The organism is Algibacter amylolyticus, from assembly GCF_014202225.1.
Lineage (GTDB): Bacteria > Bacteroidota > Bacteroidia > Flavobacteriales > Flavobacteriaceae > Algibacter_B > Algibacter_B amylolyticus.
The window spans coordinates 172864-288206 of record NZ_JACHGE010000002.1 but is presented as its reverse complement, the minus strand read 5'-3'; the positions used below and the strand labels follow the sequence as shown (position 1 = coordinate 288206).

Annotated in this window: 97 protein-coding genes and 1 riboswitch (2 of these 98 only partly in view); of the genes, 54 read left to right on the top strand and 43 right to left on the bottom strand. The window is 33.9% G+C overall.

The window, feature by feature from the left end; all coding sequences use genetic code 11:
* From HNQ90_RS06320 to HNQ90_RS06270, 11 genes are all read left to right on the top strand, one after another.
* Nucleotides 1-132: the 3' portion of a geranylgeranylglycerol-phosphate geranylgeranyltransferase gene (locus HNQ90_RS06320; RefSeq protein WP_144117034.1), read on the top strand. It extends 780 nt beyond the left edge of the window; 132 of the gene's 912 nt are visible here — the last part of the coding sequence; the start codon falls outside the window, past its left edge; the stop codon is at nucleotides 130-132.
* 163 nt (nucleotides 133-295) lie between these two features.
* On the top strand, nucleotides 296-889 hold the full coding sequence (locus HNQ90_RS06315; RefSeq protein ID WP_144117033.1) for a Maf-like protein: 594 nt from the start codon (nucleotides 296-298) through the stop codon (nucleotides 887-889).
* Between the two features lie 18 nt (nucleotides 890-907).
* On the top strand, nucleotides 908-1870 hold the full coding sequence (locus HNQ90_RS06310) for a septum formation inhibitor Maf (RefSeq protein ID WP_144117032.1): 963 nt from the start codon (nucleotides 908-910) through the stop codon (nucleotides 1868-1870).
* A 93-nt stretch (nucleotides 1871-1963) separates the two neighbouring features.
* Nucleotides 1964-2512, top strand: coding sequence for a mechanosensitive ion channel domain-containing protein (locus HNQ90_RS06305; RefSeq protein WP_144117031.1), 549 nt, complete (start codon nucleotides 1964-1966; stop codon nucleotides 2510-2512).
* Nucleotides 2513-2579: 67 nt separating this feature from the next.
* The gene (gene corA, locus HNQ90_RS06300) at nucleotides 2580-3656 is read left to right on the top strand and encodes a magnesium/cobalt transporter CorA (protein WP_144117030.1); all 1077 of its coding nucleotides are present in this window, start codon (nucleotides 2580-2582) and stop codon (nucleotides 3654-3656) included.
* A 326-nt stretch (nucleotides 3657-3982) separates the two neighbouring features.
* Nucleotides 3983-4726 (top strand): hypothetical protein, encoded by a 744-nt coding sequence (locus HNQ90_RS06295; protein WP_144117029.1) that lies wholly within the window; start codon nucleotides 3983-3985, stop codon nucleotides 4724-4726.
* 136 nt (nucleotides 4727-4862) lie between these two features.
* The gene (locus HNQ90_RS06290) at nucleotides 4863-5381 is read left to right on the top strand and encodes a Crp/Fnr family transcriptional regulator (protein ID WP_144117028.1); all 519 of its coding nucleotides are present in this window, start codon (nucleotides 4863-4865) and stop codon (nucleotides 5379-5381) included.
* An 86-nt stretch (nucleotides 5382-5467) separates the two neighbouring features.
* Nucleotides 5468-5875: a DoxX family protein gene (locus HNQ90_RS06285; protein ID WP_144117027.1), complete on the top strand. Its 408-nt coding sequence runs from the start codon at nucleotides 5468-5470 to the stop codon at nucleotides 5873-5875.
* A 71-nt stretch (nucleotides 5876-5946) separates the two neighbouring features.
* Nucleotides 5947-6795, top strand: a complete 849-nt coding sequence (locus HNQ90_RS06280) for a dioxygenase family protein (RefSeq protein ID WP_144117026.1) — start codon at nucleotides 5947-5949, stop codon at nucleotides 6793-6795.
* Between the two features lie 535 nt (nucleotides 6796-7330).
* Nucleotides 7331-9163 carry a DEAD/DEAH box helicase gene (locus HNQ90_RS06275; RefSeq protein ID WP_144117025.1) on the top strand — a complete coding sequence of 611 codons (1833 nt, stop codon included), beginning with the start codon at nucleotides 7331-7333 and terminating at the stop codon, nucleotides 9161-9163.
* 157 nt (nucleotides 9164-9320) lie between these two features.
* Nucleotides 9321-10097: a carboxypeptidase-like regulatory domain-containing protein gene (locus HNQ90_RS06270; protein WP_144117024.1), complete on the top strand. Its 777-nt coding sequence runs from the start codon at nucleotides 9321-9323 to the stop codon at nucleotides 10095-10097.
* A 164-nt stretch (nucleotides 10098-10261) separates the two neighbouring features.
* Here HNQ90_RS06270 and HNQ90_RS06265 read toward each other — a convergent pair whose 3' ends face one another.
* Together HNQ90_RS06265 and HNQ90_RS06260 are read right to left on the bottom strand one after the other, a co-directional pair.
* The gene (locus tag HNQ90_RS06265; RefSeq protein WP_144117023.1) at nucleotides 10262-10636 is read right to left on the bottom strand and encodes a VOC family protein; all 375 of its coding nucleotides are present in this window, start codon (nucleotides 10634-10636) and stop codon (nucleotides 10262-10264) included.
* A 38-nt stretch (nucleotides 10637-10674) separates the two neighbouring features.
* The gene (locus HNQ90_RS06260) at nucleotides 10675-11334 is read right to left on the bottom strand and encodes a TrmH family RNA methyltransferase (protein WP_144117022.1); all 660 of its coding nucleotides are present in this window, start codon (nucleotides 11332-11334) and stop codon (nucleotides 10675-10677) included.
* A 99-nt stretch (nucleotides 11335-11433) separates the two neighbouring features.
* Between HNQ90_RS06260 and HNQ90_RS06255 the strand changes: the two genes are divergently transcribed.
* The 3 genes from HNQ90_RS06255 to HNQ90_RS06245 all read left to right on the top strand — a co-directional run bounded on the left by HNQ90_RS06255 (nucleotide 11434) and on the right by HNQ90_RS06245 (nucleotide 13623).
* Nucleotides 11434-12117 (top strand): SIR2 family NAD-dependent protein deacylase, encoded by a 684-nt coding sequence (locus HNQ90_RS06255; protein WP_144117021.1) that lies wholly within the window; start codon nucleotides 11434-11436, stop codon nucleotides 12115-12117.
* Nucleotides 12118-12259: 142 nt separating this feature from the next.
* Nucleotides 12260-13048 (top strand): transglutaminase family protein, encoded by a 789-nt coding sequence (locus HNQ90_RS06250; RefSeq protein WP_144117020.1) that lies wholly within the window; start codon nucleotides 12260-12262, stop codon nucleotides 13046-13048.
* Between the two features lie 128 nt (nucleotides 13049-13176).
* On the top strand, nucleotides 13177-13623 hold the full coding sequence (locus HNQ90_RS06245; RefSeq protein ID WP_144117019.1) for a KTSC domain-containing protein: 447 nt from the start codon (nucleotides 13177-13179) through the stop codon (nucleotides 13621-13623).
* Here the strand turns inward: HNQ90_RS06245 and HNQ90_RS06240 are convergent.
* Together HNQ90_RS06240 and HNQ90_RS06235 are read right to left on the bottom strand one after the other, a co-directional pair.
* A complete protein-coding gene (locus HNQ90_RS06240; protein ID WP_144117018.1) occupies nucleotides 13620-14855 on the bottom strand; it encodes a glycosyltransferase in 1236 nt (411 codons plus the stop codon). The genes HNQ90_RS06245 and HNQ90_RS06240 overlap by 4 nt on opposite strands.
* A gap of 149 nt (nucleotides 14856-15004) precedes the next feature.
* Entirely contained in the window at nucleotides 15005-15478 is a 474-nt protein-coding gene (locus HNQ90_RS06235; protein ID WP_144117017.1) for a heme-binding domain-containing protein, read from the bottom strand.
* A gap of 37 nt (nucleotides 15479-15515) precedes the next feature.
* Between HNQ90_RS06235 and HNQ90_RS06230 the strand changes: the two genes are divergently transcribed.
* The 3 genes from HNQ90_RS06230 to HNQ90_RS06220 all read left to right on the top strand — a co-directional run bounded on the left by HNQ90_RS06230 (nucleotide 15516) and on the right by HNQ90_RS06220 (nucleotide 17875).
* Nucleotides 15516-16088 (top strand): adenylosuccinate lyase, encoded by a 573-nt coding sequence (locus tag HNQ90_RS06230; protein WP_144117016.1) that lies wholly within the window; start codon nucleotides 15516-15518, stop codon nucleotides 16086-16088.
* Nucleotides 16089-16344: 256 nt separating this feature from the next.
* Entirely contained in the window at nucleotides 16345-17688 is a 1344-nt protein-coding gene (gene purB / locus HNQ90_RS06225) for an adenylosuccinate lyase (RefSeq protein ID WP_144117015.1), read from the top strand.
* Between the two features lie 10 nt (nucleotides 17689-17698).
* Nucleotides 17699-17875, top strand: a complete 177-nt coding sequence (locus HNQ90_RS06220; RefSeq protein WP_172625895.1) for a hypothetical protein — start codon at nucleotides 17699-17701, stop codon at nucleotides 17873-17875.
* 86 nt (nucleotides 17876-17961) lie between these two features.
* Here HNQ90_RS06220 and HNQ90_RS06215 read toward each other — a convergent pair whose 3' ends face one another.
* From HNQ90_RS06215 to HNQ90_RS06200, 4 genes are read right to left on the bottom strand one after another with little or no spacing between them, the layout of a single operon-like run.
* Nucleotides 17962-18504: a DUF4252 domain-containing protein gene (locus HNQ90_RS06215; RefSeq protein ID WP_144117014.1), complete on the bottom strand. Its 543-nt coding sequence runs from the start codon at nucleotides 18502-18504 to the stop codon at nucleotides 17962-17964.
* Between the two features lie 18 nt (nucleotides 18505-18522).
* The gene (locus tag HNQ90_RS06210) at nucleotides 18523-19083 is read right to left on the bottom strand and encodes a DUF4252 domain-containing protein (RefSeq protein WP_144117013.1); all 561 of its coding nucleotides are present in this window, start codon (nucleotides 19081-19083) and stop codon (nucleotides 18523-18525) included.
* A 34-nt stretch (nucleotides 19084-19117) separates the two neighbouring features.
* The gene (locus HNQ90_RS06205; protein WP_144117012.1) at nucleotides 19118-19594 is read right to left on the bottom strand and encodes a hypothetical protein; all 477 of its coding nucleotides are present in this window, start codon (nucleotides 19592-19594) and stop codon (nucleotides 19118-19120) included.
* Complete coding sequence (locus HNQ90_RS06200; RefSeq protein ID WP_092852056.1) at nucleotides 19581-20090, bottom strand: RNA polymerase sigma factor; 510 nt, start codon at nucleotides 20088-20090, stop codon at nucleotides 19581-19583. Before HNQ90_RS06200 ends, HNQ90_RS06205 begins: the two co-directional genes overlap by 14 nt.
* Nucleotides 20091-20499: 409 nt before the next feature.
* On the opposite strand from HNQ90_RS06200, the gene HNQ90_RS06195 reads away from it, so the two are divergent.
* Together HNQ90_RS06195 and HNQ90_RS06190 are read left to right on the top strand one after the other, a co-directional pair.
* Nucleotides 20500-21933, top strand: coding sequence for a S41 family peptidase (locus tag HNQ90_RS06195; protein ID WP_144117011.1), 1434 nt, complete (start codon nucleotides 20500-20502; stop codon nucleotides 21931-21933).
* An 11-nt stretch (nucleotides 21934-21944) separates the two neighbouring features.
* The gene (locus tag HNQ90_RS06190) at nucleotides 21945-22661 is read left to right on the top strand and encodes an adenine nucleotide alpha hydrolase (protein ID WP_144117010.1); all 717 of its coding nucleotides are present in this window, start codon (nucleotides 21945-21947) and stop codon (nucleotides 22659-22661) included.
* A gap of 13 nt (nucleotides 22662-22674) precedes the next feature.
* On the opposite strand, the gene HNQ90_RS06185 is transcribed toward HNQ90_RS06190, so the two are convergent.
* The 4 genes from HNQ90_RS06185 to HNQ90_RS06170 all read right to left on the bottom strand — a co-directional run bounded on the left by HNQ90_RS06185 (nucleotide 22675) and on the right by HNQ90_RS06170 (nucleotide 27174).
* Nucleotides 22675-22833, bottom strand: coding sequence for a hypothetical protein (locus HNQ90_RS06185; RefSeq protein WP_172625894.1), 159 nt, complete (start codon nucleotides 22831-22833; stop codon nucleotides 22675-22677).
* Between the two features lie 331 nt (nucleotides 22834-23164).
* Complete coding sequence (locus HNQ90_RS06180; RefSeq protein ID WP_172625893.1) at nucleotides 23165-24130, bottom strand: T9SS type A sorting domain-containing protein; 966 nt, start codon at nucleotides 24128-24130, stop codon at nucleotides 23165-23167.
* 144 nt (nucleotides 24131-24274) lie between these two features.
* Nucleotides 24275-25345: a YncE family protein gene (locus HNQ90_RS06175; protein ID WP_144117008.1), complete on the bottom strand. Its 1071-nt coding sequence runs from the start codon at nucleotides 25343-25345 to the stop codon at nucleotides 24275-24277.
* A 2-nt stretch (nucleotides 25346-25347) separates the two neighbouring features.
* Nucleotides 25348-27174, bottom strand: coding sequence for a TonB-dependent receptor plug domain-containing protein (locus tag HNQ90_RS06170; protein ID WP_144117007.1), 1827 nt, complete (start codon nucleotides 27172-27174; stop codon nucleotides 25348-25350).
* A gap of 30 nt (nucleotides 27175-27204) precedes the next feature.
* Nucleotides 27205-27428: riboswitch (cobalamin riboswitch) on the bottom strand.
* Nucleotides 27429-27693: 265 nt separating this feature from the next.
* Between HNQ90_RS06170 and HNQ90_RS06165 the strand changes: the two genes are divergently transcribed.
* The 7 genes from HNQ90_RS06165 to HNQ90_RS06135 all read left to right on the top strand — a co-directional run bounded on the left by HNQ90_RS06165 (nucleotide 27694) and on the right by HNQ90_RS06135 (nucleotide 34824).
* Nucleotides 27694-28839 (top strand): ABC transporter substrate-binding protein, encoded by a 1146-nt coding sequence (locus tag HNQ90_RS06165; RefSeq protein ID WP_144117006.1) that lies wholly within the window; start codon nucleotides 27694-27696, stop codon nucleotides 28837-28839.
* A complete protein-coding gene (locus tag HNQ90_RS06160; protein ID WP_144117005.1) occupies nucleotides 28840-29871 on the top strand; it encodes a FecCD family ABC transporter permease in 1032 nt (343 codons plus the stop codon).
* Nucleotides 29872-29987: 116 nt separating this feature from the next.
* Nucleotides 29988-30782 (top strand): ABC transporter ATP-binding protein, encoded by a 795-nt coding sequence (locus HNQ90_RS06155; protein WP_144117004.1) that lies wholly within the window; start codon nucleotides 29988-29990, stop codon nucleotides 30780-30782.
* 547 nt (nucleotides 30783-31329) lie between these two features.
* Nucleotides 31330-32385, top strand: coding sequence for a class I SAM-dependent methyltransferase (locus HNQ90_RS06150; RefSeq protein WP_144117003.1), 1056 nt, complete (start codon nucleotides 31330-31332; stop codon nucleotides 32383-32385).
* A gap of 130 nt (nucleotides 32386-32515) precedes the next feature.
* Nucleotides 32516-33907, top strand: coding sequence for a DNA recombination protein RmuC (locus tag HNQ90_RS06145; protein WP_144117002.1), 1392 nt, complete (start codon nucleotides 32516-32518; stop codon nucleotides 33905-33907).
* 9 nt (nucleotides 33908-33916) lie between these two features.
* The gene (locus HNQ90_RS06140; RefSeq protein ID WP_144117001.1) at nucleotides 33917-34264 is read left to right on the top strand and encodes a 6-phosphogluconate dehydrogenase; all 348 of its coding nucleotides are present in this window, start codon (nucleotides 33917-33919) and stop codon (nucleotides 34262-34264) included.
* Between the two features lie 14 nt (nucleotides 34265-34278).
* Nucleotides 34279-34824, top strand: coding sequence for an acyl-CoA thioesterase (locus tag HNQ90_RS06135; protein WP_144117000.1), 546 nt, complete (start codon nucleotides 34279-34281; stop codon nucleotides 34822-34824).
* Nucleotides 34825-35097: 273 nt separating this feature from the next.
* Here the strand turns inward: HNQ90_RS06135 and carB are convergent, their stop codons facing one another.
* Nucleotides 35098-37950, bottom strand: coding sequence for a carbamoyl-phosphate synthase large subunit (gene carB / locus HNQ90_RS06130; RefSeq protein ID WP_144116999.1), 2853 nt, complete (start codon nucleotides 37948-37950; stop codon nucleotides 35098-35100).
* Nucleotides 37951-38063: 113 nt separating this feature from the next.
* Complete coding sequence (gene rpmH / locus HNQ90_RS06125; protein ID WP_034059443.1) at nucleotides 38064-38225, bottom strand: 50S ribosomal protein L34; 162 nt, start codon at nucleotides 38223-38225, stop codon at nucleotides 38064-38066.
* Nucleotides 38226-38519: 294 nt separating this feature from the next.
* Between rpmH and HNQ90_RS06120 the strand changes: the two genes are divergently transcribed.
* Entirely contained in the window at nucleotides 38520-39098 is a 579-nt protein-coding gene (locus tag HNQ90_RS06120) for a tetratricopeptide repeat protein (protein ID WP_144116998.1), read from the top strand.
* Nucleotides 39099-39106: 8 nt separating this feature from the next.
* Here the strand turns inward: HNQ90_RS06120 and cls are convergent, their stop codons facing one another.
* From cls to HNQ90_RS06105, 3 genes are read right to left on the bottom strand one after another with little or no spacing between them, the layout of a single operon-like run.
* Nucleotides 39107-40558, bottom strand: a complete 1452-nt coding sequence (gene cls / locus HNQ90_RS06115; protein WP_144116997.1) for a cardiolipin synthase — start codon at nucleotides 40556-40558, stop codon at nucleotides 39107-39109.
* A 6-nt stretch (nucleotides 40559-40564) separates the two neighbouring features.
* On the bottom strand, nucleotides 40565-41485 hold the full coding sequence (locus HNQ90_RS06110) for a lytic transglycosylase domain-containing protein (RefSeq protein ID WP_144116996.1): 921 nt from the start codon (nucleotides 41483-41485) through the stop codon (nucleotides 40565-40567).
* Between the two features lie 34 nt (nucleotides 41486-41519).
* Nucleotides 41520-42185: an alpha/beta hydrolase family protein gene (locus HNQ90_RS06105; protein ID WP_144116995.1), complete on the bottom strand. Its 666-nt coding sequence runs from the start codon at nucleotides 42183-42185 to the stop codon at nucleotides 41520-41522.
* Nucleotides 42186-42300: 115 nt separating this feature from the next.
* Here HNQ90_RS06105 and HNQ90_RS06100 point away from each other — a divergent pair, with 115 nt between their 5' ends.
* Nucleotides 42301-42597, top strand: a complete 297-nt coding sequence (locus HNQ90_RS06100) for an N-acetyltransferase (RefSeq protein WP_092852019.1) — start codon at nucleotides 42301-42303, stop codon at nucleotides 42595-42597.
* 48 nt (nucleotides 42598-42645) lie between these two features.
* On the opposite strand, the gene HNQ90_RS06095 is transcribed toward HNQ90_RS06100, so the two are convergent.
* Nucleotides 42646-43035 carry a hypothetical protein gene (locus HNQ90_RS06095; protein ID WP_144116994.1) on the bottom strand — a complete coding sequence of 130 codons (390 nt, stop codon included), beginning with the start codon at nucleotides 43033-43035 and terminating at the stop codon, nucleotides 42646-42648.
* A 110-nt stretch (nucleotides 43036-43145) separates the two neighbouring features.
* Nucleotides 43146-44477: a tRNA (N(6)-L-threonylcarbamoyladenosine(37)-C(2))-methylthiotransferase MtaB gene (gene mtaB, locus HNQ90_RS06090; protein WP_172625892.1), complete on the bottom strand. Its 1332-nt coding sequence runs from the start codon at nucleotides 44475-44477 to the stop codon at nucleotides 43146-43148.
* An 88-nt stretch (nucleotides 44478-44565) separates the two neighbouring features.
* On the opposite strand from mtaB, the gene HNQ90_RS06085 reads away from it, so the two are divergent.
* Nucleotides 44566-46185, top strand: a complete 1620-nt coding sequence (locus HNQ90_RS06085; RefSeq protein WP_144116992.1) for an ABC transporter substrate-binding protein — start codon at nucleotides 44566-44568, stop codon at nucleotides 46183-46185.
* Here the strand turns inward: HNQ90_RS06085 and HNQ90_RS06080 are convergent.
* The 7 genes from HNQ90_RS06080 to HNQ90_RS06050 form a co-directional block, all read right to left on the bottom strand.
* Complete coding sequence (locus tag HNQ90_RS06080) at nucleotides 46182-46517, bottom strand: hypothetical protein (RefSeq protein ID WP_144116991.1); 336 nt, start codon at nucleotides 46515-46517, stop codon at nucleotides 46182-46184. The two genes, HNQ90_RS06085 and HNQ90_RS06080, sit on opposite strands and share 4 nt — an antisense overlap.
* Nucleotides 46518-46625: 108 nt before the next feature.
* On the bottom strand, nucleotides 46626-49403 hold the full coding sequence (locus tag HNQ90_RS06075; protein WP_144117376.1) for a bifunctional aconitate hydratase 2/2-methylisocitrate dehydratase: 2778 nt from the start codon (nucleotides 49401-49403) through the stop codon (nucleotides 46626-46628).
* A gap of 234 nt (nucleotides 49404-49637) precedes the next feature.
* Nucleotides 49638-50777 carry an acyltransferase family protein gene (locus HNQ90_RS06070; RefSeq protein WP_144116990.1) on the bottom strand — a complete coding sequence of 380 codons (1140 nt, stop codon included), beginning with the start codon at nucleotides 50775-50777 and terminating at the stop codon, nucleotides 49638-49640.
* 24 nt (nucleotides 50778-50801) lie between these two features.
* Nucleotides 50802-51755 (bottom strand): AAA family ATPase, encoded by a 954-nt coding sequence (locus HNQ90_RS06065; protein ID WP_144116989.1) that lies wholly within the window; start codon nucleotides 51753-51755, stop codon nucleotides 50802-50804.
* Between the two features lie 6 nt (nucleotides 51756-51761).
* Nucleotides 51762-53216 (bottom strand): peptidylprolyl isomerase, encoded by a 1455-nt coding sequence (locus HNQ90_RS06060; RefSeq protein WP_144116988.1) that lies wholly within the window; start codon nucleotides 53214-53216, stop codon nucleotides 51762-51764.
* A complete protein-coding gene (locus tag HNQ90_RS06055) occupies nucleotides 53179-54030 on the bottom strand; it encodes a peptidyl-prolyl cis-trans isomerase (protein ID WP_144116987.1) in 852 nt (283 codons plus the stop codon). The genes HNQ90_RS06060 and HNQ90_RS06055 overlap by 38 nt, the downstream gene beginning before the upstream one ends.
* A gap of 2 nt (nucleotides 54031-54032) precedes the next feature.
* Entirely contained in the window at nucleotides 54033-55985 is a 1953-nt protein-coding gene (locus HNQ90_RS06050; RefSeq protein ID WP_144116986.1) for a peptidylprolyl isomerase, read from the bottom strand.
* A 265-nt stretch (nucleotides 55986-56250) separates the two neighbouring features.
* Here HNQ90_RS06050 and HNQ90_RS06045 point away from each other — a divergent pair, with 265 nt between their 5' ends.
* A complete protein-coding gene (locus tag HNQ90_RS06045) occupies nucleotides 56251-56493 on the top strand; it encodes a hypothetical protein (RefSeq protein ID WP_144116985.1) in 243 nt (80 codons plus the stop codon).
* 1 nt (nucleotide 56494) lies between these two features.
* Here the strand turns inward: HNQ90_RS06045 and HNQ90_RS06040 are convergent, their stop codons facing one another.
* From HNQ90_RS06040 to bshC, 6 genes are all read right to left on the bottom strand, one after another.
* Nucleotides 56495-56725 carry a DUF3820 family protein gene (locus HNQ90_RS06040; protein WP_092851994.1) on the bottom strand — a complete coding sequence of 77 codons (231 nt, stop codon included), beginning with the start codon at nucleotides 56723-56725 and terminating at the stop codon, nucleotides 56495-56497.
* A gap of 34 nt (nucleotides 56726-56759) precedes the next feature.
* A complete protein-coding gene (locus HNQ90_RS06035; RefSeq protein ID WP_221279769.1) occupies nucleotides 56760-57299 on the bottom strand; it encodes a DUF922 domain-containing protein in 540 nt (179 codons plus the stop codon).
* Between the two features lie 29 nt (nucleotides 57300-57328).
* Nucleotides 57329-59284, bottom strand: a complete 1956-nt coding sequence (locus HNQ90_RS06030; RefSeq protein ID WP_144116983.1) for a LysM peptidoglycan-binding domain-containing protein — start codon at nucleotides 59282-59284, stop codon at nucleotides 57329-57331.
* A gap of 306 nt (nucleotides 59285-59590) precedes the next feature.
* Entirely contained in the window at nucleotides 59591-61126 is a 1536-nt protein-coding gene (gene guaA / locus HNQ90_RS06025) for a glutamine-hydrolyzing GMP synthase (RefSeq protein ID WP_144116982.1), read from the bottom strand.
* Between the two features lie 92 nt (nucleotides 61127-61218).
* Nucleotides 61219-62589, bottom strand: a complete 1371-nt coding sequence (locus HNQ90_RS06020; RefSeq protein WP_144116981.1) for a pyridoxal phosphate-dependent decarboxylase family protein — start codon at nucleotides 62587-62589, stop codon at nucleotides 61219-61221.
* A 4-nt stretch (nucleotides 62590-62593) separates the two neighbouring features.
* Nucleotides 62594-64195 carry a bacillithiol biosynthesis cysteine-adding enzyme BshC gene (gene bshC / locus HNQ90_RS06015; RefSeq protein ID WP_144116980.1) on the bottom strand — a complete coding sequence of 534 codons (1602 nt, stop codon included), beginning with the start codon at nucleotides 64193-64195 and terminating at the stop codon, nucleotides 62594-62596.
* 265 nt (nucleotides 64196-64460) lie between these two features.
* Between bshC and HNQ90_RS06010 the strand changes: the two genes are divergently transcribed.
* From HNQ90_RS06010 to HNQ90_RS06000, 3 genes are all read left to right on the top strand, one after another.
* The gene (locus HNQ90_RS06010) at nucleotides 64461-65993 is read left to right on the top strand and encodes a PhoX family protein (protein WP_172625891.1); all 1533 of its coding nucleotides are present in this window, start codon (nucleotides 64461-64463) and stop codon (nucleotides 65991-65993) included.
* Between the two features lie 77 nt (nucleotides 65994-66070).
* Nucleotides 66071-67888, top strand: a complete 1818-nt coding sequence (locus tag HNQ90_RS06005) for a cytochrome-c peroxidase (RefSeq protein WP_144116979.1) — start codon at nucleotides 66071-66073, stop codon at nucleotides 67886-67888.
* Nucleotides 67889-67964: 76 nt separating this feature from the next.
* Nucleotides 67965-69227 (top strand): carboxypeptidase-like regulatory domain-containing protein, encoded by a 1263-nt coding sequence (locus HNQ90_RS06000; protein ID WP_144116978.1) that lies wholly within the window; start codon nucleotides 67965-67967, stop codon nucleotides 69225-69227.
* Between the two features lie 34 nt (nucleotides 69228-69261).
* On the opposite strand, the gene HNQ90_RS05995 is transcribed toward HNQ90_RS06000, so the two are convergent.
* The 5 genes from HNQ90_RS05995 to ychF form a co-directional block, all read right to left on the bottom strand.
* Nucleotides 69262-71937, bottom strand: a complete 2676-nt coding sequence (locus tag HNQ90_RS05995; RefSeq protein ID WP_144116977.1) for a DNA gyrase/topoisomerase IV subunit A — start codon at nucleotides 71935-71937, stop codon at nucleotides 69262-69264.
* A 235-nt stretch (nucleotides 71938-72172) separates the two neighbouring features.
* Nucleotides 72173-74026, bottom strand: a complete 1854-nt coding sequence (locus HNQ90_RS05990) for a DNA topoisomerase IV subunit B (protein ID WP_144116976.1) — start codon at nucleotides 74024-74026, stop codon at nucleotides 72173-72175.
* A 116-nt stretch (nucleotides 74027-74142) separates the two neighbouring features.
* Nucleotides 74143-75048, bottom strand: coding sequence for a DMT family transporter (locus HNQ90_RS05985; protein WP_144116975.1), 906 nt, complete (start codon nucleotides 75046-75048; stop codon nucleotides 74143-74145).
* A 145-nt stretch (nucleotides 75049-75193) separates the two neighbouring features.
* On the bottom strand, nucleotides 75194-75655 hold the full coding sequence (locus HNQ90_RS05980) for an SRPBCC family protein (protein ID WP_144116974.1): 462 nt from the start codon (nucleotides 75653-75655) through the stop codon (nucleotides 75194-75196).
* A gap of 92 nt (nucleotides 75656-75747) precedes the next feature.
* A complete protein-coding gene (gene ychF, locus HNQ90_RS05975; protein ID WP_144116973.1) occupies nucleotides 75748-76842 on the bottom strand; it encodes a redox-regulated ATPase YchF in 1095 nt (364 codons plus the stop codon).
* Between the two features lie 273 nt (nucleotides 76843-77115).
* Here ychF and HNQ90_RS05970 point away from each other — a divergent pair, with 273 nt between their 5' ends.
* The 11 genes from HNQ90_RS05970 (at nucleotide 77116) to HNQ90_RS05920 (ending at nucleotide 95878) form a co-directional block, all read left to right on the top strand.
* Nucleotides 77116-79803, top strand: coding sequence for a TonB-dependent receptor (locus tag HNQ90_RS05970; protein WP_144116972.1), 2688 nt, complete (start codon nucleotides 77116-77118; stop codon nucleotides 79801-79803).
* Nucleotides 79804-79977: 174 nt separating this feature from the next.
* Entirely contained in the window at nucleotides 79978-83652 is a 3675-nt protein-coding gene (gene purL / locus HNQ90_RS05965) for a phosphoribosylformylglycinamidine synthase (RefSeq protein WP_144116971.1), read from the top strand.
* Nucleotides 83653-83685: 33 nt separating this feature from the next.
* Nucleotides 83686-84846 (top strand): tetratricopeptide repeat protein, encoded by a 1161-nt coding sequence (locus HNQ90_RS18075; RefSeq protein WP_144116970.1) that lies wholly within the window; start codon nucleotides 83686-83688, stop codon nucleotides 84844-84846.
* Nucleotides 84847-85124: 278 nt separating this feature from the next.
* Entirely contained in the window at nucleotides 85125-86900 is a 1776-nt protein-coding gene (locus HNQ90_RS05955; protein WP_144116969.1) for an AMP-dependent synthetase/ligase, read from the top strand.
* Between the two features lie 114 nt (nucleotides 86901-87014).
* A complete protein-coding gene (locus HNQ90_RS05950) occupies nucleotides 87015-87461 on the top strand; it encodes a MarR family winged helix-turn-helix transcriptional regulator (RefSeq protein WP_144116968.1) in 447 nt (148 codons plus the stop codon).
* Between the two features lie 7 nt (nucleotides 87462-87468).
* Nucleotides 87469-89877 (top strand): 3-hydroxyacyl-CoA dehydrogenase/enoyl-CoA hydratase family protein, encoded by a 2409-nt coding sequence (locus HNQ90_RS05945; protein ID WP_144116967.1) that lies wholly within the window; start codon nucleotides 87469-87471, stop codon nucleotides 89875-89877.
* A 121-nt stretch (nucleotides 89878-89998) separates the two neighbouring features.
* Nucleotides 89999-91192: an acetyl-CoA C-acyltransferase gene (locus tag HNQ90_RS05940; protein ID WP_144116966.1), complete on the top strand. Its 1194-nt coding sequence runs from the start codon at nucleotides 89999-90001 to the stop codon at nucleotides 91190-91192.
* Nucleotides 91193-91218: 26 nt separating this feature from the next.
* The gene (locus HNQ90_RS05935; protein ID WP_144116965.1) at nucleotides 91219-93027 is read left to right on the top strand and encodes an acyl-CoA dehydrogenase family protein; all 1809 of its coding nucleotides are present in this window, start codon (nucleotides 91219-91221) and stop codon (nucleotides 93025-93027) included.
* 97 nt (nucleotides 93028-93124) lie between these two features.
* The gene (locus HNQ90_RS05930; protein WP_144116964.1) at nucleotides 93125-93595 is read left to right on the top strand and encodes a DUF6265 family protein; all 471 of its coding nucleotides are present in this window, start codon (nucleotides 93125-93127) and stop codon (nucleotides 93593-93595) included.
* Nucleotides 93596-93653: 58 nt separating this feature from the next.
* Nucleotides 93654-95300, top strand: a complete 1647-nt coding sequence (locus HNQ90_RS05925; RefSeq protein WP_144116963.1) for a M1 family metallopeptidase — start codon at nucleotides 93654-93656, stop codon at nucleotides 95298-95300.
* 5 nt (nucleotides 95301-95305) lie between these two features.
* Complete coding sequence (locus HNQ90_RS05920; RefSeq protein WP_144116962.1) at nucleotides 95306-95878, top strand: YdeI/OmpD-associated family protein; 573 nt, start codon at nucleotides 95306-95308, stop codon at nucleotides 95876-95878.
* A 4-nt stretch (nucleotides 95879-95882) separates the two neighbouring features.
* On the opposite strand, the gene HNQ90_RS05915 is transcribed toward HNQ90_RS05920, so the two are convergent.
* From HNQ90_RS05915 to HNQ90_RS05890, 6 genes are all read right to left on the bottom strand, one after another.
* Complete coding sequence (locus HNQ90_RS05915) at nucleotides 95883-96764, bottom strand: carbohydrate kinase family protein (protein ID WP_144116961.1); 882 nt, start codon at nucleotides 96762-96764, stop codon at nucleotides 95883-95885.
* A 13-nt stretch (nucleotides 96765-96777) separates the two neighbouring features.
* Entirely contained in the window at nucleotides 96778-98055 is a 1278-nt protein-coding gene (locus tag HNQ90_RS05910; protein ID WP_144116960.1) for a glycosyltransferase, read from the bottom strand.
* A 30-nt stretch (nucleotides 98056-98085) separates the two neighbouring features.
* Nucleotides 98086-100167 carry an HAD-IIB family hydrolase gene (locus HNQ90_RS05905; protein ID WP_144116959.1) on the bottom strand — a complete coding sequence of 694 codons (2082 nt, stop codon included), beginning with the start codon at nucleotides 100165-100167 and terminating at the stop codon, nucleotides 98086-98088.
* A 265-nt stretch (nucleotides 100168-100432) separates the two neighbouring features.
* Nucleotides 100433-101899 (bottom strand): MoxR family ATPase, encoded by a 1467-nt coding sequence (locus HNQ90_RS05900; protein WP_144116958.1) that lies wholly within the window; start codon nucleotides 101897-101899, stop codon nucleotides 100433-100435.
* Nucleotides 101900-101982: 83 nt separating this feature from the next.
* On the bottom strand, nucleotides 101983-103110 hold the full coding sequence (locus HNQ90_RS05895; protein ID WP_144116957.1) for a vWA domain-containing protein: 1128 nt from the start codon (nucleotides 103108-103110) through the stop codon (nucleotides 101983-101985).
* Between the two features lie 86 nt (nucleotides 103111-103196).
* Nucleotides 103197-103874, bottom strand: coding sequence for a Crp/Fnr family transcriptional regulator (locus HNQ90_RS05890; RefSeq protein WP_144116956.1), 678 nt, complete (start codon nucleotides 103872-103874; stop codon nucleotides 103197-103199).
* A gap of 112 nt (nucleotides 103875-103986) precedes the next feature.
* Here HNQ90_RS05890 and HNQ90_RS05885 point away from each other — a divergent pair, with 112 nt between their 5' ends.
* The 10 genes from HNQ90_RS05885 to HNQ90_RS05840 form a co-directional block, all read left to right on the top strand.
* Nucleotides 103987-106407: a heavy metal translocating P-type ATPase gene (locus HNQ90_RS05885; RefSeq protein ID WP_144116955.1), complete on the top strand. Its 2421-nt coding sequence runs from the start codon at nucleotides 103987-103989 to the stop codon at nucleotides 106405-106407.
* A 218-nt stretch (nucleotides 106408-106625) separates the two neighbouring features.
* The gene (gene ccoS / locus HNQ90_RS05880) at nucleotides 106626-106811 is read left to right on the top strand and encodes a cbb3-type cytochrome oxidase assembly protein CcoS (protein ID WP_144116954.1); all 186 of its coding nucleotides are present in this window, start codon (nucleotides 106626-106628) and stop codon (nucleotides 106809-106811) included.
* A gap of 11 nt (nucleotides 106812-106822) precedes the next feature.
* Nucleotides 106823-109015 (top strand): cytochrome-c oxidase, cbb3-type subunit I, encoded by a 2193-nt coding sequence (gene ccoN, locus HNQ90_RS05875; RefSeq protein ID WP_144116953.1) that lies wholly within the window; start codon nucleotides 106823-106825, stop codon nucleotides 109013-109015.
* Between the two features lie 21 nt (nucleotides 109016-109036).
* Nucleotides 109037-109222 carry a CcoQ/FixQ family Cbb3-type cytochrome c oxidase assembly chaperone gene (locus HNQ90_RS05870; RefSeq protein WP_144116952.1) on the top strand — a complete coding sequence of 62 codons (186 nt, stop codon included), beginning with the start codon at nucleotides 109037-109039 and terminating at the stop codon, nucleotides 109220-109222.
* The gene (locus HNQ90_RS05865) at nucleotides 109219-110163 is read left to right on the top strand and encodes a cbb3-type cytochrome c oxidase N-terminal domain-containing protein (RefSeq protein ID WP_144116951.1); all 945 of its coding nucleotides are present in this window, start codon (nucleotides 109219-109221) and stop codon (nucleotides 110161-110163) included. The genes HNQ90_RS05870 and HNQ90_RS05865 overlap by 4 nt, the downstream gene beginning before the upstream one ends.
* Before the next feature lie 57 nt (nucleotides 110164-110220).
* On the top strand, nucleotides 110221-111645 hold the full coding sequence (gene ccoG, locus HNQ90_RS05860) for a cytochrome c oxidase accessory protein CcoG (RefSeq protein ID WP_144116950.1): 1425 nt from the start codon (nucleotides 110221-110223) through the stop codon (nucleotides 111643-111645).
* 61 nt (nucleotides 111646-111706) lie between these two features.
* Nucleotides 111707-112153 carry a FixH family protein gene (locus HNQ90_RS05855; RefSeq protein WP_144116949.1) on the top strand — a complete coding sequence of 149 codons (447 nt, stop codon included), beginning with the start codon at nucleotides 111707-111709 and terminating at the stop codon, nucleotides 112151-112153.
* A gap of 1 nt (nucleotide 112154) precedes the next feature.
* On the top strand, nucleotides 112155-112856 hold the full coding sequence (locus HNQ90_RS05850; protein WP_144116948.1) for a sulfite exporter TauE/SafE family protein: 702 nt from the start codon (nucleotides 112155-112157) through the stop codon (nucleotides 112854-112856).
* Nucleotides 112857-113139: 283 nt separating this feature from the next.
* A complete protein-coding gene (locus HNQ90_RS05845) occupies nucleotides 113140-113811 on the top strand; it encodes a TetR/AcrR family transcriptional regulator (protein WP_144116947.1) in 672 nt (223 codons plus the stop codon).
* Nucleotides 113812-113813: 2 nt separating this feature from the next.
* On the top strand, nucleotides 113814-115343 hold the 5' portion of the coding sequence (locus HNQ90_RS05840; protein WP_144116946.1) for a peptidase domain-containing ABC transporter. It continues 138 nt past the right edge of the window; the window shows 1530 of its 1668 coding nt (coding positions 1-1530); it begins with the start codon at nucleotides 113814-113816; the stop codon falls past the right edge of the window.

The following is a 115343-nucleotide window of genomic DNA, read 5'->3' as shown; positions in this document are numbered from 1 at the left end:
TTACTATACACATCTATTAAAACCTTTAGTGCTAAAACTAAAAAGGACATGTATCATATTAGCCAAATGTATAAAATTATTATGCTTTTAGGGGTGTTGTCTTTATTACTTTATTTGTTTACCTTAAGCTAGTTATTTAGGCTTAGTGAGTGGCTATTAATTATAAAATTAGGATTTACTAAGTACGTTTAAACCAACCAACCTTTGTTGCAAAAAGATCAATACGACGCCCTGAAAACTGAGACTGTGACTGTGACTGACACTGAGACAAACCGCGACTATAAACAATAAAAATATGTTGAAAGAAAAATTAAAACATCATAGACTAATTTTAGCCTCTGGATCGCCTAGGCGTCAAGAGTTTTTTAAAAATTTAGGTCTCGATTTTGAAATCCAGTTGAAACCTGTAAAAGAAGAATATCCGCCAAGATTAATACATTTTGAAATAAGCAATTACTTAGCACAATTAAAAGCATTAGCCTTTAAAGACAACTTACAACCAAAAGATATTTTAATAACCAGCGATACTATTGTTTGGCACAACAATACAGCCCTTGGAAAACCTCGCGATAGCCAAGAAGCTTTTAACATACTAAAATCGTTAAACAATGCTACGCACGAGGTTATAACATCGGTTTGTTTTACCACGACAAACTACACAAAAACACTATATAGTATTACTAAAGTTACCTTTAAAGAATTAAGTGATGATGAGATTAATTATTACATAAAAAACTACCAACCATTCGATAAAGCTGGTGCTTACGGTATACAAGAATGGATAGGACAAATTGGTGTTACAAAAATTGAAGGCTCGTATTTTAATGTTATGGGTTTACCTGTGCATCTTGTTTACAAAACGTTAAATGCCATTGCAGAAACGACTTAGCATTGTAAATTTACTATTATGAAAAACCTAAAAACATTTAAAACCATTTTAAAAGTTAAAGTTTTAGTTTTAGTTACATTATGCTTTTTCGTTTTATCAAGCTGTAAAAACAATACGCCTAAAAACAACCAGGTGGCGCAACCAAGTAAGGAGGCTGTTGCTCATACTCCTAAGCAAGAGGCCACTAAATTATCTCAAGAATTTAAAGATTATTGGTATGCTGGCGAAGCCGAAATTTCATCATATAAATTGGAACAAGCACGCTATGGCGAGTTACGCCAAGGAACAGCCGTTTTAGTTTTTGTTACCGAAGATTTTCTTCCGGATACCCAAGTAAAAGCAGATAACACCAACCCGAATAATATTCCTGTGCTAAAACTAAATAGCACTAAAAACTTTGTTACCGGAATTTACCCGTATTCTATAATGCAAAGTACCTTTTACCCGGTTGCAAATAATGCCCATGCTACAAAGGTTTCTATTTCTATGCAAGAATGGTGCGGACATGTATACATGCAACTTAACAACCGTTCTGGTTTTGAAATTACGTCGCACTCCTATTTTGATGGCGAAGCAGACCAAAACTTTAAAACTAACAAAGCCATTTTAGAAAACGAACTGTGGACAAAACTGCGTGTTAATCCTAAATCCTTACCCGTTGGCGATTTACAGATTATTCCGTCGTTCGAATATTCAAAATTATACCATACCCAGGTAAAACCTTTTGTTGCCAAAGCGACATTAACAGCAAATAGCTATACTATTACTTACCCAGAATTAAATAGAACCCTAGCTATAACCTTTAATCCAGATTTTCCTTTTGATATTTTAAGTTGGGAAGAAACGCAAAAAAGTGGTTATGGTGAAAACGCTAAGACCTTAACTACTAAAGCTACGAAACTAAACACTATTAAATCGGCTTACTGGAACAAGAAAAGCATAAAAGACGAAGCGTTAAGAACCACTTTAAAATTGGATTAGATTTCTATTAATTATTTTAATTTATTTTAAAATTTACTGAATCTATTTTTTTATTTCGGACGTATATTTGCACAGAATTTTAACTTAAAAACTATGTTTTTTGAAACCTATCAAAAAGAATTTGTAATAACAGGCATTGTCCTGGTTTCGCTTTTATTAGTTAGATATATTACACACGTAACAGTTACTAAAGTTGCCAAGAAAAACGGAATAAACGAAGCTAGAATACGACTTATTAGACGATACATAACGGTTACACTTTTTTTAATTGCAGTTCTTATTGAAGCTTTAGTTTTTGGCACAGAATTTCATGATTTAGCAGTAATTTTTTCTTCTGTATTTGCCGTAATTGGCATCGGTCTTTTTGCTATTTGGTCTATATTAAGTAATATCACTTCAGGTATTATTATGTTTTTTAACTTTCCTTATAAAGTGGGAGATAAAATAGAAATACACGACAAAGATTTCCCAATCACAGCTATTATAGAAGATATTAGAGCGTTTCAACTACATCTTCGAATCGAAAATGGCGATTTAGTGACCTACCCAAACAACCTCATGTTACAAAAAGGAGTAACCCTTATTGAAAAAGATGCTATTGATGATTTTTCAATAGACCATGAAGGCTCAAGTGCCGTGTAAAACCATTTTTTATTTAAAACTACAACCCCAAATAAGAAATGGTAGAATTTAATATCTTTATAGGATTATGAAAAAAGTGGCTAAAAAAATTAGAACACAAATATCCAAGAAAAAAGTTGGACAAGTTCCTGGAAGTATTATTTACACAGGTGAAAAAGCAGATCAAAAATTATTTATTGAGGCTTTCGATTATAATAAAACCAAATGCGAAGTAAAAGAGCTTCAAAACGTTGAAGAATGCTTTTCTTACGAAGAAGGCACCATTACTTGGATAAATATTAATGGCTTAAACCACGTAAATGCCATAGAGCAAATTGGCGAGCATTACGAACTGCACCCATTGGTGCTTGAAGACATTGTAAACATCTCACAGCGACCAAAAATAGACGACTACGACGATTATATTTTTCTAGTATTAAAAATGCTGTATTACGATAAGGACGAAAAAATTGTATCAGAACAAGTTAGTTTTATACTGGGTAAAGACTACGTATTAACTTTTCAGGAAGCCGAAGGCGATGTTTTCGACGAAGTTCGCGAACGCATCACCCAAGCCAAAGGACGTGTGCGCAGTATGCCTGCCGATTATTTGTTGTACGTCCTTATGGATGCGGTTGTCGATCATTATTTTAGTGTTATAGAAGTACTTGGTAATAAAATAGAAGATTTTGAAACACAAATATTTTCAGGTCATGTAAAGGATGATGTAAGTCAAGATATTCAAAATCTTAAACGGGAAATCCTTAGAGTTCGTCGTGCCATTTTTCCGCTTCGCGAAATTATAAATCGTATTGAAAAAACCGACAGCCCACTTATTAATCAAAAAACAATAACCTATTTTAGAGATGTTTACGACCATTTAATTCAGGTTTCAGAAAACATAGACATATACCGCGAAATGATTTGGAGTTTAATGGATATGTACATGACAACCATTAGCAATAAAATGAACGAAGTCATGAAGGTACTTACCATTATGGCGTCTATATTTATACCGCTAACCTTTATTGCAGGTATCTATGGAATGAACTTTGAATACATTCCAGAATTACAATATAAATATTCCTATTTTATTCTTTGGGGTGTTATGATTGTTCTGTTTATAGGCATGCTTATTTATTTTAAACGCAAAAAGTGGTTATAAACTCCCTTTTAAGGTTTATAAAAACCTCATCACAAATATCTTTATGAAACTTTAAAGTTTATTTAAACCAGTTGAAAAAACGGCTTTATTGGTGTAAGAAAATTAATTATATTTACGAGGCACTTATAACACAAAGCATACTACATCCTGACTTAGTTGCGGGGTATGAGTAATAAAAGATGTTATGTAACGAGTTGTGTGCAATTAACCCAAACCAACAAACTTTGAGAAAAAGTCTACTACTTTTATTACTAATAATCATAATTCAATCTTGTCAATCTGACCTTTTGACTGATAACAAATCTCTCATTAAGAAAATCGACAAATTGAATTTTAGAAAAACGACATTTGAAGTTTCAATCGATGATAATGAAAACATTATTGATACAATTTCAATTGTCAAAACTAAAACAGATGATAATGAAAAAACCCTTTACACATTAAAAGAATATTTACCTAAAGTAGATGGACAGCCAATACAACACAGTTATTTTAGGAACGATGAAGATTTATTTTATCAAGAAACTAAAATAAATGAAGAATATAAATCAATCTTTCAAACCTTTGTTAATAAAGACAACGTAATTGTAAACGCACAAATGATAAGTATAGCTTCTGAAAGTCCAAATGACACAATCTCTATGAATTATGACTACAAATATGATAGTGATGGAAAAAAAGAAAGTTTATTTATAACATCTAAAACAGATTCTATTAATTCTCTGAATTATACAGAATATAATAAAAATGGAGAATCCATACTAGGATATTTAATATTTGACAACGACACTTTGCAAAAACGAAAAATGAAATACCTAAATGGAAAAATGATTGAATCAACTTATGAATCGAAAGAGCCATTTAGAATTACAATTTCTACTTTTGATAGTAACGAAAAAATAAAATCTGAAATACTATATTTAAAAATAAATGACACGATAAAAAAAGCATCGGAATCTACTTATGATAATAGTAAATATGATAATACGGAATTGATAATCACGAAAGACTTTCTGTACGACACAATAACGAAAAAGAAAAAAATAACCGCACACTTAAGCCGTATATAAAAAATTGCTAGTTTCAGCTAAACCAGTATTAGTTGTTTTGTATACTAACTGCCCCCACAAAAATCCTCGTACACAAAACTATACTATCCGTATATTTGACCATCCATGGATAATTAAAACCACTGAACCAATTAACATGAAGCACTTCAAATCCACAAAATCTAAAATCCTATCCAAAGGAGACATTCTGCTTAGTCAAGGTGAAATAGCTAAATATGGCTATTTTGTAAAAAGAGGTTGCCTAAAAAGTTATGTAATAGATAGCACAGGAAAAGAGCGGATTATGCAGTTCGCTCCAGAAAAGTGGATGGTTTCAGATTTAGATAGTATAGCCAATAAAGTCCCTTCTATGGTTTTTATAGAAGCCATTGAAGAGTCGGAAGTTTTGTTTTTAAGTAATTCTGATTTTGAAGATATTGATAATTTAGACAAGGATATAATAGTCGAAATGGCTATTAAGTTTCGCAATAACTTAATAGCCTCAAACAAACGTATAATTGGTTTATTAAGCGCCACTTCCGAACAACGATACACCGATTTTATTGAAACCTATCCGTCTTTAGTTAACAGACTTTCTCTTAAATCTATTGCAGCTTATATTGGTGTTACGCCAGAATATTTAAGCGATATTAGAAGGAAAATTGCAAAAAAATAAAAAAACACCATTTCTTAAGATATCTTATTTTTTAAAAGGACCTGTTACCTGAATTTTGCCATTATAATTAAAATCTTAAAAAAATAATGGAAATTCAAAAAAGAAACAAAACAGTACACATCATACTTTGGATTGCACAAGTGCTACTAGCGTTAATGTTTATTATGGCAGGAACAATGAAAGCTTTTCAACCAATTGAAGCCTTAACAGAATCGTTACCTTGGGTTACTACGGTACCAGAAGGCTTAGTGCGATTTATTGGTATAAGTGAATTATTGGGTGGCATAGGTTTAATAATACCATCGGCATTCCGTTTTAAACCATTTTTAACTACTTGGGCAGCCTTAGGTTTAGCTGTTGTTATGGTTTTTGCCGCTATTTTTCATGCCGTAAGAGGTGAGTTTTCGGCAATAGGTGTAAATGCAGTTTTAATGGCTATATTTTTGTTTATTGCTTGGGGAAGAAGCAAAAAAGCGCCTATACAAGCTAAATAAAAATCGTTTACCAACAATTACTATGTGAAACGCGAACAATTTACAACGACAATAATTTATATTTTTTAGCTATGAGTACATTAAGTGGCTTTAAACACTATACAGATACTTTAAAAACCCAAAGTAAGAAAACGCCCGTTTTATTTACCTCTCACGGTAGCCCTTTGGATATTCCGCTTAGCACAAATGAATGTCCGTTTTGGGCCACTTTATCTAATTTGGGCAAAACACTTAGGGCTAAACATGATATAAAAGCCGTTGTTGTAATTTCTGCGCATTGGGAAACCAAAGGAACTTTTGTAAATAGCTCGCTTATACAAAAACAGATTTATGATTATTATGGATTTCCAGAGCATTATTATGATCCAAAATACAACGCCCACGGTGCACCGGAATTAGCAAAAGAATTAAATAAAATAATTCCGGAAATAACCGACACCCAAGATTGGGGTTTAGATCATGGCGCGTGGCCCATGTTAATGCATTTGTTTCCTAAGGCCGATGTTCCTGTGTTTCAATTAAGTTTAGATTACACGGCAACACCACAACAGCATTATAATTTAGGGAAGCAATTACAAGGTTTACGCAAAAAAGGCGTGCTAATTATTGGAAGCGGCGCCCTTATACATAACCTTCCGCTTGCCATGAAGAAATTGCAAACTGGTGATACGAAGATTTATGGATGGGAAGCCGAATACGACTATTGGTTAAAGCAACAAATTGACCATAGAAATTTTAAAAATTTAATACACTATAAAACTAGCCATAGCTTAGGCCATTTGGCATCGCCAACACCAGATCATTTTCTTCCTGTTTTGTATAGTTTAGGTTTAGTAGAACAGGATGAAGACATCACTTATTTTTACGATGGCAGCCCAAATATTCCTGCCTTTAGCGAGCGTAGTTTTATTGTTGGATAGCATAAAAAAAATTCCCTTTTAAGAACGTGCATTAGTAATGGCGGTTTGAGTTTTAATTCAAACCGCTTTTATGTTTAAATGACTTTAATAAAAGCATTTCTAGACATTCAAAAAATACTTTAAAAAAACGTTACTAAAATGCTCGTACTTTCCGTTTTGTTGTTTTATACCTCCATGTGCGTTAACGATTGAACGGCCTGTTTGAAATCCTTTTTGCGAAATTTTAATGCTGATTGTTTAATATAACCCACAACCTTAATTATAACGAGAACACTAGGCCAACGCTGGGTTGCTTCGCAAAAAGATTGAGTAGTGAAAGCGTGTTAAAACGCCCAAAAAGAATTTAATTTCTAGCCTAAAATTGGTAAATTAAAATGGTTTATCGTCAATCAAAAATAATAGTGTATCTTTGCCGACTGAAACTCAAGACGAGTTTTTATTCCTCAGAGTGAGGATGTGTTACTGGAAGTTTAAGTTAAGTATGTCGATTCGCTTCTTTATGTAACACCACATAACAAATCGCATACATAACAAAATGAGCACATTCAAAGATTTAGGTCTTAATGACGACCTATTACAAGCAATTACCGATTTAGGATTCGAAAAACCTAGTGAAGTACAAGAAAAAGCAATCCCAATTTTATTAGAATCTGAAACCGATTTAGTGGCACTAGCCCAAACCGGAACAGGTAAAACGGCTGCCTTTGGTTTCCCTATGTTAGAAAAAATTGATGTTTCTAGCCGCACTACGCAGGGTTTAATTTTATCGCCAACTAGAGAGCTTTGTTTACAAATTACCAACGAAATGAAATTGTATGGTAAATATTGTAAAGGCCTTAATGTAGTTGCCGTTTACGGTGGTTCTAGTATTACGGACCAAGCAAGAGATATTAAACGTGGCGCACAAATTATTGTGGCTACGCCTGGTAGAATGAAAGATATGATTAACCGTCGTTTGGTCGATATTTCTAAAATCCAATATTCGGTTTTAGATGAGGCAGACGAGATGTTAAACATGGGGTTTAAGGAAGATATTACAGATATTTTATCGCACACTCCAGAAGATAAAAACACATGGTTATTTTCTGCAACTATGCCTCGCGAGGTAGCAACAATTGCAAAAAAATTCATGAATAACCCACAGGAAATTACTGTTGGTAAGAAAAATGAAAGTACAAGTAATGTATCGCACGAGTACTATTTAGTAAACGCCAGAGACCGTTACCAAGCTTTAAAACGCTTAAGTGATGCCAATCCAGATATATTTTCGGTAATTTTTTGTAGAACAAAACGTGATACTCAAAAAGTAGCCGAAAACTTAATTGAAGATGGTTATAGCGCTGGTGCTTTACATGGCGATTTAAGCCAGAACCAAAGAGATTTGGTAATGAAATCGTTTAGAAACAAACAAATACAAATGCTTGTGGCAACCGATGTTGCTGCACGTGGTATTGATGTAGATGATATTACACACGTAATTAACTACCAATTACCAGACGAAATTGAAACCTACACACACCGTTCTGGTAGAACAGGTCGTGCCGGAAAAACTGGAGTTTCAATGGTAATAGTTTCTAAAAGTGAGGTTCGTAAAATTAAAAGTATCGAGCGTATTATAAACCAAAAGTTCGATAAAAAGGATATTCCTGATGGCGCCGATATTTGCGAAGTACAATTAATGTCGCTTGCAAATAAAATTCACAATACCGAAATTAACCACGAAATAGATAAGCACTTAACAAGTATTAACGAATTGTTCGCTGATACGGATAAAGATGAATTAATTAAAAAATTCTTCTCTGTAGAGTTTACACGTTTCTATAATTACTACAACAAATCTAAAAACTTAAATATTGCCGAAGGCTCTTTTGATAGTGGACGTGATGGCGGACGCGATTTTAGAGGTGGTAAAAACGACTCTACACGTTACTTTATTAACGTAGGTTCTAAAGATGGTTTCGATTGGATGTCTTTAAAAGATTTCTTAAAAGAGCAATTAGGACTAGGTAGAGACGATGTTTTTAAAGTGGAAACTAAAGAATCTTTTTCTTTCTTTAATACAGAAAATGAAGCTAAAGAGAAAGTATTAGCACATTTTACCGACTTTAAACACGAAGGACGTTTTGTAAATGTTGAAGTTTCTGAAAACCGCGGTGGCGGAAGAGGCGGCGACAGACGCGGTGGCGGAAGACGCGACGGTGGAAAACGAAGAGACGACAGACGTGGTGGCGGAAGACGTGACGACAGAAAAGGCGCTTCTTCTGGAAGCCGAAGTGATAGACGCAGAAGTGAAGGTGGAGATTCAAAACCACGTCGCTCAGACTCTAGCGAATTCGGAAGTTCAAGACCAAGACGTTCTAGACGATAATTTAAAAAACGCTTGATGCTAAGTGTCAAGCTTACCATAAATTTGTTAATCCTAGAAAATTAGGAATTAAACTTTTTTGTTAATTTTAAGTCAAAATAAAACGAAACGGCAATTTATTGCCGTTTTGTTTATTACTTTTGGTAAGCAATTTAGGCCTATGAAAAATTATATCTTACTTTTTACCTTTCTTATAACTTCTGCTATTGGTATAGCACAAGAGCAAGGGAAAGTGTCAGGTGTAATTATTAATTCGGCCGACGATTCTGTTCTAGAAAGCGTTAATATTGTTAACCTAAACCAAGTTATTGGTACCACTACAAATAAGGAAGGTGAATTTGCAATTACTGCAAAAGCTAACGACACCCTACACCTATCCTATTTAGGTTTTAAATCTATAAAAGTGCGTGTAACTAACGACTGGATAAAGTTTGGAAGCTCTAAAATAGCACTTACCGAATTGGCTTTAGCGCTAGAAGAAGTGGTTGTAAACCAACTAAGCCTTACCGGTTATTTAGAAGTCGATATTAAGCAAGTACCAGACATTAACACCAATTATCGCTACAGTATTTCTGGGCTACAAGGCTCTGGTTACGAGGCCAGCAAAAAGTCTGGACTAACCAAGGTTATTGGGTCTATATTTAACCCTGCCGATTTTTTACACCGTATGTTTGGTAAAAAAGAAACAGAACTGCGTAAGCTTAAAAAAATGAAGCAAGACGACGAAATCAGGAACCTTTTGGCCTCTCGTTTCGATCGCGAAATGCTAACCGTTTTACTACAAGTAGAGCGTGTCGATCTAGACGAAATTGTTAGTCAGTGTAACTACTCTAAAGGCTTTATACAAACGGCTAACGATCTACAAATACTAGACGCCATAAGCGAGTGTTACGAAGAGTATAAGCTGCTAAGCCGCGGTCGTAGCAGAAAAATTTAACTTAATTATTTGGGCACTTGCCTGCCGGCAGGCAGGTTACCACACCCTTCGGCTTTGCTCAGGACAGGCGGTCGGGCTTTTCAATACAAGTCCTCGCACCTCCTACGTCGGGCTGTGGGCTTTCCTTTTCAATCCCTAACGCGGGCAAACCTGTTAAGGCAGTGTTAAACCATCGAATGTAAAGCTACTCTATTACCTTCCGAGTCTTCAAAAATAGCCATATTACCATGTTCCGGAGAAATCTCGGTTTTAGCTTGCAGTATTTTACCGCCAGCACCTCCTACTCTATCCAATTCAATTTGCACATCATCACTCATAAAATAAACCAATGTACCTTCATGACTTGGCGTATAAGAGTCTTGCTTAACTAAAGTACCTGCAGCGCCTTCGGTTCCTTCGGTAAAAGGAAACCATCCCATTACCATTTCGCCATAATCCTGAATATCTATTTTTACTTGAAATACATTTTCGTAAAACGCCTTAGCTCGATCCATATCAGTCACAGGAATTTCAAACCAGCCTACCATATTTTTTTTCATGATTTCCGCTTTTAAAAAGTTGATTCCTATAAAGATAACTATTTTTTCAATTCGTAAAACCGCTCTACAATCTCGTCATGGCTTTTAATTGTTTTTTTACACCAATCTAAACGTTTTTCAAAAATTTCTTGTTCGGTAAGTTGCCAATTAATAGCGGTTTTTTTGAGCTTACTTGTTACATGTTGTAAAATAATAGCAGCCGAAACCGAAATATTTAAACTCTCGGTAAAGCCAACCATAGGAATTTTTAAATAACAATCGGCTTCATCCAAAACCTCTTTCGATAAGCCTTCGGTTTCCCGTCCAAAGAAAAAACAAGACTTTTTAGTTACATCAAAATCATAGAGTTCGCAATCGTCCGTATGTGGTGTAGTAGCCACAATTTGGTAGCCATTTAGTTTTAAATCCTTAATACAATGCTTAACGCTACCGTATCGATTTAAATCTACCCATTTTTGAGCACCCATAGCAATTTCTCGGTCAATGCTCTTGCTGTTTACTTCTTCAACAATATTTAACTCCTGTATTCCAAATACATCACAAGTTCGCATTACTGCACTCGTGTTATGCAGTTGGTACACATCTTCGGTGGCTACAGTAAAATGTTTAGTGCGTTCTTGTAAAACGTCGTGAAAACGATTTTTACGGTGTTCGGTTAAATACGTTTCTAAGTGTTCTAGGAGTTTTAGGTCAGTCATATCACAAAACTAATAAACTTTCTATCATTAATAAAAATGAATACTTAGTATCTTTGATTCTGTTCCATTAAATACAAGAATTACTAAAAGGCACAAACAATGAAACATATAATAGTACTTACAGGCGCGGGTATGAGTGCCGAAAGTGGCATAAAAACCTTTAGAGATGCCGATGGTTTATGGGAAGGACACGAGGTAATGGAAGTAGCAACTCCCGAAGGTTTTGCAGCCAACCCAGAATTGGTTTTAGATTTTTATAACCAACGTCGTCGCCAATTGCTTGAAGTAACACCCAACCAAGCACATATAGATTTGGCTAATTTAGAGCAGGATTATAAAGTAACCATTGTAACTCAAAATGTAGACGATTTGCACGAACGTGCTGGAAGTACAAATGTGATTCATTTGCATGGCGAATTACTAAAAGTAAGAAGCACTAAAAACCCCAAAGCAATTCGAGAATGGAAAACAGATTTGGTTTTAGGCGATGTTTGCGAAAACGGACACCAACTGCGACCACACATCGTTTGGTTTGGCGAAGATGTACCAATGATTGAAAAAGCCGTTAGCTTATGTGAAACAGCCGATATTTTAGTTATTATTGGTACATCTATGCAAGTGTATCCTGCTGCAGGCTTAATGCATTATGTTCCAAAAAACACACCAACGTATTTTATAGATCCAAAACCGAGTATAACGAGCCATAGCAATTTAACTGTCATTAAAAACACAGCTACGGTTGGTGTACGCAAAATGATAGAACTACTAAATACCGCACAATAATCATTTTAAACAGGCATTTTTGCTAGTATAATAGTTTTTCGTCCTTTTAATACATAATAACCACCAGCTTTAAAACTTAAATCCACTACATTTGGAATACTTCCAATTAAGGCACAAAATCAGTATTTAAAACATTTTAATTATGTGGTTACGAGTAAGTTGTAATTTGGTTTTCGATATAGAAATTCCAACCCCATTTATTTTAATGTTACGTCCGCGTAGTGGCGCACAACAATGGATTGAGCGCGATGAATTTAAAATAACGCCAAATACACCCATTACGGAATTTACAGACGATTACGGAAATCTGTGCCAACGCATACTAGCACCAGCCGGACAACTTTCAATATACACCACTGCCGATGTAGAAACCTCGGAAGTTTTAGATTTAGATTTTGGAGCCCCTTTTGTTGAAATACAAAATTTACCTAACGATTTACTTTGCTATTTATTACCTAGTAGATATTGCGAATCCGACCGTTTTAACGATTTAGCAACAAGCATTACCGCAAACTACTTACCGGGGTTTAATCAAGTTGCCGCTATTGAAGATTGGTTGCGGAATACCATTAGTTTTATTCCTGGCAGTACTGCCTACCCTATTTCGGCAACAGAGGTTTACAACAAAAAATGCGGTGTTTGCAGAGATTTGGCACATTTAGGAATCGCGTTATGCAGAAGTTTAAGTATTCCGGCGCGTATGGTAGTTGGGTATTTACACGAATTAAAACCCATGGATATGCACGCTTGGTTCGAAGCTTATGTTGGTGGTCGTTGGTATACTTTTGATGCTACTCAAAATGGTCCTAAAGGTGGTTATGTAGCTATTGGTTATGGTTTGGATGCTGCCGATGTTGCCGTATTTAATCAATTTGGACCAGCAGTTTACCCAATTCACCAAGAATTTAAAGTGGAACGTATTAAATGCTAAACTGTAACACACTGGTTGCTTATAAGTTATAGTCGTTATTTTTTTTATATTGTGTAAAATAAATTAGGCTAACTGTAAACTATAAAGACTATCTTCGCGCACTATTTAAAAAAATACCGAAGTAACAGATGAAGCGCATTAACGAATACAAGAAATTGTTTGAAGTAGAACAAGACATGAGTTTAAAATTTCTTAAATCTAAATATAGAAATTTAGTTAAGGAATGGCACCCAGACAAATTTCAAGCAGGTGATCCTAAAGCTGTTGAGGCCGAATTAAAAAGCCGACAAATTATTGATGGTTATCACTTTTTAGTTAGTATCGCTCCAGAAACTAAAGCTGCTAATTTAGAAGACTTTAATACGACTATTTCTACACCAATAATGGATTGGCAACATAAAGGGTTACTTTTAGAAGTTACTTTTTTAGATGGCAATACTTACGAGTTTTTTGGTGTAAACAAAGCGTTGTACATTAAATTTTCGCAATCGGATAAGCAAACACGTTTTGGTAAACGAAACATTTTTAACTCCTTTACTTACAGAAAAATTAAAAAGAGTGAGGTAACTGCTTAGGCTTTATTCTTCTCTTCAATCCATCGGCTCATAAATTTGGTGCTTTGCATGCTATGATGATGTAGCATTTGCCCCATAAAATTATGTTGACGATGTATATCTAAATTATTAATAATCGATTCAATTCGCGATACAAACATGATTTTATGTTTTTGCGCATTGAATCGATTGTTTATTACAGAAAATCCATTGGTCTGCTTCTCTGTCCAAAACCATTCGTTGTTGTACAATTGAATGGCCTTATTTGCAAAGCAATTAGCATCGTCTTCTATAAAGCCGTTAGGTTCAAAATCGCCAAACATTCCTTCTGCCCCAACGGTAGTGGTTACCATAGGCGTACCCTTTTGCATAGCATCTACTATTTTTCCTTTTAAACCCGCTCCAAACCTAATTGGCGCTAAACATACTTTGGCGTTTTCCATAACCGTGTTAACATCGGGAGCAAAACCTTTAATTATAAAACCTTGCTTTTTATTATTTAGCTGGGTCACTTTTTGAGATACATAAGCACCATAAATATGTAATTCGGCTTGCGGTAATTCTTTTCGTATTAATGGCCAAATAGTCTCTTTTAAATAAAGCACAGCATTGTAATTAGGCTCATGCAAAAAATTACCAATGCTTATAAAGTGTGCTCTAGCTTCAAACTTAGGAAAGGCATTTATATCATGATTAGAAACTTGTTCTAGCATAAAAGGTAAATACAGTAACAATGCCTCGTCCATTTTAAAATCATTTTTTAGAATGTCCATTTCGGCTTGCGAAATAATTAAGGTTATGTCGCAACGATATATACTTGCTATTTCGCGCTTTGCAGTATCGCTAAATAAGTAGGTTTTATTAAACGGTTTATTATCCTTATAAGCTTGGTGTCTGCCTTTACGTAGGCAGTGTAAATCTTCGGTATCTAAAATTTTTAAGGCATTCGGGCAGTGTTCGGTAACGCGCCAACCAAATTGCTCTTCCATCATAAACCTATCGAAAAGCACAACATTTGGGTTTAAGTCTTTTATAAAATCATCGAAAGAAGTGTTATTTAAAGCAATGGAAACTTGTGTAACGCCAATACTGTTTAAGTTAAAAGCATTGTCACTTTTGGCACAAGGGCTTGCAAAGGTTATGATATAGTTTTCCGACTGAAAAACATCAATAAGTTGCATCATTCTGCTTCCTGCCGCAGAACTTTTAGGTTCTGGCCATACGTAGCCTATAATAAGTAAATTTTTCTTCATAAAAATTTCCAAATCTCAAAATCTAAAAAACCAAATTCCAACGCAGAACCATATCTCCTTGGTATTTGGAATTCATTGTTATAATGCGTGTAATTTGAGCTATTATTAATCCTGCTTTCACTTCTCTTTGGGGAAGGATAGTTTGGGGCTTACTCCGGCTTAGGAGCTAAACCATATTTTACGCGAACTAATTTTGCCCAATCAATAACCGATTTTATTTGAGCTTCGCTGAGTTTAGCTTCGCTATGCGTCCAAGTATAAGAGTTTAAAGGCATCTCGCCTTCTTCAACCATTTCTATAAGTTCTTCGAACTTATGATCTTTTCGTTTTATGGAATTCCCTTCCCAATTAGACATGTTAAAATGCTTTTTACCATCTTCAACATGGTGGTTTAACCAATAATTTACAGGTGTTATATTATTGTACCAAGGATATTTGGTAACATTGCTATGGCAATCGATACAGGCATCTTTTAGAATAATTGCTACATCTTCTGGCGGATTGGTTTCTGCCATAAAAGCATCAATAGACGCTAAATCACCTTGATTTTTCTCCGGCCCAAAAAACTGAGCTATTACAAATACAATTAAAAGTAGAATGAGTATTTTTTTTGTTATTTTCATTTTGCCTAATTTTAGAATTTAAAAATAAGAAAACCTTTTGACTACAGAGCAACTTTATAAGGAATTAAATTACGTAAACCACTCGCGGGAAAAGCGCTTATTTTACGCAAACTTAATGCAAGATAATCCGGAATTGATTCCTAGGCTATTGGATATCCTTTTTAGAGTTGATGATAAAATTTCGCCTCGTGCTGCTTGGGTTTTCGAGTTTATGTGCAACCATAATATTGAAACCATTGTGCCGTATTTAGATGTTTTTACGGAGAATATGCACAAGGTAAAAATAGAATCGGCAGTACGACCTGTAGCTAAAATTTGCGAATTTTTGGCTACGGCTTATACCGCAAAAACGGACAATCTTATTAAAACAAATTTAACCCAATCCCATATAGAACGTATTATAGAAACCTGTTTTGATTATATGATTAACGATGTTAAGGTAGCCCCTAAAGCTTATGGTATGACCACTCTTTATATGTTTGGTATTACTAAAGATTGGGTACACCCCGAACTTGTACGTATTTTGCAGGACGATTTCTCGAAACAAAGTGCGGCCTATAAAGCTAGAGCACGCCATATTTTGAAAAAGATTAAACGTAAACAAAAGTAACCGAAACGTCCATTTGCTTGAGTTATAGTATAGCTTTAGCAGATAAACCCGCGTGAGGGATTGAAGGGGTATCCTTTTTTTGCTGCCATAAATGGCAAAAAAAGATTTAGCGGAAAGCCCGACCCTTGGGGCACGCCCAAATATTTAGTTAGCAGAACCGAGATTACTATGAATTTGCTTTAATCTTAGCGTTTGTAACTTCGTACTTCTAACTTTCTTTTCTATCTTTGCAACTTCTTAAAACCAAACAAAAATTATGTCATTATCAGCATTAAACGCCATCTCGCCAATTGATGGTCGATACAGAAGTAAAGTAAGTGAATTAGCGCCATATTTCTCTGAAGAAGCCTTAATAAAGTACCGTGTTTTGGTAGAAATTGAATACTTTATTGCGCTTTGCGAAATTCCGTTACCTCAACTTAAAGCTGTTGATACTGGTGTTTTTGAGAGTTTAAGAGCGATTTATAATGATTTCTCATCGGAAGATGCCTTGGCTATAAAGAAAATTGAAAGCGTTACTAACCATGATGTAAAAGCTGTTGAATATTTTATAAAAGAGAAATTTGATGCTTTAGGATTATCTGAATTTAAGGAATTTATCCACTTTGGTTTAACATCGCAAGACATTAACAATACGGCTATTCCTTTAAGTATTAAGGAGGCAATGAATAATGTTTATGTGCCTGAATATTTAATAATTTTAGAAAAACTAAAAGACTTATCTAAAGACTGGGCAAACATACCAATGTTGGCTAGAACGCATGGGCAACCGGCATCTCCTACCCGTTTAGGAAAGGAAATTGAAGTTTTTGTAGTGCGTTTAGAAGAGCAATTTAACTTATTAAACGATATACCAAGTGCCGCCAAATTTGGTGGTGCAACGGGTAATTTTAATGCGCACCATGTGGCTTACCCAAACATTGATTGGAAAGCTTTTGGAGGACAGTTTGTACAAGAAAAATTAGGTTTACAACACTCGTTTCCTACCACTCAAATTGAGCATTACGACCATATGGCTGCTTTGTTTGATACTTTAAAACGTATTAATACCATTGTTTTAGATTTAGATAGAGATATTTGGACCTACGTATCGATGGATTATTTTAAACAAAAAATTAAAGCTGGTGAGGTTGGAAGCTCTGCAATGCCACACAAAGTAAACCCTATAGATTTTGAAAACTCTGAAGGAAACTTAGGAATTGCAAACGCTATTTTCGAGCACCTTTCGGCTAAATTACCTGTATCTAGATTACAACGTGATTTAACAGATAGTACGGTTTTAAGAAACGTTGGTGTTCCTTTTGGACATACGTTAATTGGTTTTAAATCGACTTTAAAAGGTTTAAACAAATTACTTTTAAACGAAGGTAAATTTGCTGAGGATTTAGAAAATAATTGGGCGGTAGTAGCCGAGGCTATTCAAACTATTTTGCGTCGCGAAGGTTATCCTAACCCTTACGAAGCTTTAAAAGGCTTAACGAGAACCAACTCTAAAATAAACCAAGATTCTATATCAAATTTTATTGATACCTTAGAAGTCTCTAATGCAATTAAAGACGAATTAAAACAAATTACACCTAGTAATTACACAGGTATTTAATATTTAAACTATGATAAACGACAAACAAGCTTTAATACTAACAGGACTTATGATTGCTGGTATTTTTGTGTTTGGGGTTCTTAAAACCCTTGACAATTTTGTTGTTTTAACGGTACTTACTATTATCTTTTTTACTATTGTTTTAAGTATACTTACTAAAAAGCGAAAACAGAACAATCAAGAATAAAATAGAATACCACTATAGTATATAACAAAAAAAAGCTTCCTAAATTGGAAGCTTTTTTGTTACTATAATGTTTTAAAATTAATAATCTATTTAAAGAAATTCATAATATTATCTAATTGCGCCTTATCTAGGTCTGCTTGTTTCATGGTCTCCATTAAAGTTATCATTTTTTCAGGATTCATATCGTCTCCTAATACTCTAACAATACCAAAACCCATTTCTGTATGGCTACCAAAAACAATAAACTCGTCGGTATCCTCATCATCTCCTAAATATTTAACTGCTATTTTATTACCCCTATCGCTAAACTCCATAAGGTCATTATACTTACTATTACTTAAAATAGCTTTTACTTTTGCTACTTCGGTATTAAATGTTTCTAGATCTGTACTATCGGATTTGTATCCTAAAAAATTTAATTTATCTACAGAGTTATAAGCCTCTTCTTGCGCTTCGGTAAAATTAGATTTATCAATCTCTATCATAGATAAAGGAAAATCTTGCGAAATAAAGTTTTTAGTCTCTTGGTGGTCTACAAAATAGCGTTGCAAACTCACATCATTACCACAGCTAGTAAAACTAACTGCGGTAATTAATGCGATTGCTAAAAGTTTGATTGTTCGTTTCATGATTGATTAATTGATGGTTTATTTATTTTTTTCAAGATGTTGTCCACCTGGAATATTCATTTTATCGGTAAGTTTCGAGATTTGATTAAGATCAATATCTCCAGTAAGCGATACCACTACAGTTTCAATTTTACGTTCCTTACCGTTAATTTCAATTTTATCTTCCATTTTACTATCAATGCCGTTTACAAAAATTAATAGCTCTTTTACATGGTCTACATCTTTACCTTCTTTTACGTAAAACTTAACCTCGCTGCCATCATCTTTAACTTCCATTAATTCCTCTAAGCCACCAGAGCGCGATGTAACCCATTTAGAAATATCGGCTGCAATAGATTTATTATCGGTAACAATAGTTTTAAAGCTAGTTATACTTTGCACCATATCCATATAGGCTCTAGCCTCGGCATCGTCAATATTAATACCCATTTTGGCTATCATTTGAAACATTTTAGGTTTTATCGATACATAAGTAACATCGGAGTTGTCACTATATTTTTCAAAAATATCTTTCTGTGCCATACCTGTTAAGGGTACTAACATCAGGGCCATTACGAATACTATTAATTTATTTCTCATTGTTCTTGTTTTTAATTTATTTGTGATCATTTCTTTAATACGTTTTAAAAATTATACTTGTTGTGTTTTCAACCTCGTTAAGGTATCCTAGTGTCGAAGTTCCTTTACTCACCTCATTAAGATAGCTAACCGTTGCTGCGCCTTTATTAAATTTAGACGAAATCATTTCCATAGATTTCGAAAACTCATTAAACGCTAATTCGGGATCTTCATACGTACCTAAATCACCTTGACCTAATGTAGTACCAAAATAAAACCCTAGCATAAGCACTGCTACTGCTGCGACAGAAATCCATTTGTAATTATATTTACGTGTTGTTTTTAATGGAACGTCTTTAGTAAATTGCTCTTGCTTGTTTACCAAAAAATATGCGAACATAGGCTTGTACACTTCTAAATGTGGCGCTACAGTTTCTTGCGAAAAATAGTTTTTTAACTGCTGCTCTTCTTTAAGCGATGACTCACCGTTTTCGTACTTTTCTAGTAATTTTTCTATATTATTTAACACCATAACTGTGTGTATTTGTTAATTTTTCTCTTATTGTTTTTCTTGCTCTCGATAAGGCTACACGTACTGCTGTATTATTCATATCCAGCATTTTTGCAATCTCATCCAAATCATAATCCTCAATATCTCGTAATTGGATTATCATTTTTTGTTGTTCTGGTAAATCGGCTATAATTTTCCCTACCCAATTCACACTATCATTTAATTCTACTTGCTTTTGTAAAGGCGTATTTTTCTCTTCATAATTACTATGCACTAGTTTTAAATTTTGTGCTTGTTTCGATTTTAATTTATCAAAACAGTAATTCTTGGTCATCGTCATAGAAAAAGCCTCAACATTTTTATACTCGGCAATTTTCACCTTATTATTCCACAATTTCAACAACACCTCTTGCGTGGCATCTTCGGCCTCTTCTGTGGATATTAACAAGCGTTTCGCTAATCGAAATACTTTATCCTTAAAAGGCATTACAATATTTAAAAACTCCTTTTGAGTCATTTTGGTTTGGTTTAAATAAAACAGCTTGGTTACGGCTATTTCTATTACGACGACACAGTATTTGTTTTGTTACACAGCAATTAAAAATAATTTTAAAATTTGGGCGTAACCCTGTCGGGTCGGGCTTTCACAAGTCGCTCTCAAAGAGGAGCTCCAACAATTGCTCAATCCCTTACGCGAGTGTATCCGCCAAATTACAGCAAAACCGCCAACTAATATCTATATTTTTAAACAAGAATAGGCTGTATACCTAATACTCTTAAAAATAACCGACTAAATACGTTTACATTTCCTTTACCTAAACTATAATTCAACTTTATTAGTAATGATTTTTAAAATTCATTCGGTATTAAGCAATAATGTAAGTATTTTTAAAGTTTTACCGACTACCTATATAAAATTGTAAAATATGAATAAGTTAAATGCACTAATACTAATATTTGCAGCCCTTCTTTTTACCAATTGCTTTGAAGATAACGATGATATTGCTGCTACAGACAACGATATAAACGATTTTGTATATAGCGGCATGAATATTTTTTATTTATATAAAGACAACATCCCTAATTTGGCAGATAACCGATTTTCAAATAATGCCGAATACAGAGCATTTTTAAACAGTTTCGATTCGCCATTCAATTTATTTAATAGCTTTTTATACCAACCAGACACTGTAGATCGGTTTAGTTGGATTGTAGACGATTACCTTGCCTTAGAGCAACAATTTCAAGGTAACACCATAACAAATGGTATGGAATATGCCTTATTTGCAGCACCAAATAGTGCAACGGAAGGTTTTGGAGTTATACGCTTAGTACTGCCTAATAGTCCTGCGGATAATGCGGGTTTAAAACGTGGCGATATATTTTATGCCATAGATGGCCAAAGACTTACTAACAATAATTTAAGAACGCTACTTGGTCAAGACTCCTATACGCTTAACCTAGGGTTTTATAATGATAAAAATACTGCAGAAACTACCGACGATAGCATAGACCCATTAAATGAAGATATACCCGTTGGAAAAGTTCAATATACCGAAGATCCTATTTACGACACTCAAATTATAAATGTAGGTGGCGAAAATGTGGGTTACCTAATGTACAATGGATTTACATCTGGTTCAGAAAATGAATTAAATACGGTTTTTGCAGATTTCAAATCTAATAACGTGCAACATTTAGTGGTCGATTTACGCTACAACCCAGGCGGTTCGGTAAGTACAACGGCATATTTAGCTAGTATGATTACCGGTCAATACACTGGCGAAGTTTTCGAAAAATTAATATACAATAGTACTTTACAAAACAATAATACCGATTTTAATTTTGCTAGTAAGTTAGACGATGGTACTACAATAAACAGTTTAGGTTTAAACAAAATATACGTATTAGCCACAGGTAGTTCTGCCTCGGCAAGCGAAGGATTAATAAATGGTTTAGAACCTTATTTAGAAAATGTGGTTAAAATAGGAAGCAATACGGTTGGTAAAACACAGGCCTCAAGAACACTGTACGATTCTCCAGATTTTGGCAGACAAGGTGCAAACCCAAGTCACACCTACGCTATGCAACCTTTAATAGCCAATGGCGTTAATAAAAATAATGAAACCGTTCCGGGTGATGGTTTACCGCCTTCAATAGGTTTTGAGTACGACGAAAACCCACTTAATTATGGCGTTTTAGGCGATGTAAATGAACCTATGCTAGCACTTGCTCTTGCAGATATCGAAGACTCAATGGCTAAATTTCAAGCCATTAAATCGAAATCTGCTCAATCCTTTAAATTATTAATGGAGAGTAATGAATTAAACCCACTTGAAGGTGGCATGATTATCGACTAAAACCTATTTTATTGAAAACACTAAAAACCTACTTCAACTGGAGCTCTGGTAAAGATTCTGCTTTAGCGCTGCATTACCTATTACAAGACAATCGTTTTACTGTAAACGAGTTAATTACAACCGTAAATAGCCATTATAATCGGGTTTCTATGCACGGTTTAAGAAAGGAATTACTTATTGCGCAAACCAAAGCTATTGGCATTCCTGCAAGTTTAATTGAATTACCGGAAATGCCAAGTATGGCCGTTTACGAACAAAAGATGCTTGAAACTACTTCAAGACTAAAAAAAGAAGGCTTTACGCATACCGCTTTTGGCGATATATTTCTAGAAGACTTAAGAACCTATAGAGAACAACAATTGGAAAAACAAGGCTTTACTGCTGTATTTCCGCTTTGGAAAAAGGACACCAAAGCACTATTAAACGACTTTTTAGATTTAGGTTTTAAAACCATTGTAGTTTGTGCCAATTCAAAATATTTTAATGAAGATTTTGTTGGAACCGTAATAGATAAAAACTTTATAGAAAACCTACCCGAAGGTGTAGACCCTTGCGGAGAAAACGGCGAGTTTCATACCTTTTGTTTTGATGGGCCTATTTTTAAAAACCCCGTTACATTCACTATTGGCGAAAAAGTATTCCGAAAATATAACGCACCAAAAACTAATGATGACTCGGTGTGTTCCGCAGATAATTATGGTGTTTGGTACTGCGATTTAATCCCCTAAATAAAAAAAGGTTTTATTTAGAACCTTGGCTTTTATTTCTATTATTTATACGCCTTTCAACATCTTTAAAATAGCGTTTCTCTTTATATTTTCTTATAACAAACACGGTTATAGCAATTAAGCCTAGAAGCATCATGCCACCTTGACCTGTTAAGTATTCAATTAGTTTCATTACTTGTAATTATGGGTATTGTAAGTCGGGGTTAAAGATAAAACTTTCATAATAAAGTTTATTTTTTAGAATTAATTAGTTGTCCTTCAATTAAATTATAATACTTGTTTTAGGTTATAGGTATTGCAAGTTTCTAAAAACCTTGTAGATATAGAATACAAAAAAAAGTAAACCTACAAGGTCTTGGAGACCTCGCAGGTTGGTAAAACACTTTTCTAAATTTCAAAACCAGTAATTTTGTTAAGTTTTATCATCTTATAGATAAATGACAACATAAAAAAGACTGCCCAAAATAGGCAGCCTTCCTTCAAATAACATAAAATAGGTAAAGTTATTTCTTTATTAATCTTTGGGTATACACACCCGTTTTATTCGATAATTTCACTAGATAAACACCCGGCATTAACTGGTTTATATCCACCAAAACTGCAGCATTACTAACAATTTGCTTGTGTACTAAACGTCCAGAAACCGAGTATATAGATACGGTTCCCGATTGGGGTACAGAAAAATGACTTGAAGCCGGATTAGGGTATAGTGCCAGTACATTTTTATTAGTAGTTTTCACGCTTAAGGTTGCAGCGTTAAGAACCCCAACAGCATCCAAATCGAAACCCGACGACCCAAACGGCGTTGCATAAGGATCGTTTACTATATTTCCGTAGCTATCGTAAGTGGCGTAAGCAGGATCGATAGTTCCAATTACATCAATAATTTTAATATGAGTAATTGCGTTTTTATTTAACAAAACATGATCTTGAATATCATCCAAATTAAAAGGCGTGCCATAACTCGCTCTATATTTTCCAGCTAAATTATTAATATACGTAGGGTCTACGCTACCAAAACCTCCAACCTGCGTATCGGTTTGCGTTTGGCTATGCGAAGGAAATCTAAAATAGTTTACACCATCTGAACTCACCTCAACAAAAGCCAATTCCAAAAACGTATCGCTAAAGCTATTTTCAAAAACAGCAAAATCAAAACCAGAGGTATTACTTATGGCATTCTCGAAGGTTAAAATTGCCGAACCACCATCGCCAAGACTTACAATTTGCCCATTAGATTTACCCTCGGCATTTTCTGGCACGCCAACATTAGCCATATCTCCAGTAGGGTTTGTAATATTTTGAGGTCCGCGAACTACGGTAACTCCTGTTGCCCAAGCTATAAAATTTTCAGAATCGCGATGAATAGCTGTGGTGCCTTCTGCTCCTGCTTTTGGGGCGTAAGATTGTGCGATTACAGATAAATTAAACAGTAAAAAAAGTACTAAATTGAGGGTGTTTTTATTCATAATTTTTAAAATTTGGTGTAAAAAAAACAGTCACAAAAATGCAACTGTTCTTATATGTTGTTATTTACTTTCTAATATTAACCCCTTAAAATCATAGCCATAGCATAACTTTAGTGGTTAAATTTTCTTTATAATTAATTGGTTTTAATTAAAATAAATTTTAGCAGCTCCAATTGATAACTCAATGGTTTCCATAAGAGATGCGCTATCTAAATCGTAAATAAGTAAATCGCTTTCTTCTGTAAAATTAGAGTTGGCTACGTATAACGTATCATCTTCCACAGAAATTCCATAGGCGCTAGTTGATGATACATCCAAAATAGCCGTGGTTGGTAACGCATCACTACTATCCTCTAATTCGTATACTTCACCATTTAAAATATAAAACAATTCATCATCGTCATGAGTCATTATACTTGGGTGCTCTCCACTGGCAAACTCCATGACATCCAAAATAGCCGAATTGTTTGTACTTATACGAGTAATTGAAGCCAAAGTTTCTACCGCTGGAGTTAACCAATACTGATTAGCACCACTACATAAAACAACTAAGTTCCCATTGGAATCGAAGGCCATTGCTCCCGGAGCGTCGTTAACTTCTAAAGTTCCAACATTATTGTCTGTTGTGTCAATTACAGAAATAATATTGTTTACACCCCAACCTCCTTTATGTGAGACGTATAACATATACCCTTTTTCTAAAATATATTCAGGCCCTTCACCTACATGAATGGTATTAGAAACGGTATTTGTTGCTAAATCTATAACAGCCACAAAATCATCAGTAGAATCACCGCCGTCTCCCCAATTTGTAACATACCCTTTTCCGTTGGAAATCGTCATATATCGTGGATTAACTAATCCCGAATTAATTGTAGCAACAGACTCGAATGTATAACGGTTTACAACTTCAATTTTATTAGAAACATTTAAAACAATATACGCTAAGTCATCACTAAAAGTTATGCTTTGTGCCGTATCTCCTAATGGTGCGCCATTTACGTTACTAAAAACATTATTTTCGACTGTTAAAAAATCATCTGACACAAAAGATACAGAGGCATTTCCTTGCCCAAAATTACCTTCGTGAGAAACTATTAATCCATTTTCATAATCGCCTTTTGGCACCACTGGATTATCATCGCTATCTTCACTACAAGAGGTAATAAAAATACTTGTTAATAAGGCTAATACTAGTAATTTGTTGATTTTCATTTTTAAAATTTAATTGTTGTTTGTATTTGAAAGTTTCTATTTGGCATGGGCCTTAAGGCCACATTTTCGTAATAGGTATTGTATAGATTGTTAAGTTTAAAATCTATGGTATAATTCACTTTTTTATTCTGATTAAACACATAACTTACCCCAATGTTACCAAAATCATAACTCGATAATGAGTTTCCTATAATAGAAACTTCGCCATTAAAAAGATGTTGATAAAACATTGAAAAGCGTTTATAACCATAAGCCACATTTAAATTACCTTTATGAAAAGGCACATAAATAAGCTGCTTATTCGTTTCTAAATCTTCTGAAACAGTATACGAGTAATGACCCGAAAAATGAAGTTGATGTTTATTAATAGAGTAATGCGATTTTACCTCTACTTCTGCACCATAGCTTGCAACCTCACCAATATTTACTGGCGACCATATATCTGTATTATTAGGCACCCACTGAATCATGTCTTTGGTATTAATGTAATAGCCATTTAGCTTTACATTTAAATGAGGGTAACTAAAATTTTGCCCTAAATCTATTTGGTAAGACGATTCTGGAACCAAATCTAAATTACCTCCTGGTTGCCAATACAAATCGTTAAATGTAGGAATACGGTAGTTTTTAGAACCGTTTATTTGAATTTGATAATGTTCAAATAAATCAAAACCAGCATCAACAGAAAATACAAATGGTCTCTCACCTCCCGTTATAAAATCTTGTCTAAGGTTAATGCCATAACGAATTACGTTACTGAGTTTGTGATTAAGTAACGCTGTTGTAGAAAATGCGTTTCTTACCGGTTCCTTAAAACTATCTCCTTTTCCTTTGGTATTCGAATATTCTAAAATGGTTTTAAACTGTATTTTATCGCTAAAACGCACATTAAAATTATGATTAACCAAAAGGGTGTTTACACTACCTAAACTAAAATTAGCTTTGTCTTTGTTTTCAAAATATTTAAACAATTCGTGTAAATGCACTGCTTTTACTTTCGAGCTAAATTGCCCTGAAGTTCGAGACCACTCTAACATGGTTCTAAAATTTTCGTCTTCGTATTTACTTCTGGAAGGACCAACTAGCGTTCCAGAAAAATTTCGATTTCCAAAATAACTTTGATGGTATAGCTTTATAATATCTTTATTAGAGACATAAAATCCCAAATTGGCGTTTAAATTGAGATTATTAAACGCACCATTTTCATTTATTTGGTCTGTACCTAAGTATTTATAATCGTTATCGGAATCTACATATGTTACAGCAACATTACCGGAATATAATTTAGTACCAAAAGCCGTATTAAAGCCTAAGTTTTTAGAATTAAAACTTCCAAATCCTGTTCTTAAAGCCGTTTCAAAATGCTCGTTAAAACTTAAATTATTATTTAAATGAATGCTCCCTCCAATAGAACCGCTACCGTACTGTACACTTCCGCCTCCACTTCTAATAGCTATGGAACTGTAATTAGAGGTATTAATAGTATTAAAATCTGTTTGACCATTAAGTTGCGAATTTATATTTATGCCATTCCAAACTACTGCTGTTTGGGATGCATTGGTGCCTCTAAATGAAGGCGACGATACCATACCAAAACCGTTTTCTTTAAAATAAAGATTGGAATTAAAAGCTAATAATCCTGTTAAGGAAGTCGCATTATTATTGATAATGGAATCTGAAAGAATTTCTATTTTTATCCCATTGGCGTAGTCTAATAGCTTAGTATCGCTAATTACAACTTCGTCTAACTTTTGCACAGCATCAACCTGAGCTTTTGCCACAGTAGAAAAGCCAATTACAAATGGTAGTAAAATGTATATATTTTTCATAAATCTTTAAAACTCTTTACCCGAGAGTTATTTTAGATGATGAAAATGGCAGGTCTCCTGACTTATCTAATGTTGCTTTTCCTTCCCAGCGAAACGCCAGTGGTTGTAGTGCACAACACCCTCTTAACGAGGTACTGAACCATGTTCAGCATAAACTTACAGTTGCGGGAACAGTTCTGGAATTAATTATAAAATTGCACCAGATTCCCTTTTAATTGGCTAAGTCGTTCCGAACTTATTTCGGGATCTTTTTGGAATCATCGAAACTTATTCTTGGTGACTAGGTCAAACCAAAATTCTCTGCAAAAGTAAAGCATTTATATAAAGTAAACAGATAAAACTTTACTTTTTCTTATTCATTTTATAGAGTAGATAAATAAAGCCTGCAAGAAAATGAACTATAATAACTACAGCTACTATATATATTGTTAAATTTGACCCGTTTCGCATAGGTTTAATATTTTTCACAAAATTAATTATCAAATAAAACATAGGGCGTTACTAATGTTACATGAGTGTATGAAGTCTAAACTATTTTTATTATTACTACTTGCTATTTGCTTCAATTGTAAAAATGAACCAAAGCAACACATTGAAGAACTTGAAACAAGCCAAGAATTACTTGTAAAATATGCTGAAGGCTTTTCTATTAAAATTCACAAAAACTATAAAGTTATAACCATTGAAAAACCGTGGCCTAATGCCGACAAAACATTTAAATATGTTTTAATAAGTAAAGAGAATGCTGCCAAAACTAGCTTTATGACGGGTGAATATGATGGTATTATTATTAATCCTATTCAGAGAATAGTGGTAACATCTACTACACATATTCCGGCTTTAGAGCTTTTAGATGTTGAACAAACTTTAATAGGATTTCCTGGAACCGATTATATTTCATCTGAAAAAATAAGAGCACAAATAAACAACGGAAACATAAGAGAATTAGGAAAAAATGAAGGTTTAAACACCGAAATCCTTTTGGAATTAAACCCCGACTTAGTTGTCGGTTTTGGAATAGATGGCAACAACCGCTCTTTAGAAACCATAAAAAAAGCAGGAATACCAGTAATTTTTAATGGCGATTGGGTAGAACGTTCTCCCCTAGCTAAAGCCGAATGGATAAAGTTTTTTGGTGCCCTTTACAATAAAGAACACAAAGCTGATTCCATATTTAATAGCATAGAAAAAGATTATTTAGAATCTAAACAACTGGCAAAAAACGTAAAAGATAGGCCAACAGTTTTAAGCGGCGCCATGCATAGCGATATTTGGTACTTACCAAATGGCACAAGTACCGAAGCCCAACTGTTTAAAGACGCTAATGTTAACTATTTATGGCAAGATGCCAATGGCGTTGGTAGTTTAAAATTGAATTTTGAATCGGTTTTTGTGAAAGCTAAAAGTGCTGATATTTGGCTAAGTCCTTCAAATTATTCTAGCCTAGAAGCTTTAGAAAACGGAAATAACAACCATACCTTGTTCGATGCTTTTAAATCTAAAAATATCTATAGTTTTACAAACACAACAGGAGCTTCTGGAGGTGTGTTGTATTATGAATTAGGCATGACGCGACCAGACCTAGTTTTAAAAGACCTAATTAAAATTTGCCATCCGGAATTATTAGCACATTACAAACCCTTCTTTTTTAAACGTTTAGACTAGTTGACAGATAAAAAAACATATAAATTACCCTTTATTATATTAACAGCTATTTTAGTGGTTTGCTTTTTCTTGAATATCAGTTTCGGGTCTGTTGCCATTCCTTTTAAAGCTATTTTTAACAGTTTAATAGGCAGCACTACAGAACATGAAACCTGGCAACATATTATTCAAAATTACAGATTACCAAAGGCTTTAACAGCAATAATTGTGGGTTCTGGCTTGGGCATTTCCGGGCTTTTAATGCAAACCTTATTTAGAAATCCTTTAGCAGGACCTTTTGTTCTAGGTATTAGCTCTGGTGCCAGTTTGGGCGTAGCATTGGTAATATTAGGCTCCAGTGTTTTTGGAGGTGTGTTTAGCGCCTTATTTGTATCCAAATGGGGTATTGTAATTGCAGCTAGTTTAGGCAGTTTTCTTGTACTATTGGCGGTATTAATGGTTTCCATAAAAGTTAGAGATACTATGGCTATTTTAATAATAGGCCTCATGTTTGCAAGTATCACCGCAGCTATAGTTAGCGTACTGTCCTATTTTGGATCTGCCGAACAATTACAGCAATACGTGTTTTGGGGTTTTGGAAGCTTGGGTAATTTATCATGGACAGATCTTAGCATTCTATTTATAATTTACAGCATTGGTTTAATATTGGCCATACTATCCATAAAAACCTTAAACACCTTACTTTTAGGCGAAAACTACGCTAAAAGCTTAGGTTTAAATATTAAAAAAAGCCGATTAATCATTATTATAGCCACTAGCCTATTAGCAGGAACCATAACAGCATTTACAGGACCAATTGCCTTTATAGGTTTAGCAATTCCGCATCTTACAAGACAAGTATTTAATACATCTAATCATAAAATTCTTTTACCCGCTGTGTTTTTATTTGGTGCTATTGTTATGCTAATTTGCGATAGTATTGCACAATTACCGTATAGCGATTTAACTTTACCTATTAATGCGATAACAGCTTTAATTGGTGCACCGGTAATAATTTGGTTATTGGTAAGTAAACGAAAAATGGTGTTTTGATGTGTGTGTGTGTGTGTGACGGGAGACGGAAGTCAGGAGAATGAAGTCTGAAGACGGGAGATTGATTACTTATTACTGAAAATAGAGAATAAAGAATAGAGAAAACTCATGAATTTGTGATAGAAAAAAACCAACATATCATTTTAAAAACCAGCGATTTATCGATAGGATATATTTCCAAAAAGAAGCAAGCGTGTATTGCTTCAAATATAAATATCGAATTAAAAAGAGGGGAACTTGTTGGCTTAATTGGTGCAAATGGTATTGGAAAATCGACATTATTACGAACCTTAACACAAGTTCAAAATCCCTTAGAAGGCACTATTGAAATTAACGATAAAAACGTACACGATTATGCACCATTAGAATTAGCTAAAGTGATGAGCTTAGTGCTGACGGAACAAATTACATCCAAAAACCTCTCTGTTTTTGATTTGGTCGCTTTAGGCAGACAACCGTATACCAATTGGATAGGTACTATATCAAAACAAGATACCATAGCTATAAATAACGCTCTAAAACAAACTAATATTACAGAATTAAAACATAAAAAATGTTTTGAGCTTAGCGATGGCCAATTACAAAAAGTTATGATTGCACGTGCTTTGGCTCAAGATACAGACTTAATTATTCTAGATGAGCCAACAACACATCTAGACATGTATCATAAAGCGTACATTTTAAAGTTGCTTCAGAGGCTAGCTAAGGACACCAATAAAACCATTCTGTTTTCGTCGCACGAAATAGATTTGGCTATTCAGTTATGTGATAATTTAATTGTAATGACTGAAAATGACGTGGTTTCAAATACACCTTGTAACTTAATTTCTAAAGGTACTTTTAATCATTTATTCCCTAAAGATTTAATAGCATTCGATGAAAAAACAGGAAGTTTTAGAATCAACAAATAGTTTTTATCATTAAATTTAATTATATTTATACAATTGAAAATCAAAAACTTAGCGCATCTCCTTATTGAATTGTTTTAGTATTTAATTAAAACATACTCAAATGAAAAATTTAAAATCAATATCTCTTTTATGGGCTACTTGTATATGCCCTATTGTTTCTAGTTGTAAAAACAAAACCACAAAACAAAACCCGGCACTTGCATCAATTGATTTCGGTAACACCTGAAATTGAGAATATTTCTGTTTTAAAAACCTATGCTACAAAAAAAAGATGTGATAGATAAAAAACGGAACGTTACCACAGGCATTAAAAACACATTTATAATTTAGCTCGAAAAAGCTATTTAGCCTTTGTAAAACAAGGAGACAGAGGTTTACAAGATTTTATTCATACTCCTAACTTTATATTAATAGACAAAACAGCCAAATACGTGGTATTTATAATGGCACAAAAGATAAAGGACGTATAAATTAAGATATATATGCACTAAAAACATTCCCTAATTAATAGCTAGGTACAGATTATTAACAATCTAAATTTATAATTATGGAATTAAATGAAACAAAATTAAACGACCTCCTAGGCAAAGTAGTTACCGAAATGGGTGCCGCTGCCAATGGCCCTTTAGTCACTATTGGAGATAAACTAGGCCTGTACAAAACACTTTCAGAGTCTGGAGCAATGTCTTCACAACAATTAGCAGATGCTACAAATACTGCCGAGAGATATATTCGAGAATGGGCTTCTGCACAAGCTGCTTCTGGTTATATTAATTACGATGAGAACACCAATACCTTTTCCATGTCTCCGGAACAAACCATGGTATTTGGAAATGCCAAAAGTCCTGTATTTATGACCGGTGCATTTTATGCCATTTCGTCCTTATATTTTGATGAACCAAAACTTGAAAAAGCATTTAAAACTGGCGATGGTGTTTCATGGGGAGACCATAATACCTGTTTGTTTTGTGGTACCGAAAAGTTTTTCAGTCCATCCTATGAAGGAAATTTAATTGATAACTGGTTACCTTCTTTAGATGGTGTGGTTGAAAAATTAAAACAAGGAGCAAAAGTCGCAGATATTGGCTGTGGTCATGCTGCATCTACTATCATTATGGCTAAAGCGTTTCCAAACTCCACTTTTGTTGGTTATGATTATCATGAAAAATCTATAGAACAAGCAAAAGAAAGGGCTAAGAATGCAGGTGTTACTAATACATCATTCGCCGTTGCAAAGGCAAAAGATTTTCCTGGAAAAGACTATGACTTTATAACCTTTTTTGATTGCTTACATGATATGGGAGATCCTGTTGGAGCCTGTAATTATGTGAAAAAAGCTTTAAAACCAGATGGCACTCTCATGGTTGTAGAGCCTTTTGCAAACGATTCATTACAAGAAAACTTAAATCCAGTAGGGCGCGCTTTTTATGCCTTTTCAACGCTACTTTGTGTGCCATGTTCTTTAAATCAAGAAGTTGGTAAAGCCTTAGGCGCACAATCTGGCGAAAAACGCTTAAAACAAACCATTACTGCGGGTGGTTTTTCTAGGTTTAAGAGGGCTACTGAAACACCTTTTAACCTAATTTTAGAAGCCAGACCTTAAATTCGCTAAGAATATTAAAACCTATATTTTAATAAAAACTATAATCAGTGAAGAATCTTCTTTAATCTAGGTTCTTCACTTCCCTTTGAATAGCAAAATACCTATCTTTGAGGAAATTTCAATCCTCTTAATGAACGACAGTCTTATTCTCATTATCGCAATACTAATTTCCGCTGCAATAGGTGGTTATTTAGGCATGCTTTTTACAAAACTTAAAAGTAAAAGCGAACAAAGTACTCTTGAAGAACGTAATACAAACCTGCAACTACAAATTGATGATTTAAAAGCACATCATCAAACCGAAAACGAAAAACAAAACCAACATTTTTCAAATCAAATTGAAGAACTGCGTCAAGTTATATCTAAAACAGAATCGGAGCGCGAAGATATTAGACGTGAAAAGGATTTTTTAAACACGGAATTGGCTAGGAAAAATTCAGAATTTGAAAATCTTCAAGAATTAAACTTAAAACGCGATAAAGAATTAGAGTTACGCCAAGAACAACTTCGTAAAGATTTTGAACTTTTAGCTACCAAAATACTGGATGAAAAATCGGAAAAATTTACACTTCAGAATAAAGAAAACATTAAAAACATTTTAAATCCGCTTCAAGAAAAAATTAAAAATTTTGAAGAAAAGGTAGATTTAACACAAAAGGAAAGCATTAGTATGCATTCGGCTTTAAAGGAGCAGTTGTTAGGCCTAAAAGATTTAAACCAGCAAATGACTAAAGAGGCCACAAACCTTACCAGAGCCCTAAAAGGCGATAGTAAAATGCAAGGAAATTGGGGTGAACTCGTTTTAGAACGCGTTTTAGAAAAATCTGGTTTAGAGAAAGATAGAGAGTATTTTGTACAGCAAAATTTTACTCGCGAAGATGGCACGCGTGTATTGCCAGATGTGGTTTTAAATCTTCCTGACGGGAAAAAGATGATTATTGATAGTAAAGTATCTTTAACAGATTACGAACGTTTGGTAAATGCAGATGATGATGACAAACCAATGCATTTAAAAGCGCATGTAAATTCTATTAGAAGGCATGTGGACCAGCTTTCGGAAAAAAATTACCAAGATTTATACGATATAGAATCGCCAGATTTTGTGTTGTTATTTATACCTATAGAACCTGCTTTTGCAGTTGTTGTAAATGAAGATAACTCTATTTACAACAAGGCTTTTGAAAAGAATATTGTTATTGTAACACCTTCTACGTTATTGGCTACATTGCGAACTATTGATAGCATGTGGAATAATGAAAAACAACAACGTAACGCCATTGAAATAGCCAAACAAGCTGGAAATTTATATGATAAGTTTGAAGGCTTAATGAAAGATTTAATAGGTGTTGGTAAAAAAATTGATGCATCTAAGGTGGACTATAATTCTGCTATGAACAAGTTGTTTGAAGGCAGAGGTAACTTAATTACCAGTGTTGAAAAACTTAAGAAAATGGGTGCAAAAGCTAAAAAAGCACTTCCAGAAGCTATAATTAAACGTGCGCAAGACGACGACGATATTTAAACTTATTTTATGAAATTTCTTTTTAAAACATTTATAGTCTTCCTTTTAATAATTGCTGGTTATTTCAGCTTTATATACTTTGTACACTATAGTGAAGGTGTACGCGCAGGGAAACTCGTTAAGTTTAGTAGCAGAGGTATGCTTTTTAAAACCTGGGAAGGCGAAATAAGCCAAGGCGTATCGGAATCGCAAATATTTATTTTTTCGGTGGAAGACAACCAAAAAGAAGTTATTGAAGACCTAACTAAGTATCAAGGTAAATTTGTAAAACTCCATTATTTTGAGCGTTACAAAACTTTATTTTGGCTAGGCGATACCAAATATTTTATTACACAAGTAGAAGAAGAAAAAAACTAAAACCAACACATAATATGTTTAAACACGCTAAAGATTCTCAAGTATCAATTACAGAACTTATGTTACCGGCGCACTCTAATTTTAGTGGTAAAATTCATGGTGGGCATATTTTAAATTTAATGGATCAAATTGCATTTGCATGCGCCTCAAAGCACTCTAGACATTATTGTGTTACAGCATCGGTAAACAAGGTTGATTTTTTAAACCCTATTGAGGTTGGCGAATTAGTTACCCTTAAAGCATCTGTAAATTATACAGGTAGAACCTCGATGGTTATTGGACTTCGTGTGGAATCTCAAAACATTCAAACCGGGGAAATTAAGCATTGTAACTCATCTTATTTTACTATGGTTGCCAAAGATGAAAACGGTAAAAACGTTAAGGTGCCTGGTTTAATTTTAGATAGTAAACAAAGTATTAGGCGTTTTGCCAGAAGTATTGCTAGACAGGAACAAACAAGAACACGGTCTTCTAGGTTTAATTCATCTGAGTTTAAAATGGAAGAGCATTTGGACTTAATTAAAACACAAAATGCAACTATCGAGCTTTTTGAGTCTTAGTTGTTGTATTCCATAATTTTTAAAAGCATACATAAACCCTTAGTGTTTTGATAAACTTTAGCGGATAGTTGCGTTAGGGATTGAAGCGGCATCCTTTTTTTTAACAATTATCAAAACCTTTTTATATACTTTAGGCTTATAGATTGCCACAATGCCTAATCCTAAAAATGCCTTAAAAAAAAGATATAGCGGAAAGCCCGACCCTTGTGGTAACGCCCAAAACAAAAAAAATCCCGTATAAAACGGGATTTTTAAATTTATAATATAATCTGTTTATTTACTTAAATACATTTTACGTCTTGAGTATAAATCGTAAAAGGCATCATCTTTTAAGCTGTCTATAAATAAGATGCTTTCTCCAGTACTTTTCATTTCTGGTCCTAGTTTCTTATTTACATTATGGAATTTATTAAACGAGAATACTGGTTGTTTAATAGCATAACCATTTAACTTTGGTTTGAAATCGAAATCTGTTACCTTCTTCTCTCCTAACATTACTTTTGTTGCATAATTTACATAAGGCTCTCCGTATGCTTTGGCTATAAAAGGAACCGTTCTTGATGCTCTAGGATTCGCTTCAATAATGTAAACAGTATCATCTTTTATTGCAAACTGAATGTTTATTAAACCTACTGTATTAAGCGCTAATGCGATTTTTTTAGTGTGGTCTACAATTTGTTGCATAACTAAGTCGCCTAAGTTAAATGGAGGTAATAATGAGTTACTGTCTCCGGAGTGGACACCACATGGCTCGATGTGTTCCATGATACCTATAATGTACACATTTTCACCATCGCAAATGGCATCGGCTTCTGCCTCAATAGCTCCATCTAAATAATGATCTAATAGTAATTGATTCCCTGGCATTCTGCTTAATAAATCGACTACGTGTTTTTCAAGCTCTTCTTTGTTTATTACAATTTTCATCCCTTGACCTCCTAATACATAAGAAGGACGCACTAATATTGGGAAATCTAAAACATCGGCAATTGCTGCAGCTTCATCGGCTGTTGTAGCAATATCAAACTCTGGGTAAGGAATGTTGTTTTCTTTTAATAATCTTGAGAAATGTCCTCTATCTTCAGCTAAATCTAAAGATTCGAAGCTAGTTCCTAGTATTTTAATACCATATTTTGTTAGTTTTTCGGCTAGTTTTAAGGCTGTTTGCCCACCAAGCTGAACGATAACACCTTCTGGTTTTTCGTGCTTAATAATATCGTAGATGTGTTCCCAGAATACAGGCTCGAAGTATAGTTTATCGGCTGTATCAAAATCGGTTGAAACCGTTTCTGGATTACAGTTAATCATGATGGTTTCGTAACCACATTCTGCAGCGGCTAGTACACCGTGCACACAACAGTAATCGAACTCAATTCCTTGACCAATTCTATTTGGACCAGAACCTAAAACAATCACTTTTTTCTTGTCTGATACTACACTCTCGTTATCTGCATAACGGTTACCATCGGCAGTTTCCATATCACTCTCGAAAGTAGAATAGTAGTATGGTGTTTTTGCTTGAAATTCGGCAGCACAAGTATCAACTAATTTATAAACTCTATTTACTCCTAACTCTTCTCTCTTACTATATACTTGACTCTCTAAACAGCCTAACATGTGTGCTATTTGTCTGTCGCCATAGCCTTTTTGTTTTGCTTCTAATAGTAAATCCTTTTGTATAGTATCAATAGTAAAGGTTGAAATTTCGTTATTTAAGAAATGTAAGTCTTCGTATTGCTTTAAGAACCACATATCGATTTTAGTAATCTCGTGGATTCTACTTAATGGGATTCCCATTCTAATAGCATCATAAATTATAAAAACTCTATCCCATGAAGCATAGGTCAGTTTTTCTATAATTTCATCATAATTTTTATTCTCTTTAGCATCTGCACCTAAACCATTACGCTTAATTTCAAGCGATTGTGTAGCCTTGTGCAACGCTTCTTGAAATGAACGTCCAATACCCATAACTTCACCTACAGATTTCATTTGAAGCCCTAAGGTACGGTCTGATCCTTCAAATTTATCGAAGTTCCAACGTGGTATTTTTACAATTACATAATCTAAAGTAGGCTCAAATAAAGCTGAAGTCGATTTTGTAATTTGGTTATTCAATTCATCTAAGTGATATCCTAAAGCTAATTTAGCAGCAATTTTTGCAATAGGATAACCTGTTGCTTTACTTGCTAATGCAGAAGAACGTGATACACGTGGGTTAATTTCAATAGCAATAATATCCTCTTTTTCATCTGGACTTACTGCAAATTGCACGTTACAACCACCTGCAAAATCACCAATATTACGCATCATGTGGATAGCCATATCACGCATTTTTTGATACGTTTTATCGCTTAAAGTCATTGCTGGAGCTACAGTTATAGAATCTCCTGTATGAATACCTATTGGATCCATATTCTCGATAGAACAAATAATTACAACATTATCATTTGAATCTCTAAGTAACTCTAATTCATATTCTTTCCAGCCTATTAAAGCCTTATCAATCATTACTTCGTGAATGGGAGAAATCTCTAATCCGCGAGTTAATAATTCATCAAAATCTTCTTCTTTATAAACAAAAGATGCTCCTGCTCCACCTAAAGTAAACGAGGCTCTAATAATTAAAGGGAAACCAAACTCTTGTGCAATTTCTTTACCTTTTAAATAAGAAGTTGCTGTTGCTTGAGGAGCCATTGGAATGCCTATTTTAAGCATTAACTCTCTAAACTTCTCTCTATCTTCAGTAATATTAATTGCATCAATATTAACACCAATAATTTCTACATCAAAATCTTTCCAAATGCCTTTTTCATCAGCTTCAATACATAAATTTAAAGCAGTTTGACCACCCATTGTTGGTAAAACGGCATCAATTTGTGGATGTTCTTTTAAGATTTGAATAATCGATTTTGTATTTAAAGGCAGCAGGTAAACATGATCGGCCATAGCTGGATCGGTCATGATTGTTGCAGGATTAGAATTGATTAGAATGGTTTCAATTCCATCTTCTCTAAGCGAACGTAAAGCTTGAGTTCCAGAATAATCAAATTCACATGCTTGACCAATTACAATAGGACCTGAGCCAATAATTAATATCGATTTTAGTTTAGGATTTTTCGGCATTTTTACTCGTTATTATGTTGTACTTTAATGTGTTGCAAAAATAGTAATCAGTAGATATAAAAAAAGGCATTACCGTTAAGTAATACCTTTTAATTATCAACAATTGTTAATCATTATTTTTTATGTCTAGTTTCAGTTGAAACAGATAATTTTTTTCTTCCCTTAGCTCTTCTACGAGCTAATACCTTTCTACCATTAGCAGAAGCCATTCTTTCTCTGAAACCATGTTTGTTTCTTCTTTTTCTTTTTGACGGCTGAAACGTTCTTTTTGGCATAACTTATTTTTTTAAATCTGTATAGTATTTTATGTATGAATGGCTGTGTTAAAACCGAGGGCAAATATACAAAGCCTTTATTACTTTGCAAATCATTTTTAAAAAAATTTCATAAAAATTTTTAAGAACGCAAAAACACATGCTAGACCTTTATTTATTTGGGGTAACCCTATACTTTGTCAATTATCTATATGCATATTTTAATAAAAATTTAGTTTCTTTGCACTCTTAAAACCTCAAAGCTGTTTATTTTAATAATTAAAAACCGCTTTTTTCTATTATAAATATAAAATTATGTACAATAAAATTATAAAACTAATCATTGCTGCAGGAATCATTGCTTTTGCTATTTATCAATTTACAGAAGGTGAAATTGGAAACGGTATTGCCCTTATATTTTTATCGCTAATATTTATATTTCTATATTTTAAAAATGAGTTTATTTTACTTGCCTTTTTAAGATTAAGAAAACAAGATTTTGAAGGTGCTAAAAAATGGCTAAACAAAATTAAAAATCCTGAAGCTGCATTAGTAACAAAGCAACAAGGTTACTTTAATTATTTACATGGTATAATGGTTTCTCAAGATAATATGAATGAAGCCGAGAAATACTTTAAAAAATCGCTTTCATTAGGTTTATCTATGGATCATGATATTGCCATGGCTAAATTAAATTTAGCAGGTATTGCTTTTTCTAAACGCAGAAAACAAGAGGCTCAAAAATTATTATCTGAAGCACAGAAGCTGGACAAACAAGGCATGCTTACTGAGCAAATTAAAATGATGAAACAAAACATGAAGCAAGCCGCTGGTCCTACTCAACATTATGGTGGAGGCGCTTCAGTAAGATCTCAAAAAAGAAGAGGTAGATAAACTCAAAATTAAATTAAAGGCGACCACAGCCTGCAATACGATTCTTTTACTTTTTCGAATTTAGAGCGTTCTGACCATTGGGCTGGATCCACTTTTTGGCATACCTCAAGATCATCTAAAAAATGCTGTTTTAATACTTTACTCGTTTCAATATCATATATAAAGGCATTGACTTCAAAATTAATATTAAAGCTCCTGTAGTCCATATTGGAGGTTCCTACCGTTGAAAAAATATCGTCAACCACGATAGTTTTTGCATGAATAAAGCCTTTAGTATAACGGTACACTTCAATATCGGCATCGAATAAACGCTCTAAATAAGAATTGGTGGCATGCTTAACAACCCACGAATCGGATTTTTTAGGGATTATAAGTTTTATATCTACTCCACTTTTAGATGCCACTTGTAACGCTGTGATAATTTGATCGTTTGGCACAAAGTAAGGCGTTGTTATATACACATAATCTTCGGCAGTTGTTATGGCCGTAAAAATGGCTTCCATAATATTTGCCCAATCTGTATCTGGCCCACTAGCCGCTATTTGAACCGCTACATTATTTTTACAAGTTACCTCTGGAAAATAGGATTTATCTATTTTAAGATTTGTATTAGACACAAAATGCCATGTGGTAAAAAAATTGACTTGCAATGATTTTACCGCTTCTCCAACAAGCCTTAAATGGGTATCTCTCCAAAAATTATCGTTATACTCGTTAACATATTCATCGGCAACATTAATACCTCCAACATAAGCCGTCTTACCATCAATAACGGCTATTTTACGATGATTTCTATAATTCATCTTTCCTGTGAATTTAGAAAAAACAACAGGCATAAAAGGGTAATGCTCTACTCCACTCGCTTTTAACTGCCGTTTCATTTTATTTGAGAGCTTGCTTCCAACATCATCATAAGTTAACCTTACCTGAACGCCTTCATTAGCTTTTTTACAAATAATATCTAAAAGTTGGGTACCTATTTTACCATCTTCAACAATATAGTATTCTAAATGAATATGATGTTTTGCCTGTTTTAAATCTTCAAGTAAATCTTTAAATTTTTCATCCCCATTTTTAAAAAGTTTTAACTCGTTACATAGAGTTAAAGGTGAATTCTTATTATTGTAAAGAAGCTTTACTAATTTAACTTTGTTATTAAGATAATCATCAACTTTTCTAATAGACTTACCATCTAACTCTAACTCCTCATGTATCGTTTTTACGGTAGACTGGTTAAGAACTTGTTTCCTGTTAAAAATTTTATTTTTTCGATATTCTTGTCCAAAAAGGTAATAAATTAGAATGCCAAGAAAAGGAAAAAACACTAAAACAATAATATAAGATAGCGTTTTAGTGGGATTTAAGTTTTTAAGAATCACAGTTATAACTGCCGTAATAGCAACTACATAATTGATAATTAAAAGAACAGTCCACAGATCACTATTTAGAAAGCTAGACATAACATTTTAGTTATAATAGCCTTCCTTAGGAATTTCTAGATAGTATTGTTTTCTTGATTTATTATTAAGATGCGGCTCGCGTAACCAAGGGTTATGAAGTTTTAAAACTTTATAATTAATACCAAAACGTTGTGCAAACTTGGTAAAATCTGTTACCGCAGTATCCACTTCTATTTTATAAGTTGGTACATTGGTGTACAAATCTTTTTCTCTAAAGTTAAATCCATAGTTTTTAGGATTCGATAAGATTTCTTTTAACGCTACAATTCTGAATAAATAACGCCCTGTTTCTTCGCCTAAAAGCAAATCATAATATCCAGTTACATCTTGCTCGCGTAAACGTCTAGACACACCCGCATTTCCTGCGTTGTAAGCAGCCGCAGCTAGTGTCCATGAACCTAATTGCTCCTTAGCCCTAATAAGATACTTACAAGCCACTTCGGTAGCTTTCTCTAAATTATAACGTTCATCGACATTTTTATTAACTTCCAAACCATTTTCTCTTCCTGTTGCTGGCATAATTTGCCATACACCTCTTGCTCCTGCTGGAGAGACCGCGTTTGTTAAACCACTTTCTATAACAGCTAAATATTTAAAATCGTCTGGCACACCATGTTTAGCTAGAATAGGCTCTATAATTGGGAAGTATTTTTTAGCTCGTTTAAACATTAGTAACCCGTTTGATTGCCAATACGTATTAACTAACAACTCTCTATCCATACGTTCTAAAATATCTGGATTTTCAAGCGGCATAGGTTCTCCTGCAAAATTTAAATTATCTGGCACCTGTAAGGCATAAACATTATAATCGTTAATTAGTTTAGTTTCAAAATTCTCGTCTGTTGGCGCGTCTTGTAACGCAAAAATAAATAAGCCACATAAACTTAATAGTCCTACAAACGCCAATGCTTTCTGTATAATCTTCATTTTAATAAGTTTTTTATAAAATTACAAAAATAGTTTAGCTACCTATAATTAGTTTAGGTAAATTTTCGTTAAACCATCTATATTTATTTATGATTGCAATATGAGTGCCGTTTTTAATAACAATGCAATTTTTAATATTTTTAATGGGAAAGACAGAATCATTATCACCATGAATGTGAATAATATCTGGATGACATGTTTCTTGATTCCAACATACCATTTCCTTAATAGCCCAACTTAAATACTTATTATCATTAACGGATAAATATTTCTTATAAAGCTCAATTCTTTTAGTAATAGTATCGCCAAAAGCGTACTTCTCAAAAACATCTAGTTTACTAGCCAACTGCGTAGGCACTAAAGCATATGCTTTAGTTGCTTTTGCAAGAAGCATCTTTTTAGGTAATTCATGCATGGACTTAACACTAGATACAATAATGAGTTTTTTAACCGAAACAAACTTACTCATTTCTTGAACTATTACACCGCCAAAGGAAACGCCTAATAACACCACGTTTTCATGTTTTATGTTAGTACATAAACGACGCGCATAGTCGGTTATAGATTCATTATCAATTGGAATTAGCCATTCTAGTAAATGAATTTCAAATTGATTTTCGGGCAATTTAATATATTCAAATATTTTGGGGCTTGCTGCCATTCCTGGCATGAGGTAAACATGTATTAACTCTTGAGACATAAGGCATTAAGCGTTAATTAACTTTATTCTGTCAAAAATTTTTCGTACTTTTGCACAAAGTTATTGAAATAGTACTCACTATTTTAACTTTCCTAAGAATTAAAACAAAATTAACATGGTTGAAGCTGCAGAATTAATTGACAACGATTTTCTACGTCAATTTGAAATTAAAGTAGACAATGATTTAGCAATAATTGAATACTCATTACAAGAAAGAAAAATATTTTTAACCAAACTAATTATCCCAGAAAACATTAAAGATGAAGATTTTAAAAAGGAATTTTTATCGCTTGTTTTTGAGGAAATAGGATCGCGTAACTTAAGTGTTATGCCTACTTGCCCAGAAATTGCAAAATTTGTAAGAAGCAACAGAAAATACAAACGTATGCTTCCTGTAGGCGTAAGAATTTAAATGAAAGTACAAAATAAAAAAAAGCTAAAGTTTTACTTTAGCTTTTTTTTATTCTTTTCCGTAATATTTGGAATAATCATTAGAAATTTTACTCAATACCACGTCCTCAGCGGTATCTAAAACCAATTCATTATCCACATTAAATTGATAAGTATCTTTACTTGTTCCATTAACCTCAATAGTATCATTTTCTATTTTCCATGAAAATGGCGATGCCGAAGATGTTATTTCTCCAGTACCAAACTCAACTTTATTAATTTCAAAACCGGTGTTTTTCTTTCCAAAAACCAACTGAAATGTATTAGTTTGACCATCAAGTACCTTCACCTGTTCCCAAATACCACGCAAATTATTTTCTGCTCCATTTGTATCCTTAGTACAAGATGTAACAACAAGTAATAATAGTACAATTACTACAGATTTTAAGGCACGTTTCATTAAGAGTTTTTTAGAATGAACCAAATGTAATATCATGACAAAATCTAAGACAATTAAATCGATAAAAAGCAACAAAGAGAGGTGAACAACTTAAAAACTCGATAAATTAGTTAATTAGCTTTTATTAAAGTCTCCACAAACTTTAATCGTACAAGACCATCATCATCTATTTCGGTTAATTCTACTTGATGCAATGTATTTACTAATTTTGGATTCCATGGTGTTTTAACTTTTACATAGTTTTCGGTAAACCCATGAATATAACCTGCTTTATTTTCACTTTCAAATAATACAGTACGTGTAGACTTTAATTGACTCTCGTAAAAGGCACGACGCTTTTTAACCGATAAACCACGTAGCATCTTACTACGTTTACTTCTAACATTATTTGGCACGACATTATCCATAGTAGCTGCCTCGGTATTATCGCGTTCCGAATAGGTAAAAACATGCAAATACGAAATATCTAAATCTGTTAAAAAATTATAGGTTTCTAAAAAATGCTCGTCTGTTTCTCCCGGAAAACCAACAATAACATCTACTCCAATACAAGCATGGGGCATAACCTCTTTTATTTTAGCAACACGATCCACATATAACTCACGCATGTAACGGCGTTTCATTTTTTTAAGAATGTCGTTACTACCAGATTGCAACGGAATATGAAAATGAGGTACAAAAGCTCTAGATTTCGAAACCAAATCTATAGTGTCATTTTTAAGTAAATTGGGTTCAATGGAAGAAATACGTAAACGCTCGATACCTTCTACCTTATCTAACTCGGTTACTAAATCTAAAAAAGTATGCTCGTGTTTTTTATTACCAAACTCACCTTTACCATAATCGCCAATATTAACACCTGTTAAAACAATTTCTTTTATGTTTTTAGCCGATATTTCTCTAGCATTTTCTAAAACATTTGCCATAGTATCACTTCGTGAAATACCACGTGCCAAAGGAATAGTACAGTAAGTACATTTATAATCGCAACCATCTTGAACCTTTAAAAATGCTCGTGTTCTGTCGCCTATGGAGTAACTACCTACGTAAAAATCGGCTTCTTCAATCTCGCAAGAATGCACTTCGCCAAAATCGTTTTTAGAGAGGTCGTTAATATAATCAGTAATCTTAAATTTTTCGGTTGCTCCAAGTACTAAATCCACACCATTAACATCGGCTAATTCCTGTGGTTTTAATTGGGCATAACACCCTACAGCTGCCACAAAAGCATCTGGATTAGCTTTTTGAGCTTGCTTTACAATCGTTTTAAAGCGCTTATCGGCATTTTCTGTTACAGAGCATGTGTTTATAACATAAATATCTGCTTTTTCAGCAAAATCGACCCTATCAAACCCTTCATTGTTAAAATTTCTAGCAATGGTAGAGGTTTCTGAAAAATTTAGTTTGCAACCTAAAGTATAAAATGCGACTTTTTTATTCATTATAATTTGTTAATCCGAACTTGTTTCAAGGTAATTTAAAATTTATCTTTACCATTAAAAGATTGCAAATTTACAATTTATAACTTACATGAAAAAAACTATTAAAACACAAATAATCAACTACTTATCAGTTAGTTGTATCATGTTTTTTCTTTTTTCATGCCATAATGATGCTTCTAAAAAAAATGATCATCTCGTATTTCGTTATAATGAATATGCTAATATTAACACTTTAGACCCCGCATTTTCGAGAACACTTCAAGATAATTCGGTGTCTAATCAACTATATAATGGCTTACTACAGCTGGATAACAACTTAAATCTTTTACCATCTATTGCTAAAAGTTGGAACGTATCTCAAGATGGTTTAATTTATACTTTTAATTTACGAAACGATGTTTACTTCCATAAACACGAATTATTTGGTAAAGACTCTACTAGAACCGTTGTTGCTAAAGATTTTACTTATAGCTTAAACCGATTAAGAGACGAAAAAATTGCTGCTCCTGGCAGTTGGGTTTTAAACAAGGTTGATGACTTTAAAGCTATTAACGATACTATTTTCCAAATTAACTTAAAACAACCTTTCCCCGCTTTTATAGGGCTTTTAGCCATGAAGTATTGCTCTGTTTTACCTCAAGAAATTGTAGAACATTACGGTACCGATTTTCGTGCTAACCCTATAGGAACAGGACCTTTTAAATTTAAACGTTGGGAAGAAAACATAAAACTTGTTTTTAGAAAGAATGAAAATTATTTTGAAACAGACAGCGTAGGTAATAAACTTCCATATTTAGAAGCTGTGGCACTTACCTTTTTGCCCGATAAGCAAAGTGAATTTTTACAATTTGCTCAAGGTAATATTGATTATTTATCCGGTTTAGATGCGTCCTACAAGGATGAACTGTTAACGGCCGATGGCAAACTCAGAGCCAAATACAACCAAAGCGTTGATATGATTCGAGGGCCATATTTAAACTCTGAATATCTTGGGTTTTATTTAGATTCTAAATCGCCAGAAATACAGTCGGAGCTTATTAGAAAAGCCATTAATTATGGTTTTGACAGAAAAAAAATGATGCTGTATTTACGTAATGGTATTGGAAACCCTGCAAATGGTGGCTTTATTCCTAAAGGTTTACCAGGACATGACACGTCTATAGGTTTTAGCTATAAACCACAACTAGCAAAGCAACTCGTTGAACAATTTAAAGCTGAAAGTGGTATTAGTAACCCGGAAATCACTTTAAATACCACAAGTAATTATTTAAGTTTTTGTGAATTTATACAACGTGAACTTGAAAAAACAGGCTTACAAATTAATGTTGATGTGTTGCCAGAAGCAACCTTAAGATCTGCCCGATCTAACGGAAAAGTAGATATGTTTAGAAGTTCTTGGATTGCCGATTATTTAGATGCCGAAAACTACTTATCTATTTTTTACAGCAAAAACTTTGCTCCTGGTGGCTCTAATTACTTTCATTATAAAAACGACATGTTTGATAGTCTTTACAACAAAGCCTTTACCATAACCGATATTGAAAAACGGAAACATTTGTATACCAAAATGGATTCCTTAGCCATGGATAAGGCGCTAATGGTACCATTATTTTACGATGAAGTTGTTCGTTTTACTAGAAAAAATGTAAAAGGTTTAGGTATTAACCCTATAAACATGTTGGATTTACGGTATGTTAGTAAAGATTAGATATCCTCTATATTTTTACCAATATCATCAATTTCATCTTTAACAACTACTACCGATTTTTTCCATTTACTTTCTAAAAACATGTAAAAGCCCCATAATGCCAATAATGCTGCTGGTAAGCCAATAAAATTAGCTCCAAAATTATTATCCCAATCAATTCCCCAATCGAACACATATATATCCAACAAGGCTATAAGCATTCCGAAAACAAAACTGGATACATAATATAAAACCACACCTAAAATAGCGTAAAGCCATTTGTTTTGGTTGTATTCCTCTGCTAAGTCGTAAAATCGCTTTCCTATAAAGTAGATTAATAAAATGCCTAACATAATTATGTATTAAGTTTTAAAGTGAGCAAGATAACTAATTGTATTGAAAACAAAATCCCGAATCTAGACAGACTCGGGATTTATAAATATTACTATATAACCTATAAATTAGCTTACTAATTGCTTTGTAGAAGGTTTAAACTTAGTTAAAACAATACCATCAACAGCGGCTTCATACTCTGCCATAGTTGGTGTTCTACCCAAAATTGTAGATAATACTACAACAGGTGTAGATGATAATAAAGATTCACCTTTTTTCTCGCCAGTATCTTTTACAACACGACCTTGGAATAAACGCGTAGATGTTGCCATTACCGTATCTCCTGGTTCTGCTTTTTCTTGGTTACCCATACAAAGATTACAACCTGGACGCTCTAAATACAACATGTTTTCGTATTTAGTACGTGCTAACCCTTTTGGTGCGCTATCGTCAAATTCAAATCCTGAATACTTAACTAAAATTTCCCAATCGCCTTCAGCTTTTAACTCATCAACAATATTATATGTTGGAGGTGCCACTACTAAAGGTGCTTTAAATTCAACTTTACCATGTTGTGCTTCAATGTTTTTAAGCATTTGAGCTAAAATCTGCATATCTCCTTTATGAATCATACAAGATCCAATAAATCCTAAATCTACTTGTTTAGTTCCTCCGTAGAAAGATAATGGACGAATAGTATCATGTGTATAACGTTTAGATACATCATCATTATTTACATCTGGATCGGCAATCATTGGTTCAGCAATTTCGTCTAAATCAATAACAACATCAGCATAATAGTTTGCATCAGCATCTGGTTTTAAAGCTGGTTTAATACCTGTCTTTAATTCCTGTATTCTAGCATTTGCTTTATCAACTAAACCTTGAAGTACTTTATTGTCATTATCCATACCCTTATCAATCATGATTTGGATACGACCTTTTGAAATTTCTAATGATTCAATCAATGTTTCTTCTTCTGAAATACAAATAGAAGCCTTAGCTTTCATCTCTGCAGTCCAATCTGTAAATGTAAAGGCTTGATCGGCAGTAAGCGTACCAATATGAACCTCTATGATTCTTCCTTGGAATACGTTTTCTCCACCAAACTGCTTTAACATTTGTTGTTGTGTAGCGTGTACCACATCACGGAAATCCATGAAGCTTCTCATTTCACCTTTAAAAGTAACCTTTACAGATTCTGGAATTGGCATAGTAGCCTCACCTGTAGCTAATGCTAAGGCAACAGTTCCTGAATCGGCTCCAAAAGCTACACCTTTAGACATACGTGTATGAGAATCTCCACCAATAATAATATCCCAATCATCTACAGTAATGTCATTTAATACTTTATGAATTACATCGGTCATAGCGTGATATTGTCCTTTAGGGTCACGTGCTGTAATTAAACCAAAATCGTTCATAAAACTCATTAATCTAGGAATGTTAGCCTTAGATCTATCATCCCAAACAGAAGCTGTATGACAACCCGATTGGTAACCCGCATCTACAATTGGAGAAATGATAGTCGCTGCCATCATCTCTAATTCTTGAGATGTCATTAAACCTGTAGTATCTTGAGACCCTACAATGTTTACTTCAACACGCACATTAGAACCTGCATGTAATGTTTTACCTGGAGTATTTCCAACAGCATTTTTGTTGAATATTTTTTCAACAGCTGTTAAACCTTGTCCTTCAACAGATACTTCTTTAGAAGGTGCGTAAACTTGAGGAATATCTATTCCTAATATTTTACAAGCTAAAGTTTGTAATTTTTTACCGAAAACAACAGCGTAAGAACCTCCTGCTTTGATAAACTCCATTTTTGGTGGTGTTAATGCAGCAGAAATATCTTTTAACTCTTTATCTCCGTTATATAATTTTTTTGTTTTTGTATTAATGGTTAATACCGTACCTGTAGCTACAGAATAAACTTCTTCTAAAACTGGTTCTCCATCAGCATCTACAACAGTATTACCGTCTGCATCCTTTTGTTGTACCCAGTTTTTTAAATCGATACCAATACCACCAGTTACTCCAACAGTTGTTAAGAAAATTGGTGCAATACCATTTGTTCCAGCAATTACAGGAGCAAAATTGATAAATGGCACGTAAGGGCTAAAAGGAACACCAGTCCATAACGCTACGTTATTTACACCAGACATTCTTGAAGATCCAACTCCCATAGTACCTTTTTCGGCGATTAACATCACACGTTTATCTGGGTGTTGCTCTTTTAAAGCTAACAATTCGTTTTGCATGTCTTTGTTATGCTCAAACATACACTGACCGTGTAATTCACGATCTGATCTTGAGTGTGCATCAGCACCTGGAGATAATAAATCTGTAGAGATATCACCAACACCTGCTATATAAGTTACCACTTCAATTTCTTCCTCAACATCCGGTAACTTGGTAAAGAATTCTGCTTGCGAGTAGCTTTCTAATAATTCTTTAGCAATTGGGTTTCCTGCTTTGTAAGCATCCTCTAAAAGTTCCATATCTGCCTCGTATAAAAACACTTGTGTTTTTAATACTTTAGCAGCCTCTGCAGCAATAGCAACATCTTCTCCTAAAGCTAAAGCTAATAAAACTTCTATAGAAGGTCCACCTTTCATGTGAGACAATTGCTCGAAAGCAAAAGCAGGAGTGATTTCAGCAACTATAGACTCTCCTAAAATAATTTCTTTTAAAAACTTAGCTTTTACACTAGCAGCACTCGTAGTACCAGGCAATACGTTATAAATAAAAAAGTTAAGAGAATCTTCTCTATACTCATTATGTACATCTTTAATTTGAGCAATAATTTCACTCAATAATTCCGCTCCATCAATAGGTTGTGGATGAAGCCCCTGGCCTTTTCGCTCTTCGATCTGCTTAAGATAGTCGTTATACGTGTTCATAAAAGAATTTGTTTTCAATGTTAAAATGACATGAATACTTACATTCCATGCCATGTAATATTATTTTAGAGTTGTTTTTTTAGTCCTTGCAAACTTAAAGAATTTAAAGCAAAGTTTTAAAAAGAAACTATGGAATACAACAAGTAATTATAGTTATTTATTATAGTAGTATTATTTATTTATTTGATTGTCTATTTTTTATCATTTCACTAAATAAACTAACAATTTTTCAAGCTAATCGTAAATAAACCGTTTAATATATCTTGAATCTCTTAAATTAGTTATAGGATTTTCAAAAAACTTATATAATAAATAAGCCAGTAAAAATGAAATAAGCCAATAGGCGACCAGAATTATTAATTTTACAATACTTGATTGCGAGTTAATATCTACAAAATGCTGAATTGTGAGTAACACTATAGAGTAATTAACCAAGTATAACCCATAAGACCATATACTAATGGAAGTGATTTGTGAGTTAAAAAACCTTTTAGGCTTCCACTCTAGAAAAAAAGGAAACAATAATAATAAACTTATGGACAATAATGGTAGGTAGAAAATATTAAAAAAGAGTGTTGCGTTTTCTGGCTGTACACCAAAACTAAAAATTAAAACATGTATGCCTAAAAAAAGAACAAGACCTAAACCGAAAAGCAAATTTTTATACTTTACAATTAACATATTAAAATTATAGATTAAAAAAGCCACCAAAAAACCATAATAGATGCTATCGATTCTGTAAATAACAACCTTGCGAATATGCTGACTCCAATCGTGCATAGACTCAATACTGTTATTAACATGAAAATTAAACCTAAAACAAGTAACCCCAAATATTACAGAAAAAATGGTTATTAAAAACAGCGTATTATAACTCGTTTTCTTGAAGCAATATACTAAGCCAAACATTATTAATGGTCCTATTATATAGGCATACTCTTCAATAGATAAGCTCCATGCTTCGGTAAAAAAATCGGGATGTGGACTGTTGAAATTTTGAATAAACCCAAAATAGCCGGCTATACCATTTATAACTTCTCCTTTTAAAGCCCATAATAAGGCTATGTTTATAAGTAAGATTAAAAAATAATTTGGTAAGGTTCTAAACCAACGTCTAACCCAGAAATAACCAAAATCTTTAAATTTTGTTTCTCCCTTTTGTAATTGTTTTAAAAGTATAGTTCCTATTAAAAAACCACTTAAAACAAAAAATAAATCGACTCCAACTGTACCAAAAAATTGAATGACGGTTATTATAATATGTTGTTGATTAGGAAAAAGTAATAACGTAGAATGAGAAAACAACACCAATAGAATGGCTATTGCTCTAAGCACATCTAATCCGAAGATTCTATTTTTAAGGTTTATATACATCGAAGTTTATTCAATGTAAAGCTATTAAAATAAACTTTTAATAATTTGCTCTTCTGAAACACCTTCGGCCTCGGCCTTATAATTTTTAATAATTCTATGACGTAAGATACTTTGCGAAACCGCTTGTATATTTTCGATATCTGGTGAAAACTTACCTTGTATAGCAGCATGTGTTTTTGCTGCTAATACTAAGTTTTGAGAGGCTCTTGGTCCTGCACCCCAATCGACATAGTTTTTTATAAGCTCTGGTGCTGCATCGCTATTTGGTCTTGTTTTACCAACCATTGAAACGGCATACTCAATAACATTATCGGCTATAGGAATACGACGAATTAGACTTTGAAATTCAACTATTTCTTTAGCCGTAAACAAAGCGTTTACTTTTACCTTAACATCAGACGTTGTTGCTTTTACAACCTGTACTTCTTCTTGGTATGTTGGATAATCTAAATTAATAGCAAACATAAAACGGTCCAACTGCGCTTCGGGTAACGGATATGTTCCTTCCTGCTCTATTGGGTTTTGTGTTGCTAAAACAAAATATGGTAAATCTAAATTATAACGATGACCAGCCACTGTAACCGAGCGTTCTTGCATAGCCTCTAATAAAGCTGCTTGAGTTTTAGGTGGTGTTCTATTAATTTCGTCGGCTAAAATAATATTTGCGAAAATAGGCCCTTTTATAAATTTAAAATGGCGGTCTTCATCTAAAATTTCACTGCCTAAAATATCACTAGGCATTAAATCTGGTGTAAACTGAATACGTTTAAAATCTAATCCTAAGGCCTGCGCAATAGTATTAACCATTAATGTTTTTGCTAAACCAGGAACACCAATTAATAGTGAATGTCCGCCAGAAAAAATTGAAATAAGTATTTGGGTAACAACTTCGTCCTGTCCAATAATAACTTTGGAAATTTCAGTTTTTAAAGCTTTAAACTTTTTTACAAATTCTTCAATAGCAGCAACGTCCGACATACTTTTTTATTTTTTTAACCAGTTACCAGAAAATTCACAAGATCTATGCTCTTTACTTATTTTAACGTAAGTATCAAGTATTTTTTCATCTTGCCATTTTTCAATAGCTCTAATTTTCTTTTCTTCTAAAGCTAAATCTTTAATTTTTAGATAATCGCGAGCGTAATCTGCAGTGTGCTCATCGATTCTATCTGTAACCATTAAAAGTTTAAACTTCTGTCCTCCTGTTCTATCTTCTTCTCTTAAAACTAAACTAACTTCGTTGTCTTTTAAGTTTTGAATTTGAGCGTATAATTCTGGATCCATTCTGGTTAACTCAAAATTATAATCTTGTGTTGTTGGGTTAATTAATTGACCTCCATCACCTCGAGTTTCTTTCTCGTCACTTATTTCTCTTGCGGCATCAGCAAACGTAATATCGCCAGCTACGATACGCTCTCTTACTTTTTCTAAGCGCTCTTTAGCTTCTGTAACAGCCTCACTAGATACTTTAGGCGTTAATAAAATATGAGCCACATCGTACTCTTGACCTCTAATTTTCTCTAAAGTTATAATATGATATCCAAAATCTGTTTTAAAAGGCTCTGACACTTCTCCTTCTTGCAAAGCAAAGGCTACTTGTCTAAACTCTTTAACCATTCTTGGTTGCTTCTTGTTAAGTGTGTATTTACCTCCTTTACTCGCCGACCCTGGATCTTGAGAATACAATACAGCTTTAGAACGGAAACTTGCACCACGCTCTATAATATCTGCTTTAAATTGCTTTAAACGGTTAATAACACGTTCGCGTTCTTCTTCTGAAACTTTAGGTTCTGCAACAATTTGCGCTACTTTAAGTTCTGTTCCAAACGTTGGTCTTTGATCTTCAGGAATTTTATTAAAAAAATCTCTTACTTCCTCTGGAGTAATTTCAATTTCTTCAACAATACGCGCTTGCATTCTTTGTGCTAATAAGTTTGATTTGTTGATTTCAAACATTTCATCTCTAAATGTTTTCTCGTCGTCCTTCTTATAAAATTCTAAAAGACGCTCCATAGAGCCATTTGTTTGTTGTAAAAACTGTTGGATTTGATAATCTACATTTTTTCTTACTTCGGCATCAGAAACAGGAATACTATCTTGAATAGCATGATGTGCATATAGTTTTCTTTCTAACATTAAACCAAATAATTCGCAATCTTCTACCCCTTCAATAGATCCTCCACTTGCTGTTATTTGATCTTTTTCTTTTTGAATATCCGACTCTAAAACTATAAAATCACCAACCACGGCTGCTACACCATCTACCTTTCTAGCATTTGATGTATCAACAGAATCTACTTTTTTAGTAACTACCTCTTTAACTTCATCTTCAATAATCTCTTGAGCATTTACAGCATTTGCTGTTACTAAGGCTACGCATAAAGAAAATACGTATTTAAGGTTAATTGTATATTTCAAATTGTTTGTTTTTAATCGCATCTTTGGTGATATCTTTTTCTAATTCTCTTATAAACTCAAGCTTACGCTTGTTAATAACTATTTGGTCGATAGTTGGCTTAACATATTCCAATGGTGCCGTATCGTTTCTAACCAAAACATCATTAATTTGCATCAAATATACTCCTAATGAATCTTTGAGTTGTACAAAATTAGATTTTTTTAACAGTTGATTTCTATTTTCAGAATTTACAGCTGGAATTTTCTTAATAACTTGACTCAATTTAATCCAAATGGAGTCGTTAAGCGAATAGGATTTAAACTGAATGGAAATAGAATCTAGTGCCTTTCTATCTTCGCTATTATAGCGTTTCAGTTTCTTTTTAATATTATCAAAATCAATGATGTTTTCATTTACATGGATGTAACGGAACTTAATAAGCTCTTCATTTAATTTAAAAACCTCCTTGTTATTATTGTAGTAAATCTCAGCCTCTTCAAACGACACTTTTCTATCTACACTGCGTTCCACCAGCGCCTGTATGTAGGCTTTACTATACAAATCGTTTTTGTATTGTTGTACCAACCTGTCAAAGGCGACTTGTTTATCTTCTCCTAAATTTAGTTTTGCACCATCAACAAGTAATTGTTGTGTAGCCCAACGCTTAATAAAATTTTGCACTATTAAGGTGCTATCCTCTTGCGAGGCATCTTCGGAGACTAAATCTTCAATATCATCTAAATACAAGTAGTTTTCATTTACGCGTGCTATTGGGCTGCCTTCATCGGATGTTTTTAAAAACTCGCATGAGCAAACCGACACTAAAACTAACAGAATAAATATTTTTTTACGCACGCTTATTTATTAAGTTTAGTTTTTACCGCTTGTAAAACGTCTTGATTAACATCAATTTTATATTTAGCCTTTAAGGCTTTAAGCCAATTTTCTTCTTTATAATTTTGATAATCGCTAGTTACAGCGCCTTTAGCTACATCGAACGTTTTTTGTGCTTTTGGAAATATTTCTTTAACCTTGACTACCACAAAAGCATCGTTATGCTTATAAATTTTAGATACTCCTTTTTTGAAGTTGAATTTCTTAGGAAGGGTTTGATGGCTAGCATCCATAACATCTGAAGTAAAAATAACATCGACATTATCATTACTGTTCACTAATGATTTAATACGATCTATTGGCATATTTTCATTAAGTAGTTTCGATACTTTTTTTAATGTTTTTTGTTTAGGTGATGTTGCCACAATCGCATCTATACGCTCTTCCTGCATATAATCAGTCTTATGGCTATCGTAATAATTTCGAATACCTGTAGAATCTGTTTTTGAAGCATTCCAAATGGTTGTTTCCATTAAATCGAATAACAATAACCCATCTCTATATTCTGCCACAATATTTGCATAATCTTCATTATCCTCTTCTAAATGCGTTTCTTGATAATCGATTAAGTTTTCATTTAAAAAGGCTTCGTATTTATTTGATACTAATCTCTTAAAAGCTTCTTTAACCGAAGTGTTACGCTGCGTGTTAGTTAAATACACACCAAAATCGTTATACGTTAATTTTTTGTCTCCAATCGCAACTAAAGGTTGATTACCTGCAAAATCCGATGGAAGCTTCCAAGTTTTCTTAAAATAATCATCATTTAAAATAGAAATGAAATAGTTTAAATTTGGTGGCGTATCGCTAATTGAATACTTAGCTCTTAGTTTATCGGTAAGTGCTTTATCAATAAGCTTAGATCTGCTATCGCGTTTTACTTTCTCTACTAATTCCGGCTTAATAGTTTTAAGACTTGGTACTCGCGAAATTTCATGTAATTTTACAATATGCCATCCAAAATCTGTTTTAAAAGGTTTCGATACATCGCCTATATTTTTTAATCCGAACGCCACATCTTCAAATTCCTTAGCTCTTAATTGTCCACTTGAAAAAGCTTTAAGCATACCACCTTTTGATGCTGAATTTTTATCGTCTGAAAACTGTTTCGCCAATGCATCAAAAGCCTCACCTTGATTTAGTTTTTTATAGATATCTTGAATTCTAACTTCTGGATTTTCTGCTAAAGAATCATTTTTATTTTCTACTACCATAATATGAGCAACAGTGCGCTCTCCTCTAGATTCTCGTTTATCTAAAACATGAAGTATATGATAGCCAAAACGCGTTCTAAACGGTTGAGAAATATCACCAACATTTGTATTAAATGCAGCATTTTCAAATTTATAAACCATTTTAAAACCACCAAAATAACCAAGCTTCTCGCCATAAACGGTTTGTCCGTTATGTACTTCTGCTCTCACTTTTTCAAAACCTTCTTTTAAAGCTCGTTCTCTTAATTTAGTTATTTTATTAAAAGCGATAAGCGAATCTTGAGGTGAAGCATTTTCATTAAGTTTAACTAAAATATGGTTAGCGTTAACCTCGTTTAACGTTCTATCGTAAGCCTCTTCAACCAAAGCATCCGTAACCTTAGAGTCTGTTATATAGTTTTTTGCTAATTGCTTTTTATAGCTAGATAATTCTCTTAAATAGGTTGGTTTCTTGTCCAACTCTAAACTTTTGGCTTCTTTTAGCTTTAACTTATAGTTTGTAAAAAGCGTTAAATAAGCATCAACATCTTTTTGCGATTCATCTTGAACCAAATCTAAATTTTTATTGTAAACTCTTAAAAATTCCGAAGCATATACGGGAGCGCCATCTACGGTAAAAAGCACGTCGTCTTCTGCAGTTTGTCCCTTTACGTTTAACGCTGCTAAAGTTAAAAACAGAGTAAATAAATATCTTAATGTCATCAGATTAAATTTTAAAGTGTTCATCGATTGCGTAGCATAACGCTAATATTAGTTATAGTATTACAGCCTCTTAGTTTAGACGCCTAATATATAGCGTGATATTTTATTTTCAACGCTTACAAAAATAATAATATAAACCTATTATACAAGTTGTTTTGCTAACGATTAAAAAAACTAATTAGTATAACTATTAAACTTTAAAACAAGAGATTATATTTGTTTCTAATAGCTTTATATTTGAACCCAAAAACAGCAACTAATACACATGCGTAAACTTAAACTTATTTGGGACTTTCGCGGTCCAGATGCCAGTAAAATAGCAGAACACCACGAAATTCATTTAAAAGAATATATTCAATTAGAAAAGTTGAACATTACCATTACGGGTGTTGAAACATTAAGTGAGCTTCATACCCTTGCTTTTTTGATTGTAAACGAAGACCAAATGAAGCCTATAAGAGATGCCTTAAAACCCCACCGAGGAGAAGTTTATAGCGATAAAAAATAAATTACCTTTTAGGATATTGCTTTCTAATATTCCAAATTAACTCTTCCAAACCATTTAATTTTAATTCGTAAACCTGTTCTAGCATAGTACCTAATTTTCCTTTTGGAAACCCTTTACTATGGTACCAAACCACATAATATTCTGGCAAGTCTATTAAGTAACGGTCTTTGTATTTACCAAACGGCATTTTAGTATGCGCCAAGTCTATTAAAAATTGTTTATCTGGCAGCATAGGTTTAGTTTGTTAATTTAAATGTAATTGGTTTTTAATTTAATGCGTATTTCGAAAACTTTTCAAGTTCGGATCTCATAAAAACATCCCATGTTGCTTGCGCTTCTTTATTTCTTGAAAAATCCGTTTCGCTGTCGTACTTTTTTTGCATCACAGCTAGTTCTGCATTAATCGTTTTATAAAGTATTTTAAGTTCCTGTTTAATAGAATTGGAAATGTTCAGCTTACTAATTCTATATCTAAACTTTCTTGCAAATAACTCTGTTATATTAAAATGAGTTTGTTCGTGACCTAAAATATGTGTAGTAGCTCGCTCTTTTTTATACCAAGATTTTTCGGGGTAAAAATGAGCAAATACCTCGGTAGTAAAACCAACCACCTCATCTTTATCCGTTTTAGTAACCGAATATCTAAATGTAATTCCAGAAGCGGTATTAGCTACTGCTGCCTCGTCCATTTTAGGTGCGCCCTTAAAATCGTTCCAGGACAGTTTGTTTGCACCACTCCAAACCAAAAACGGCTCGTTATCTTGAACACAAAAAAGACATATAAAAATTAGAAAAACTTTGCTCACAAGAATAAAACGTATAGCCTTAAGTATTATTATTTAACCTCAACAATAGTTAAATCGTCGTACTTTACTAGGTAAACAGAATCGTTATAATACCCTCCAAAAATTTTCTTTTTATAGGCAAATTTATTCTCAACATATTCCGTTAATGGTGCACTAATTACCGAAGCATATAAATCGGTAGACGAAACCAAACGCAACACCACATCCATAGTTAAATCAAACCCTTTAACAGCCCTTTTATTTGGCGTTATATTATATTGTTTCTCGTATGCTTTAACGAAAGAATTATTGTCATTTTCACTGTATTCCTTTGATGCTGCTGCAAAATGAAACTGTAAGCTCGATAAATGTGAGTTATTAATTTGATCGCCTTCAAAAGCCGAATTAATATTGGTTGTTAATAAAACAATCTCGGTTGCTTTAGCATCTACTTTTTCAGGATTAACTTTATTATTTAACGACGCTAATACACTCGTTACATTGGATGCATAACCTTCATTTTGTGTTTCTAAAAACACCATGTTTTTACCCGGTTTTAGCGCTCCCTCAATATCCTCTTTAGTTACAAAAAACTCATCTTTACCATCTTTATTCTTTCTAGAATACACGATTTTTGCAGCATTAAACTCTCGTTTTAAGCTATTGGCGATAGTAATATTTTTAGTATCGGCAATAATAATGATATTACTAGCCGTAGAGTCAGACTTAACAAAATTAACCACCTTATCTTTTAATAAGTCGTTAGATGGTCTAGATTGAAACACATTGTCGTGCAATTTTAAGTTTGTACCAATTGGCGAAATTACAGGAACATTATAAGGTTTTAACTCTAAAGCAACCTTATTAAAGCTCGCAGGTGTTAATGGCCCAATAACGGCATCGACATTTTCAAAATTATTTTCTCTTAAAATTCTAGATACTTCGCTAACCTCATAACGTGTATCGTAAACATCTACTTTTAAAGATACACCTAAAGTTTTTAAAGAATCTAAAGCCATTAAAACGCCCGAATGAAAATCTAAAGACACGTCTAAATAAGGATCTCTTTTTAGACTACTTTTTATATCACTTACCGAGTCAAAATCAACTCGGTGCATTCTAAAAGGTAACATAACAGCAATATGCTTGGTATCCAAATTAGATATACTTCTAGATAAATCACGAGCTTCCCCTTCCTGCATCGCACCACCCAATTCGTTACTATTTGCTGTAGCAACATTTGTTGTATGTGGTATTTTTAAAATCATTCCAGACTTTAAACCCGTTTCCTTTAATCCTGGGTTTAACGCTTCAATATCGCCTTGCTCTAAACCTAATTTTAATTTTAAACGATAAAAACCTTCTTTAGGTAAAACCTTGTAATAACTATACTTGTCGTCAAATTGCTTTTGCTCCTTAGCTTCTAGATTTGGCACATTAATAACAGCTCCTTCATTTAAAACTGCAGGCATATTTGGGTTTAACGTTTCCAACTCATCAACAGTAACACCAAACTTATAGGCAATGCGCCACTTCCCTTCTTTTGGCTTTACGGTGTAGGTTTTAGTTGTAGCAACTTCCTCAACCGTTTCTGTTATTTTAAACTGTGGAATTTGAAGTTTATCACCTTTCTTTAAAGGGTTTGCATACAAGAACTTGTTATGCTTTTTAATATCATCCTCAGATATTTTGTACTTTTTAGCCAAACTATAAAGCGTTTCTTTTCGCTTCGTTTTATGCTCTGTAAAACCAATTAACTGCTTATCTACAGTCACTTTTGGTCTATTAGCCTTGGATATAGGAATTATTAAAACCGTATTTGGTTTTAATGCCTTTTTAGCATCAGGATTCAACTTATAAATATCAGAAGTAGTAACAAAATATCGCTTTGCAATCCCTTCAACTGTTTCTCCGTTTTTAACCTGGTGCGTACTAAAATTTTGAGCTTGTACAGTTGTAAAACCAAATGCTAAAACTAAAAAAAGTACTAATAAAAATCTATTCATGTTATTGTAATCTGCTAATAAATATAAAAACCCCGACTATAAAATTATATACGTGCCAACCCTATTAAAGGACTAAAGCAAAACTATTTTTCTTAACACTAGCACATAACATGCCAAAAATTATTTGGGCGTTACCCAAAAGGGTCGAGCTAGGAGCCTGTCTTGAGCACAGTCGAAAGGCTACAAGTCCTCGCACCTCCTCCTTCGTCGGGCTGTTGGCTATCCGCTGCAATCCCTAACGCAGAACGGTCTTCAGTTCGCAGTTTTCAGGTTTAGTTCTAACGCTACCGTAAACTGCTTACTAAATTACTCCCATTCAATAGTTGCAGGTGGTTTACTACTAATATCGTAAACTACTCTATTAACGCCTTTAACCTTATTTATTATATCGTTCGATGTTTTTTGTAAAAACTCGTAAGGTAAGTTTACCCAATCGGCAGTCATACCATCCGTACTTTCAACAGCTCTTAAGGCGACACATTTTTCGTAAGTACGCTCATCGCCCATTACACCTACACTGTTTACTGGTAATAACATTGCTCCTGCTTGCCAAACCTTATCGTATAAGCCCCATTCTTTAAGGCCGTTTATAAAAATAGCATCAACTTCTTGAAGCATACGTACTTTTTCGGCAGTAATATCACCTAAAATACGAATTCCTAAACCAGGACCAGGAAACGGATGACGACCCAATAATTCTGGATCAATGCCTAAAGTAGCGCCAACACGTCTTACTTCATCTTTAAAGATAGCACGCAAAGGTTCTACAATTTTAAGTTTCATAAAATCCGGTAAACCACCAACATTATGGTGACTCTTTATAGTTGCCGATGGTCCTCCAGTTGCCGAAACACTTTCAATAACATCTGGATAAATAGTACCTTGCGCTAACCACTTAACATCTTCTAATTTATTAGCCTCGTCATCAAAAACTTCAATAAAAGAGTTCCCAATAGCTTTACGCTTTTTCTCTGGATCTTCAATTCCGGCTAAGGCATCTAAAAATCGATTAGAAGCATCGACACCTTTTACATTAAGGCCCATACCTTCGTATTGTTTTAAAACACTTTCAAACTCATTTTTACGAAGTAAACCATTGTTTACAAAAATGCAGTATAAGTTTTTACCAATAGCTTTATTTAAAAGTACCGCTGCTACTGTAGAATCTACACCTCCAGAAAGTCCTAAAACCACTTTATCGCCTCCTACTTTATCTTGAATAGCGGCTACTGTTTCTTCTACAAAAGAATCTGGCGTCCAATCTTGATTAATACCTGCAATAGTTACTAAAAAGTTTTCAAGTAACTGTTTCCCATCGGTAGAGTGATATACTTCTGGGTGAAACTGTATAGCAAAAGTAGTTTCGCCTTGAATTTTATAAGCCGCATTTTCTACATCGCTAGTACTAGCCAATAACACACCGCCCTTTGGTAAAGCCTTAATCGTATCGCTATGGCTCATCCAAACTTGAGAACCTTCAGATATATTAGATAAAAATGCTTCACCTTTTTGAACAAAGGATAGGTTTGCACGACCATATTCTCTAGTATTTGATGGTGCTACTTCGCCTCCCGAAAAATGAGCCAAATATTGCGCACCATAACATACGGCAAGCATTGGTTTTTTACCTCTTATTTCCGACAGGTCTGGATGCAATGCATCTTCACCGCGTACAGAGTTTGGGCTACCAGAAAGAATTACAGCTTTGTAATCTTCTATGTTGGTTGGAATTTTGTTAAATGGATGTATTTCGGAGTAAATGTTGAGTTCTCTAACTCGACGAGCAATAAGTTGTGTGTATTGCGATCCGAAGTCTAATATTAATACCTTGTCATGTTGCATGCGCAAAAATAGTAATGATTTTATAATTATAAATATCTATTCAAGTTTTTTTAAGGCTACTTTTCAACAGTTTCTTTTTATAACATTTTTAATTAAACCATCGAATCTAAAATAGCTTTTATATCGTCTTCTGTAGTATCTGGGTTTATAAAACAAAAACGCGAAACGGTTTCAAAAGTATCGCCATTTTTCCACTTGGTAGGTGTAACTAAGGCAAAACCAGATTTATGATTTTCATAGGTCCAATGTGTATAATCTTCAGGCTTCCATCCTATCCTTCTATATAAGACACAAGACAAACTAGGTGCTCTTACCAATTCTACATTCGGGTTTTCTTCAATTAACCTGCCTGCAATTTGTGCTAATTCTATACCACGTTCTATAGCTTCTTTATACCTATCCGTGCCATGTGTGGCTAACGAAAACCATAAAGGTAATCCTCTAACACGACGAGTTAATTGTATTTGATAATCGGTTGGGTTAAACCCATGCGCCCCTTCATCTTTAAAAATATCTAGATAAGACCCCTGTTGCGAGTGCGCATTTTTAGCTAATTCTGGGTCCTTATAAATAATAGCACCACAATCGTAAGGAGAAAACATCCATTTATGCGGATCTATGGTTATACTATCGGCACGCTCAATACCATTAAACAAATGCCTTACAGAATCGGCAGCCAAAGCACCACCACCATAAGCAGCATCCACATGAAACCAAATGTTTTCGTTTTCGCATATTTTGGCAATACCATCTAAATCGTCAATAATACCAGCATTAGTTGTGCCTCCTGTTCCTACTACAGCAAATAACCGCGTGCGTTGCTGCTCGGTTAAACCATCAATCGTTTTTTGTAAATCTGAGCCATACATAACATCTTCAGTATCTACTAAAAGAATATCCACATCGGCTACCTTAGCCATAGCTTTTATAGAAGAATGTGCTCCAATTGACGTTATAATTAAACCTTTTTCTCTTTTAAATGCGTCGTGCTCTCTCCAATGTTCGCGAGCAGTAACAATTGCCGATAAATTAGCCGCTGTTCCGCCGCTTGTAAACACTCCAAAAGCTCCTTCTGGTAAACCTGTTAAGGATACAATCCATTTCATGGCTTCGTTTTCGCAAAAAATACCGCCAGCGCCTTCCATCCAATAGGCACCATGAATGCTGGATGCAGAAGTTACCAAATCGAACATAATAGCTGCCCGTGTTGGAGCTGCAGGCACAAATGCCAAATTTCGCGGATGATCTACCGGCACATTAGCTTTCATTAAATGCTTTCGCCACTTTTTAAACGCAACTTCTCCTCCAATACCGTCTTTAGTAATCGTTTCGCCCACCAACGCCTTTAACTCTTCTGCCTTTTTGGGCTTGCCTATTTTAGGATTAGTAGAAGAAATCCTATCAATGGTGTACTTCATGACATCCATAGTCATTTCTACTAATTCAATATCTATTTTATGCATGCTTTTACAAGTTTAAAATTAAAAACTCACCTTTTAAAGGCTCTAAGTTTTCAATTAGATTAGGAATTAGTTGCTCGCCATACTCTAAATAAAACTCCGAAAAATTGGCGTTTCGTTCTTGCAAACTTTCGTTAGGAAATAATTCGTTTTTTATGGCTGTCATGCGTGCTACCTCATCAGACAGTTTTCTTTTTTGTGCTTTCAACAAGCGCTTTTCTAGATTATCAAGACCTTTTAACTGTTTCAACTCTTGCGCTTTTACAGCGCCTAAAAAAGATTTATCGGTTTGTTCTGCTAATTCATATAGCGCTTTAAACTGATCTTCTAAATGTGTTTTTTGAGGCGAAAAATCTATATCGATATTCGAAATATCTCTTACTTTTTTATTAATTAAAGACGCTCGCTTTAAAAATAAATTTTCGGTTGTAATATTTAACTTCTCAAGCTTTTCTACTTGCTTTTCTGTTCTTATTAGTACCGAGTTTCTTAAAAGTAACATCGGGAAAGGCACCTTAACGGCATCAAAATAATCTTTTAACTGCATCCAATAGGCCAACTCTCCGCCACCACCAATATAGCATAAGTTTGGTAAAATCACCTCTTGGTATAAAGGACGCATTATAACATTAGGCGAAAATTTTTCTGGATGCTCCAAAAGCTCTTTTTGTATGGCATTTTTACTAAACATAATTGTGGTGTTTAGTACTTTGTATACATCATCTTCAAAAACAATACGCTCTCTTATGCCCTTTTCTAAATAAAATAAATTTATTTCTCTTGGGTTTACTTGTATTTTATAAGCGTCTGATACTGCTACTAACCTATTATTTGTTTCTGTAACTTTGTTAAAAGACGTTTGGTTAAACAATTCGGTTTCAACATACGGTATAAATAACTTTTTTAATGCGGCATCATTAGCATCTACTATTACTAACCCGTAATCTTTAAACAATTCATTTGCCAAAAATCGTGTTGCATCAGCAAGATTATCATGCTTTAAATAGGCGTTTTCAAAAAAGGTTTTTATATGTTGTGCATTTGTGGTTTGCCCTAAATCTTTCGAAAATATATTAAGAATAGCATCTAAACCTTCGGTTGAAAGTTCTCCAACAGCACCACTAATGGCTTTGTTCCATTGAAATTTCTTCCCTTTAAAATTGAAAAAATTAATTTCATCAAAGTCATGATCTTCGGTCGCCATCCAATAAATAGGAACAAAATCTTGATTAGGATATGCCGCCTTAAGCGTTTTAGCCAAATTTATAGTGGAAACAATCTTGTACAGGAAATATAGTGGTCCCGTAAATAAATTAAGTTGATGCCCTGTTGTTATAGTAAATGTATTAGCGGTATTTAAAAGCTCTATATGGCTATTAGTTTCAGCTGAAGCATCTAAACTTTTATATTGATTTTTTAAAACAGAAACGAGCATTTTTCTGTTTTCCATTGGAAAAGACGCCGTTTTATCTTGTATTTGAGCTTTAAAATTTTCGAGTTTAGGAAAACGATTGTAAAAAGATTCTAATTCTGCTTTTTCATCTAAATAATCGCATATTAACGACGAAAAGTATCCTGTTTTATTAAATGCTATATAATCTTGTCTCATGCTTTACATTAAAATCATGTAAATATACGGCTATTCTATTTTTAGAAATCTAAAAAATAAGTTAAGAGTTTTTACATATTTACAACAAGGTAATATTAGGGTAACATACTCCAACAAATTAGCAACTCTACTTAATACTATTTTAACCTAGATAACTTTATTATAACCCTAAATTAATAAAAGGACAAGGCTAGCTTAACACCATTACGACCTTGTAATAATAGTTTTGGCTACATATAATTAACCAAATAAAACAATCAAGATTATGAAGAATTTTTTAAGACTACTATTAGCATTTTTAGTAGTTCTTTCAACAAGTACAACACTTTTAAGTTGCGAACCAGAAGACGGTAAAAACGGCATTGATGGTATAGATGGCGAAGACGGAGCCGACGGTGAAGATGGAGCCGATGGTGAAGATTTTACACCAGCAATTACTATGTTTGAAAACAAATCTACCTTAGCGCCTTTAGTATCCATAGGTTCAGATTTTAGCACCGTAAATGCATTTTCTTTAATTAGCTCTACCGATGTACTTTCTAACGGTTTTAGATTAATAGGTGCACAAGATGGCGCTGGATTTCTTAAAGATGGAAATGAGTATATATATGTAGTTAACGCGGAAGATGATTATAGTGTTTCTCGAATCCGTTTTGATGAAAACTTAAACCCAATTAAAGGAGATTGGTTATTAAATGCTGGTGTTGCAGATTTTGCAAGACAGTGTTCTGGTACCATGTGGGAAAAAGAGATACATGGTGGAGATAAAGACATCTTTTTATCGGCTTCTGAAAGCATTGCTTACGATGTTAAAGGTATTGACCCTTGGATTGAAACACCTACTCCTACTGCCGATTTTGGATTAGATGCTTTAGGTGAATTTTCATGGGAAAACGCTGTGCCATTACCAAAAAACACCTATGCTGGTAAAACAGTTATTATTGGTGGAGATGACGATTCTAGCGGATCTGAAGGTCAAGTTACTATGTATTTATCTGAAAATGGTGATGCCGATTTAGAAAACGGAAAAATTTACGTTTTAAGATTCAAGCAAGTTTCTGATGGTGCAGGTGGTGCAGTTACTGTAGACGCAGATAAAGTTTATAACGAAGGTAGCCTTGATTTCCAAAAAACTTACGACGTTGAATTTGTTGAAATCGTTAATGGTGCTGCCATGACCAAAAACGAAATGGAAGATGCTTGTACAGCAGTTTACGCCTCACAATTTATGCGTGTTGAAGATGTAGATTACCAAAAAGGTAGCGATGCCAATGCATTAAATGTGTTTTTTGCAGTAACAGGAAGAGGCCCTGGAAGAGGAACTTACAACGATTGGGGCACTGTTTACAAATTAGAATTAGATGCTAACAACCCATTAGAAGGAAAACTAACTCAAATTGTAAGTGGAAATACGGATACTAACAACATGGACGGAAACCTTGATGCCCTGCAAAGTCCAGACAACATCTGTGTAACAGAAAACTTTGTTTATATTCAAGAAGACCCTAACTCTTTTAGTAGAGGTCATGCAGCTCAAATTTATCAAACAGATTTATCTGGTAATGGATCAAAAGTACTTTTAGAATTGGTAATTGAGAACAATCTTGACCCTTCAGGAAGTTCAGGTTTTTCAGGAGAATTTGGTGCTTTAGTAGACATCTCAGACAAAGTAGGTGTGCCAGATACGTTTTTATTAAACTTACAGCCACACTACTGGGAAAGCGACGAGTTTGTTACTTCTGCTTTACCTCATAACCAAGGTGGTCAAATTGTATTATTACAAGGCTTACCTAGATAACATTACATTTTTATTTAATAAAAAAGAATCTCCATTTAGTAATGGAGATTCTTTGTATTTATAATTTTATTCAAAACATGACTTCCACCATTAAACTTTTAAGCATTCTAACATTAATAACCATTCTTCATTCTTGCAACAAAGCAAAAGAAGAAACTGTTCCGCTACCTAATTGGTCGGCGGCACAAAATTATTACTTAGAGCAAATCAATACATCAATTGCATATCTTGACAGCTTAAAAGCCGAAGGCATACACGGACAAAAATCGAAACACTATTTTACATTAGCAAGAGCCGCTTTTAAAAAAGCAGAACCCTACGCGTCTTACCTAAATCCAGAAGTTGGCCATAGAGCAAACGGACCTGCACTTCCCGTATATAAAGAGGATAATGGCAAAATACTTAATCCTGTTGGTTTTCAAAAAATAGAGGAAAGTATTTACGACAAAGCAACATCGGCCGATGAATTTAAAGCAGAAGTATATGTTACCACAGGAATGTTACATGTGCTAAAAAAAGGAATTGCCAAACGCGAATTAAATGCACAACGCTTTTTTATTGCTACACACCAGCAATTGTTTAGGATAGTGAGTTTAGGTATTTCTGGTTTCGACACTCCGGTAAGTCATTTAGGAATAAACGAGAGTAAAATTTCATTAAAGGCATTACATACTGTTTATAAATACACCATACAGCCCATTATAAAAGCGAAAGACGCTAATTTAGATGCTCAATTTCAAGACCATATAGCTAAAGCAATAACTTACATTGAAAATAATACCGATTTTAACACCTTTGATAGGTTTACGTTTACAAGAGATTTTATGAATCCTATAACTAGAAATTGGGTTGAAATTCGGAAAACAAGTAATATTTGGGAACCAATTACTACAACGCCTTTTAATTTTGATGCACCTACTTTTTTTGAGGATAACACATTTAACCTTAACTATTTTACTCCAACAACCAACCGTAACCCAACCGAAAAACAAATTGCTTTAGGTAAAAAACTTTTTTTAGACCCTAAACTATCTGCAAATGGTAATATGGCTTGTGTAACTTGCCACATACCTAGTAAAGGTTATGCCGATGGTATGGCGTTAAATTTAGATAACCAAGGTAAACCCTTGCAACGCAATACACCTACTTTAATAAATTCGGCATTTCAAAAAAGTTTCTTTTGGGACGGTAGAGCTAATAGCTTATTAGATCAAATTTCAATGGTTTTTAAAAACAATAAAGAGTTTAATACCAATGTTCATGAATTTTCGGATGCTATTCTTAAAGACTCTACATATAGTAAGTTATTTGAAGATGCCTACGGCTCAATTCCTAAAAGCAATAAAACGGTTATTAAAGCTATATCATCATACATATCAACCTTAAATGGTTTAAATTCTAAATTCGACCAAAACATTAGAGGTGAGAAAAACACTTATACAGAAGAAGAAAAACAAGGCTACAATTTATTTATGGGAAAAGCATTATGTGCTACTTGTCACTTTATGCCTTTAACAAACGGTAATGTACCTCCTTTTTTCACGGAAACAGAACGTGAGGTTATTGGAGTTCCAGAAACTAATAAAAACGAAAAGCTTGATGACGATTTAGGCTTTTATTGGAGGTTTAAAGAAGATATTCATTTAGGCATGTTTAAAACCCCAACCATACGTAACATAGCCCTTACTGCGCCTTATATGCATAATGGCGTTTTTAATACTTTAGAAGAAGTTATGGAGTTTTACAACCAAGGCGGCGGAGGCGGACTAGGATTTGACCTTGCACACCAAACTTTGCCTTTTGATCATTTAGACCTATCTGAAAAAGAAGTAAAATCTATTATTGCATTTATGAAAACATTAACCGACAACTGTGCAAACAATGCCTATGAATAAAACAAATCGATTGATTTTTAGATAATTACAGATATATTTTGTATTTTAATAGATGAATTAAACACAAAATATAGTCATGAAAAACATAACATATTATACGATTGTCTATATAACTGTTCTATTATTCTTTAGCAGCACAGGCATTATAGCTCAAAATCCGGATACATTTGAAGAATTAAAAGGAAAAATAGTTGATGCCGATAGCAATACACCATTAACTTTCACCGACATTATTATAACCAACTCCAACATAAGTACGGTTACTAATAATGACGGTGAATTTCTTTTAAAAATACCAACTACACTTTTAAAAGAAACCGTATCTATTTCTCATTTAGGTTATGAAAAAAGAGAATTAAAGGTTAGCGACATTAAGTTTAATACCAAAATTAAATTAACTCCTGCCCTTACCACATTAAACACCATTAATATTACCACAACTACTAAAAATCCCCGAGATGTAGTCATAGAAACGCTAAAAAAGAAAAGCAGTCTATATAATAACAAAAACACTGTTATGACGGCCTTTTACAGGGAAACCATTAAAAAACGTAGAAAAAACGCATCCTTATCTGAAGCGGTTGTTAAAATTCATAAACAACCGTATAACAATATTAAGAACGACCATATTGAGTTAATAAAAGCTAGAAAAAACACCGATTATTCTAAGCTAGACACTTTAGCTTTAAAACTACAAGGTGGTCCGTTTAGTAATCTATATACCGATATTATTAAATACCCGGAATTCATTTTTACAACCAATGATATACCCATGTATGCCTTTAGCTTTGATAATTCTACAATTATAAATGGAAGAGACATTTTTGTTATAAATTTTAAGCAAAACCAAAATATAAGCATTCCATTATACTACGGTAAATTATATATCGACGCTGAAACCCTAGCGTTAACCAATGCGGTTTACAGCCTAAATATTTCAAACAGAGAGTTGTCTAGTAATATGTTTGTTAGGAAAAAACCGAAAAAAGTTGATGTTTACCCAACGCAAGCCACATATCGTGTAAATTACAGAACAACAAACGGCAAATGGCATTATGCATACAGTAATATAGCTTTAACCTTTAAGGTAAACTGGAAAGGCAAACTATTTAATAGTGTCTATACTTTAAATAGTGAAATGGCAGTGACAGATTGGGAAATTTATAACACTAAACTAGCCAAGACACGAACTACATTAATACGCCCAAACACTATTTTGAGTGATAAAACCTCAGGTTTCTCAGATCCCGAATTTTGGGGATCATACAACATTATAGAACCAGAAAAATCAATTGAATCGGCTATTAGAAAAATACAAAAACAGCTAAAACGAACGTAATAAGTCGATTTTAGCGAAGTTTAAACACTTTTATTTAGAACAAAGTAGTTTGTCCTTCGCCATCCTTATCCTTATCCTCATCCTCATCCTCACTAGAGTTTGGTTTATCTGCCGCTCTGTCTTGATCTTGATTACTTCCGTTCGATTTAGACATTTCTTGTTCATCTACAACTTCTAAGTCATCTGCGTGAACCGCTTCATTGGACTCGTAAGGTAATGGATCTAAAATATTAATTTGATTCACCTTATCTTTTGTTAATTGATTACCTTGAGCTGTAAGTCCCTTAATATCTATAAACTCTTCAAGATTAATTTCTAAGTTTTCTTTACGCTCCTTACCACGCTCTTTAGCAAATACAATTTCTGCCATAGGTTTCCAATCTGTAGATACTATTTCTAGTTGCGAATTAGGATGCTCAGAAATAAAAGACTCTTCTTTACCTTCTTGCTCTATTAAAAAACGTTTAACGTAATAAAGTTCTTTTTCACCATTAAAATAAATAGCAGATATTGGTTTTTTAGGCTCCCATTTTTCCATGACAATCATATCGTCATCAAAATGCATAGTAACCTCTGGAGTAACGGTTTTAATTACACCAGATTGGTTGATAATTAATAATTTATCTTCACCTCTAAATTCCCCTATCAGTTCGCCTCTACCATCTACATTTAAGCGTTGAACGGTATCATCAAACCAAATTTTTCTTGGTTTCAATGTTGAAACGCCTTTTTCCTTTAACTCAACACGTTTAATAGGATATTTGGTAACTACATTTCCTTTTGAAGCACGTCCTTTAATAAGTATATCTGAAAAATCTAGATCCCATTTCAACTTCTTAATACTACCTGCTTGTCTTAGGTTGATAGACACCACTTCCGCCTCGCCATTTGGGTTTGCTGAAAAATATAAACAAACGGAACCTTTGTTTCCATTGGTTAAATCGTATTCCCTATCGCGTGTTACGCTTGTAACAGCAAATCGTTTTATATATGATGGGCCTTTGGCACCATCCTTATAAATCATATTATATATGGTACGTTTATCTTTCTTTTTAAAGATAGCAACATGAATAATATCCTTACCAATAAATGTTTTTGTATCGACTTTAGTAACCATCATTTTACCGGCTTTGGTAAAAACAATAATATCATCTATATCACTACAATCGCCAACATATTCGTCGCGTCTTAAAGACGTTCCTATAAAACCTTCTTCCCTATTTACATAAAGCTTCGTGTTTCTAATAATTACTTTTGTAGCATCAACATCATCAAAAGTTCTAATTTCTGTTTTACGCTCGCGCCCTTCGCCATACTCTTTTTTAAGTCTAGTAAAGTACGCAATAGCATAATCAATTAAATGCGCTAAATGATGTTTTACCTCAGCGATTTGATCCTCTAAAGCATCAATTTTCTGTTGCGCTTTATCAATATCAAATTTAGAAATACGTTTTATTCGAATTTCTGTTAAACGTGCTATATCTTCGATAGTTACGGCACGTTTTAAATGTTTTATATGTGGCTTCAGACCATTATCGATAGCCGAAATAACACCATCCCAAGTTTCTTCTTCCTCAATATCACGATAAATTCTATTTTCAATAAAAATACGTTCTAAAGACGCGAAATGCCATTGTTCTTCAAACTCACCTAACCTTATTTCAAGCTCTTGTTTTAAAAGCTGAACGGTATTATCTGTTGAGCGACGTAACATTTCTGTAACACCAACAAATAATGGTTTATTATCTTCAATAACACAACCTAATGGCGAAATAGACGACTCGCAACTTGTAAATGCATAAAGGGCGTCAATAGTTTTATCTGGTGATAATCCGGAAGGTAGATGCACTAAAATCTCAACTTCGGCAGCCGTATTATCTTCAATCTTTTTAACTTTAATTTTGCCTTTTTCATTCGCTTTTAGAATAGAATCAATAAGCGAACTTGTTGTGGTTCCAAAAGGCAACTCGGTAATAACTAAAGTATTTTTATCTAATTGCGAAATTTTAGATCGCACACGCACTTTACCTCCTCTTAAACCATCGTTATAATTAGAAAAATCGGCTATTCCTGCTGTAGGGAAATCTGGTAATAAAGTAAAACGCTTTCCTTGTAAATGCTTTATTGAAGCATCAATAAGTTCTATAAAATTGTGTGGTAATATTTTTGTTGAAAGTCCTACCGCAATACCTTCGCCACCTTGCGCTAAAAGTAATGGAAACATAACTGGCAAATTTACGGGCTCTTTACGACGACCATCGTAACTGGCTTGCCATTCGGTTATTTTAGGATTAAAAACAACATCTAAGCCAAACTTAGAAATTCTAGCTTCTATATAACGAGAGGCTGCAGCGCGGTCTCCAGTTAAGATATTACCCCAGTTTCCTTGGGTATCAATTAATAAATCTTTCTGACCAATTTGTACCATAGCATCTGCAATACTTGCATCGCCATGTGGGTGATATTGCATGGTATGACCAACAATGTTAGCTACTTTATTGTAGCGTCCATCATCAAGATCTTTCATGGAATGCATGATACGGCGTTGTACGGGTTTAAACCCATCTTCTATTGCTGGTACTGCACGCTCCAATATAACATACGAGGCATAATCTAAAAACCAATCTTTATACATACCAGTGACTCTGGTAATGGTTTCTTGAGGCTCATTTTTATCGTTAGTTAAATCGTCGTTTTGGTCTTCTGTCATACTACTTATTCCTGCACAGGCAGAAATCTTTTTAATTTATGTTCTTTTTTTCTTTATTTAATATTATCTAGAATTCCAATATATAAAACTTAGTTAGTTTCTTTATCATTAGTAAACTTACCAAAGTTTCATTTTTCACCTCTAGTTTTAAATATTTATTTAATTATTTACTAAGCTTAAATACATACTATATTTTTTCCTTTTTAATATAGAGATTCCTGACTTCTCAGAAATATTAATCTTCTATAATATCTAGTTCCACCTTTAAATTATCAATAATAAATTCTTGACGTGTTGGTGTATTTTTACCCATATAAAATGATAACAAATCTTCGATAGACATATTATCATCTAACATAATAGGATCTAATCGAATATCTTCACCTATAAAATGCTTAAACTCATCTGGCGATATTTCACCTAAACCTTTAAAACGTGTTATTTCTGGTTTTGGTTTTAACTTCTCAATAGCATCTCGTCGTTCTTCTTCAGAATAACAATAAATGGTTTCCTTTTTATTTCTAACCCTAAATAAAGGGGTTTGTAAAATATACAAGTGCCCTTCTTTAATTACTTCGGGGAAAAACTGTAAGAAAAACGTAATTAATAATAAACGAATGTGCATACCATCTACATCGGCATCGGTTGCGATTACCACATTGTTATATCTTAAATCCTCAAGCGATTCCTCTATATTTAAGGCTGCTTGTAAAAGATTAAACTCTTCGTTTTCGTAAACTATTTTTTTAGTTAGCCCGTAACAGTTTAATGGCTTTCCTTTTAAACTAAAAACCGCTTGTGTATTTACATCACGAGATTTTGTTATACTACCAGATGCCGAATCTCCCTCGGTAATAAATAGCGTAGATTCTAAATTACGTGCGTTTTTAGTATCCCCAAAATGCACACGACAATCGCGTAATTTTTTATTATGTAAACTTGCTTTTTTTGCTCTGTCTTTTGCTAACTTTCTTATACCAGATAATTCCTTACGCTCGCGTTCTGCCTGCAGAATTTTACGTTGAATTTTCTCGGCAGTATCAGTGTTTTTATGTAAATAATTATCTAGCTTGGTTTTTAAAAAATCATTTATATAGGTTCTTACCGTTGGCAAATCGCCACCCATGTCTGTAGAACCTAACTTGGTTTTAGTCTGACTTTCAAAAACAGGTTCCATAACTTTTATAGCTATGGCACTTACAACAGATTTACGAATATCTGAAGCATCATAAGTCTTACCGTAAAACTCACGAATGGTTTTTACTAAGGCCTCTCTAAATGCTGTAAGGTGCGTTCCCCCTTGTGTTGTGTTTTGTCCGTTAACAAAACTATTATATTCCTCGCTATATTGCGTTTTACTATGCGTTAAAGCGACTTCAATATCATCACCGCGTAAATGAATAATTGGGTATAGTAAATCTGTATCTGCTATTTTTTCAGCTAATAAATCTTTTAAGCCGTTTTCACTAAAATATTTTTCACCATTAAAAACAATGGTTAATCCAGGATTTAAATACACATAGTTTTTGAGCATTTTTACAACATACTCACTACGATACTTATATTTTTTAAAGATGATTTCATCAGGAATAAAAGAAACTTTAGTTCCCTTTCTTCTACTTGTTTCTTCTAATAGCTCTTTTTCTATAAGATTTCCTTGTTCAAAATCTGCAGATGCACTTTTACCATCTCTAGAAGATTCTACTCTAAAATAGGATGATAATGCATTTACAGCTTTTGTACCAACCCCATTTAAACCAACCGACTTTTTAAAGGCTTTGGAATCGTACTTTCCTCCCGTATTCATTTTCGAAACCACATCGACAACTTTACCCAACGGAATACCACGACCGTAATCGCGAACAATAACTTTACTTCCTTGTATTGAAATTTCAATGGTTTTACCAGCGCCCATTACAAACTCATCAATAGAGTTATCTAGAACCTCTTTAAGTAAAATATAAATACCATCATCTGGAGAAGAGCCATCACCTAATTTTCCAATATACATTCCTGGACGCATACGAATATGCTCTTTCCAGTCTAGTGAACGAATATTGTCTTCGGTATATTTGGTTTCTTCTGCCATGCTCTAAATTAGAAAAATTGGTGAGGTGTGCTAATATAGTACAACCATTTAAAAAATAAAACAGGAAGACTACAAATTAATTAACAATAAATAATTATTGTTGTTAAGAACGAACTTTAAGTATTTGATGTTTTATTTAAGGACACTAACAAAATACCAATTATAACCACCAAAGCTCCAAATAACTGAACCCAAGTTAGCACTTCGTTTAAAAAAACACCTGCTAAAATTATAGTAGAAATAGGCCCTACACCTGCTACAATTGCAAAATTTGATGAACTAATCATTTTTATAGATGCGGACACTAAAAACGATGGAATTACAGTTGCAAAAACCGCTATTAAAGCCCCTAAAACATATACTTGCCATGAAAAACCTAAAAGATTTAACTCCCTAATAAAACCGTAATGAATAAACACGCAAACACAGGAAACAAGCATAGCATAAGCCGTAAATTTAATAACACCAAATTTAGGAATTAACCATCCGCTTCCAACTAAATATGAGGCATACGTAATGGCGCTTAACAAAATATAGAAACCTCCTAAATAGGTATCTATTCCTGTAATTGAAACTTCGTTTGAAAATGCAATAACAATCCCTAAATACGTTAACCCAATGGCAAGACCTTGAATTTTAGAAATAGGTTGTTTTAAAAACAACTTATTTAACAACAAGACTATGGTTGGATACAAAAACAATATAATACGCTCTAAACTCGCCTTGATATATGTAAGCCCAACAAAATCGAAATAGCTCGCTAAATAATACCCAACAAAACCGAAAAACACCAACCATAAATAATCTTTTTGATTGGGATTAGCTTTTACTTTTTGGTTTCTATGCCAGTAGGCAATTACTAAGTAAAAAGGAAAGGAAAACAGCATACGTAAAAGCAATATACTAATAGAATCGACCTTATAGTTATAGGCCAATTTTACCATAACAGCTTTGGAGGAAAACAATACAATTCCTAAAACCCCTAAACCTATTCCGTACCAAAATTGTTTTGATGTTTGCATGAAACGAAAGTAAGTTGGCGTTTTTTAACAACACTAACCCTAAAGATAGAATTACGATGCCCAACAGTGAATAGGAAATATAGAAAAAAGCTTTTGTTTAAAGCATAAAAACAAAAGGTTTTAAAATAATTTAAAAAACTATTACTTATGTGACTATTACCTTTTCTGCTTTAGCACGAAGTATTAGATTTCTAGTTTTTAATAGCTTGGTCATATATCCTTTTACATAAATCCAATCTAAAAACTTACCAAAAACACCATAAGGGAGTTCGTAGTAAAACTTATCTATCATGATGGTTTTATCGTTCTCCTCTTCAAAAATATGCTCATGTCTATAAGCCTTAAAACTTCCATTAACGAGCTCGTCAACAAATATTTTTGGCGATTGAAAATCTACAATTTTTAATGTAAGGTGCTGAACGTAACCAAGATGACTAGTTTCCCAAATTACAATATCATCTAAATCTACTAAACCAGTAGTTTTTCCTGAAATTGCAATTTCCTTTGAATGTTTTAAAGATTGTTGGTAAAAGTCGACATCTCTAGCCAAATCAAAACAGGTTTTTATATCTGCATTAATTTGCGTTTCAACTTTAATTAACGTCATAGGTTCTAAAATATAGGTTTATGGATAGCTTGGGGCATCCAATACATTGGACCCAAAAGTATACCAAAAGTCACATAGTACCAAATTAACGTTTATACATTGAATAAGAAATGCATAATATCGCCATCCTTTACAATGTAATTTTTACCTTCAACACGCATTTTTCCTGCCTCTTTTACTTTAGCTTCGCTCCCATAGGCAACATAATCTTCATAAGCAATAACCTCGGCACGTATAAATCCTTTTTCAAAATCGGTATGGATAACACCAGCTGCCTGTGGCCCCGTTGCTCCAACCGCTACAGTCCAAGCTCTTACCTCTTTTACACCTGCTGTAAAATACGTTTGTTGGTTTAGTAATTTATATGCCGAACGAATTAATTTGGCCGCTCCAGGTTCATCCAAACCTATATCTTGAAGAAACATTTGGCGTTCTTCATAATCATCCAATTCATTTATATCTGCCTCTGTTCCAACGGCTAAAACTAAAACTTCTGCATTTTCATCCTTAACAGCTTCCTTTACCTGCTCTACGTAATCGTTTCCAGAAACCGCTGCGCCTTCATCTACATTACAAACATACATTACTGGTTTATCTGTAATAAATTGAGACGGTTTAACGTATTCTTCATAATCTTCCTCAGAAAACTCTAAAGCTCTTACCGATATTCCTGCTTCCAGATTTTCCTTTATTTTTAATAAAACAGCCTCTTCTTTTTGAGCCTCTTTATTTCCTGTTTTAGCTGCACGCTTAACTTTATCTAGCTTCTTTTCGGCAGTTTCTAAATCTTTAAGTTGTAACTCCATATCGATAGTTTCCTTATCTCTAATAGGATTTACATTTCCATCGACATGTACAATATTATCATTATCAAAACAACGCAAAACATGAAGAATAGCATCTGTTTCGCGAATATTTGCTAAAAACTGATTACCTAAACCTTCCCCTTTACTAGCGCCTTTAACCAAACCAGCAATATCTACAATCTCTACTGTAGCAGGTAATACGCGCTCTGGATTAACCAAAGATTCCAGCTTCTCTAAACGTGGATCTGGTACATTAACCACTCCAATATTAGGCTCGATAGTACAAAACGGAAAGTTTGCACTTTGTGCTTTTGCATTTGATAAACAATTAAATAAGGTTGACTTCCCTACGTTTGGTAATCCTACAATACCTGCTTTCATCTAAAATATATTTTTTATTTCCGAAATATCGAAAACCCTTTTACAACTTATTTTTTTTAAAATGAATTGCCTCTGTAACCGGACAACTTATTTTGCAAATGCAAATATATAGTTAATTAGTAGTAATTTATAATTTTATCTAACGGAATAACACTGGTTATTATTAAGTGATTTTCGTGTTTTATTGAAAAATCACTAAAAATTATAAACAAAACATAAACATCCAATAAGGTTTTAATTATATTAGTAGCTACTAACTTAAAATTATTAAATATGAAAGCAATTTATTTTTATCTATTTCTATTTTGTACTTCGGTAACATTTGCCCAAAAACAGGTAAGCGGTACGGTTAAAGATGCTTCCGGCATTCCACTACCAGGAGTTAACATTACGGAAACAGGAACAACCAACGGAACAACTTCAGATTTCGATGGAAACTATAAAATAACGCTTAAATCGGCTAATACTTTAACGTTTAGCTATGTTGGATACAATACCAACGTTATTTCTGTAAAGAACCAATCCATAATAAATGTCACCTTAGAAGAAGGCGTTAGCTTAGACGAAGTTATTTTAGTTGGATCTCGTAGCCCTAAAAGAACAGCTACCGATACTGCGGTACCTGTAGATGTTGTAAATGTTTCGGAAATTGCAACAACAACCGGTAAGGTTGAAGTTAACGAAATATTACAATACGCTGCACCCTCGTTTAATGCGAGTAAGCAATCGGGTTCCGATGGAGCCGATCATATTGTACCTGCATCATTACGTGGCTTAGGGCCCGATCAAACTTTAGTTTTAATTAATGGAAAACGAAGACACCAATCGAGTTTAGTAAACGTATTTGGTACTAGAGGTCGTGGTAATTCTGGTACAGATTTAAACGCTATTCCTGCCAATGCTATTAAACGCATTGAGGTTTTAAGAGATGGCGCATCAGCACAATACGGATCTGATGCTATTGCAGGTGTAATTAATATTGTTTTAAAAGATAATACAGACGGTTTTACTGGCGGAATCACTTACGGCGCATATAGTACAGCAATTGGAGATGGTTGGGAAGAAGCTACCGGAGAAACACTTTATAACGTTGAAGGCAAAAATAGATTAGATGGCGAAGACAGAAGTTGGGATGGAACCACAGTAAAAATTGATGCGAATTACGGTGTACCTTTAAATGATGCAGGTGGATATATAAATTTTACTACTGAATTTTTATCAAGACAAAATACACTAAGACCAGGCTTTTCTTGGAGAAAAGGTTATGGTAGTGCTGGTGTTGATGGTTTTAACTTTATGGCTAACTCATCTTTACCTATTAACGATAACACAGAAATTTATGCCTTTGGTGGTAGAAACTATAGAGATACCGATGCTTATGCGTTTTCTCGTGATAGTTTTGATGATGGCGATAATAGAGCCGTACCAAGTTTATACCCTAATGGATTTACCCCTAGAATTACATCGAACATTACCGATGTTTCTGTATCGGTTGGTGTAAGGCACGAAATGGAAAATGGTTGGAACTTAGATTTTAATAACACCTTTGGAAAAAATAATTTTCACTACTACATAAAGGATAGTAATAATGCCTCTATGCAAGATTCGTCACCAACAGATTTTGATGCCGGTGGACACTATCTTTCTCAAAACACAACAGGTATTGATTTTAATAAATATTTAGATGATGTAGCCTCAGGCTTAAGCTTAGCTTTTGGTTTTGAATATAGAACAGAGAATTTTGGTATTTTTTCTGGCGAAGAAGCATCGTATGGCCTTTATGATGATAATGGTGTAATTATTACAAATCCTGCGGTTCAGACAGTAGCTACGGATGGTAATGGAGACGAATTACCTGGAGGCTCTCAAGGTTTTCCAGGATACAGTCCAGATAACGCCGTAGATAGAAGCAGAACGAATTACGGAATTTATTTCGACACCGAGCTTAATGTAAGCGAAGCTTTTATGGTTGCAGGAGCAGTTCGATTTGAAAACTACAGCGATTTTGGAAACACCTTTAATGGAAAACTAGCAACTCGATTAAAACTTAATGATTATTTTTCCCTTAGAGGTTCTATCTCTACAGGATTTAGAGCACCATCACTTGCACAACTGTACTATAATTTAAAATTCACAAATATTGTAGCAGGAACCTCTGTTCCTTCTTTATTATCTGCTAATAATAGTACAGTTACAAAAGCCTTTGGTATAGGACAATTAAGTGAAGAAAAAGCATTTAACACAAGTATAGGGTTCACTTATAAAAACGGAGGTTTTTCTGCAACTATTGATGCTTACTCTATTAATGTTGACGATCGTATTATTTTAACCGATAACTTTACAGACCAAGCTATTTTAGGCCCTCTAAATGTAGATGCTGCCCAGTTTTTCGCAAACGGTGTAGACACAAAAACAAATGGGCTTGACATTGTTTTAGGTTACGATTTTAATGTGGGAGATAACGGAAAGATTAAAACAGCCCTAATAGGTAATTTTAACGACTTAAAAATTAAAAGCATTAATAATGGCGATTTAAATGAGTTTACATTTTTTGGTCCGTTTTCTCAAGCCTATCTTAAAGCAGCAGCTCCAGATTATAAATTTGGCTTAAACTTAGGGTACTCTTGTAACAAATTTAATGCATCTGCAACGTTAACTCAATTTAGCGAAGTAACCCTTCAAGATTTCCAATGGGTAGATTCTCCGGCTACAACGCAAGCAGAAGCCGATGCGCTTTTCCCTGTTGCAACAGATATTTATGAAGCTGCGTTAGTAGTAGATCTTAGTTTAGGATATGAAATATCTGATAAATTAAAATTTAGCTTAGGGGCTAACAATTTATTTAACACATACCCATCACCGCAATTTGATGGATGGACAGACCAAGGAGGTCTTGCAGATTCTGTTCAAATGGGCTCTGACGGTACTTATGTATTTGCTAGATTAAACTTTAGTTTATAAAACAATAAACTTTTAACACCAAACTTTGCAAAAAAGGCGACTCGAATTGAGTCGTCTTATTTTTGTTTAATAAAGCGTGGATAACTCTTCATATTGTAATTACTTTTTTTGTAAATATTCTATTTAAAAGACCTAAATTTGCGCTTTCTTTAAACACATACAAATCAATATATAATGATTCATTTCTTTGGAAACATAACCAGTAAAGTATTTGCTGTTCAAACAACAAAAGAATTATCAACAGAAACCATTTCTAAATTGGAATGGCTATTTGGCAACCAGCCAAAAATAGAACAAGCATCCTTAGATGCTTTTTTTGTTGGCCCACGCGCTGCCATGATAACACCTTGGAGTACAAATGCGGTTGAGATAACCCAAAACATGGGAATATCGGATATTATTAGAATTGAAGAGTTTCAAGCTTCAGATCTTGATTTTTCTGATTTTGACCCAATGATTTCTGAGAAATTTAATGGATTAAACCAAGAATCTTTCACCATAGATATAAAACCAGAACCGATACTTGACATTGCAGATATTGCCGCTTATAACCAACAAGAAGGCTTATCACTTAGTGATGAAGAAGTAGAATATTTAGAAGGGGTTGCAAAGAAAATTGGACGTCCGTTAACAGACTCTGAAGTATTTGGGTTTTCACAGGTGAATTCTGAGCATTGTCGTCATAAAATTTTCAACGGAACGTTTGTAATTGATGGCGAAGAAAAGCCAGTGTCTCTTTTTAAAATGATTAGACAAACCTCAGAAGCTCACCCCAATGATATTGTATCGGCGTATAAAGATAATGTGGCTTTTGTAAAAGGCCCTAAAGTGGAGCAATTTGCACCTAAACGTGCCGATGTTCCAGATTACTATACTACAAAACCCTTCGATTCTGTTATTTCACTTAAAGCAGAAACGCATAACTTCCCTACAACGGTTGAGCCTTTTAATGGTGCTGCAACTGGTGCTGGTGGAGAAATTAGAGATAGACTTGCTGGTGGTAAAGGCTCTTTACCTTTGGCAGGAACAGCGGTTTACATGACATCGTATTCTAGACTTGAAGAAAACAGACCTTGGGAACAAAAGTTTGAAGCCAGAAAATGGTTATACCAAACTCCAATGGATATTTTAATAAAAGCTTCAAATGGTGCTTCAGATTTTGGAAACAAATTTGGACAACCATTAATTACGGGATCTGTTTTAACTTTTGAGCATAACGAAAACACCTCTTCAAGTGATGCTCCTGCAAGACGCTTAGGTTTCGACAAAGTGATAATGCAAGCCGGTGGTATTGGTTACGGTAAAGCAGAACAAGCCTTAAAAGACACACCTAAAGAAGGCGATAAAATCGTTATTCTTGGTGGCGAAAATTATAGAATTGGAATGGGTGGTGCAGCCGTATCATCGGCAGATACTGGTGCTTTTGCATCTGGCATCGAGCTAAACGCGGTACAACGTTCTAACCCAGAAATGCAAAAACGAGCTGGTAATGCCGTTCGTGGTATGGTAGAAAGCGATGAAAACTTTATTGTTTCTATTCACGATCATGGTGCTGGTGGCCATTTAAATTGCCTATCGGAATTAGTTGAAGATACCGGTGGAAAAATAGATTTAGATGCTTTGCCTGTTGGCGACCCTACCCTATCAGATAAGGAAATTATAGGTAATGAATCACAAGAACGTATGGGCTTAGTGATTGCTGAAAAACATATAGAAACATTAAACAAAATAGCAGAACGTGAACGTTCTCCAATGTACACCGTTGGTGATGTTACAGGCGATAACCGTTTTACATTTCAATCTAAAACCAAAGGCAACAAACCTATGGATTTAGCTATGGAAGATATGTTTGGAAGCTCTCCCAAAACCATTATGACCGATAAAACGGTTTCTAGAAAATATAAAAACCCACGATACAAAACTAAAAATTTACAAATCTATCTAGAGCAAGTATTACAGCTCGAAGCGGTAGCTTGTAAAGATTGGTTAACAAATAAAGTAGACCGTTGTGTTGGTGGTAAAGTTGCCAAACAACAATGTGTTGGTCCTTTACAAATTCCTTTAAATAACGTAGGGGTTATGGCTCTAGATTTTAAAGGTAAAGAAGGTGTTGCAACTTCAATTGGGCACTCGCCTATTTCAGGATTAATTAATCCGGTTGCAGGAAGTAGAAACTCAATTACCGAAGCCTTAACCAACTTAGTTTGGGCACCGTTAAAAGACGGCTTAAATGCGGTTTCATTATCGGCTAACTGGATGTGGCCTTGTAAAAACGAAGGTGAAGATGCTCGTTTATACGAAGCGGTAAAAGCTGTTTCAGAGTTTTCTATAGATCTAGGAATTAACGTTCCAACGGGAAAGGATTCGCTTTCTATGAAGCAAAAATATCCTGATGGCGATGTTATTTCTCCCGGTACTGTTATTATTTCGGCTGGAGCTAACTGTAATGATATCACCAAAGTTGTCGAGCCTGTTTTTAAAGAAAACGGCGGAAATGTGTATTATATAAATATTTCTCAAGACGATTTTAAATTAGGTGGTAGTTCATTTAACCAAGTCCTAAATACCATTGGTAACGATGCGCCAAATGTAAAAGATGCAGCTTATGTTAAAACTGTATTTAACACAGTGCAATCTTTAATTGTTAGCGATAAAATTGCAGCAGGACACGATGTTGCTTCTGGTGGATTAATTACTACGTTATTAGAACTTTGTTTTGCTGATGTTAATTTAGGAGCAGATTTAGACCTTTCTAAATTAAATGAAGAAGATTCTATAAAAGTGTTATTTGCTGAAAACTCCGGACTTGTTTTTCAAGCCGATACTTCAATTGAAAGTATACTTACAGATAACAACATTGAGTTTTTCAACCTAGGACATGTAAATAATTCTGGTACGTTAACCATTAAAAATAACGACGATAATTTCAGTTTCGATATCACTCATAACAGAGATGTTTGGTACAAAACGTCTTTCTTATTAGACCAGAAACAAACCGCTAACGGTTTAGCTCAAGATCGTTATGATAATTATAAAAAACAACCCCTTGAATATACATTCCCTAAACAATTTACAGGGAAACTACCTGTTTTAAAAGGCAAGCGACCAAAAGCAGCTATTCTTCGTGAAAAAGGGTCTAACTCAGAACGCGAAATGGCAAATGCCATGTATTTAGCTGGTTTTGATGTAAAAGATGTTCACATGACCGATTTAATTTCTGGTCGCGAAACCCTAGAGGATATTCAGTTTTTAGGTGCCGTTGGTGGGTTTTCTAACTCAGATGTTTTAGGATCTGCAAAAGGATGGGCAGGCGCCATTAAATATAACGAAAAAGCTAATAAAGCTATTAAAAACTTCTTTAAAAGAGAAGACACCCTATCGGTAGGGATTTGTAATGGCTGCCAACTATTTATGGAGTTAGAAGAAATTAATCCAGAACACGAGGTTCACGGAAAAATGGTTCATAACGATTCTCATAAACATGAAAGCTCGTTTACTTCAGTTAAAATACAAGAGAATAACTCTGTAATGCTATCAACGCTTGCAGGAACTACTTTAGGAGTTTGGATTTCGCATGGCGAAGGAAAATTTAACTTACCCTACACAGAAGACCAATATAATATCGTTGCTAAATACGGTTACGAAGGTTACCCTAATAACCCCAATGGTTCAGACTTTAACACAGCAATGCTTTCTGATAAAACTGGTAGACATTTAGTAACCATGCCACATATTGAGCGCTCAACATTCCAATGGAACTGGGCCAATTATCCAGAAGGTAGAAAAGACGAGGTAACTCCTTGGTTAGAAGCTTTTGTTAATGCAAGGCTTTGGATTGAAAATAAATAAGTATATTTCACTAATCAAATCTTAAATTGTTTAGTGAAATATTTTTTTATATTCTTTTTATACATTTTTGCCTCTGGATTTTATCAAATAGAAAACGTAATTGCTAATAATAAACCAATTACGCATAGTTCAGAAAAAGAAATCACACATGCTTATCGAGACGGCACTGCATCTCAAATTGAATGGTATAATTCCAAAGGCAAAATTGATAGCTTAAAAAGCTATTATAAAACCGGGGAGTTAAATGAATCCTTTTACTTTTTAAAAGGAAAATATCATGGTAAATCTTATAAACACAACAAAAATGGAGAGATACTCACCATTTGGACTTTCAATAAGGGATTATTTATAAACCGTGAAGACCCCAGAATAGAATTTAGTGCTAAAACCGAAATACAAACAAAAGAGTTACACGAGAGCCTTAAAGAGGTGTTATCACAATTTAAAACCTCGCAAAACAACCTAAAGTATCGCCTTAAACTAGAGAGTATTAGAAAAAAATTGGGCAATTACACGCTTGCACTAAGCGATCTTAACAAAATTGAAACTTTAGTAAATAATTACGCGCTCCGTAAAAAGATTAAAACACCAAAAAGCATCCTAGCTAGCATATACGAGCGAAAAGGCAATATATATTCTTATCTTGAAATGGACGAAAAAGCTCTGCTATTTCTAGAAAAAGCATTAAAGGAAGACCCGGATAACACTCGAATAATGTACAACTTAAGTGCGCATTTACTATCGACAAAATCATACAATCGCGCTAAATTATATTTGCACAAAGTAATTACATTAAAACCTACACATTCATTCGCAAACAGAAGTTTATCAGAATATTACATAGAGCATAAAGATTTTAAAAAGGCAAAGTATCATAACGACATTGCACTAACAAATGAAGAGAGTTTATTAAAGTATAGTCATCCAGAATTGGAAAATGATTTAAGAACACAACGTGGTTTAATTTTTCATAAATTAGGAGATAATGAAGCTGCCATTAAAATATTAAATGAAGTAATACGTTTGAATAAATCAAATTCTTATGCTTACAGAAATCTTGGAATAATTTATTACGATTTAAAAAACTTAACTCTGGCTTACGACTATTTGAATAAAGCAAAAGCGTTAGGTTTCATTAAAAAATACGACTCAAATCATATCGAATCTTTAATATCAGCTTCTTCTAAAAATTAAAAAAACTGAACTTAAACTAATCCCCAAATAAAACATATTTACTTATGTATTTAAAGTAAAATAAAAAGCATTTAAAAACAAAACACCACATGAAATAAAACATTATATCGCTGTATTAATATAAGTTCCCAAAACTAATGTTAACTTTAAAAATATTAATTTTTTAAAAATCAGTTGAAATTTAAACGTAATATTCAAAAAGACCCTCTTTTTTTTATATTATTTGAAATTCTCATTTTATTTCATACTTTGCAATCCTCCTAAATTAACAAGTACAAATGACAGAAATAACTAGACTTTTTGATTTCCCATATTACCAGTTGGAAAACAATCCTAACGATGCCGCTTTAGTAACGAAGTATAATGGCGAATGGGTTAAAACGTCAACCCAAGAATATGTAGATAAAGCAAATGCTATGAGTAGAGCTTTATTAAAACTTGGTATTAAAAAGGATGATAAAATTGCTATAATTTCTACAACCAATAGAACTGAATGGAATATTATTGATATTGCTTCTTTACAAATTGGTGCTCAAAACATTCCTATTTACCCAACTATTTGTGCCGAAGATTATGAATATGTCTTAAATCATAGCGAATCTATATACTGCTTTGTATCTGATGCTGAAGTACTTGAAAAAGTGAACAAGGTTAAAGCAAATACACAATTAAAAGAAGTCTATTCTTTTGATCAAATTGAAGGCTGTAAGCATTATTCTGAATTATTAGAATTAGGAAAAGACACATCAAACCAAAATGAAGTTGAAGCTAGAAAAGACGAAGTAAAATCGACAGATTTAGCAACCATTATATACACATCGGGTACTACAGGAAAACCAAAAGGCGTAATGCTTTCGCATTGGAACATAACTAGCAATGCATTAGCTAGTAGCCCTAGAGTTCCCTTTAGAGATGGTAAAAAAAATAAAATCTTAAGCTTTTTACCTATTTGTCATGTTTTTGAGCGCGTCCTTATTTACGTATATCAATATACAGGCACTTCTATTTATTATGCCGAAGCCATAGATAAAATTGGAGATAATGCTAAAGAGATTAAACCTAATATGATGAGCGTTGTACCAAGACTACTTGAAAAAGTGTACGACAAAATTATGGCTAAAGCCGAAGAATTAACCGGTATTAAAAAAGCATTATTTTATTGGGCTGTAGGTTTAGGTGAAATTTGGGAGCCTTATGGCAAAAACGGTGCTTGGTACGAATTTAAATTAAAAATTGCTAATAAATTAATTTTTAGCAAATGGAGAGAAGCTCTTGGAGGAGAACTGCACACTATGGTCTCTGGTAGTGCAGCATTGCAACCTCGATTAACCAGAATTTTTTCGGCTGCCGGTATGCAAGTCATGGAAGGCTACGGACTTACGGAAACCTCTCCTGTAGTATCAGTAGGGCGCTACGAAGATAAAATGTTTAAAGTAGGCTGCGTGGGAATGCCTATTGATGGTGTAGAAGTAAAAATTGCTGAAGATGGAGAAATTTTAATTAAAGGACCAAATGTTATGATGGGTTACTACAAAGACCCAGAAAAAACTGCAAGTGTAATGACGGGAGATTATTTCCATACAGGCGATAAAGGAGAAGTTGATACCGATGGTTTTGTTAAAATAACGGGGCGTAAAAAAGAAATGTTCAAAACATCTGGTGGTAAATACATTATACCAACCTTATTAGAAAACGACTTAAAACAATCGCGTTTTATAGAACAAATTATGGTAATTGGTGAAGGGGAAAAAATGCCTGCTGCATTAATTCAACCAAATTTCGATTTTATAAAAGACTGGATCGATCATAAACATCTTACTATCGAAAAAACGAATAGCTCCATTGCTAATTCTAAAATTGTGCAAGATAGAATTCAAGAAGAAGTTAATAACTGTAACCAAAAATTTGGTAAATGGGAGCAAATTAAACGCTTTGAGTTAACACCAGATGTTTGGTCTATTGATGATGGTCACCTTACACCTACCATGAAAATGAAACGAGATGTCATCAAAAGCATGTATACCTCATTAGTTGAAAAGATTTACAGACCTTAGTATAATTTAAAAATAATTTTTCTTCAATCGTATTTAATTAAATTACTATTTTTTATCAATTTTATTATGCATGCATAATAAAATTTTATATATTTGAACATATCATTTAAATATATGAAAGACAAAACCATAGATTACATCCTAAGAACCACTTGGTTATCGGTTCAGAAAATGTACAATGAAGAAGCTTTAAAGTTTGAAAGCACTATGGCAACAGGCTTTACTTTATTAAGTATAGATCCTGAAAAAGGAACACCTTCAACTGCATTAGGTCCTAAAATGGGAATGGAAGCAACTAGTTTATCTAGAACTTTAAAAACCATGGAAAAAAAGGGGTTAATAACAAGAAAACCCAATCCTAAAGATGGTCGCGGTGTTATTATTTCTCTTACCGATTTTGGTGTAGAAAAAAGAGAATCTTCAAAAGAAAAAGTGTTAATATTTAACGAAGCTATAAAAAACAATGTTTCGCCAGAAAAGCTAAAACATTTTTATGAAGTAGCCGATGTTATTAACGACATGGTTTGTAACAAAAAAATATACAATCAATCTGATAGTTAAAAAAACAATGAGCAAACGACGAATTAAAAAAATAGCCATTATTGGCTCAGGAATTATGGGAAGTGGCATTGCATGTCATTTCGCTAATATTGGTGTAGAAGTACTTTTATTAGATATTGTTCCAAGAGAACTTAACGACAAAGAAAAAGCTAAAGGCTTAACTTTAGAAGATAAGGTAGTTAGAAATAGATTGGTTAATGATGCGCTTACAGCATCCTTAAAATCCAAACCATCTCCAATTTATCATCAAGATTTCGCTAGTAGAATTACCACCGGTAATTTAGAAGACGATATTGCTAAAGTAGCCGATGTAGATTGGATTATGGAAGTTGTAGTCGAAAGACTAGACATCAAGAAAATGGTGTTCGAAAACTTAGAAAAATATCGTAAACCAGGAACGTTAATTACGTCTAACACCTCTGGTATTCCTATAAAGTTTATGAGCGAAGGTCGTAGTGAAGATTTCCAGAAACATTTCTGCGGAACACACTTCTTTAACCCGGCGCGTTACTTAAAATTATTTGAAATCATTCCTGGACCAAAAACAGATGCTTCTGTATTAGACTTTTTGAATGGTTATGGCGAGCAATTTCTTGGTAAAACATCGGTAGTTGCTAAAGATACACCTGCTTTTATTGGTAACCGAATTGGTATTTTCAGCATTCAGAGTTTATTCCATGCTGTTAAGGATTTAGATTTAACCATCGAGGAAGTAGATAAATTATCTGGACCAGTAATTGGTCGTCCAAAATCGGCAACTTTCCGTACGGTAGATGTTGTTGGATTAGATACCTTAGTTCATGTTGCAAATGGTATTGCTGAAAACTGCCCTAACGACGAACGATTAGAGCTGTTTAAACTACCAGATTTCATCAAAACAATGATGGAAAACAAATGGTTAGGAAGTAAAACAGGTCAAGGTTTTTACAAAAAACAAGTATCTCCAGATGGGAAAAAAGAAATTTTATCACTTGACTTAAACACACTAGAATATCGTTCTGCTAAACGTGCAAAATTCGCAACTTTAGAACTTACGAAAACGATTGATAAAGTTGTTGACCGATTTAAGGTATTAGTAAAAGGAAAAGATAAAGCGGGTGAATTCTACAGAAAAAGCTTCGCTGCCTTATTTGCTTATGTTTCAAATAGAATTCCTGAAATAACAGACGATTTATATAAAATTGATGATGCTATGAAAGCGGGGTTTGGATGGGAACATGGTCCTTTCCAAATTTGGGATGCCATAGGCGTTGAAAAAGGAATTGAAATTATGAAAGCTGAAGGTTTAGAACCTGCTGCTTGGGTAAACGAAATGTTAGCTTCTGGAAATTCTTCTTTTTACACCGTAAAAGAAGGTGCGAGTTATGCTTACGATATTCCTAAGAAATCACAAGAAAAAATTCCAGGACAAGACAGTTTCATTATTTTAGATAATATTAGAAAATCTAACGAAGTATTTAAAAATTCTGGTGTTGTTATTGAAGATTTAGGAGATGGCATATTAAACTGCGAGTTCCAATCTAAAATGAATACCATTGGTGGCGATGTTCTTGCTGGATTAAACAAGGCTATTGATTTAGCCGAAAAAGATTTTGCTGGTTTAGTAGTTGGTAATCAAGCTGCAAACTTCTCTGTTGGTGCCAACATAGGAATGATTTTCATGATGGCTGCAGAGCAAGAGTATGATGAGCTTAATATGGCTATTAAATATTTCCAAGATAGTATGATGCGTATGCGTTATTCTTCAATCCCAACTATTTCTGCACCTCACGGTATGGCTTTAGGTGGTGGTTGTGAATTATCATTACACGCCGATAAAGTAGTTGCAGCAGCAGAAACTTACATGGGACTTGTAGAGTTTGGTGTTGGTGTGATCCCTGGTGGTGGAGGTTCTAAAGAAATGGCCTTAAGAGCATCAGATACGTTTAAAAAAGGAGATGTGCAATTAAACACACTTCAAGAGTACTTTTTAACTATTGGTATGGCTAAAGTATCAACTTCGGCTTACGAGGCTTTTGATTTGGGCGTATTACAAAAAGGAAAAGATGTTGTGGTTGTTAATAAAGACAGACAAATTGCTGTTGCAAAGCAACATGCTATGTTAATGGCTAATACTGGTTATACACAACCTGTAAAACGTAAAGATGTAAAAGTACTTGGTAAACAAGCTTTAGGTATGTTTTTAGTAGGAACAGATTCTATGAAAGACTCCAATTACATTTCTGAACACGACATGAAAATTGCTAATAAATTAGCTTACGTTATGGCTGGTGGAGATTTATCTGAGCCAACTTTAGTTAGCGAGCAATATTTATTGGATTTAGAGCGTGAAGCCTTCTTAAGTTTATGTACAGAGCGTAAAACTTTAGAGCGTATTCAGCACATGTTAACCAAAGGTAAACCGTTACGTAACTAGAAAAAAGAATAAAGAGAAAAGAATAAAGATCCAAGACTACAGCATTTAAAGACCGATTTTGAAAGTCTTTTTTCTCTTATCTATTTTCTTTAGTCTCTTTCAAAAATTAAACATTAGAACTATGAAGACCGCATATATAGTAAAAGCATATAGAACAGCAGTTGGTAAAGCACCAAAAGGCGTGTTCCGTTTTAAAAGAACAGATGAATTGGCAGCAGAAACCATCAAATATATGATGAAAGAATTGCCAGGTTTAGACCCAAAGCGTATCGACGATGTTATTGTTGGTAACGCTATGCCAGAAGGCGCACAAGGTTTAAATATGGCACGTTTAATCTCTTTAATGGGATTAGAAGTCATAGATGTTCCTGGTGTAACCGTAAACCGCTTTTGTTCTTCAGGAGTTGAAACAATTGGTATGGCTACAGCGAAAATTCAAGCTGGAATGGCCGATTGTATTATAGCCGGTGGTGCAGAAAGCATGAGTAGTGTTCCAATGACGGGTTTTAAACCTGAATTGAATTATGATGCGATTGTAAAAGCAGGTCATGAAGATTATTATTGGGGCATGGGTAATACTGCCGAAGCTGTTGCAAAACAATTTAATGTATCTCGTGAAGACCAAGATGAATTTGCATTCAATTCACACATGAAAGCATTAAGAGCACAAGCTGAAAATCGTTTTCAAGATCAAATAGTACCTATTGAAGTAGAGCAAACTTACATTGATGCAAACGGAAAGAAAGCAACAAAAACGTATACCGTAACTAAAGATGAAGGGCCTCGTGCAGGAACTAGTAAAGAAGCCTTAGCAAAACTAAGAGCTGTATTTGCTGCTGGAGGAAGTGTTACAGCGGGTAACTCATCGCAAATGAGTGATGGGGCTGCTTTTGTAATGGTTATGAGTGAAGACATGGTTAAAGAACTGGGCCTACAGCCAATTGCAAGAATGGTAAACTATGCTGCTGCAGGTGTTGAGCCTCGTATTATGGGTATCGGACCAGTAAAGGCTATTCCTAAAGCATTAAAACAAGCAGGATTAAAACAAGACGATTTAGCTCTTATTGAATTGAATGAAGCCTTTGCGTCTCAATCGTTAGCAGTAATTAGAGAGTTAAACCTTAACCCAGATATTATTAACGTAAATGGTGGGGCTATTGCATTGGGGCATCCACTAGGATGTACTGGTGCTAAATTATCTGTGCAACTTTTTGACGAAATGCGTAAGCAAGACATGAAAGGTAAATATGGAGCAGTTACCATGTGTGTTGGAACAGGTCAAGGGGCTTGCGGGATATTCGAATTTTTAAACTAATAAAGAACTAAATACAAAAATATAAAATGGAAGCAAATGAAAAAGACATCTTAAGAGGTGGTCAATTCTTAGTAAAAGAAACAAATTGTGAAGATGTGTTTACGCCTGAAGACTTTTCAGAAGAGCAAACAATGATGAAGGAATCCGTAATGGAATTTAATGATCGTGAAATCATTCCTCATAAAGCACGTTTCGAAGCTAAAGATTATGCATTAACAGAAGACGTTATGCGTAAAGCTGGAGATATGGGCTTTTTAAGTGTTGCTGTTCCTGAAGCTTATGGTGGTATGGGAATGGGCTTCGTTTCTACCGTATTAACATGCGATTATATTTCTTCTGGTACAGGTTCTTTTAGTACTGCTTTTGGTGCGCATACAGGAATTGGTACTATGCCAATTACCTTATACGGAACAGAAGAACAGAAACAAAAATACGTGCCGAAATTAGCTTCTGGTGAGTGGTTTGGAGCTTACTGTTTAACAGAGCCTGGAGCTGGATCTGATGCAAACTCTGGTAAAACAACTGCCGAACTTTCTGCAGATGGAAAATCTTATAAAATTAACGGACAAAAAATGTGGATCTCAAATGCAGGTTTCTGTAGTTTGATGATTGTTTTTGCTCGTATTGAAGGTGATAAAAACATTACAGGTTTTATTGTTGAATACGATGGTGCAAACCCAAACGGTATTGTTTTAGGTGAAGAAGAACACAAATTAGGTATTCGTGCGTCTTCTACACGTCAAGTATTTTTTAACGATACGGTTGTACCTGCCGAAAATATGTTAGCAGGTCGTGGTGAAGGTTTTAAAATTGCAATGAATGCCCTTAACGTTGGTCGTATTAAATTAGCTGCGGCTTGTTTAGATTCGCAAAGACGAATTTTATCTACAGCTGTAAATTATGCTAAAGAACGTAAACAATTTAAAACACCCATTGCAGATTTTGGAGCCATTAAAGTAAAGTTAGCTGAAATGGCTGCTAGTGCCTATGCAGGTGAATCTGCAACGTATAGAGCTGCTAAAAACATTGAAGATAGAATTGCTCTTCGCGAAGCTGCTGGAAACTCACACCAAGAAGCAGAGCTTAAAGGTGTAGAGGAATATGCTATTGAGTGTTCTATTTTAAAAGTTGCGGTATCTGAAGATGTACAAAACGCTGCAGATGAAGGTATTCAAATTTTTGGTGGAATGGGATTCTCTGAAGAAACTCCAATGGAATCTGCTTGGAGAGATGCTCGTATTGCACGTATATATGAAGGAACTAATGAGATTAACAGAATGTTAGCTGTTGGTATGTTAGTTAAAAAGGCTATGAAAGGACATGTTGATTTATTAGGTCCTGCGCAAGCCGTTCAAGAAGAACTAATGGGCATACCATCTTTTGATACTCCAGATTATTCTGAATTATTTTCGGAAGAAAAAGAAATGATTAAGAAGCTTAAAAAGACCTTCTTAATGGTTGCTGGTGGAGCGGTTCAAAAATATGGTCCAAAACTAGAAGATCACCAACAGTTATTAATTGCGGCTGCCGATATTTTAATTGAAATCTACATGGCAGAATCTGCAATTTTAAGAACAGAGAAAAATGTTAAACGTACTAGCGAAAAAGAGCAATCTGCTCAAATTGCAATGGCTAAATTATATTTATATCATGCCGTAGATATCGTTGAAGAAAAAGGAAAAGAAAGTATTATTTCTTTTGCTGAAGGCGACGAACAACGTATGATGTTAATGGGTCTTAAGCGATTTACTAAATACGCAAACTACCCGGATATTGTAGATTTACGTATCGAGATAGCAGAAAAAGTTAAAGCAGAAAACAAATACTGTTTCTAACCATAGTAACTATAGAGTGACTAACTCAATTTTTAAAAAACGCTTCGAAATTTATTTCGAGGCGTTTTTTTATTAATTTAGTTGAAAATCAAAAAAAATGAAATCAATTTTTATTGTTTGTTTATGCTTCTTCTCGTCTACTATTCTTGCACAAGCAGATAAAATCCTAGAACCCAAACTAGAAAATATTGCGTGGATTGCAGGACATTGGAAAGGCGAAGCTTTTGGCGGTATTACCGAAGAAATATGGAGCGAACCATCGGGTGGTTCTATGATGGCTACCTTCAAATTAATTAACGATGGTAGTGTTTCATTCTATGAAATTGAAATAATCAGAGAAATTGAAAACTCGTTAATACTTCAGCTAAAACATTTTAATCATGATTTAAAAGGTTGGGAAACTAAAGATGAAACCATAGATTTTCCATTACAAAAAATCACTGCTTCTAAAGTTGTATTTGATGGCATGACTTTTGAAAAAGTAAACACTAACGAAATGAATGTTTATGTAGACATTCACCAAAAAGATGGATCTATTGAAACGGTAAAATTCAATTATACCAAATAGAAAAATTAACAAACACTTAATAACCTTTTTATTTAAATTGCCAAAAAACCAAAAATTGATGAAAAACACCTACTTTATACTAATTGCCTTTGTACTTTCACCTTTATTATATTTAAATGCTCAAGGATTACTTTCAGAAAACACAAATTTTACAAAACAAGACACCATAAGAGGTTCAATTACTCCAGAACGTGCATGGTGGGATTTAACCTATTATCATTTGGATATAAAAGTTGATCCTGAAAACAAATTTATATCGGGTAAAAACACCATTACTTATAAAGTATTAAAAAGCGATTCTATAATGCAAATAGATTTACAATCGCCAATGAAACTTTTAAAGGCCATTCAAAATGGTAAAGAATTAAAAGTACGCCATGAAGGTAATGCGCATTTTATTTCATTAGTTGAAAATCAAAACATCGATGACATTAACTCGGTCGAGGTCTATTATGAAGGTCATCCAAGGGAAGCTGTAAATGCCCCATGGGATGGCGGGATTTCTTGGAAAAAAGATAAAAACGGTAAGGATTTTATTGCCTCGTCATGCCAAGGACTAGGCGCAAGTGTTTGGTGGCCTTGTAAAGACCACATGTATGATGAAGTCGAAGGCATGAAAATAAGTGTAAACGTACCTAGCCATTTAACCAATGTATCGAATGGAAGGCTAATACTAGTAGAACGTATTGGGGACACTAAAACATTCCATTGGGAAGTAAAAAGTCCAATAAATAATTACGGCGTAAATATTAATATTGGCGATTACGCTAACTTTTCTGAAGTTTATGATGGTCAAGGCGGAAATTTAGACCTTGATTATTATGTGCTTAGCTACAACCTAGAAAAAGCTAAAGAACAATTTAAACAAGTACCTATGATGCTTAAAGCATTTGAGCATTGGTTTGGTCAATACCCATTTTATAGAGATAGTTTTAAGCTTGTTGAAGCACCGTATTTAGGCATGGAGCACCAAAGTTCGGTAACCTATGGTAATGGCTACCAAAACGGCTATTTGGGTAACGATTTATCTGGTACAGGTTGGGGTTTAAAGTTCGACTTTATAATTATACATGAATCCGGGCATGAGTGGTTTGCAAATAATATTACCAATAAAGACATAGCCGATATGTGGATACATGAAAGTTTTACCGCATATTCCGAAAGCTTGTATTTAGATTATCATTTTGGAAAAGAGGCCGGAGCAGAATATGTTATTGGCACCCGAGCTAATATTCAAAATGACAGCCCTTTGATTGGGCAATATAATGTTAATAATGAAGGCTCTGGCGACATGTATTACAAAGGAGCAAATATGCTGCATACACTAAGACAACTTGTTAAAGATGATGACGTTTGGAGAAAAATTTTGCATAAAATGAATGTGAAATTTTATCATCAAACGGTAACAACACAACAGATAGAAAACTTTTTATCGTATGAAACAACTATAGATTTATCTGCTTTTTTTAATCAATATTTAAGAACCACAAAAATTCCGGTTTTAGAATATTCAATAAATAAGAAAGTTTTAAAATACCGATGGACTAATTGCGTTGAAGGTTTCGAAATGCCTATTCAAATTAAAATTAATGATGAAGACCAATGGATTTCGCCTAAAGCTGAATGGAATACTTTAACCTTAGATTCTAAAATAGAAAATATAGAAGTGGATATTGATTTTTATGTTGAAACCAAAAAGATATAATCCTTTTGGAAACACCAGAACTCTATTTTAAAACACATACCGAATGGCGCAAATGGCTTCATAAAAACCATGATTGCTCTAATGGTGTTTACCTCATCTTTTATAAAGTTGAAAACAATGAACCTTCAATGCGCTGGGAAGAAGCCGTAAAAGTGGCTTTGTGTTTTGGTTGGATAGATTCTACCGTTAAGAGTTTGGGTAATGGAAAACGCAGGCAATACTTCTGTAAAAGGAACCCTAAAAGCGTTTGGAGCGCTTTAAATAAAACATACGTAAACGAGCTTACCGCAAATAGTTTGCTGCATGAAGCTGGCCGTGAAATTATTAAAATTGGAAAGCAAAATGGGAGTTGGACGGCTTTAGATGCTGTTGAAAAAGGCATTATTCCGCAGATTTTAAAAGATGCATTTAATGAAAATCCTAGTGCTTATGAAAACTTTAAAAACTTTGCCCCTTCTTTCAGAAAAAGTTATTTGTATTGGTTAAATCAAGCCAAACGCGAAGAGACTAAAAAAAAGCGCATAGCTCAAATAATAAAGTTATGCGCTAATAATATTAAAAGTCGAGATACACGATAATATTTTAAAGATTTAAAAATGCATCAATCATAGGTTTTGAAATTTTAGGATTAGCACCTTCACTCTGTGCTACTAAGGCTCCTACAGAACAAGCATAATCTATGGCTTCTTGAGGATTAATTTTGTTAAGTAATTGGCTAACTAATGTACCCAAAAAAGAATCGCCCGCCCCAACGGTATCCACTACTTTAATGCGATAACCACTATTATAGTAAAGTAAACCATCATATAACAAAACGGCGCCATGTGCGCCTTTAGTAACACAAATCCGTTTAGTATTTGTTGTTTTTGCAATGAAATGTATGTTTTGTACTAAGCTATTATATTTTGAACCTAAAAACGCACTCACTTCATAAAGTTCATCATCATTAAATTTTATAAAATCTGCTTTTTCCATCAAATAAATTAAGGTCTCTTCTGAAAAGTGTGGCGGTCTTAAATTAAGATCGAAAATTTTATAATTCGCATACTCCAAAAGCTTATACAGTGTTTCTTTAGAAGTATCATCGCGTGTAATTAAACTTCCAAAAACTACAGCACCTGAAGCTTTTACCGTATCAATTAAGCTATCTTTCAATTCTATTTTATCATAAGCACTTGGATACTCAATGGTATAGGATGCAGAACCTTTTTCATCTAAAACAACTTTAACCTCTCCGGTTTTATAATCATCCAGTACTTGTATACCATCCGTATTAATGCCATTTTCCTTTAAATACCTTAGTAATTCTTTACCAAGATGATCATTTCCAATAGCGCTAATCATAGCCACATGGTTATCAAATGATTTTGCTCTAAGTGCAACATTTAAAGGTGCGCCTCCAATTTTCTTATGATTAGGAAATACATCCCATAGAATTTCTCCAAAACAGACTATGTTCGACATAAACTAAATATAATTAATAAACATTAGATTCCATGGTACGTTGATTAATAGAGCTTCTAAACACCTCTAGCATACGCTTTGCAATTCCTGTCCAACCAAAATTACGACGTGCAAAACGCGCGCCTTCAACCGATAATTCATTTCTTAATTTAGGATATAAAAGCGGCATAGCCATCATAGCACCAAATTCTTTAGGGCGATGCGGATCTGCGAATAATCCTTGTTTCCCAAAATCTATTAAATCGCATAATCCACCATGAACAGTTATTATACTTGGCGTTCCGCATGCCATGGCTTCAATAGCAACCATTCCAAAAGGCTCGTATCTAGAAGGCATAACAAAAATATTAGCCGATCTATAAACGTTTGCTAAATCTTCGTCGGCAATGTAGTTTTTCCATGATATTTTATCGGCAATACCTAACTCTTCTGCTAACTTTTTGAGTTTTTCAATACCTTGATTATCTTGATCGGATTGATCGCCACCAATAGCTGCTACTAAACGCGCTTCTGGACATAACTCGAACACCGTTGGTAGTGCATGAAACAGCAAATCGTAACCTTTATTATGTGCCATTCTACCTAATGCCAAAATATCTGTAGGTTGAATATCGTACTTGGCTCGTATTCTATCGTTTTCTTTAGATGGTACTGGAAAAAAGCGATTCTCATCAATTCCAGGAGGAATCATGCCGCAGTTTTTAGGCAACACATCATATTGTTTAGTCAATAAATCGACCTGAGGAAGGGTTGTAGCAATAACATAATTACACATTTGATACACGAAATACTCTTTTCTTATACGCTCTTTAAAACGGTATGTCTTTTCCATTTCTTTTTCTTCCATATCGCTACCCATACTATGTTGTTTCCACCAACCAAGTGAGTGCGGAGTATGCACATGCGAAATACCCAATTCTTCAGCTATTTTTTGTCCTGCCCAACCTGCATCCCAGTAATGCGAATACACGACATCATATTTTTTACGTTCCTTTTTAATAGCTGCCAAAGTATTGGTTACAAACTTTTTAAGATGATCGTGCATGTCCTCTTTTCTAATAAATTTTTTACCTCCAAAAGGAATACGCCATACGCTGTAGTTTTCATCTACATGATCGTATTCGGGTTGATCTTCAAACTGTCGAGTTACTAAATCGACTCTTTTTCCTAGTCTGCTAAAACGTTCAGCAAGTTCTAAAACATATACTACTTGTCCGCCTGTATCTGGTTTTCCTAATTCTGCATTTGCTCCAACATAGCCGTGTAAAGAGATCATCAATATCGATTTCATAGTGTTTTGCTTTAGTTATTATATTAATTATTAAATTATTTTTAAATCATGACAAGCAGAGATATATTGCGCTGCAGACCATGCTTGGTAAGCTTTCCCCATAGGTTTTCCGGTGGTTCCATGTGCCCATTCGGTAAACTCCCATTCCACGTTAATACCTTCTTTATTTATTAAAGCGAGTTTATGTAACTCCGCAATAGCTATATCTCTAAAACCTAACTTGTTTACAAACTTTACCCAAAAACCACCCACAAATGGCCAAATACCGCCATTATGATAATGGTTTGGTAGGTTTAATAAATTAACGGTGTAATATGGTCTCCAATCTGGATCGCCTGGGCTTACTACAGGATATACATTAGCTACAGGAAAAGGATCGTTAACCCCAACACCCCACATAAATTTAAAGGTTTGATGTGCTTTTTCAGCATCGATTGTACCATGTAAAAAGGCCAAAATATTTCCTAAAGTGTCGCAACGCCAGCTAAAATCGAAAGGTGTTGTTTGAGCGATTAAATAAGAGGTATCTCCTAATGTAAATTGCTTTTCGGCAAAAGAAACCGATTGAAATAGTTGTTGCTTTGTAGACGGCCAAAAGTTTTGTAATATTTCTTTTTTAATAACTTGCGACCATCTAATATGCTCTCCAGCTTCTTCATGATCACCTAACATTTCCATCATTCGACCAAAACAAACATTAGCACGATACCATAGAATTTCGTCGTAAAGAATGTTATAACTTCTACCGAATAAATCAGTCCAATCTCCGGCTTCAGGAATTTCTAATAAAGCATCATTATTACTATCATGCGCTCCTAACCAACGCATTGTTTCTTTTATATCTGATATATGTGTTCTTAAAAACTCAATATCTTTAGTTTCGTTTACATATTCGTAAAAAGCAATAACCACCCAAATACCACTATCAATGGAACAAATACCACCTACACCAGAATAATCTGGAATATTATCTTTAATACGCACATTTGAAGGTATTTGGCCATTACGAGAAATATGCTCAAACAAAGTTAAAAGTGTTTGTCTTGCACATTTGTGAATCTCTTCATCTTTATGAATTAAAGGTAATGCTCCAATTACAGTAATGGCTCCATCTCTAGCCCAAACGCTATAATAATTCTCGTCGGTACCATGAGCCACATTATCTTTTATAGAACAGGCCGAAAAGCCAAGTGGTGTAATATTCTTTTTTAAGGCCAAAACAGCTTTTTCATAACCTTCGCGAATTAAAGCTACTTTCTCATCGGCATCCTCGGCGGCTAAACTTTCTGATTCTTGTTTTATAAAGAAATCATCTTTATGATCAATATTAATGTCTTTAATTGCTGCACTAGGTAAAATGCCATAATAAACTAAACCTTCAATAATACCATCACTCTTTTCTTTTTCGGTATGATAAACCTGTCTGTGTTTTGTGTATTGATATAACTCTTCGTGTGCATTTGCAACTACAATACCTTTAACGTCTGGTAAATCGAACATAGCCGAATCGTTACCACTATCTCCAGCTACTATAACGGACTCTGGTTTTATATCTAACTTTTTTGTTAACCATTGCAAGGCATTACCTTTGTTAGCAAATTTTGGAAGAATATCTAAAAACTTATCCCCAGAATACACGACATTAATACTCATGTTCGCATTTTCAAAATCTTTTTCTACACTTGTAATAAGTTCTGGACTAGCGTTATGGAAAAAATAACTTCTTTTATAAGCATGCTGAAATTTTGTTGGTTGATCACTAATAGGATGGTCTATGTTTTGAATTAAATCTTCAACAGCTTTTAAATCCCAACCATCATCAAGTACATTATTAAATTCTTTTACGATGCATTTGTCCTTATAATTATAAATGTGTGTACCAACACCAGAAATTATATAATCCGGTTCTGGAAGAACGCCTTTATCAATTAAATTAAGTACATCATCAATTAATCGTCCTGTATTGTAGGTAAGAACAACATCTTTAGGTTTATACTTTTTCCAGGTTTTTCGAAAATTACTTTTATGAGTGTGAAAGTCTATTAATGTATTATCAATATCGAAAGAAAGAAAGTTAATTTCCGGCTTATTTATGTCTTTGTTTTTGCTCATATTAAAAATCTAAAAATTCTACTTTTTTAATGTTTTTTACTTCATTTTGGTAGAAATTAATAGATTTTTGCCGTAAAAACAAGAAAAACCGGCTGATTTTAGACAATATTCTAATTGTGTTAATTAGCAAGCCTTACTTTAAGAATTATGAAAAATAGACTAAATCATTTTGAGTATATGATAATGAGCTTAAAACTAAAATGCTGTAATAGAAAACAATAGTTCTATTACAGCACTTTAAAATTTTAGTATATGTCTTTAGTGATTAAATACCACTTATAAAACTACCATAAGGATCTTTAAATTGAATGCCTTCGGTAAATCTATGTTTACTTAATAATTTATATTCCACCAATGCCCAAAGCACAAACTCTTTAACAAAGTAAGCATCTTCTTTTGCTATGTTTGGTTGAAATTCGGCAATAAGATCATCTAAAGGAGAAATACCATTTAATAAAGCCTCATACTCTTTATCACGTAATTCGTCTAACAACTCAAAGCCTTCTTTTAAATTAAAAAACCAAGATACAATATCATCATACGGGCTTTCTTCTTCTTGTTTTTGAAGCTTTCCAATTTTAGGGAAAAGATCTTCAAACAAACTTTTTACAGCTTCTCCTATTAAATTATATGCTACCGAAGCTGCTCCCTCCTGCTCGCCTTCGTAAACCAACTCTACTTTTCCTGTAATAGCAGGAATTATACCCACAAAATCGGATAGTCTTAATGTTGTAGTATCATCTCCATTTATTAAAGCGCGCCTTTCTGCTGTACTCAATAAGTTTTCTAAAGCGGTTATACTTAATCGTGCACTTACACCACTTTTGGCATCGATAAACTCGCTCTCTCTAGCTTCAAACACAATTTGCTCAAGTAAATCTCTTGCTAAATCTGGAACTTTAACTGTTTTATTTTGACCTTCTACTATTTTTGCTTCTTGTAGGGTAATGCGTCTTGCAGTTTCAATATCCTCTGGATAATGTGTTAGAATTTGAGAACCAATTCTATCTTTTAAAGGTGTTACAATACTTCCTCTATTCGTATAATCTTCTGGATTTGCAGTAAATAAAAATTGCATATCTAAAGGTAACCTCAACTTAAAACCTCTAATTTGAATATCGCCTTCTTGTAAAATATTAAAAAGCGCTACTTGAATTCTAGCCTGTAAATCTGGCAATTCATTAATAACAAAGATGCATCGATTTGCTCTAGGAATCATACCGTAATGAATAACACGATCATCGGCATAACTTAGCTTTAAATTGGCAGCTTTAATAGGATCTACATCTCCAATAATATCGGCTACAGTTACATCTGGGGTTGCCAATTTTTCGGCAAAACGCTCACTACGGTGTAACCATGTTATTGGGGTGTCATCACCTTTGTCCTTAATTAATTCAACGGCATATCGAGAAATAGGTTTTAAAGGATCGTCATTTATCTCGGAACCTGCTACAACAGGAATATATTCATCTAATAAATTTAGCATTAAACGAGCTAAACGAGTTTTTGCCTGACCTCTTAAACCTAACAAGTTAATATTGTGCCTAGATAAAATAGCACGTTCCAACTCTGGAATTACCGTATTTTCGTAACCATGAACACCTTCAAACGTAGTTTCTTTATTCTTTATTTTAGTAATTAGATTATCTCTTAATTCATCTTTTATAGATTTTGATTGATAACCCGTTGCTTTTAATTCGCCTAGTGTTTTAATATTTTCTGTTTTCATATTATATTTTTAAAACCAGAGAAAAAAGACTTTAAATTCTTCTTTTAGCTCTTTTATCTAAATTCTTTATTCCTTTATCTTTTTTACCCCTTAATTCTCTTTTTCCTATTCGTTTCGTAATCTTCAAAAATCATTTCTCCTAATCCTTTAAGCCCTGTATAAAATGCTTTCCCTTGGTTGGCATAGGTAAACTCCCTTACAAATTGCATTAAGTAACTATCTTGTGCTATCATAAATGTTGTAATAGGAATGTGCAGTTTTCTAGCCTGTTGTGCCATCATGTAGCACTTGTTTACTATATGAGAATCTAAACCATTACTGTTTTTATAATATTGTCCGTCTGGCAACCTTAAACAACTAGGTTTACCATCGGTAATCATAAAAATTTGCTTGTTTGTATTTCGTTTTCTACGTAACAAATCCATTGCTAATTGCAAACCAGCGACTGTATTAGTATGATAAGGCCCTACTTTTAAATAAGGTAAATCTTTTATTTCTATTTGCCACGCATCGTTACCGAAAACTAAAATTTCTAAGGTATCTTTCGGGTATCTTGTGGTTATTAATTCGGCCAAAGCCATAGCTACTTTTTTAGCTGGTGTAATTCTATCTTCGCCGTAAAGAATCATACTATGGCTAATATCGATCATTAACACGGTACTCATTTGCGATTTATGAAGCGTTTCTTCTACAACCAAATCGTCTTCAGATAATGTAAAATCGCCAATACCATGATTAATTTGGGCATTTTTTAAACTTTCGGTCATAGATACTTTATCTAAAGCATCACCAAACTGATAATTTCTAAAATCGCCTGTATGCTCATCACCAATACCTTGTCCTTTACTTTTATGATTTCCTTGTCCGCTGCGTTTAATTTTACCGAAAATATGATCTAAAGCTTGTTGCCTAATGGCGCGTTCTGTTTTGGCAGTTATAGCCAACGCTCCATTTCCATCAGGATCAATTTCTTCACGTAAATAGCCTTTTAGTTTTAAATCTTCAATAAAATCGTCGATTGTATACTCTGGTGTGGTAAGCTTATATTCTTTATCCAATTCGCGAAGCCAATCGATAGCTTCATCAAAATCGCCAGAAGTATGTGTAATTAACTCTTTGAAAATTTCAAAAAGTTTATCGAACGGCGATTGGAAAGGCGCTTCATATTTTTTAAACACGAAACCTTTTCTGTAATTTATATTGTTTTTCATAGCCCTATAAAAATACTATATTTTTAGAGGACATTAAAAACTAAATTTAGTTTTATATATACTTTAACAAGAATTAAGTAGAACAGTTATTCTACCCGTCTTAAACCATTAAGATCTTCAATCTTAATAAATTTACCAACGGTAGTAATTAAACCTTCCTTTTTGAATTGAGAAAGCACGCGAATTGCAGACTCTGTGGCTGTACCAACTATACTTGCATAATCCTCGCGCGATAAAAGCACACTTAAAGTACCATCTGGATTTACTCCAAAACTATCATTTATATAAATTAAGGCTTCGGCCAAACGTTGTTTTACAGACTTTTGAGCCATATTTACAATAATATCGTCGGCTTCCTTTAAATCGTTAGCCATATCTTGTAACACATCAAACGAGAATTTAGGATTTTTTTGAAGGTCTGCAATAATTTCACTTTTGGGTATAAAACAAACTTCCATATCGTTTAAGGCAACAGCTTGCAAATTTGAGCTCTCGTCGCTAATTAAAGAACGTTGCCCTAATAATTGCCCTTTAACAACCATTTTTACAATTTGATCTTTACCATTTTCGCTAAGTTTAGATAGTTTACAAACTCCATCCTTAACACAATAAACACCATTTAAGGTATCGCCTTCTTCAAAAATAACTTCTCCTTTTTTTATAACTTTAGAGGTTTTACAAGAAGAAATACGAACCAACTCTTCTTTGGTTAACGATTTTAAAGAATTAAATTGCTTAATAATACACTGTTCGCACTTACTCATACCTCTTTTATAATTTTGAAAGTTCTGTAAAAATAAATAAATCATGACTAATATCATATTTTATTTTTTGCTTAATAGTAACCTTTGCCATAGGTATAAATGAGCAAATATTATGGAGCATAAAACATGTTACCATTGTGGATTAGATTCTACAACTTCAGAAATTATATATGATAATAAATCGTTTTGTTGTAACGGCTGTAAAACGGTGTACGAGATATTCTCGGTAAACGATTTAACGTGCTACTACGATTTACAAAATGCTCCAGGTGCTACCCCAAAAGAAATTGAGGGTAAATATAATTTTCTAGACAATGCTAAAATTGTTGAAAATTTATTAGAATTTAACGACGAGAACACTCAAATAGTTACACTATACATTCCGCATATTCATTGTAGCTCTTGCATTTGGGTACTCGAAAACTTAAACAAACTTCATCCTTCCATAAGCTCATCTATTGTAAATTTTGGAAAGAAAACCGTACGTGTAAACTACCATACCAACAACTTTAGCATTAAGGCTTTAGTAAAACTTTTAAGCAGTATTGGCTACGAACCTTTTATAAGTTTAGACGACTATAGTGTTGGTAAGAAAAATGTAGACCGATCGCTTATTTATAAACTTGGCGTTGCTGGATTTGCTTTTGGTAATATTATGTTTTTGTCGTTTCCGGAGTATTTTGAATCTACAGAATATTGGTTGGAACAATACAAGCCATTATTTAGATGGCTCATGTTTTCATTTTCGCTTCCCGTTGTTTTTTATTGTGCTCAAGATTATTTTATTTCTGCCTACAAAGGTTTAAAATCTAAAATTTTAAATATTGATGTACCCATAGCCTTAGGTGTTACGGTTTTATTTTTAAGAAGTACTGCCGAAATAGTTTTAGATATAGGTACCGGTTTTTTTGATAGTTTAGCTGGCCTTGTTTTCTTTTTATTACTCGGTAAATTTTTTCAACAGAAAACCTATAACTTTTTGTCTTTTGAAAGGGATTACAAATCATATTTCCCGATTGGAATCACTAAGATTTCTTCTGATAATTCGGAGACATCCATTCAAGTTTATGATATTAAAAAAAGCGACCGCCTTTTAATTAGAAATGAAGAGCTAATACCTGTAGATTGTATTTTAATTAAAGGAAAAGCAAAAATTGATTATAGTTTTGTTACTGGCGAATCTGAAACGGTATCCAAACAATCGGGCGACAAGCTTTTTGCAGGAGGAAAACAACTAAACGGTAGCATTGAGGTAGACGTTTTAAAAACTGTAGAGCAAAGTTATTTAACCCAATTATGGAGTAATGATGTTTTTAACAAAAACAAGGAAGATAGTTTTACAAACTTAACCAACGCTATTAGCAAAAAGTTTACCATTGCCATATTATCTATAGCATTTCTTGCCACAGGATTTTGGTTATTTAACGACTCCACAAAAGCACTAAATGTGTTTACAGCGGTACTTATTATTGCTTGTCCTTGTGCCATTGCTTTGGCAGCACCGTTTACTTTTGGCAATATGCTACGTATTTTTGGAAAGCAAAAGTTCTATGCTAAAAACGCTTCGGTAATTGAACAATTAGCAGCTATCGATACCATTATTTTTGATAAAACAGGAACCATTACGGCTAATAAGCAAACTACAATTGAATATGATGGTTTTGAACTTTCTGGTACCGAAGAATCTTTATTAAAAAGTACTTTACGGAACTCTAACCATCCATTAAGCCGGTCGTTGTATGCCATTTTAGAAGAAAACAACATTGTACCTGTTGATGATTATGAAGAGCATATTGGCCAAGGAATTTCTGCAAAACATAAGCAAAATTACATAAAAATAGGATCTGCATCTTATGTGGGACACGCTCTTGAAACGGCAACTTTAAATACCGCTGTACATATTAGCACGAACAACCAATACAAAGGGAAATTTACGTTTTATAACAAATACAGAAAAGGCCTATCGAAGTTATTTAAAACTTTAAAAAAGGATTTCGACCTGGTTATTTTATCGGGCGATAATGCCGGAGAAAAGGAGAATTTAACTAAGCTTTTACCAGCCAAAACAAAACTGCTTTTTAACCAAAAGCCTGATGATAAATTAGAATACATAAAACACCACCAAAATTCTGGTGCTAAGGTATTAATGATTGGAGATGGATTGAATGATGCGGGTGCTTTGGCACAAAGTAATGTTGGCATTGCCATTTCGGAGAATGTTAATGTGTTTTCGCCTGCATGTGATGCTATTTTAGACGCTACTAAGTTTAATAAATTATATCATTTTATTAAGGCCTCTAAATCGGCTATAAAAATTATTAAATGGAGCTTTGTATTTTCATTTATTTATAATATCATTGGATTATATTTTGCTGTTACTGGTCAATTAGCACCTGTAATTGCAGCCATATTAATGCCTTTAAGTTCTATAAGCATTGTGGTTTTTACAACGATTTGCACCAATATAGTTGCCCCACCTAGCCTCCCCATAGGAGAGGAACACGCAAAGTCTAAAAACGATTTACATGAGTAAGAACGTATCAATTTCCTCCCCTATGGGGCTAAGTGCGGCTTTTTGCGTTAGGGATTGAAGAGGAAAGCCCACAGCCCGACGCAGGAGGTGCGAGGACTTGTAACGGAAAGCCCGACCTCTTTTTTGAGGTAACGCCCAAATAAAATGATGAAACATGATAAATATCATCTTTTAAAAAACAGTATAAAAGTACTTTTGAACCATAACTTCTAATAGGTATGAGTGTTATATATATTTTACTTGCGGTAAGCATTGTAGTGGCCATATGTTTTTTTATAGCCTTTATAATTGCTGTTAAAAAAGGACAATTTGACGATAGTTACACGCCCTCTGTACGCATGTTATTTGAAGACGAATTAATTAAAAACAAAACAGAAAAAACAATACTAACCAAAAAAGATTAATAATTATAATTATGAAAATGCAACAATTTCATTACGATAATAAAATCGTTAAAAACTTCATTTACGCCACCATGCTTTGGGGCGTTGTGGGTATGCTTGTAGGATTGCTATTGGCGTTTATGTTTCTTTTCCCAAACTTAACAGATGGTATTTCGTGGTTAAGTTTTGGCAGATTAAGACCGCTACACACCAATGCTGTTATTTTTGCCTTTGTTGGTAACGCTATTTTTGCAGGTGTGTATTACTCCACACAGCGTTTACTAAAGGCCAGAATGTTTAGCGACCTTTTAAGTAAATTAAATTTTTGGGGTTGGCAACTTATTATTGTAGGAGCCGCTATTACACTTCCTTTAGGGTATACAAGCTCTAAAGAATATGCCGAACTAGAATGGCCTTTTGATATTGCTATTGCTTTAGTTTGGGTAATTTTTGGATGGAATTTAATAGGTACCATGCTTAAAAGAAGACAGCGCCATTTATATGTGGCCATTTGGTTTTACATTGCTACGTTTGTAACTGTTGCTGTACTTCATATCTTTAATAGTTTGGAGCTTCCTGTTAGCGCCATGAAAAGTTACTCGGTTTACGCTGGGGTTCAAGATGCTTTAGTACAATGGTGGTACGGACACAATGCGGTAGCCTTCTTTTTAACGACGCCGTTTTTAGGACTTATGTATTACTTTGTTCCTAAGGCAGCTAACAGACCTGTGTATTCTTATAGATTATCTATTGTGCATTTCTGGTCGTTAATATTTATTTATATCTGGGCAGGACCACATCACTTATTATACACAGCTTTACCAGAATGGGCACAAAATTTAGGTGTTGCCTTCTCTATAATGTTATTAATGCCATCGTGGGGTGGTATGATAAACGGATTATTAACCCTACGTGGTGCTTGGGATAAAGTACGTACAGATCCCGTTTTAAAATTTATGGTTGTAGCAATTACAGGTTACGGTATGGCAACGTTTGAGGGGCCAATGCTTTCGCTTAAAAATGTAAACGCTATTGCGCACTTTACCGATTGGATTATTGCACACGTGCACGTTGGTGCCTTAGCTTGGAATGGGTTTTTAACCTTTGGTATGATTTACTATTTAGTACCAAGATTATTTAAAACCAAACTACACTCTTTAGCACTTGCTAACTTACACTTTTGGATAGGTACTTTAGGTATTATTATGTATGCTTTACCTATGTATGTTGCCGGATTTACACAAGCTAGTATGTGGAAACAATTTAATCCAGATGGTACTTTAACATATGGTAACTTTTTAGAAACCGTAACCGAAATTATGCCAATGTATTGGATGCGTGCTATTGGTGGTACCTTATACTTAACCGGTATGCTAATTTTAGTATTTAACGTTATTGCTACTATTAAAAAAGGAAGCAAAGTTGAAGACGAATTAGCTGAAGCTGCAGCCTTAGAGCGCGTATCTAAAAAACGTACTGCAAATGAAGGTTGGCACACGTGGATTGAGCGTAAACCAATACAATTAACTATAGGCGCTACTATAGCTATTTTAATTGGTGGTCTTGTACAAATTGTACCGACTATTGTTGTAAAATCTAATATACCAACTATAGCAAGTGTAAAACCATATTCTCCTTTAGAGTTAGAAGGTCGAGATATTTATATCCGTGAAGGCTGTGTAGGTTGCCATTCGCAAATGATTCGCCCATTTAGAAGTGAGGTAGAACGTTACGGCGAGTACAGTAAAGCCGGCGAGTTTGTTTACGACCATCCATTCCTTTGGGGTAGTAAACGTACTGGACCAGATTTACACAGAATTGGTGGTAAGTACTCAGATAACTGGCACTTTAACCATATGTACGATCCGCAAAGTACATCATCGGGTTCTATAATGCCACGTTACCCTTGGTTAATTACAGGTTCTAGCAGTGAGTTAGATAAATCGATGACCGAGAAAAAAATGGAAGCTATGGTTACTCTTGGTGTTCCTTATACAGATGACGAAATAGCCAATGCACAACAAAGTATGTTAGAGCAAGGTGCTAAAATTGAAGAGAACCTTCATGCCGATCCTGATTTTACAAAAACATATGAAGCGGATAAAAAATACGCTTCGGATAACGGTGAACCATTTATAGAAATGAAAAACCGAGAAATTGTAGCTCTTATAGCGTATTTACAACGCTTAGGAACAGATATTAAAGGAGAAACAGCACAAAATTAATCAACTAAAATTTTAAAAGTCATGTTGAAATTTGTAAAAAACCATATGGATAGTATTGCAGGAATCGAGATTTACCCAGTGATTTCTTTAATTATCTTTTTCACCTTTTTTGTAGTTCTATTTTGGTGGGTAATAACCGCTAAAAAAGATTATATAGACAAGGTAAGTAACATGCCATTAGACAACCAAAACGACGATATATTATGAGACAATTAGTTCCATCCTGGATTCGTGTTCCAGTAGCATTCTTTATTATTTTTGGAGCCGTAGAATTCTTTATAGATTCAGGAGACAAGCCAGCATTTGTTGAGTATCCAGCAGTTTTACTCTTTCTGCTTTTAGTATTATTAATATTAATTGCTATCGAAGCTATTATTGGTGCTTTAGAAAATGTGATGCTTCATAAATTAGATGAAGCTGGTAAAGCTCGTTTTTTAGCAGAAAAAGAAAATACCATTAAATTTACTTGGTTAAAAGAGACGTACCAAAAACTTCTTGGTCAGAAACCAATAGAAGAAGAAACGGAAATTATCCTAGATCATAATTACGATGGTATTAAAGAGCTAGATAATAACTTACCACCATGGTGGGTGTATTCTTTTTACATTTCTATAATTTTTGCTGCCGTTTATTTATTGAGATTCCACGTATTTGATGGCTATACACAAATAGACGAATTAGAAACAGAATTAGCCGACGCTAGAATTGCTTTAGAAGCGTATAAAAAAACAGCTAAAGATTTAGTAGATTTTAATACGGTAACCGTGTTAACTGATGCTGCCGATGTAAAAGCTGGACAAGCCATTTTCCAAAGTAATTGTGTTGCTTGTCACATGGCAGATGGTGGAGGTGGTATTGGACCAAACCTAACAGACGATCATTGGTTATTAGGTGGTGGTATTAAAAATGTTTTTAAAACCATATCTGAAGGTGGACGTTCTGGTAAAGGTATGATTGCGTGGAAAGCACAATTAAAACCTGCACAAATGGCACAAGTGGCAAGTTACGTATTAACATTGCAAGGCACTATACCAGCAAATCCTAAACCTGCCGAAGGCGATATTTGGGTAGATGAAAATGCTCCTGCAAGCGAAGTACCTACAGAGGCTATGGAAACTAAAACAGAAAATATTATTACTGTAGAATAATAGATTTAATAAACAATACCTGCAACCTTTTATAATCTTGTAGCATAATAAAAAAACATGGAAACTCCAGAAAACGAAACCTTTAGAGACTCGATTGGTACAATTACCGAAGAAGGTAAACGCGCTTGGGTATTTCCTAAAAAACCAAGTGGTAAATTTTACGAGTATAGAAAATATGTAAGTTATATTTTACTAGCATTTTTACTACTTGCGCCATTTGTAAAAATAAATGGAAATCAGTTTTTAATGTTTAATGTTTTGGAACGCCGTTTTAATATTTTCGGGTTTCCTTTCTGGCCACAAGATTTTCATTTGTTTGTAATATCCATGTTAATTGGTGTTATTTTTATAGCCCTTTTTACGGTAGCATTCGGACGTATTTTTTGCGGGTGGATTTGCCCGCAAACCATTTTTATGGAAATGGTTTTTAGACGAATAGAATACTGGATTGAAGGCGACAGAAACAAACAACGTAAACTAGACAAACAAAAATGGGATGCCGAAAAGATTAGAAAAAAAGGACTAAAAACAGTCATATTTGTTTTAATCTCCTTTATTATTGCTAACGTTTTTCTGGCTTATTTAATTAGTAGCGATAAATTAATTCAATACATTTCTGAAGGTCCTCTTAATAACATAAGCACCTTAATATCGTTACTAATTTTTACAGCGGTATTCTACTTTGTATTTGCTTGGTTTAGAGAACAGGTTTGTATTATAGCTTGTCCTTACGGAAGGTTACAAGGTGCACTTTTAGATACAAAATCGATAGTTGTTGCTTACGATCATAAACGCGGTGAAGCTGAAAATGGTAGAAAAAAGTTTAGAAAAAATGAAGACCGAGACGCTTTAGGTCATGGCGATTGTATAGATTGTATGCAATGTGTACACGTTTGCCCTACTGGCATTGATATTAGAAACGGTACACAATTAGAATGTGTAAACTGTACAGCTTGTATTGATGAGTGCGACCATATTATGGAAAGCATTAATTTACCAAAAGGTTTAATTCGTTATGCTAGTGAAGAAAACATAGAAAACAAAACACCTTTTAAATTAACACCTAGAATTAAAGGTTATATAGCGGTTTTAGCTATTTTAACTGGTCTATTGGTTGGTATGTTATTTTTAAGAAACGATGTGGAAGCTAATGTTTTAAGACTTCCTGGGCAACTATATGAGCATAAAGAGAACAACATTATAAGTAACGTTTTCACCTATAAATTAGTAAATAAAACATCTAAAGACATTGAAGATGTGAGCTTTAAACTCATGTCGCATAAAGGCGAATTAAAATTAGTATCTACTGGTAACGATTTTATTGTACCAAGTCAAGGTATGGCAGAAGGCACCTTGTTTATTGAAATTAATAATTCGGCATTATCTGGCGATAGAAATAAAATAAAAATTGGCGTTTACAAAGGCGATAAGTTAATTGAAACCACTACGGCTAACTTTTTAGGCCCACGGAGTTTTAAATAGTTAATGGTTAATTAGAGACAAATAACCAGCAACAAAAAACAAATTACTAAAAAAGAAAATTATGAAAATTAATTGGGGAACCGGAATTGTTATTGCTTTTATAGCCTTTATTTCGTTTATAATGTACTTTGTTATAAACATGAGTGTAAATAGCAAATACAACCATGATTTGGTTAGCGAAGATTATTACGCCGAAGAATTACAATTTCAAGACGATATAAATAAACTAGAAACCGCTAAAACTTTAAACGAAAATATTAGTTATAAGAAAACAAACGAGGGCTTGGTAATACAATTTCCCGATACCTTCGATTACAAAAATATTAAAGGAAAATTGTTCCTATATAGACCATCTAACAAACAACTAGACTTTGAGACTGCTATCTCTTTGTCTAATTCAAATTTGCTCATACCTGACAATCGTTTGGTAGATGGTCGTTGGAACATTAAAATAGATTGGCAATATAACGGAAAATCTTATCTTTTTAAAGAATCTATAAATTATTAGTATGCTACTTTCGGCGTTTATATTAGGGCTATTAGGAAGTTTTCACTGCGTAGGTATGTGCGGCCCCATAGCTTTTATGTTGCCAGTAGATCGCACAAACGAGTTAAAAAAAGTATCGCAAATTACCATTTACCATTTTGGCAGATTACTAGCCTACAGCCTAATAGGTTTAATTTTCGGGCTAATTGGCAAAGGGCTTTTTATATTTGGTTTCCAACAACAACTCTCTATTATTATAGGGGTTTTAATGATTTTAGTAGTACTAATACCGCAAAAAGCATTTAACAAATACAACTTTTCTAAACCTATTTACAACCTAATATCTAAAGTAAAATCTGCTTTAGGTTCTGCTTTAAAGAAAAAAACAATGGACACCTTTTTAACCATTGGTTTTTTAAATGGCTTTCTCCCTTGTGGTTTAGTTTACATGGCGGTATTTGCAGCCATTGCTGGCGGTAATGCCTTAAACGGTAGTTTATACATGAGTGTTTTTGGCCTTGGTACCGTCCCTTTAATGACCACTGCAATTTACTTTAGCCACTTTTTAAAAGGTAAAGCAAGACAACGCATACAAAACATAATACCAGTTTTTGTAGTTATAATAGGTGCACTATTTATAATTCGGGGTTTAGGTCTTGGAATTCCCTTCCTCTCTCCTGCTCCGGTTTACAATATGATTACTAACGGTATCGATTGTCATTAATTTTTTAGTTTAATTTTGGGGTTACCCTCGTACCTCGGGTCGGGCTTTACGCTTCAAGTCCTCGCTTCGTACCTCGCTGTGGGTTTTCCACTGCAATCCCTAACCCACTTATCCGCCAAAGTAAGTTATCAATACATACATTCTGCTTATATCTAAAGGAGCTTGACTACGGATTGCTAACTTTCCTATAATAGTATTTTTCAATCCCGCATAAAGAAAAACAATAGTTTTGTTTTCAAATATAATAGCAATACTATTATATTTGCATTTAAATTTATTAATTATGGATTCATTACTGTCAAATTTAAAAATTTCTGTACCCGAAAAAATCTATGTAAAAGACCCAGAATCTTCTACCTTAGGAAAACGCATTATAGAGCATAGTATCCTTTTAATAGACGACATTGGTTTTGATAGTTTCACCTTTAAAAAATTAGGACAATTAATAGGCTCTAATGAAAGTTCTATTTACAGATACTTTGAGAGCAAGCATAACCTATTACTTTATTTATCGTCTTGGTATTGGGCATGGATAGAATACCAATTGGTGTTCGAAACCCACAGTTTAAACCCATCAGAAAAACTAGAAAAAGCAATCGAAATTGTAACCCGAAGCATAAAAGTAGATTCGAAATTCTCGCATATAAACGAAACCATTTTAAATAAGATTATAGTTAACGAAAACTCTAAATCGTTTTTAACTAAAGAGGTAGACCAAGAAAACAAAGAAGGTTTTTTTATTATTTACAAACGCATTGTACACCGCTTACGCGATATGATAATTGCAATAAACCCCGATTATAAATTCGCGTCTAGCCTAGGTAGCACAATTCTAGAAAGTGGTTTGCATCAGCACTTTTTAAAAGACCATTTTAAAACCATTACAGATTGTAATGCTAGTATTACCCCAACGTCCTTTATAAAAAACCTAGTACTTAACACGCTCAAGTCTTAAATATGAAACACAAACAAATGACGCCGTGGCAACGTTTAATAGGCATGCTACAATTAGAAAAAAGAGATATTCTTCAAATTTTTTACTATGCCATTTTTGCCGGAGTTGTAGCCTTATCACTTCCTCTTGGTATTCAAGCTATTATTAACCTACTACAAGGCGCTCAAATATCTACATCGTGGGTGGTTTTAGTTATTATAGTAACCCTAGGCGTTGCCTTTTCTGGCGCCTTACAACTTATGCAACTAAGAATTATAGAAACCATACAGCAACGTATATTTACGCGATCATCGTTTGAGTTAGCGTATCGATTTCCAAAAATTAAAATGGCCGAATTACGCGATTATTACCCGCCAGAATTAGCAAATCGATTTTTCGATACCTTAACCATTCAAAAGGGTTTATCTAAAATTTTAATCGATGTTCCAGCAGCGGTTTTACAAATTGTATTTGCTTTAATTCTACTATCGTTTTACCATCCGTTTTTTATAGTATTTGGACTTTTATTGCTAGTACTTATTTTTGTGGTTTTTAAATTCACAGCACGAAAAGGCTTATCCACCAGTTTATACGAGTCTAAAAACAAATACAAAGTAGCCCATTGGATTCAAGAAATTGCCCGTTCGGTTATTAGCTTTAAACTATCAGGTAGCACAAGCTTGGGTATTAATAAAAATGACGATTTGGTGAACAATTACCTAAAAGCGCGAGAGAGTCACTTTAAAGTTTTAATGCTTCAATTTATCCAAATGATAAGTTTTAAAGTAATTGTAACCGCTAGTTTACTACTTATTGGAGGTGCTTTAGTTTTAAACCAAGAAATGAATATTGGGCAATTTGTAGCCGCCGAAATTATTATTTTATTGGTAATCGCTTCAGTAGAAAAACTAATTATAGGCTTAGAGGCGTTTTACGACACCCTTACATCCTTAGAAAAAATTGGTCAAATAGTTGATAAAGATTTAGAAAGTCAAGAAGGCGAGACCCCACAATTTAACAGAGGTTTGCAAGTTGAATTAGACAATGTTGGCTTTGAGGTAGATAACAGAGATGCTCACATATTAAAAAATATCTCGTTAACCATAAATTCTAAAAGTAGAATTTTAATTAAAGGAGAAAGTGGTTCTGGAAAATCGACTTTACTCCGTTTAATTGCCGGTGTCATTGAAGCTACAAGCGGTCATGTTTACGTTAACGATATGTCTATTAAAAGTATTCACTTAAATTTCTACCGTTCGCAATTAGGCTTATCCTTATCTGACGAAACCCCGTTTGAAGGCACCATTAGAGAGAACCTTACCTTCTCTAACAAAACCATTTCAGACGAGAAAATTTATGAGATTCTAAATATTGTAGGTTTAAAATCCTTTATTAAATCGCAACCAGAAGGTTTAAATACCGTGCTATATCCAGATGGTAGGCAAATGTCGTACTCCATATCTAAAAAATTAGTCTTAGCACGAGCTATTTTAAAGAACCCTAAAATACTCATTCTAGAAGATGCCTTAGATCGATTTAATAGAAAAGAAACT

Bases quoted from the DNA above. Each gene is read 5' to 3' on its own strand.
- HNQ90_RS06315 (WP_144117033.1), top strand. From the start codon at position 296: ATGTTGAAAGAAAAATTAAAACATCATAGACTAATTTTAGCCTCTGGA.
- HNQ90_RS06310 (WP_144117032.1), top strand. From the start codon at position 908: ATGAAAAACCTAAAAACATTTAAAACCATTTTAAAAGTTAAAGTTTTA.
- HNQ90_RS06305 (WP_144117031.1), top strand. From the start codon at position 1,964: ATGTTTTTTGAAACCTATCAAAAAGAATTTGTAATAACAGGCATTGTC.
- corA (WP_144117030.1), top strand. From the start codon at position 2,580: ATGAAAAAAGTGGCTAAAAAAATTAGAACACAAATATCCAAGAAAAAA.
- HNQ90_RS06290 (WP_144117028.1), top strand. From the start codon at position 4,863: ATGAAGCACTTCAAATCCACAAAATCTAAAATCCTATCCAAAGGAGAC.
- HNQ90_RS06285 (WP_144117027.1), top strand. From the start codon at position 5,468: ATGGAAATTCAAAAAAGAAACAAAACAGTACACATCATACTTTGGATT.
- HNQ90_RS06280 (WP_144117026.1), top strand. From the start codon at position 5,947: ATGAGTACATTAAGTGGCTTTAAACACTATACAGATACTTTAAAAACC.
- HNQ90_RS06275 (WP_144117025.1), top strand. From the start codon at position 7,331: ATGAGCACATTCAAAGATTTAGGTCTTAATGACGACCTATTACAAGCA.
- HNQ90_RS06270 (WP_144117024.1), top strand. From the start codon at position 9,321: ATGAAAAATTATATCTTACTTTTTACCTTTCTTATAACTTCTGCTATT.
- HNQ90_RS06265 (WP_144117023.1), bottom strand. From the start codon at position 10,636: ATGAAAAAAAATATGGTAGGCTGGTTTGAAATTCCTGTGACTGATATG.
- HNQ90_RS06260 (WP_144117022.1), bottom strand. From the start codon at position 11,334: ATGACTGACCTAAAACTCCTAGAACACTTAGAAACGTATTTAACCGAA.
- HNQ90_RS06255 (WP_144117021.1), top strand. From the start codon at position 11,434: ATGAAACATATAATAGTACTTACAGGCGCGGGTATGAGTGCCGAAAGT.
- HNQ90_RS06250 (WP_144117020.1), top strand. From the start codon at position 12,260: ATGTGGTTACGAGTAAGTTGTAATTTGGTTTTCGATATAGAAATTCCA.
- HNQ90_RS06245 (WP_144117019.1), top strand. From the start codon at position 13,177: ATGAAGCGCATTAACGAATACAAGAAATTGTTTGAAGTAGAACAAGAC.
- HNQ90_RS06240 (WP_144117018.1), bottom strand. From the start codon at position 14,855: ATGAAGAAAAATTTACTTATTATAGGCTACGTATGGCCAGAACCTAAA.
- HNQ90_RS06235 (WP_144117017.1), bottom strand. From the start codon at position 15,478: ATGAAAATAACAAAAAAAATACTCATTCTACTTTTAATTGTATTTGTA.
- purB (WP_144117015.1), top strand. From the start codon at position 16,345: ATGTCATTATCAGCATTAAACGCCATCTCGCCAATTGATGGTCGATAC.
- HNQ90_RS06220 (WP_172625895.1), top strand. From the start codon at position 17,699: ATGATAAACGACAAACAAGCTTTAATACTAACAGGACTTATGATTGCT.
- HNQ90_RS06215 (WP_144117014.1), bottom strand. From the start codon at position 18,504: ATGAAACGAACAATCAAACTTTTAGCAATCGCATTAATTACCGCAGTT.
- HNQ90_RS06210 (WP_144117013.1), bottom strand. From the start codon at position 19,083: ATGAGAAATAAATTAATAGTATTCGTAATGGCCCTGATGTTAGTACCC.
- HNQ90_RS06205 (WP_144117012.1), bottom strand. From the start codon at position 19,594: ATGGTGTTAAATAATATAGAAAAATTACTAGAAAAGTACGAAAACGGT.
- HNQ90_RS06200 (WP_092852056.1), bottom strand. From the start codon at position 20,090: ATGACTCAAAAGGAGTTTTTAAATATTGTAATGCCTTTTAAGGATAAA.
- HNQ90_RS06195 (WP_144117011.1), top strand. From the start codon at position 20,500: ATGAATAAGTTAAATGCACTAATACTAATATTTGCAGCCCTTCTTTTT.
- HNQ90_RS06185 (WP_172625894.1), bottom strand. From the start codon at position 22,833: ATGAAACTAATTGAATACTTAACAGGTCAAGGTGGCATGATGCTTCTA.
- HNQ90_RS06180 (WP_172625893.1), bottom strand. From the start codon at position 24,130: ATGAATAAAAACACCCTCAATTTAGTACTTTTTTTACTGTTTAATTTA.
- HNQ90_RS06175 (WP_144117008.1), bottom strand. From the start codon at position 25,345: ATGAAAATCAACAAATTACTAGTATTAGCCTTATTAACAAGTATTTTT.
- HNQ90_RS06170 (WP_144117007.1), bottom strand. From the start codon at position 27,174: ATGAAAAATATATACATTTTACTACCATTTGTAATTGGCTTTTCTACT.
- HNQ90_RS06165 (WP_144117006.1), top strand. From the start codon at position 27,694: ATGAAGTCTAAACTATTTTTATTATTACTACTTGCTATTTGCTTCAAT.
- HNQ90_RS06150 (WP_144117003.1), top strand. From the start codon at position 31,330: ATGGAATTAAATGAAACAAAATTAAACGACCTCCTAGGCAAAGTAGTT.
- HNQ90_RS06145 (WP_144117002.1), top strand. From the start codon at position 32,516: ATGAACGACAGTCTTATTCTCATTATCGCAATACTAATTTCCGCTGCA.
- HNQ90_RS06140 (WP_144117001.1), top strand. From the start codon at position 33,917: ATGAAATTTCTTTTTAAAACATTTATAGTCTTCCTTTTAATAATTGCT.
- HNQ90_RS06135 (WP_144117000.1), top strand. From the start codon at position 34,279: ATGTTTAAACACGCTAAAGATTCTCAAGTATCAATTACAGAACTTATG.
- carB (WP_144116999.1), bottom strand. From the start codon at position 37,950: ATGCCGAAAAATCCTAAACTAAAATCGATATTAATTATTGGCTCAGGT.
- rpmH (WP_034059443.1), bottom strand. From the start codon at position 38,225: ATGCCAAAAAGAACGTTTCAGCCGTCAAAAAGAAAAAGAAGAAACAAA.
- HNQ90_RS06120 (WP_144116998.1), top strand. From the start codon at position 38,520: ATGTACAATAAAATTATAAAACTAATCATTGCTGCAGGAATCATTGCT.
- cls (WP_144116997.1), bottom strand. From the start codon at position 40,558: ATGTCTAGCTTTCTAAATAGTGATCTGTGGACTGTTCTTTTAATTATC.
- HNQ90_RS06110 (WP_144116996.1), bottom strand. From the start codon at position 41,485: ATGAAGATTATACAGAAAGCATTGGCGTTTGTAGGACTATTAAGTTTA.
- HNQ90_RS06105 (WP_144116995.1), bottom strand. From the start codon at position 42,185: ATGTCTCAAGAGTTAATACATGTTTACCTCATGCCAGGAATGGCAGCA.
- HNQ90_RS06100 (WP_092852019.1), top strand. From the start codon at position 42,301: ATGGTTGAAGCTGCAGAATTAATTGACAACGATTTTCTACGTCAATTT.
- HNQ90_RS06095 (WP_144116994.1), bottom strand. From the start codon at position 43,035: ATGAAACGTGCCTTAAAATCTGTAGTAATTGTACTATTATTACTTGTT.
- mtaB (WP_172625892.1), bottom strand. From the start codon at position 44,477: ATGAATAAAAAAGTCGCATTTTATACTTTAGGTTGCAAACTAAATTTT.
- HNQ90_RS06085 (WP_144116992.1), top strand. From the start codon at position 44,566: ATGAAAAAAACTATTAAAACACAAATAATCAACTACTTATCAGTTAGT.
- HNQ90_RS06080 (WP_144116991.1), bottom strand. From the start codon at position 46,517: ATGTTAGGCATTTTATTAATCTACTTTATAGGAAAGCGATTTTACGAC.
- HNQ90_RS06075 (WP_144117376.1), bottom strand. From the start codon at position 49,403: ATGAACACGTATAACGACTATCTTAAGCAGATCGAAGAGCGAAAAGGC.
- HNQ90_RS06070 (WP_144116990.1), bottom strand. From the start codon at position 50,777: ATGTATATAAACCTTAAAAATAGAATCTTCGGATTAGATGTGCTTAGA.
- HNQ90_RS06065 (WP_144116989.1), bottom strand. From the start codon at position 51,755: ATGTCGGACGTTGCTGCTATTGAAGAATTTGTAAAAAAGTTTAAAGCT.
- HNQ90_RS06060 (WP_144116988.1), bottom strand. From the start codon at position 53,216: ATGCGATTAAAAACAAACAATTTGAAATATACAATTAACCTTAAATAC.
- HNQ90_RS06050 (WP_144116986.1), bottom strand. From the start codon at position 55,985: ATGACATTAAGATATTTATTTACTCTGTTTTTAACTTTAGCAGCGTTA.
- HNQ90_RS06045 (WP_144116985.1), top strand. From the start codon at position 56,251: ATGCGTAAACTTAAACTTATTTGGGACTTTCGCGGTCCAGATGCCAGT.
- HNQ90_RS06040 (WP_092851994.1), bottom strand. From the start codon at position 56,725: ATGCTGCCAGATAAACAATTTTTAATAGACTTGGCGCATACTAAAATG.
- HNQ90_RS06030 (WP_144116983.1), bottom strand. From the start codon at position 59,284: ATGAATAGATTTTTATTAGTACTTTTTTTAGTTTTAGCATTTGGTTTT.
- guaA (WP_144116982.1), bottom strand. From the start codon at position 61,126: ATGCAACATGACAAGGTATTAATATTAGACTTCGGATCGCAATACACA.
- HNQ90_RS06020 (WP_144116981.1), bottom strand. From the start codon at position 62,589: ATGCATAAAATAGATATTGAATTAGTAGAAATGACTATGGATGTCATG.
- bshC (WP_144116980.1), bottom strand. From the start codon at position 64,195: ATGAGACAAGATTATATAGCATTTAATAAAACAGGATACTTTTCGTCG.
- HNQ90_RS06010 (WP_172625891.1), top strand. From the start codon at position 64,461: ATGAAGAATTTTTTAAGACTACTATTAGCATTTTTAGTAGTTCTTTCA.
- HNQ90_RS06005 (WP_144116979.1), top strand. From the start codon at position 66,071: ATGACTTCCACCATTAAACTTTTAAGCATTCTAACATTAATAACCATT.
- HNQ90_RS06000 (WP_144116978.1), top strand. From the start codon at position 67,965: ATGAAAAACATAACATATTATACGATTGTCTATATAACTGTTCTATTA.
- HNQ90_RS05995 (WP_144116977.1), bottom strand. From the start codon at position 71,937: ATGACAGAAGACCAAAACGACGATTTAACTAACGATAAAAATGAGCCT.
- HNQ90_RS05990 (WP_144116976.1), bottom strand. From the start codon at position 74,026: ATGGCAGAAGAAACCAAATATACCGAAGACAATATTCGTTCACTAGAC.
- HNQ90_RS05985 (WP_144116975.1), bottom strand. From the start codon at position 75,048: ATGCAAACATCAAAACAATTTTGGTACGGAATAGGTTTAGGGGTTTTA.
- HNQ90_RS05980 (WP_144116974.1), bottom strand. From the start codon at position 75,655: ATGACGTTAATTAAAGTTGAAACGCAAATTAATGCAGATATAAAAACC.
- ychF (WP_144116973.1), bottom strand. From the start codon at position 76,842: ATGAAAGCAGGTATTGTAGGATTACCAAACGTAGGGAAGTCAACCTTA.
- HNQ90_RS05970 (WP_144116972.1), top strand. From the start codon at position 77,116: ATGAAAGCAATTTATTTTTATCTATTTCTATTTTGTACTTCGGTAACA.
- purL (WP_144116971.1), top strand. From the start codon at position 79,978: ATGATTCATTTCTTTGGAAACATAACCAGTAAAGTATTTGCTGTTCAA.
- HNQ90_RS05955 (WP_144116969.1), top strand. From the start codon at position 85,125: ATGACAGAAATAACTAGACTTTTTGATTTCCCATATTACCAGTTGGAA.
- HNQ90_RS05950 (WP_144116968.1), top strand. From the start codon at position 87,015: ATGAAAGACAAAACCATAGATTACATCCTAAGAACCACTTGGTTATCG.
- HNQ90_RS05945 (WP_144116967.1), top strand. From the start codon at position 87,469: ATGAGCAAACGACGAATTAAAAAAATAGCCATTATTGGCTCAGGAATT.
- HNQ90_RS05940 (WP_144116966.1), top strand. From the start codon at position 89,999: ATGAAGACCGCATATATAGTAAAAGCATATAGAACAGCAGTTGGTAAA.
- HNQ90_RS05935 (WP_144116965.1), top strand. From the start codon at position 91,219: ATGGAAGCAAATGAAAAAGACATCTTAAGAGGTGGTCAATTCTTAGTA.
- HNQ90_RS05930 (WP_144116964.1), top strand. From the start codon at position 93,125: ATGAAATCAATTTTTATTGTTTGTTTATGCTTCTTCTCGTCTACTATT.
- HNQ90_RS05925 (WP_144116963.1), top strand. From the start codon at position 93,654: ATGAAAAACACCTACTTTATACTAATTGCCTTTGTACTTTCACCTTTA.
- HNQ90_RS05915 (WP_144116961.1), bottom strand. From the start codon at position 96,764: ATGTCGAACATAGTCTGTTTTGGAGAAATTCTATGGGATGTATTTCCT.
- HNQ90_RS05910 (WP_144116960.1), bottom strand. From the start codon at position 98,055: ATGAAATCGATATTGATGATCTCTTTACACGGCTATGTTGGAGCAAAT.
- HNQ90_RS05905 (WP_144116959.1), bottom strand. From the start codon at position 100,167: ATGAGCAAAAACAAAGACATAAATAAGCCGGAAATTAACTTTCTTTCT.
- HNQ90_RS05900 (WP_144116958.1), bottom strand. From the start codon at position 101,899: ATGAAAACAGAAAATATTAAAACACTAGGCGAATTAAAAGCAACGGGT.
- HNQ90_RS05895 (WP_144116957.1), bottom strand. From the start codon at position 103,110: ATGAAAAACAATATAAATTACAGAAAAGGTTTCGTGTTTAAAAAATAT.
- HNQ90_RS05890 (WP_144116956.1), bottom strand. From the start codon at position 103,874: ATGAGTAAGTGCGAACAGTGTATTATTAAGCAATTTAATTCTTTAAAA.
- HNQ90_RS05885 (WP_144116955.1), top strand. From the start codon at position 103,987: ATGGAGCATAAAACATGTTACCATTGTGGATTAGATTCTACAACTTCA.
- ccoS (WP_144116954.1), top strand. From the start codon at position 106,626: ATGAGTGTTATATATATTTTACTTGCGGTAAGCATTGTAGTGGCCATA.
- ccoN (WP_144116953.1), top strand. From the start codon at position 106,823: ATGAAAATGCAACAATTTCATTACGATAATAAAATCGTTAAAAACTTC.
- HNQ90_RS05870 (WP_144116952.1), top strand. From the start codon at position 109,037: ATGTTGAAATTTGTAAAAAACCATATGGATAGTATTGCAGGAATCGAG.
- HNQ90_RS05865 (WP_144116951.1), top strand. From the start codon at position 109,219: ATGAGACAATTAGTTCCATCCTGGATTCGTGTTCCAGTAGCATTCTTT.
- ccoG (WP_144116950.1), top strand. From the start codon at position 110,221: ATGGAAACTCCAGAAAACGAAACCTTTAGAGACTCGATTGGTACAATT.
- HNQ90_RS05855 (WP_144116949.1), top strand. From the start codon at position 111,707: ATGAAAATTAATTGGGGAACCGGAATTGTTATTGCTTTTATAGCCTTT.
- HNQ90_RS05850 (WP_144116948.1), top strand. From the start codon at position 112,155: ATGCTACTTTCGGCGTTTATATTAGGGCTATTAGGAAGTTTTCACTGC.
- HNQ90_RS05845 (WP_144116947.1), top strand. From the start codon at position 113,140: ATGGATTCATTACTGTCAAATTTAAAAATTTCTGTACCCGAAAAAATC.